Annotated in this window: 111 protein-coding genes, 1 tRNA gene, 1 pseudogene and 1 riboswitch (1 of these 114 cut by a window edge); of the genes and pseudogenes, 56 read left to right on the forward strand and 57 right to left on the reverse strand. The window is 63.2% G+C overall.

The features are described from left to right. On the reverse strand, window positions 1-192 hold the beginning of the coding sequence (locus M727_RS0115045; RefSeq protein ID WP_027153377.1) for a TlpA disulfide reductase family protein. 495 nt of this gene lie to the left of the window's left edge; 192 of the gene's 687 nt are visible here — the first part of the coding sequence; its start codon is at window positions 190-192; its stop codon lies beyond the left edge, outside the window. 34 nt (window positions 193-226) lie between these two features. Between M727_RS0115045 and argH the strand changes: the two genes are divergently transcribed. The 3 genes from argH (at window position 227) to lysA (ending at window position 3,223) form a co-directional block, all read left to right on the forward strand. Then, window positions 227-1,627 carry an argininosuccinate lyase gene (gene argH, locus M727_RS0115050; RefSeq protein ID WP_027153378.1) on the forward strand — a complete coding sequence of 467 codons (1,401 nt, stop codon included), beginning with the start codon at window positions 227-229 and terminating at the stop codon, window positions 1,625-1,627. Between the two features lie 67 nt (window positions 1,628-1,694). After that, window positions 1,695-1,901 (forward strand): hypothetical protein, encoded by a 207-nt coding sequence (locus tag M727_RS0115055; RefSeq protein WP_027153379.1) that lies wholly within the window; start codon window positions 1,695-1,697, stop codon window positions 1,899-1,901. Window positions 1,902-1,954: 53 nt separating this feature from the next. After that, window positions 1,955-3,223: a diaminopimelate decarboxylase gene (gene lysA, locus M727_RS0115060; RefSeq protein ID WP_027153380.1), complete on the forward strand. Its 1,269-nt coding sequence runs from the start codon at window positions 1,955-1,957 to the stop codon at window positions 3,221-3,223. A 75-nt stretch (window positions 3,224-3,298) separates the two neighbouring features. Here the strand turns inward: lysA and M727_RS0115065 are convergent, their stop codons facing one another. Then, a complete protein-coding gene (locus M727_RS0115065; RefSeq protein WP_027153381.1) occupies window positions 3,299-3,601 on the reverse strand; it encodes a metalloregulator ArsR/SmtB family transcription factor in 303 nt (100 codons plus the stop codon). A 50-nt stretch (window positions 3,602-3,651) separates the two neighbouring features. On the opposite strand from M727_RS0115065, the gene M727_RS0115070 reads away from it, so the two are divergent. Both M727_RS0115070 and M727_RS0115075 read left to right on the forward strand, forming a co-directional pair. Beyond that, complete coding sequence (locus tag M727_RS0115070; protein WP_027153382.1) at window positions 3,652-4,593, forward strand: threonine/serine dehydratase; 942 nt, start codon at window positions 3,652-3,654, stop codon at window positions 4,591-4,593. A 173-nt stretch (window positions 4,594-4,766) separates the two neighbouring features. Then, window positions 4,767-7,415, forward strand: coding sequence for a TIGR02302 family protein (locus M727_RS0115075; protein WP_027153383.1), 2,649 nt, complete (start codon window positions 4,767-4,769; stop codon window positions 7,413-7,415). A gap of 12 nt (window positions 7,416-7,427) precedes the next feature. Here the strand turns inward: M727_RS0115075 and M727_RS0115080 are convergent, their stop codons facing one another. Beyond that, window positions 7,428-8,285 (reverse strand): LysR substrate-binding domain-containing protein, encoded by an 858-nt coding sequence (locus M727_RS0115080; protein ID WP_027153384.1) that lies wholly within the window; start codon window positions 8,283-8,285, stop codon window positions 7,428-7,430. Between the two features lie 312 nt (window positions 8,286-8,597). Here M727_RS0115080 and M727_RS0115085 point away from each other — a divergent pair, with 312 nt between their 5' ends. Then, the gene (locus M727_RS0115085; protein ID WP_027153385.1) at window positions 8,598-9,542 is read left to right on the forward strand and encodes a DMT family transporter; all 945 of its coding nucleotides are present in this window, start codon (window positions 8,598-8,600) and stop codon (window positions 9,540-9,542) included. Window positions 9,543-9,554: 12 nt separating this feature from the next. On the opposite strand, the gene M727_RS0115090 is transcribed toward M727_RS0115085, so the two are convergent. The 3 genes from M727_RS0115090 to M727_RS0115100 all read right to left on the reverse strand — a co-directional run bounded on the left by M727_RS0115090 (window position 9,555) and on the right by M727_RS0115100 (window position 11,205). Further along, the gene (locus M727_RS0115090; RefSeq protein WP_027153386.1) at window positions 9,555-9,926 is read right to left on the reverse strand and encodes a response regulator; all 372 of its coding nucleotides are present in this window, start codon (window positions 9,924-9,926) and stop codon (window positions 9,555-9,557) included. 61 nt (window positions 9,927-9,987) lie between these two features. After that, complete coding sequence (gene hpt / locus M727_RS0115095) at window positions 9,988-10,530, reverse strand: hypoxanthine phosphoribosyltransferase (RefSeq protein WP_027153387.1); 543 nt, start codon at window positions 10,528-10,530, stop codon at window positions 9,988-9,990. Window positions 10,531-10,557: 27 nt separating this feature from the next. Continuing rightward, window positions 10,558-11,205, reverse strand: coding sequence for a hypothetical protein (locus M727_RS0115100; protein WP_027153388.1), 648 nt, complete (start codon window positions 11,203-11,205; stop codon window positions 10,558-10,560). 194 nt (window positions 11,206-11,399) lie between these two features. Between M727_RS0115100 and ftsE the strand changes: the two genes are divergently transcribed. The 3 genes from ftsE (at window position 11,400) to M727_RS0115115 (ending at window position 13,839) form a co-directional block, all read left to right on the forward strand. Then, the gene (gene ftsE, locus M727_RS0115105) at window positions 11,400-12,059 is read left to right on the forward strand and encodes a cell division ATP-binding protein FtsE (protein ID WP_027153389.1); all 660 of its coding nucleotides are present in this window, start codon (window positions 11,400-11,402) and stop codon (window positions 12,057-12,059) included. Continuing rightward, window positions 12,052-13,038 (forward strand): ABC transporter permease, encoded by a 987-nt coding sequence (locus M727_RS0115110; RefSeq protein ID WP_027153390.1) that lies wholly within the window; start codon window positions 12,052-12,054, stop codon window positions 13,036-13,038. Before ftsE ends, M727_RS0115110 begins: the two co-directional genes overlap by 8 nt. A gap of 81 nt (window positions 13,039-13,119) precedes the next feature. Next, window positions 13,120-13,839 (forward strand): YdcF family protein, encoded by a 720-nt coding sequence (locus M727_RS0115115; protein ID WP_036262300.1) that lies wholly within the window; start codon window positions 13,120-13,122, stop codon window positions 13,837-13,839. A gap of 24 nt (window positions 13,840-13,863) precedes the next feature. On the opposite strand, the gene M727_RS0115120 is transcribed toward M727_RS0115115, so the two are convergent. Beyond that, window positions 13,864-14,496 carry a pyridoxamine 5'-phosphate oxidase family protein gene (locus M727_RS0115120; RefSeq protein WP_027153392.1) on the reverse strand — a complete coding sequence of 211 codons (633 nt, stop codon included), beginning with the start codon at window positions 14,494-14,496 and terminating at the stop codon, window positions 13,864-13,866. Between the two features lie 116 nt (window positions 14,497-14,612). On the opposite strand from M727_RS0115120, the gene M727_RS0115125 reads away from it, so the two are divergent. After that, complete coding sequence (locus tag M727_RS0115125; RefSeq protein ID WP_027153393.1) at window positions 14,613-15,524, forward strand: LysR family transcriptional regulator; 912 nt, start codon at window positions 14,613-14,615, stop codon at window positions 15,522-15,524. 111 nt (window positions 15,525-15,635) lie between these two features. Next, window positions 15,636-16,430 (forward strand): 1-acyl-sn-glycerol-3-phosphate acyltransferase, encoded by a 795-nt coding sequence (locus M727_RS0115130; RefSeq protein ID WP_027153394.1) that lies wholly within the window; start codon window positions 15,636-15,638, stop codon window positions 16,428-16,430. Between the two features lie 27 nt (window positions 16,431-16,457). On the opposite strand, the gene M727_RS0115135 is transcribed toward M727_RS0115130, so the two are convergent. The 3 genes from M727_RS0115135 to M727_RS0115145 form a co-directional block, all read right to left on the reverse strand. Next, window positions 16,458-17,075, reverse strand: a complete 618-nt coding sequence (locus tag M727_RS0115135) for a LysE family translocator (protein ID WP_027153395.1) — start codon at window positions 17,073-17,075, stop codon at window positions 16,458-16,460. A gap of 146 nt (window positions 17,076-17,221) precedes the next feature. Then, window positions 17,222-18,169, reverse strand: a complete 948-nt coding sequence (locus tag M727_RS0115140) for an aldo/keto reductase (RefSeq protein WP_027153396.1) — start codon at window positions 18,167-18,169, stop codon at window positions 17,222-17,224. 115 nt (window positions 18,170-18,284) lie between these two features. Beyond that, window positions 18,285-18,863: a gamma-glutamylcyclotransferase gene (locus M727_RS0115145; RefSeq protein WP_027153397.1), complete on the reverse strand. Its 579-nt coding sequence runs from the start codon at window positions 18,861-18,863 to the stop codon at window positions 18,285-18,287. 119 nt (window positions 18,864-18,982) lie between these two features. On the opposite strand from M727_RS0115145, the gene M727_RS0115150 reads away from it, so the two are divergent. Continuing rightward, window positions 18,983-19,981 carry a DUF2125 domain-containing protein gene (locus tag M727_RS0115150; protein ID WP_027153398.1) on the forward strand — a complete coding sequence of 333 codons (999 nt, stop codon included), beginning with the start codon at window positions 18,983-18,985 and terminating at the stop codon, window positions 19,979-19,981. A 53-nt stretch (window positions 19,982-20,034) separates the two neighbouring features. Continuing rightward, window positions 20,035-20,958 (forward strand): sugar kinase, encoded by a 924-nt coding sequence (locus M727_RS0115155; protein WP_027153399.1) that lies wholly within the window; start codon window positions 20,035-20,037, stop codon window positions 20,956-20,958. Window positions 20,959-21,054: 96 nt separating this feature from the next. Here the strand turns inward: M727_RS0115155 and M727_RS0115160 are convergent, their stop codons facing one another. Beyond that, on the reverse strand, window positions 21,055-21,990 hold the full coding sequence (locus M727_RS0115160; protein WP_027153400.1) for a prephenate/arogenate dehydrogenase family protein: 936 nt from the start codon (window positions 21,988-21,990) through the stop codon (window positions 21,055-21,057). A 6-nt stretch (window positions 21,991-21,996) separates the two neighbouring features. Beyond that, complete coding sequence (gene hisC, locus M727_RS0115165) at window positions 21,997-23,106, reverse strand: histidinol-phosphate transaminase (protein ID WP_027153401.1); 1,110 nt, start codon at window positions 23,104-23,106, stop codon at window positions 21,997-21,999. A 172-nt stretch (window positions 23,107-23,278) separates the two neighbouring features. Beyond that, window positions 23,279-23,356, forward strand: a riboswitch (SAM riboswitch). Window positions 23,357-23,475: 119 nt separating this feature from the next. Between hisC and M727_RS0115170 the strand changes: the two genes are divergently transcribed. Both M727_RS0115170 and metW read left to right on the forward strand, forming a co-directional pair. Further along, window positions 23,476-24,645 carry a homoserine O-acetyltransferase gene (locus M727_RS0115170; protein ID WP_027153402.1) on the forward strand — a complete coding sequence of 390 codons (1,170 nt, stop codon included), beginning with the start codon at window positions 23,476-23,478 and terminating at the stop codon, window positions 24,643-24,645. Window positions 24,646-24,817: 172 nt separating this feature from the next. Continuing rightward, entirely contained in the window at window positions 24,818-25,432 is a 615-nt protein-coding gene (gene metW / locus M727_RS0115175; protein ID WP_023797197.1) for a methionine biosynthesis protein MetW, read from the forward strand. 71 nt (window positions 25,433-25,503) lie between these two features. Here the strand turns inward: metW and M727_RS0115180 are convergent, their stop codons facing one another. The 3 genes from M727_RS0115180 to M727_RS0115190 all read right to left on the reverse strand — a co-directional run bounded on the left by M727_RS0115180 (window position 25,504) and on the right by M727_RS0115190 (window position 29,233). Then, on the reverse strand, window positions 25,504-26,391 hold the full coding sequence (locus M727_RS0115180) for a DUF1194 domain-containing protein (protein WP_084646740.1): 888 nt from the start codon (window positions 26,389-26,391) through the stop codon (window positions 25,504-25,506). Between the two features lie 123 nt (window positions 26,392-26,514). Further along, window positions 26,515-28,341, reverse strand: coding sequence for an ABC transporter ATP-binding protein/permease (locus M727_RS0115185; RefSeq protein WP_027153404.1), 1,827 nt, complete (start codon window positions 28,339-28,341; stop codon window positions 26,515-26,517). A gap of 118 nt (window positions 28,342-28,459) precedes the next feature. Beyond that, on the reverse strand, window positions 28,460-29,233 hold the full coding sequence (locus tag M727_RS0115190; protein WP_036262328.1) for a methyltransferase domain-containing protein: 774 nt from the start codon (window positions 29,231-29,233) through the stop codon (window positions 28,460-28,462). A gap of 201 nt (window positions 29,234-29,434) precedes the next feature. Between M727_RS0115190 and gloB the strand changes: the two genes are divergently transcribed. Both gloB and M727_RS0115205 read left to right on the forward strand, forming a co-directional pair. Continuing rightward, window positions 29,435-30,202 (forward strand): hydroxyacylglutathione hydrolase, encoded by a 768-nt coding sequence (gene gloB / locus M727_RS0115200; protein WP_027153406.1) that lies wholly within the window; start codon window positions 29,435-29,437, stop codon window positions 30,200-30,202. Window positions 30,203-30,242: 40 nt separating this feature from the next. After that, entirely contained in the window at window positions 30,243-30,683 is a 441-nt protein-coding gene (locus M727_RS0115205) for a cupin domain-containing protein (RefSeq protein WP_027153407.1), read from the forward strand. Here M727_RS0115205 and M727_RS0115210 read toward each other — a convergent pair. From M727_RS0115210 to M727_RS0115220, 3 genes are read right to left on the reverse strand one after another with little or no spacing between them, the layout of a single operon-like run. After that, window positions 30,658-31,326: a lysoplasmalogenase family protein gene (locus M727_RS0115210; RefSeq protein ID WP_036262304.1), complete on the reverse strand. Its 669-nt coding sequence runs from the start codon at window positions 31,324-31,326 to the stop codon at window positions 30,658-30,660. The two genes, M727_RS0115205 and M727_RS0115210, sit on opposite strands and share 26 nt — an antisense overlap. Continuing rightward, the gene (locus M727_RS0115215) at window positions 31,326-32,213 is read right to left on the reverse strand and encodes an EamA family transporter (protein ID WP_027153409.1); all 888 of its coding nucleotides are present in this window, start codon (window positions 32,211-32,213) and stop codon (window positions 31,326-31,328) included. The genes M727_RS0115210 and M727_RS0115215 overlap by 1 nt, the downstream gene beginning before the upstream one ends. Window positions 32,214-32,241: 28 nt before the next feature. Then, window positions 32,242-33,030, reverse strand: coding sequence for a DUF3108 domain-containing protein (locus tag M727_RS0115220; protein ID WP_027153410.1), 789 nt, complete (start codon window positions 33,028-33,030; stop codon window positions 32,242-32,244). A 254-nt stretch (window positions 33,031-33,284) separates the two neighbouring features. Between M727_RS0115220 and rpmB the strand changes: the two genes are divergently transcribed. From rpmB to M727_RS0115235, 3 genes are all read left to right on the forward strand, one after another. Beyond that, the gene (rpmB, locus tag M727_RS0115225) at window positions 33,285-33,581 is read left to right on the forward strand and encodes a 50S ribosomal protein L28 (protein WP_023797188.1); all 297 of its coding nucleotides are present in this window, start codon (window positions 33,285-33,287) and stop codon (window positions 33,579-33,581) included. Window positions 33,582-33,718: 137 nt separating this feature from the next. Further along, window positions 33,719-34,399, forward strand: a complete 681-nt coding sequence (locus M727_RS0115230; protein ID WP_027153411.1) for a queuosine precursor transporter — start codon at window positions 33,719-33,721, stop codon at window positions 34,397-34,399. Window positions 34,400-34,461: 62 nt separating this feature from the next. Next, window positions 34,462-35,163, forward strand: coding sequence for a hypothetical protein (locus M727_RS0115235; protein WP_027153412.1), 702 nt, complete (start codon window positions 34,462-34,464; stop codon window positions 35,161-35,163). Between the two features lie 32 nt (window positions 35,164-35,195). On the opposite strand, the gene M727_RS0115240 is transcribed toward M727_RS0115235, so the two are convergent. From M727_RS0115240 to M727_RS0115255, 4 genes are all read right to left on the reverse strand, one after another. Continuing rightward, window positions 35,196-36,227, reverse strand: coding sequence for an esterase-like activity of phytase family protein (locus tag M727_RS0115240; protein WP_027153413.1), 1,032 nt, complete (start codon window positions 36,225-36,227; stop codon window positions 35,196-35,198). Continuing rightward, window positions 36,224-38,122: a cobaltochelatase subunit CobT gene (gene cobT, locus M727_RS0115245; protein WP_027153414.1), complete on the reverse strand. Its 1,899-nt coding sequence runs from the start codon at window positions 38,120-38,122 to the stop codon at window positions 36,224-36,226. The genes M727_RS0115240 and cobT overlap by 4 nt, the downstream gene beginning before the upstream one ends. Before the next feature lie 41 nt (window positions 38,123-38,163). Next, complete coding sequence (cobS, locus tag M727_RS0115250; protein ID WP_023797184.1) at window positions 38,164-39,150, reverse strand: cobaltochelatase subunit CobS; 987 nt, start codon at window positions 39,148-39,150, stop codon at window positions 38,164-38,166. Between the two features lie 122 nt (window positions 39,151-39,272). Next, window positions 39,273-39,902: a J domain-containing protein gene (locus tag M727_RS0115255; protein WP_036262308.1), complete on the reverse strand. Its 630-nt coding sequence runs from the start codon at window positions 39,900-39,902 to the stop codon at window positions 39,273-39,275. Between the two features lie 191 nt (window positions 39,903-40,093). Here M727_RS0115255 and M727_RS0115260 point away from each other — a divergent pair, with 191 nt between their 5' ends. Then, window positions 40,094-40,396 (forward strand): BolA family protein, encoded by a 303-nt coding sequence (locus M727_RS0115260; RefSeq protein WP_027153415.1) that lies wholly within the window; start codon window positions 40,094-40,096, stop codon window positions 40,394-40,396. A 3-nt stretch (window positions 40,397-40,399) separates the two neighbouring features. Here M727_RS0115260 and M727_RS0115265 read toward each other — a convergent pair whose 3' ends face one another. The 4 genes from M727_RS0115265 to M727_RS0115280 all read right to left on the reverse strand — a co-directional run bounded on the left by M727_RS0115265 (window position 40,400) and on the right by M727_RS0115280 (window position 43,986). Continuing rightward, window positions 40,400-41,203: an alpha/beta hydrolase gene (locus M727_RS0115265; RefSeq protein WP_027153416.1), complete on the reverse strand. Its 804-nt coding sequence runs from the start codon at window positions 41,201-41,203 to the stop codon at window positions 40,400-40,402. Window positions 41,204-41,288: 85 nt separating this feature from the next. Further along, window positions 41,289-42,182: a transporter associated domain-containing protein gene (locus M727_RS0115270; protein ID WP_027153417.1), complete on the reverse strand. Its 894-nt coding sequence runs from the start codon at window positions 42,180-42,182 to the stop codon at window positions 41,289-41,291. Beyond that, window positions 42,179-43,384 (reverse strand): 3-dehydroquinate synthase, encoded by a 1,206-nt coding sequence (gene aroB, locus M727_RS36490; RefSeq protein WP_245268649.1) that lies wholly within the window; start codon window positions 43,382-43,384, stop codon window positions 42,179-42,181. The genes M727_RS0115270 and aroB overlap by 4 nt, the downstream gene beginning before the upstream one ends. Further along, window positions 43,381-43,986, reverse strand: coding sequence for a shikimate kinase (locus M727_RS0115280; RefSeq protein WP_027153418.1), 606 nt, complete (start codon window positions 43,984-43,986; stop codon window positions 43,381-43,383). The genes aroB and M727_RS0115280 overlap by 4 nt, the downstream gene beginning before the upstream one ends. Window positions 43,987-44,260: 274 nt before the next feature. On the opposite strand from M727_RS0115280, the gene M727_RS0115285 reads away from it, so the two are divergent. From M727_RS0115285 to M727_RS36495, 5 genes are all read left to right on the forward strand, one after another. Then, window positions 44,261-44,428, forward strand: coding sequence for a hypothetical protein (locus tag M727_RS0115285; RefSeq protein WP_027153419.1), 168 nt, complete (start codon window positions 44,261-44,263; stop codon window positions 44,426-44,428). Beyond that, the gene (locus M727_RS0115290; protein WP_027153420.1) at window positions 44,425-45,342 is read left to right on the forward strand and encodes a site-specific tyrosine recombinase XerD; all 918 of its coding nucleotides are present in this window, start codon (window positions 44,425-44,427) and stop codon (window positions 45,340-45,342) included. The genes M727_RS0115285 and M727_RS0115290 overlap by 4 nt, the downstream gene beginning before the upstream one ends. 99 nt (window positions 45,343-45,441) lie before the next feature. Continuing rightward, complete coding sequence (locus M727_RS0115295; RefSeq protein WP_023797175.1) at window positions 45,442-46,392, forward strand: acetyl-CoA carboxylase carboxyltransferase subunit alpha; 951 nt, start codon at window positions 45,442-45,444, stop codon at window positions 46,390-46,392. Between the two features lie 292 nt (window positions 46,393-46,684). After that, on the forward strand, window positions 46,685-48,013 hold the full coding sequence (locus M727_RS0115300) for a murein L,D-transpeptidase family protein (protein ID WP_027153421.1): 1,329 nt from the start codon (window positions 46,685-46,687) through the stop codon (window positions 48,011-48,013). A 5-nt stretch (window positions 48,014-48,018) separates the two neighbouring features. Further along, complete coding sequence (locus tag M727_RS36495) at window positions 48,019-48,294, forward strand: sulfurtransferase TusA family protein (protein WP_051505620.1); 276 nt, start codon at window positions 48,019-48,021, stop codon at window positions 48,292-48,294. Between the two features lie 180 nt (window positions 48,295-48,474). On the opposite strand, the gene M727_RS0115310 is transcribed toward M727_RS36495, so the two are convergent. Both M727_RS0115310 and M727_RS0115315 read right to left on the reverse strand, forming a co-directional pair. Continuing rightward, a complete protein-coding gene (locus tag M727_RS0115310; protein WP_027153422.1) occupies window positions 48,475-49,587 on the reverse strand; it encodes a GTP-binding protein in 1,113 nt (370 codons plus the stop codon). 4 nt (window positions 49,588-49,591) lie between these two features. Continuing rightward, window positions 49,592-50,776 carry a D-alanyl-D-alanine carboxypeptidase family protein gene (locus M727_RS0115315; protein ID WP_036262315.1) on the reverse strand — a complete coding sequence of 395 codons (1,185 nt, stop codon included), beginning with the start codon at window positions 50,774-50,776 and terminating at the stop codon, window positions 49,592-49,594. A gap of 310 nt (window positions 50,777-51,086) precedes the next feature. On the opposite strand from M727_RS0115315, the gene M727_RS0115320 reads away from it, so the two are divergent. After that, a complete protein-coding gene (locus M727_RS0115320; RefSeq protein WP_027153424.1) occupies window positions 51,087-52,250 on the forward strand; it encodes a M20 aminoacylase family protein in 1,164 nt (387 codons plus the stop codon). Window positions 52,251-52,571: 321 nt separating this feature from the next. Here M727_RS0115320 and M727_RS0115330 read toward each other — a convergent pair whose 3' ends face one another. Next, window positions 52,572-52,871: a DUF768 domain-containing protein gene (locus tag M727_RS0115330; RefSeq protein ID WP_027153425.1), complete on the reverse strand. Its 300-nt coding sequence runs from the start codon at window positions 52,869-52,871 to the stop codon at window positions 52,572-52,574. 237 nt (window positions 52,872-53,108) lie between these two features. Here M727_RS0115330 and M727_RS0115335 point away from each other — a divergent pair. After that, window positions 53,109-53,185: transfer RNA gene (locus M727_RS0115335), tRNA-Arg, on the forward strand. Between the two features lie 398 nt (window positions 53,186-53,583). Here the strand turns inward: M727_RS0115335 and M727_RS0115345 are convergent. Beyond that, a complete protein-coding gene (locus tag M727_RS0115345) occupies window positions 53,584-54,726 on the reverse strand; it encodes a hypothetical protein (protein ID WP_027153426.1) in 1,143 nt (380 codons plus the stop codon). Between the two features lie 184 nt (window positions 54,727-54,910). Between M727_RS0115345 and M727_RS41510 the strand changes: the two genes are divergently transcribed. The 4 genes from M727_RS41510 (at window position 54,911) to M727_RS0115365 (ending at window position 58,416) form a co-directional block, all read left to right on the forward strand. Then, entirely contained in the window at window positions 54,911-55,054 is a 144-nt protein-coding gene (locus tag M727_RS41510; protein WP_156941542.1) for a hypothetical protein, read from the forward strand. Between the two features lie 234 nt (window positions 55,055-55,288). Further along, window positions 55,289-55,459 carry a hypothetical protein gene (locus M727_RS41515; protein WP_156941543.1) on the forward strand — a complete coding sequence of 57 codons (171 nt, stop codon included), beginning with the start codon at window positions 55,289-55,291 and terminating at the stop codon, window positions 55,457-55,459. 129 nt (window positions 55,460-55,588) lie between these two features. Then, on the forward strand, window positions 55,589-57,199 hold the full coding sequence (locus M727_RS0115360; RefSeq protein WP_198032643.1) for an alpha/beta hydrolase: 1,611 nt from the start codon (window positions 55,589-55,591) through the stop codon (window positions 57,197-57,199). 122 nt (window positions 57,200-57,321) lie between these two features. Then, window positions 57,322-58,416, forward strand: a complete 1,095-nt coding sequence (locus M727_RS0115365) for a LuxR family transcriptional regulator (RefSeq protein ID WP_027153428.1) — start codon at window positions 57,322-57,324, stop codon at window positions 58,414-58,416. 53 nt (window positions 58,417-58,469) lie between these two features. Here M727_RS0115365 and ugpC read toward each other — a convergent pair whose 3' ends face one another. The 8 genes from ugpC to M727_RS0115405 form a co-directional block, all read right to left on the reverse strand. Further along, window positions 58,470-59,528 (reverse strand): sn-glycerol-3-phosphate ABC transporter ATP-binding protein UgpC, encoded by a 1,059-nt coding sequence (ugpC, locus tag M727_RS0115370; protein ID WP_027153429.1) that lies wholly within the window; start codon window positions 59,526-59,528, stop codon window positions 58,470-58,472. Window positions 59,529-59,573: 45 nt separating this feature from the next. Further along, window positions 59,574-60,395, reverse strand: a complete 822-nt coding sequence (locus M727_RS0115375; protein WP_023797160.1) for a carbohydrate ABC transporter permease — start codon at window positions 60,393-60,395, stop codon at window positions 59,574-59,576. Next, window positions 60,396-61,337 carry a sugar ABC transporter permease gene (locus M727_RS0115380; RefSeq protein WP_027153430.1) on the reverse strand — a complete coding sequence of 314 codons (942 nt, stop codon included), beginning with the start codon at window positions 61,335-61,337 and terminating at the stop codon, window positions 60,396-60,398. Further along, entirely contained in the window at window positions 61,337-62,674 is a 1,338-nt protein-coding gene (locus M727_RS0115385; RefSeq protein WP_027153431.1) for a sugar ABC transporter substrate-binding protein, read from the reverse strand. The genes M727_RS0115380 and M727_RS0115385 overlap by 1 nt, the downstream gene beginning before the upstream one ends. A 63-nt stretch (window positions 62,675-62,737) precedes the next feature. Then, window positions 62,738-63,397, reverse strand: coding sequence for a GntR family transcriptional regulator (locus M727_RS0115390; protein ID WP_027153432.1), 660 nt, complete (start codon window positions 63,395-63,397; stop codon window positions 62,738-62,740). A gap of 24 nt (window positions 63,398-63,421) precedes the next feature. Next, entirely contained in the window at window positions 63,422-64,306 is an 885-nt protein-coding gene (locus M727_RS0115395; protein ID WP_027153433.1) for a dihydrodipicolinate synthase family protein, read from the reverse strand. Between the two features lie 149 nt (window positions 64,307-64,455). Continuing rightward, window positions 64,456-65,742 carry a D-tagatose-bisphosphate aldolase, class II, non-catalytic subunit gene (locus M727_RS0115400; RefSeq protein ID WP_027153434.1) on the reverse strand — a complete coding sequence of 429 codons (1,287 nt, stop codon included), beginning with the start codon at window positions 65,740-65,742 and terminating at the stop codon, window positions 64,456-64,458. Beyond that, window positions 65,739-66,683: a sugar kinase gene (locus tag M727_RS0115405; protein ID WP_027153435.1), complete on the reverse strand. Its 945-nt coding sequence runs from the start codon at window positions 66,681-66,683 to the stop codon at window positions 65,739-65,741. Before M727_RS0115405 ends, M727_RS0115400 begins: the two co-directional genes overlap by 4 nt. Window positions 66,684-66,810: 127 nt before the next feature. Between M727_RS0115405 and M727_RS0115410 the strand changes: the two genes are divergently transcribed. Further along, on the forward strand, window positions 66,811-67,836 hold the full coding sequence (locus M727_RS0115410) for a LacI family DNA-binding transcriptional regulator (RefSeq protein WP_156941544.1): 1,026 nt from the start codon (window positions 66,811-66,813) through the stop codon (window positions 67,834-67,836). Here M727_RS0115410 and M727_RS0115415 read toward each other — a convergent pair. The 3 genes from M727_RS0115415 to M727_RS0115425 all read right to left on the reverse strand — a co-directional run bounded on the left by M727_RS0115415 (window position 67,824) and on the right by M727_RS0115425 (window position 70,986). Continuing rightward, window positions 67,824-68,801 (reverse strand): alpha/beta hydrolase, encoded by a 978-nt coding sequence (locus M727_RS0115415; RefSeq protein WP_027153437.1) that lies wholly within the window; start codon window positions 68,799-68,801, stop codon window positions 67,824-67,826. The two genes, M727_RS0115410 and M727_RS0115415, sit on opposite strands and share 13 nt — an antisense overlap. A 16-nt stretch (window positions 68,802-68,817) precedes the next feature. Beyond that, the gene (locus M727_RS0115420; RefSeq protein ID WP_027153438.1) at window positions 68,818-69,966 is read right to left on the reverse strand and encodes a Gfo/Idh/MocA family oxidoreductase; all 1,149 of its coding nucleotides are present in this window, start codon (window positions 69,964-69,966) and stop codon (window positions 68,818-68,820) included. A gap of 258 nt (window positions 69,967-70,224) precedes the next feature. Next, window positions 70,225-70,986 carry a DeoR/GlpR family DNA-binding transcription regulator gene (locus tag M727_RS0115425; protein WP_023797150.1) on the reverse strand — a complete coding sequence of 254 codons (762 nt, stop codon included), beginning with the start codon at window positions 70,984-70,986 and terminating at the stop codon, window positions 70,225-70,227. A gap of 158 nt (window positions 70,987-71,144) precedes the next feature. Between M727_RS0115425 and M727_RS0115430 the strand changes: the two genes are divergently transcribed. The 12 genes from M727_RS0115430 to M727_RS0115485 all read left to right on the forward strand — a co-directional run bounded on the left by M727_RS0115430 (window position 71,145) and on the right by M727_RS0115485 (window position 82,836). Continuing rightward, window positions 71,145-71,945, forward strand: a complete 801-nt coding sequence (locus M727_RS0115430; RefSeq protein WP_023797149.1) for a class I fructose-bisphosphate aldolase — start codon at window positions 71,145-71,147, stop codon at window positions 71,943-71,945. Window positions 71,946-71,948: 3 nt separating this feature from the next. Next, on the forward strand, window positions 71,949-72,899 hold the full coding sequence (locus M727_RS0115435) for a PfkB family carbohydrate kinase (protein WP_023797148.1): 951 nt from the start codon (window positions 71,949-71,951) through the stop codon (window positions 72,897-72,899). Window positions 72,900-72,989: 90 nt separating this feature from the next. Continuing rightward, window positions 72,990-74,135 (forward strand): ABC transporter ATP-binding protein, encoded by a 1,146-nt coding sequence (locus M727_RS0115440; protein WP_027153439.1) that lies wholly within the window; start codon window positions 72,990-72,992, stop codon window positions 74,133-74,135. Between the two features lie 114 nt (window positions 74,136-74,249). After that, window positions 74,250-75,497, forward strand: coding sequence for a sugar ABC transporter substrate-binding protein (locus M727_RS0115445; protein ID WP_023797146.1), 1,248 nt, complete (start codon window positions 74,250-74,252; stop codon window positions 75,495-75,497). Between the two features lie 139 nt (window positions 75,498-75,636). After that, a complete protein-coding gene (locus M727_RS0115450) occupies window positions 75,637-76,533 on the forward strand; it encodes a sugar ABC transporter permease (RefSeq protein ID WP_027153440.1) in 897 nt (298 codons plus the stop codon). Window positions 76,534-76,538: 5 nt separating this feature from the next. Beyond that, window positions 76,539-77,381 (forward strand): carbohydrate ABC transporter permease, encoded by an 843-nt coding sequence (locus tag M727_RS0115455; protein ID WP_023797144.1) that lies wholly within the window; start codon window positions 76,539-76,541, stop codon window positions 77,379-77,381. A 190-nt stretch (window positions 77,382-77,571) separates the two neighbouring features. Beyond that, on the forward strand, window positions 77,572-78,387 hold the full coding sequence (locus tag M727_RS0115460; protein ID WP_027153441.1) for a sugar phosphate isomerase/epimerase: 816 nt from the start codon (window positions 77,572-77,574) through the stop codon (window positions 78,385-78,387). A gap of 10 nt (window positions 78,388-78,397) precedes the next feature. Continuing rightward, window positions 78,398-79,474, forward strand: coding sequence for a Gfo/Idh/MocA family oxidoreductase (locus M727_RS0115465; protein WP_027153442.1), 1,077 nt, complete (start codon window positions 78,398-78,400; stop codon window positions 79,472-79,474). After that, window positions 79,474-80,292, forward strand: a complete 819-nt coding sequence (locus tag M727_RS0115470) for a sugar phosphate isomerase/epimerase (protein ID WP_027153443.1) — start codon at window positions 79,474-79,476, stop codon at window positions 80,290-80,292. The genes M727_RS0115465 and M727_RS0115470 overlap by 1 nt, the downstream gene beginning before the upstream one ends. Then, window positions 80,292-81,125 carry an alpha/beta hydrolase gene (locus M727_RS0115475; protein ID WP_027153444.1) on the forward strand — a complete coding sequence of 278 codons (834 nt, stop codon included), beginning with the start codon at window positions 80,292-80,294 and terminating at the stop codon, window positions 81,123-81,125. Before M727_RS0115470 ends, M727_RS0115475 begins: the two co-directional genes overlap by 1 nt. Continuing rightward, entirely contained in the window at window positions 81,122-81,844 is a 723-nt protein-coding gene (locus tag M727_RS0115480; protein ID WP_027153445.1) for a ribulose-phosphate 3-epimerase, read from the forward strand. Before M727_RS0115475 ends, M727_RS0115480 begins: the two co-directional genes overlap by 4 nt. Further along, window positions 81,844-82,836 (forward strand): ROK family protein, encoded by a 993-nt coding sequence (locus tag M727_RS0115485; RefSeq protein WP_036262320.1) that lies wholly within the window; start codon window positions 81,844-81,846, stop codon window positions 82,834-82,836. The genes M727_RS0115480 and M727_RS0115485 overlap by 1 nt, the downstream gene beginning before the upstream one ends. On the opposite strand, the gene M727_RS0115490 is transcribed toward M727_RS0115485, so the two are convergent. Continuing rightward, window positions 82,811-83,080 carry a hypothetical protein gene (locus M727_RS0115490; RefSeq protein ID WP_027153446.1) on the reverse strand — a complete coding sequence of 90 codons (270 nt, stop codon included), beginning with the start codon at window positions 83,078-83,080 and terminating at the stop codon, window positions 82,811-82,813. The genes M727_RS0115485 and M727_RS0115490 overlap by 26 nt on opposite strands. Before the next feature lie 194 nt (window positions 83,081-83,274). On the opposite strand from M727_RS0115490, the gene M727_RS0115495 reads away from it, so the two are divergent. Together M727_RS0115495 and M727_RS0115500 are read left to right on the forward strand one after the other, a co-directional pair. Then, entirely contained in the window at window positions 83,275-84,249 is a 975-nt protein-coding gene (locus M727_RS0115495) for an ABC transporter substrate-binding protein (protein ID WP_027153447.1), read from the forward strand. Between the two features lie 153 nt (window positions 84,250-84,402). Continuing rightward, on the forward strand, window positions 84,403-86,004 hold the full coding sequence (locus M727_RS0115500) for an iron ABC transporter permease (protein WP_036262333.1): 1,602 nt from the start codon (window positions 84,403-84,405) through the stop codon (window positions 86,002-86,004). A 120-nt stretch (window positions 86,005-86,124) separates the two neighbouring features. Here the strand turns inward: M727_RS0115500 and M727_RS0115505 are convergent, their stop codons facing one another. Next, a complete protein-coding gene (locus M727_RS0115505) occupies window positions 86,125-87,192 on the reverse strand; it encodes an ABC transporter ATP-binding protein (protein WP_027153449.1) in 1,068 nt (355 codons plus the stop codon). Window positions 87,193-87,394: 202 nt separating this feature from the next. Then, the gene (locus M727_RS0115515; RefSeq protein WP_027153450.1) at window positions 87,395-87,931 is read right to left on the reverse strand and encodes a TetR/AcrR family transcriptional regulator; all 537 of its coding nucleotides are present in this window, start codon (window positions 87,929-87,931) and stop codon (window positions 87,395-87,397) included. A 151-nt stretch (window positions 87,932-88,082) separates the two neighbouring features. Between M727_RS0115515 and M727_RS0115520 the strand changes: the two genes are divergently transcribed. Together M727_RS0115520 and M727_RS0115525 are read left to right on the forward strand one after the other, a co-directional pair. Further along, complete coding sequence (locus M727_RS0115520) at window positions 88,083-89,348, forward strand: efflux RND transporter periplasmic adaptor subunit (protein WP_027153451.1); 1,266 nt, start codon at window positions 88,083-88,085, stop codon at window positions 89,346-89,348. After that, window positions 89,345-92,428, forward strand: a complete 3,084-nt coding sequence (locus M727_RS0115525) for an efflux RND transporter permease subunit (RefSeq protein ID WP_027153452.1) — start codon at window positions 89,345-89,347, stop codon at window positions 92,426-92,428. The genes M727_RS0115520 and M727_RS0115525 overlap by 4 nt, the downstream gene beginning before the upstream one ends. An 88-nt stretch (window positions 92,429-92,516) precedes the next feature. Here M727_RS0115525 and M727_RS0115530 read toward each other — a convergent pair whose 3' ends face one another. Next, entirely contained in the window at window positions 92,517-92,990 is a 474-nt protein-coding gene (locus M727_RS0115530) for a L,D-transpeptidase (protein ID WP_027153453.1), read from the reverse strand. Between the two features lie 661 nt (window positions 92,991-93,651). Here M727_RS0115530 and M727_RS39965 point away from each other — a divergent pair. Beyond that, window positions 93,652-93,819: a hypothetical protein gene (locus tag M727_RS39965; protein WP_023797130.1), complete on the forward strand. Its 168-nt coding sequence runs from the start codon at window positions 93,652-93,654 to the stop codon at window positions 93,817-93,819. 39 nt (window positions 93,820-93,858) lie between these two features. On the opposite strand, the gene M727_RS0115545 is transcribed toward M727_RS39965, so the two are convergent. Continuing rightward, on the reverse strand, window positions 93,859-94,545 hold the full coding sequence (locus M727_RS0115545) for a response regulator transcription factor (protein WP_023797129.1): 687 nt from the start codon (window positions 94,543-94,545) through the stop codon (window positions 93,859-93,861). A 47-nt stretch (window positions 94,546-94,592) separates the two neighbouring features. On the opposite strand from M727_RS0115545, the gene M727_RS0115550 reads away from it, so the two are divergent. Both M727_RS0115550 and M727_RS0115555 read left to right on the forward strand, forming a co-directional pair. Beyond that, on the forward strand, window positions 94,593-95,372 hold the full coding sequence (locus M727_RS0115550) for a response regulator transcription factor (protein WP_063830524.1): 780 nt from the start codon (window positions 94,593-94,595) through the stop codon (window positions 95,370-95,372). A 57-nt stretch (window positions 95,373-95,429) separates the two neighbouring features. After that, window positions 95,430-97,514, forward strand: a complete 2,085-nt coding sequence (locus M727_RS0115555; protein WP_027153454.1) for a PAS domain S-box protein — start codon at window positions 95,430-95,432, stop codon at window positions 97,512-97,514. A gap of 129 nt (window positions 97,515-97,643) precedes the next feature. Here M727_RS0115555 and M727_RS0115560 read toward each other — a convergent pair whose 3' ends face one another. The 6 genes from M727_RS0115560 to M727_RS0115585 form a co-directional block, all read right to left on the reverse strand. After that, window positions 97,644-98,054, reverse strand: a complete 411-nt coding sequence (locus tag M727_RS0115560) for a hypothetical protein (protein WP_023797126.1) — start codon at window positions 98,052-98,054, stop codon at window positions 97,644-97,646. Between the two features lie 271 nt (window positions 98,055-98,325). Further along, complete coding sequence (locus M727_RS0115565) at window positions 98,326-99,612, reverse strand: flavin monoamine oxidase family protein (protein ID WP_027153455.1); 1,287 nt, start codon at window positions 99,610-99,612, stop codon at window positions 98,326-98,328. Window positions 99,613-99,744: 132 nt separating this feature from the next. After that, window positions 99,745-100,803, reverse strand: coding sequence for a dipeptidase (locus tag M727_RS0115570; protein WP_027153456.1), 1,059 nt, complete (start codon window positions 100,801-100,803; stop codon window positions 99,745-99,747). A 194-nt stretch (window positions 100,804-100,997) separates the two neighbouring features. Then, on the reverse strand, window positions 100,998-101,297 hold the full coding sequence (locus M727_RS0115575; protein WP_027153457.1) for a GNAT family N-acetyltransferase: 300 nt from the start codon (window positions 101,295-101,297) through the stop codon (window positions 100,998-101,000). Window positions 101,298-101,300: 3 nt separating this feature from the next. After that, the gene (locus M727_RS0115580; protein ID WP_027153458.1) at window positions 101,301-101,936 is read right to left on the reverse strand and encodes an alpha/beta hydrolase; all 636 of its coding nucleotides are present in this window, start codon (window positions 101,934-101,936) and stop codon (window positions 101,301-101,303) included. 111 nt (window positions 101,937-102,047) lie between these two features. Continuing rightward, window positions 102,048-102,980: a VOC family protein gene (locus M727_RS0115585; RefSeq protein ID WP_027153459.1), complete on the reverse strand. Its 933-nt coding sequence runs from the start codon at window positions 102,978-102,980 to the stop codon at window positions 102,048-102,050. 234 nt (window positions 102,981-103,214) lie between these two features. Here M727_RS0115585 and M727_RS0115590 point away from each other — a divergent pair, with 234 nt between their 5' ends. Then, on the forward strand, window positions 103,215-104,795 hold the full coding sequence (locus M727_RS0115590) for an alkaline phosphatase family protein (protein ID WP_027153460.1): 1,581 nt from the start codon (window positions 103,215-103,217) through the stop codon (window positions 104,793-104,795). 53 nt (window positions 104,796-104,848) lie between these two features. On the opposite strand, the gene M727_RS0115595 is transcribed toward M727_RS0115590, so the two are convergent. Next, entirely contained in the window at window positions 104,849-106,312 is a 1,464-nt protein-coding gene (locus tag M727_RS0115595; protein WP_027153461.1) for a PRC-barrel domain-containing protein, read from the reverse strand. Between the two features lie 283 nt (window positions 106,313-106,595). Between M727_RS0115595 and M727_RS0115600 the strand changes: the two genes are divergently transcribed. Further along, window positions 106,596-107,516 carry a diacylglycerol kinase family protein gene (locus M727_RS0115600; protein ID WP_027153462.1) on the forward strand — a complete coding sequence of 307 codons (921 nt, stop codon included), beginning with the start codon at window positions 106,596-106,598 and terminating at the stop codon, window positions 107,514-107,516. A gap of 29 nt (window positions 107,517-107,545) precedes the next feature. Here the strand turns inward: M727_RS0115600 and M727_RS36505 are convergent, their stop codons facing one another. Beyond that, complete coding sequence (locus tag M727_RS36505) at window positions 107,546-107,746, reverse strand: hypothetical protein (protein ID WP_023797117.1); 201 nt, start codon at window positions 107,744-107,746, stop codon at window positions 107,546-107,548. 196 nt (window positions 107,747-107,942) lie between these two features. Between M727_RS36505 and M727_RS0115610 the strand changes: the two genes are divergently transcribed. After that, the gene (locus M727_RS0115610; protein WP_236385012.1) at window positions 107,943-109,460 is read left to right on the forward strand and encodes an HWE histidine kinase domain-containing protein; all 1,518 of its coding nucleotides are present in this window, start codon (window positions 107,943-107,945) and stop codon (window positions 109,458-109,460) included. A 97-nt stretch (window positions 109,461-109,557) separates the two neighbouring features. On the opposite strand, the gene M727_RS0115615 is transcribed toward M727_RS0115610, so the two are convergent. The 3 genes and pseudogenes from M727_RS0115615 to M727_RS0115625 form a co-directional block, all read right to left on the reverse strand. Next, window positions 109,558-110,022 (reverse strand): hypothetical protein, encoded by a 465-nt coding sequence (locus M727_RS0115615; protein WP_027153464.1) that lies wholly within the window; start codon window positions 110,020-110,022, stop codon window positions 109,558-109,560. An 11-nt stretch (window positions 110,023-110,033) separates the two neighbouring features. Continuing rightward, complete coding sequence (locus tag M727_RS0115620) at window positions 110,034-110,360, reverse strand: DUF883 family protein (RefSeq protein WP_023797113.1); 327 nt, start codon at window positions 110,358-110,360, stop codon at window positions 110,034-110,036. A 126-nt stretch (window positions 110,361-110,486) separates the two neighbouring features. Then, window positions 110,487-110,663: pseudogene (locus tag M727_RS0115625) on the reverse strand (Crp/Fnr family transcriptional regulator); the annotation flags it as partial. 276 nt (window positions 110,664-110,939) lie between these two features. On the opposite strand from M727_RS0115625, the gene M727_RS0115630 reads away from it, so the two are divergent. Continuing rightward, window positions 110,940-111,320 (forward strand): response regulator, encoded by a 381-nt coding sequence (locus M727_RS0115630; RefSeq protein WP_027153466.1) that lies wholly within the window; start codon window positions 110,940-110,942, stop codon window positions 111,318-111,320. Window position 111,321 lies beyond the last annotated feature (1 nt).

Genomic DNA, 111,321 nt, shown 5'->3' on the forward strand with positions numbered 1-111,321 from the left:
CGTCTTGGCGCGGTCGGCCTTGGCGGCGCAGGCGACATCGTCCTTGCTGTCGCCAACCGCGACTTGAGCGGGGGCGTTGTTGCCAGAACCGCTTTCGCTGACATATACCGCGACCGCGCCGGCAAGCACGCCTGCCACCAAAGCGGCGAGGATGAGGCGCGGGGCCGGGAAAAATCGATTGCCGTCTGCCATTTTTTAAAACTGCTCCGGAGCACGGGTTATAGCGATGAGCGACAAGAAGGCCAGCAACCAGATGTGGGGCGGACGTTTTGCCTCGGGTCCGGCCGCGATCATGGAAGCGATCAACGCGTCGATCTCGTTCGACCGCAAACTCTACGCGCAGGATATCCGAGGCTCGATCGCCCACAGCGAGATGCTGGCGCAAACCGGCATTATTTCGGCGGCCGATCAAGAAAAAATCGCTCACGGGCTGAACACGATCCTGGCAGAGATCGAAGCCGGCACGTTCGAGTTCTCGACCAGGCTGGAAGACATCCACATGAATGTCGAGGCCCGCCTTGCCGAGCTGATCGGCCCGGCTGCCGGCCGTCTGCATACCGCCCGTTCGCGCAACGACCAGGTAGCGGTCGATCTCAGGCTATGGGTCAAGGACGAGTGCTTTCGCGTCGCCGAGGCGCTAAAGGGCCTGATCACGGCGTTCCTGGAACGGGCCGAGGAGCATGCGGCAACGGTGATGCCGGGCTTCACCCACATGCAGGCGGCTCAGCCGGTAACCTTCGGCCATCACTGCATGGCCTATGTCGAGATGTTCTCGCGCGACCTGTCGCGTGTTCGCGACGCTATCGAACGGATGGACGAAAGCCCGCTCGGTGCGGCCGCGCTTGCCGGCACCAGCTTTCCGATCGACCGGCACCAGACGGCCAGGGCGCTCGGCTTCCGTGAGCCGATGCGCAATTCCCTCGACAGCGTTTCGGACCGCGATTTCGCGCTCGAGTTTTTGGGGCTGGCGGCGATCTGCGCGACGCATCTGTCGCGGCTGGCCGAAGAAATCATTCTCTGGTCGACGCCGCAATTCGGCTTCGTCAGGCTGTCGGACTCATTCTCCACCGGCTCCTCGATCATGCCGCAGAAGAAGAACCCCGACGCCGCCGAGCTGGTGCGCGGCAAGACCGGCCGCGTCACCGGCCATCTGGTCGGCCTGCTGACTGTCATGAAGGGCATGCCGCTGACCTACGGCAAGGACATGCAGGAAGACAAGGAGTCCGTGTTCGACGCCGCCGAGACGCTCGACCTGATGCTGGCGGCGATGACCGGCATGGTGCGCGACATGACGGTGAATGCCGCCGCCATGAAGAAGGCCGCCGGGTCAGGCTATGCGACCGCGACCGATCTCGCAGACTGGCTGGTGCGCAGCCTCGGTCTGCCGTTCCGCGAGGCGCACCACGTCACCGGCCGCGCCGTGGCGCTGGCCGAAGCAAGGAAGATCGGGCTCGACAGGCTGCCGCTGGAAGACTTGCAGTCCATTCACCCCGGCATCACGACGGACGTGTTTTCGGTGCTTGCCGTGCAGAACTCGGTGAAGAGCCGCACGAGCTTCGGCGGCACCGCGCCGTCGGAAGTGAGGAAGCAGATTCGCTACTGGAAAAAGCACATCGCCAAGGCGTGATGCCGGGGTGCATTGCCAGCAAAACTCCGCTAAAAGCGGCGGGCAAAAGTTTCGGACGGATGGATCGATGACCGCAAGCAGGATTTTGGTGACGCTGACGCTGCTGGCGGCGCTGGCAACCGTAACGGCCTGCGGCAGGAAAGCCGGGCTCGATACGCCCTATGAGGCGGCCGTGCAGGCGCGCAAGGATGCCCAAAAGGCAGAGCAGCCCGTGCCGCCGCAGCCGGAAAAACCGGTCGAGGACAAGAAGTTCATTCTCGATCCGTTGATCTAGAGCCGATGAGATCGGCACGATCTCTTCGTGCTCCAACTTCCGGAACCACTCTCGTGAACCATTTCGACTACCGCGACGGCGTGCTGCATGCCGAGGACGTGGCGATATCAGAGATCGCCGCAAGCGTCGGCACGCCGTTCTATTGCTATTCGACGGCGACGTTGACCAGGCATTTCCGCGTGTTTGCGCAGGCCTTTGCCGGGCTCGACGCTCTGGTCTGCTACGCCATGAAGGCGAATTCCAACCAGGCGGTGCTAAAAATCCTGGCCAAGCTCGGCGCCGGCGCCGACGTGGTCTCGGAAGGCGAATTGCGTCGCGCGCTGGCCGCCGGCATTCCGGCCAACAAGATCCTGTTTTCCGGCGTCGGCAAGACCGCGCGCGAGATGGATCTTGCACTCTCGGCCGGCATTTTGTGCTTCAACGTCGAATCCGAGCCGGAACTGGAATTGCTGTCAGCCCGCGCCGCGGCGCTGGGCAAGGTGGCGCCGATCTCGCTGCGCATCAATCCGGATGTCGACGCCAAGACCCACAAGAAGATCTCCACCGGCAGGGCCGAGAACAAGTTCGGCATTCCCTGGCAGAAGGCGCGAAAGGTCTATGCCCGCGCAGCTGAGCTGCCTGGCATCAAGGTCACCGGCATCGACACTCATATCGGCAGCCAGATCACCGAGTTGCAGCCCTTCGACGACGCCTTTGCGCTGCTGGTGGAGTTGGTCGGCGTGCTGCGCGCCGACGGGCACGCCATCGAGCATATCGACCTAGGCGGCGGCCTCGGCATTCCCTACCGCGTCGACAACAGCCCGCCTCCCCTGCCGGACGCTTATGCTCAGATCGTCAAGAAGCACGTCGCCAAGCTCGGGCTGAAGGTGATGTTCGAGCCGGGCCGGCTTATCGTCGGCAATGCCGGCATCCTGGTCTCCCAGGTGATCTTCGTGAAGGAGGGCGACGCCAGGAATTTCCTGGTCGTAGACGCCGCGATGAACGATCTGATCCGGCCGACGCTCTATGATGCCTTCCATGACATCAAGCCGGTGGTGCAGCAGCCGGCCGCGGCGCCGCGCATGACGGTCGACGTGGTCGGCCCGGTCTGCGAGACCGGCGATTATCTCGGCCTCGATCGCGACCTGCCGCGGCTGAAGGCCGGCGACCTGATCGCCGTCGCCACCGCCGGCGCCTATGGCGCGGTGCAGGCCGGCACCTATAACACCCGCCTGTTGGTGCCTGAAGTGCTGGTCGACGGCGACCGTTTCCATGTCGTGCGCCGGCGCCAGACCTATGACGAGCTGATCGGCCTGGATTCGCTGCCCGATTGGCTTGAATAGACCCATGATCCCGAAAAAGTGAGAACCGGTTTTCGGAAAGGATCATGGTCAAACAAGAATGGATCGTCTGCAGCGCTACAGCCGGTGCTGAATCAGCGCCCTGGTCTCGGCGATCCTGCCTTCGTCACGGCGATAGAACGTCCACTGCTTGATACGCTTGCTGCGCAGAAGGCCGGCCTGGGTCAGCACCCGCATATGCTCGCTGAGCGTCGCCTGGGTGATGCCAAGCTTTTCCGCAATCAGCAGCGCGCAGACGCCGTCCTCGACCAGATCGCCATCGGTCTGCGGCGGAAAATGCTCGCGCGGATCCTTCAGCCAATCGAGGATTTGCAGCCTGCGCTCGTTGGCGATCGCCTTGAAGACATCAATTTCTTGCATTTAGCCATTTTGCTAAGTTACTAAGTGATGTCAACCCTTGGGAGCAGACCATGCTGAACGGCAATAGCATCACCCGCGAACGCATCGCCGCAATGGAACCGCGCATCCGGCCCTTCGTGCGCCACACGCCGGTGCTGCGCGTCGACATGGCCGATTTCGGCCGCCCGCCTCTTAGCGTCGACCTGAAGCTCGAATGCCTGCAGCATTCCGGCTCGTTCAAGGCGCGCGGCGCGTTCACCAATCTTCTCGAGCGGCCGGTTCCCGAGGCTGGCGTCGTCGCGGCATCGGGCGGCAATCATGGTGCCGCGGTCGCCTACGCCGCCATGCGGCTTGGCCACAAGGCAACCATCTTCGTTCCCGAAGTCAGCCCGCCGGCCAAGCTGGAACGCATCCGCGGCTATGGCGCCGAGCTGGTCGTCGGTGGCGCACGCTATGCCGAAGCGCTGGCCGCCAGCGAAGACTTTGCCGAAAGGTCCGGCGCGCTGCAGATCCATGCGTTCAACCAGGAGGAAACGCTGATCGGGCAAGGCACGCTCGGCCTTGAGATCGAGACCGACCTGCCTGAACTCGACACGCTGCTGGTCGCCGTAGGCGGCGGCGGCCTGATCGGCGGCATCGCCGCCTGGTTTGCCGGCCGCATCAGGATCATCGCCGTCGAGCCGGAGGGCGCGCCGACGCTTCATCGCGCCTTCGAGGCCGGCCGGCCCGTCGATGCGCCGACTGAGGGCATCGCCGCCGATTCGCTGGCGCCGAAGCGCGTCGGCGAGATGATGTTTCCGATCGCCGAGGCCTTCGTCGAGCGTTCCATACTGGTCAGCGACGACGAGATCATCGCCGCGCAGGCGGCGCTTTGGGACCGGGTGCGAATCATCTCCGAGCCGGGCGGCGCCGCGGCCTTCGCGGCGCTCCTGTCGGGCCGCTACGCAGCGGCTGCGGGCGAGCGTGTCGCCGTGCTGGTCTGCGGTGCAAACGCCAATCCGGCTAAATTCTGACGATAGCGGGGGCAGTCCTGTTCACGTTTTAGGGAACTGCCTCGCCTTCGCCGTGTTTCTTGGTATGTTTGGAGCGACGTGCATCTAAGACGTTGAGTCCTTCGCATCCGATCTTCGGGCCGGTGCGATAGATTTGTGAGGTTCGGGTTATCCCGCCCGAACAGGAAGGGCCGATGACGCAACGAGCCACCTTCACCAGCGATCGCAGCCTGGCCGGGCGCCTTGCCGTGAGCCGGCTGGCGACGCGGGTCTCGATGACGGTCGAGCGTGGCTGGCCGTTGCTGCTTCCACTCGTCATCGTCGCCAGCCTGTTCCTCAGCGTCTCGTGGCTCGGCCTCTTCCTTTTGCTGCCCGACATGGCGCGCATCGGTCTGGTGGCTGTGTTCGCCATCGCAGCCCTTGTCGCGCTCTATCCCCTGCGTTTCTTCCGGGTGCCGTCCAGTGCCGAGATCGATCGGCGCATCGAGGCCGCCAACCTATTGCTGCACAGCCCGGTGCTGGTGCAGACCGACCGGCCGAGCGGCAGGGAAAGCATTTTTTCGCAAGCGCTGTGGCGCGAGCACCAGAAACGCATGGCCGAAAAACTCGGCAACCTCGGTGGCGACCTGCCACGCACCCGGGTGCCGGAGCGCGACCCGTGGGGGCTGCGCGCCGTGGCGGCGCTTGTGTTGGTCACCGCTTTCGCCTTCTCGTTCGGACCGTCGGGCGGCCGCATCGCGGACGGGTTCAGTGCCCACGCGGCGCGCGACGCCGTGCCGCCGCGCATCGACGCCTGGGTGACGCCGCCGGCCTACACCGGCAGGGCACCGGTCTTCCTCACTTCCCCAGCCTTCGCCAACCCGGCCCTCGCCAGCAATGACAATCAGGCTGCGTCCACCTTCACCGTTCCGGAAGGCAGCGATGTCTCGCTGCGCGTCACCGGCGGCTCGGGCGAGGAAACGCTGAGCTATGCCGACGCCGACGGCAACGCCCGCACTATCGAGCCGGCCGGGCAGCAGGCCGACGCGGCCAAGCCGGCGGCGGCAACGCCCTCCACGGCAACGCCCTCCACGGTGCGCCAGTTCACCGGCAAGCTGACGGCCAACGGCACGCTGACGCTGAACTCGGGCGGCGACGAACTCGGCAGCTGGGCCTTCGCGGTGACCCCGGACAGGCCGCCGCAGATCCGCTTCGTCGGCGAGCCGAAACGCGCCGTCAACGGCTCCTTCGAACTCAACTACCAGATCGACGACGACTATGGCGCGGCCTCCGCCAAGGCGGATTTCGTATTGGCCGACCCACCGGCGCCGAATGCGCATCCGCTCTATGGCCCGCCCGAAATGCCGCTGACGCTGCCGCGCCGCGGCGTCAAGGGGAATGCCGCCAAGACCACGAAGGACCTGACCGAGCATGTCTGGGCCGGCGGCGACATCAAGCTCAGGCTTGTCGCCACCGACGATGCCGGACATACCGCAACCAGCGAAACCAGGACCCTGGTGATGCCGGAGCGGCCATTCTCCAATCCGCTGGCCAGGGCCGTGATCGAGCAGCGCCGCGCGCTGGCGCTCGACGCCAACGCCAAGAGCCGCGTGCTCGAGCTGATGGATGCGATCACGCTCAGGCCCGAAGACACGTTCGACAATATGGCGCACTACCTCGCCATCATGAGCGCCCGCACCCGGCTGAAGATGGCCGACAACGACGACAAATTGCGCGACGAGGTCGCCTATCTCTGGGAGATCGCGCTCGGCATCGAGGAAGGCAATCTTTCGGACGCCGAGCGGCGGCTGCGCCAGGCGCAGCAGGCGTTGCAGGACGCGATCAAGAACGGCGCCAGCGACGAGGAAATCGACAAGGCGATGAAGGAACTGCGCGAGGCGATGAACCAGTTCCTGCAGGAATTCGCCCAGCGTGCGCAGCAGAATCCGAACGCGCCGCAGATGCAGCAGAACGGCCAGGAACTGCGCCAGAGTGATATCGAACGGATGATGGACCAGATCGAGAATCTGGCGAAGTCCGGCGATCGCGACAGCGCGCAGCAATTGCTTTCGCAACTGCAGGACATGATGAACAACCTGCAGGCCGGACGTCAGCAGCAGGGCGGCCAGCAGAACAGCGAAATGCGCCAGCAGATGGACAAGCTCGGCGAGATCATGCGGCGCCAGCAGGAGATGATGAACGAAACCTTCCGCATGGACCAGATGCAGCGCGGCCAGCAACAGCGTGGGCAGAACCGAGACGAGCAGCTCGGCGAGAACGGCCAGCAGGGCCAAATGGGTGAACAGGGCGAGCAGCCCGGCCCAGGCGAAGACCGCGATCCGCTCGGCCGGCCGGAGCCTATGACGCCGGAGGAATTCGCCGACGCGCTGAAGCAGTTGCAGGAAGGCCAGGGCAAACTGCAGAGCGAGCTCGACCAGTTGAGAAAGGGTCTCGAAGGTATGGGGCTCGAGCCCAATGAGGGATTTGGCGAGGCCGGCAAATCCATGGGCGATGCCGAACAGGCGCTTGGCGACAGCGATGGCGATCAGGCGGTCGGTCACCAGGGCCGCGCGCTGGAGGCGTTGCGCAAGGGCGCCAAGGACATGATGAAGCAATTGCAGGCCATGCAGGGCGACGAGGGCGACGGCCAGCGCGGCGGCCGCCAGCAGAATGCCGACCGCGATCCGCTCGGCCGGCCACGCGCCACCGAGGGTCCAGATTTCGGCGATTCGGTGAAGGTGCCGGACGAGATCGACGTGCAGCGCGCCCGCCAGATACTCGAAGCGATCCGCAAGCGGCTCGGCAACGCGCTCAGCCCCGATATCGAGCGCAGCTATCTGGAGCGGCTGCTGGAGTTGAAGTAAAGCCGGCCTGCTCTAACGGTTGGTGAACGCCTCGCGGATCGCCTCTTCCATGCTGACGATGGCCTCGCCGGAAGCGTTCGGATTGCGCCGCAGCACCACGTTCGAGGAATCGATGTCGCCGAATCCATCGGCGGCGGTAAGCTCGCGGCAGCCGGCCGGGATGTTGCTGCGCGAGATCGGCGCAATCGCCAGCCCGGAGGTGACGGCAAGCCGCAGGCCGCCATTGGTATCGCTGGTATAGGCGACACGATAGGCGAGACCACGCTGTTCCAGCGACTTGATCGCAAAATCCTTGCACCAGCCGGCGCGATTGTAGAGCGCGATCGGCACCGGCCGCTCCTCATGCATGTGGTGCAGCTCCGACGTCACCCACACGGTCGGATCATGCATCAGCACTTCACCGCCGGAGAGGTCCTGCCATTCGAACACCACCGCCAGATCGAGCTCGCCGGCGGCGAGCGCCGCGATCTGCGCACCGGAATGCGCGTAACGGACGGTGATGTCGACCTGAGGATGGCGCTTGGCAAAGGCGCCGAGCGCGCGCGACAGGATCGCGTGGCCATATTCCTCCGGAATGCCGATGCGCACCGGTCCGCCAAGCGGCGCCGCGACCATCGATGCCGCCGTCTCGTCCAGCAGCGACACGATGCGGCGGGCGTTGACGATGAGTTCGCCGCCGCGGCGCGTCAGCGCCACACCCCGCGAGCCGCGCTCGAACAGGCTGTCGCCGACCATATCCTCGAGCTTCTTCATCTGCATCGAAACCGCCGACTGGGTACGGCCAGCCTGCACCGCAGCCTTGGTGAAATTGCCGGCGTCGGCGACCGCGACGAAGGTGCGCAGCAGATCGCTGTCGAGCGTGGGCTTCATTTGTCCGCCATAAGAAAATCTGATTGCTGGCATCATTCCAATTCGTTTGCAACATGTCAAACGGCGGATAATAGTCGCTTCACCCATTGGATATGCGGCTGCGAAATCGGCTGCGGACCAACGAAGTCCTCACTCGTACCCGCTGCCCGAAATGGTGGCGGGTTCTTTTTGATGCATGTCGCCCAAAAGCATGCCCTCGGGCCTGACCCTGGGCCTGACCCGAGGGTGCGAAGCGGTTTTGGGCGATGTGCATAAAACAAAGTTACGCGGGCCCGGCTCTCGGGCCGCGCACGCAAGGAGCCGTCGAACGCCATGCAGAACCGGATCGTCCTCGGCATGGCAAGCCTTTGCCTCGGCGTTCTGGTGTTCTCGCTCCAGGATCCGCTGATCAAGGCCGTATCGGGCACCTATCCGGTGACCGAGGTGATGGCGATCCGCTCGATCGTTGCCCTGCCCATTCTTCTCGTGCTGGTTCATGCCGATGTCGGGCTCAGGGCGATCTTTTCGAAGCGGTTTCGCATGTTGACGATGCGCGCCTTGATCCTGTTCACCTCCTACACGCTCTACTACCTGGCGATCGCCGCACTGCCGCTCGCCGACGCGGTGGCGCTCTATTTCATGGCACCGCTGTTCATCATGGCGCTTGCCGGCCCCTATCTCGGCGAACGGGTAGCGGGGCAGACGCTGTTCACCGTCATGGTCGGCATGCTCGGCGTGCTGGTGATGCTGCGACCCGGTGCCGGGCTGTTCGACTGGGCGGCGCTGCTGTCGCTGGCCTCGGCGGTGCTGTACGGTTTTTCGCAGGTGATGGCCCGCAAGATCGGCGACACCGAATCATCCACGGTCATGGCGTTCTATCAGAACGGCGTCTATCTCCTGGGCGCTGCAGCGGTCGCCGGGCTGTTCTGGCTGGCAGGAATGGCTCATGCCACGCATCCGAGCCTCGAATTCCTGGTCAGGCCATGGATCTGGCCGACGTCAATCGACTTCCTGACGATGGCCGCCTGCGGCGTCGTGGCTTCGGCCGGGATGATCCTGTTGTCGCAGGCCTACCGGCTGGCGCCGGCCAACGGCGTCGCCACCTTCGAATACACCGGCATCATCTGGTCGCCGCTGTGGGGCTTCCTGTTCTTTGCCGAAGTGCCTCGATCGACCACCGTCATCGGCGCCGCCCTCATCATCGGCGCCGGTCTGTTCGCGCTCAACGCCAGCCGGCGCAGCGGGCCGGCAATCGCAGCGACCTGCGATCCGGCCTGACCGCGCTCGATCTTAAGCGAAACAGGCGAGCGCCTGTTCGACGCGCGCGCGGATTTCGGCCAGCGTGAACGGCTTCTGCACGACGTCCACAATGACGCCGTTCAATTCCTCGGCGCGCTCGCGCTGGTCGGCATAGCCGGTCATCAGCAAGATCTTCATCGCCGGGAAAAGCGATGCAGCCGCCTTGGCCATTTGGATGCCGTCCATCTCCGGCATCCGGATATCCGAGACGACAAGGTCGTAGCCGCCACGTGCAGCGCGGATCAGGGCAAGCCCTTGCGCGCCGTCGGCGGCGATGTCGATCATATGGCCGGCGCGTTCGAGCGCGCGAGCGGCGAGGGTGCGGACGGATTCATCGTCCTCGACGATCAGGAGCTTTGCCATAGCGGAATTTTGGCGTGGAAAAGTTGACTTTTCCTGAACCGCAACCGCATCGAAGATAAATCTAGGCGTCGCCCTTGACGACGCCGACAAACGGCAGTTCGCGAAAGGCGTGGGCGACATCCATGCCGTAGCCGACGACGAAATAGTCGGGGCAGTCGAAGCCGACATAGTCGGCGTTGAGCGCGGTCTGGCGGCGCATGCGCTTGTCGAGCAGCACGGCGATGGCGCAGCTTTTGGCGCCGCGCGACAGCATCAGGTCGCGGGTGAAGGACAGCGTCTTGCCGGATTCGAGGATGTCGTCGATCAACAGCACGTCTCGGCCGGCGACCTCATTGTCGATGTCGCGCAGCACCCTCACCTCGCCGCTGGTGGTGCCGGCGCCGTAGCTGGAGATGAAGATGAACTCGACCTCCGGCGACAGGCCGACATCGTGCATGGCTCGGATGAGGTCGGCGGCGAAGATGAACGATCCCTTCAGCACCGAAATCACCAGAAGGTCGTGATAATCGTGCCCGGCGATCTCCTTGGCGAGCTCCAGATTGCGGCGGGCGATCGCCGACGCCGAAAACAGGACCTCGATATCCTTGCCGCGCACGACTGGCATTGGCTGCCCTTCCAGAAATGACCGCCGCTAATTGGCGAAGGTGACCGAGACGGTCTTGACCCCGTTTCTAGGCACGTCGAGCCGGCTGGAAAAGCCAAATCTTTCGCCGGGCGCCAGCGAACGGTTAAATGGCGCCAGCCTATAACGGGTTGTGCGCCTGTCATTGCCGGTGATCCGGACTTCCAGCGGTGGCAATGGCGACGGGCTGGCGCCGTCGTTCGCGGCCTCGCCACCGACGAACAGGACAGGTTGCGGCCCGGACGCATCGATACGCGACGTAACGCCTGAAATGGTCAGGGCAGCGCCCGCTTGTCGCGCCGCCAGAAGAAGCGGCGTCTGGCGCACCAGCGCGTGCCCGCCCGAGATCCAGAAGGCTGCAAACGCGGCACTGAGGCCGGCGATCCAGAAGATCGGCCCGCCGCGCGACGCCCGCAGCCGTTCCATCGCCGCAACCGGCTTGCGCAGCATGTCCATGCCTTTGATCGATGGCGTGGTGATCACGCGCAAAAGCGGCGGTGAAACGCCCGTGCTGGCGGTTAAACGCGGCAGCACCTCGTAGTCGGCGTCGACGATGTCACCGGCCGGATCACGCATGATGCGTTCCGGCGCAGGATTTGCGGCCGTATCGGTCATGATTTCGCCGGAAACCGGGCGCGCGGTTCGATCGTCAGCCATCGCGACCCCAGCACTTCGCACTTGTTCGCTCTTCGTTTCTTATGCGTAAACGGAAATGGTTAACGTTTCCCCCGGAAACCCCTTGTGACGCGCCCAAAAAACCCCAAAATTAACCGCCGGTTAACCATGCCGGCCGATGGTCTTTTCTCAGAGAAGGCTGCCTCGTCGCCGCCGCAAGTTTCAGGTCGTCGAACGTGATCCGCTTCGAAAATGTCGGCCTCCGCTATGGCATGGGTCCGGAAATCCTCCGCGACATTTCCTTGCACATACCGGAGCGCTCCTTCCAGTTCCTGAGCGGCCCTTCGGGCGCCGGCAAGACGACGCTGCTGCGGCTTTTGTTCATGTCGCTCAAGCCGACGCGTGGGCTGATCACCATCTTCGGCAAAGACCGCTCGCGCATCTCGCGCGCCGAGCTGCCGTATCTGCGGCGGCGCATCGGCGTGGTGTTCCAGGACTTTCGCCTGCTCGACCACATGACGACCTATGAGAATGTGGCCTTGCCGCTGCGCGTGCGCGGGCGCGAGGAGGCCAGCTACCGCACCGATGTGACCGAGCTCTTGAAATGGGTCGGCCTTGGCGAGCGCATGCATGTGCTGCCGCCGGTGCTGTCGGGTGGCGAGAAGCAGCGCGCCGCAATTGCCAGGGCGCTGATCGAGCAGCCCGAAATCCTGCTTGCCGACGAGCCGACCGGCAATGTCGATCCGCCGCTGGCGCGACGCCTGTTGCGGCTGTTCATCGAACTCAACCGGCTGGGCACCGCCGTGGTGATCGCAACGCACGACCTCGGCCTGATGGAACAGGTCGACGCACGCCGCATGATCCTGTCCGGCGGAAGGCTGGATATCTATGACTGACCTTTCCGCTCGCCATCTCGAAGACCAACACGCTGAGAGGGCCGGGACGCAGCGCGTTCAGCGCAAGATGGCGCCGATCGTACCGGCGCAGAACATCGCCGGCCGGGCGCTGGTCCTGGTGATCGCCATCATGACGTTCCTCTCCTGCCTGACCTTCGGCGCGGTGACGCTGGTGCGCGACACCGCCTCGGTCTGGGAGAACCAGATCTCACGCGAGGCGACGATCCAGATCAAGCCGATGGACGGCCTCGACATCGAGGCTGCACTTGCCCAGGCCTCGCAGATCGCCGGCGAATTTCCTGGCGTGAAGAGCGCCAGGATCGTCGACCGCGATGCCACGGCGCGGCTTTTGGAACCCTGGCTGGGTTCGGGTCTCAACATCGACGAGCTGCCGGTGCCGCGTCTGATCATCGTCACCATAGACGAGACCAACCCTCCCGATTTCGCCGCAATGCGCGCCGCGATCACGCCGAAACTGCCCAGTGCCTCGCTTGACGACCATCGCACCTGGGTCGACCGGCTGGTCGCCATGGCCCGCACCACGGTGACCATCGGCATCGCCGTGTTGGCGCTGATGCTGGCGGCAACCGTGCTGACCGTGGTGTTCGCGACGCGCGGCGCCATGGCCGGCAACGGCCACATCATCGAGGTGCTGCATTTCGTCGGCGCCGAAGCGCGCTTCATCGCGCGCGAATTCCGCCACCACTTTCTCGTCACCGGCATGAAGGGCGCCGCCGCCGGGGGTGCGGCGGCGGTGTTCGTCTTCATCGTCTTCTCGTGGTGGTCGTCGCGAAACATGGCGACGCCGCAGGCCGATCAGGCGACCGCCCTGTTCGGCAATTTCGCCATCGGTTCGGCGGGCTATCTCGGCGTTGTTCTCATGGTGCTGGTCATCGGTGCGCTGACGGCGGCAACCTCCCATGTCACCGTCGTCACCTATCTCAGCGACATCGATGTCCGCCAGCCGGACGCAGGGTGATCACGAATAGAGAATTAGCGTAACGAAATTTGTGCTTTCCGACCTACTAAACGCCGTATTTCGGAGTTAACGATAAGGACGATGGACGCGCGCGACTCGACCGGAATGGCTGGACAGTTGCCCTTGGTGATCACGCGTTCAAGCGAGCGCGTCAAGCGCGGCCGATTGGCGAGCGCGCTACGCATCTCAGCTTTCTTTCTGCTCGTGCTGGCAACGTTGTTTGCCGGCGGGTTCGGCTGGTTCGCCAACACCGTCAGCCGTCTCGCAACGCCCGCCAATCCGGCAAGGGCCGATGCCATCATCGTGCTGACCGGCGGCCATTCGCGTCTCGACGCGGCCATGGGTCTGCTGGCGTCCGGCAAGGGCGAGCGGCTGCTGATCAGCGGCGTGCATCCTTCCGCCAGCCGCCGCCAGCTTCAGGTCGCGACCCGCGGCGACAAGGAATTGTTTTCCTGCTGCGTCGACATCGACCGTGCCGCGCTCGACACGATCGGCAATGCCGAGGAAAGTGCCAAGTGGGTGGAAGACCACGCCTATGGCACCGTGATCCTCGTCACCAACAACTATCACATGCCGCGCAGCCTGCTGGAAATGGGCCGGCTGCTGCACAAGGCCAAGCTCGAGCCCTATCCGGTGGTCAACAGCAATCTTGGCAATGGCGGCTGGCTGACCAAGCCGAGAGCCTTGCGCGTGCTGTTCACCGAATACAACAAATATCTGCTGGCGCTGGCGCGTGGCATCGTGCCGGTCAAGCCAACGCCAACCGGCATCGCGCTGGCCGAGGCTGTTGCGCCGAACTGAGCCGATCTGGAACCGGCAGCGCTATCATTCCTTGAGCGTGGCGCTTGAGACGCTGCGCAGCCGCGCGATCTCCTGTTCGAGACGTTCGATACGCTTGTCCCGCTCGGCCAGCGCCGCCGCCACATCGGCCGCTTCGAAACGCTGTGGAATGTGCTGCGGGCAATTGGAATCCCAGGCCGAAACCGTGAACAGGATGATCTGCTCCGGGCGCGCCTTGTAGCCTTCCGGCATTAGCTTCGCCATCAGTTCGGCGTCCTGCTCGACGACCCGCGCGCTGCCCCAGATCTTGATGCGCTGCCGATGCGCATAGTCGATCAGGAACAGGAAAGCCCGCGGGTTGTCGTCCAGATTGCCCTGGGTGATGAATTGCCTGTTGCCGGAGAAATCGGCGAAGCCGATCGTCCGCTCGTCAAGCACCTTGAGGAAGCCGGCCGGCCCGCCGCGATGCTGGATGTAGGGCTGGCCCTCACCATTGGCCGTCGACAGGAAGACGCTGGTCTGCGCCTCGATGAAGGCGGCGAGATCGGGCGTGATATCAGCTGGCCAGCTGCCGCGCTGTTCGACGCGGGTATAGGCCTCGCGTGAGCCTTTGCGAGCCTGGATCGCCTTGACGGTTGGCGTAAAGGCGACATCGCTGGTGAAGACGTGAGCATTCATGGAAGGCCTCCTTTGAAGCAGAGCTGCGAGCCAGAGCCAGCGAAGAGATAACGCCTTCCATCTTCCGGATGCAGATGGCATTAATGCAAAAAAGCCTTCCAATTTCCGGGAGAAGTATGGATCGCCTCGAGGCCATGTCACTTTTCGTCGCCGCGGTGGAGGCCGGCAGCCTTTCGGCCGCCGGGCGCCGTTTCGGCATCCCGCTTGCAACGGTCAGCCGCAAGGTCTCCGACCTGGAGCGGCATCTGAAGACGCGTCTTCTGAACCGCTCGACGCGGCAGCTGACGCTGACCGACGCAGGTCACGCCTACCTCGCTGCCTGCCATCGCATTCTCGACGAGGTCGGCGAGGCCGAGCGGACCGCCGCCGGCGAATACAGCGCGCCGACGGGCGAACTGATCGTCACCGCACCGATCGTCTTTGGCCGCCTGCATGTGCTGCCGGTCGTCACCGGCTTTCTCGCTGCCTACCCCGACGTGGCTATTCGGCTGATGCTTGCGGACCGGATAACCCAGTTGACCGAGGAGCACATCGATCTCGCCGTCCGCATCGGCGTGCTTCCCGACTCGAGCCTGGTGGCCACCCGCATCGGCTCGATCCGGCGCGTTGTTTGCGCGAGCCCGGCCTATCTGGCCGAGCACGGCACGCCGGAGACGCCGAAAGACCTCGCGGCACACAACTGCGTCACCTTCGAGGGGCTCACCGCTCCCGCCGCATGGACTTTTTCCACGGGCAAGACCGACCTCACCGTTCCGATCCGCTCACGGCTTCGGGTCAACACCGCGGAAGCGGCGATCGATGCCGCGATTGCCGGGATCGGGTTGACGAGGGTGCTTTCCTACCAGATCGCAGCTGCAGTGCGGTCGGGCACCCTCCGCGCCGTGCTGGAGGCATTCGAGCCGCAGCCATGGCCGGTCAGCCTCGTGCATGCCGGCCAGGGTCTGCTGCCGGTGAAACTGCGTGCGTTCCTCGATTTCGCCGCCCCACGCCTGAAGAAACGGCTGGTGCAAGCGACGTGGCAGGCCTGACGAACGGATCGCGGCTTCATCAAGGCGGATAGATATCTGGCCATCGCACCGTTTCCTTTTTGCCCGCGCTTGGTGTAACCAACGCACACCTCCTCACCGGGCTCTTCCCGCATGCTTTATGTCCGCTCGCTGGCGTTCAACTTCGTCTTCTACGTCAATCTGATCGTCCAGATGATCCTCTGGACCCCCTACTATTTCCTGTCGCCGCGCCACCGCGCCTGGTTCGTGCCGAAATTCTGGTCACACACCAGCATGTGGCTCTATGACAAGATCGCCGGCACCAAAAGCGAGATCACCGGCCAGGAAAACCTGCCCGAGGGTTCCTTCATCCTGGCGCCGAAGCATCAGTCCTTCTGGGACGCGATCGCCTTTTTCCCGTTCCTGCAGGATCCGATCTACATCCTGAAGCGGGAACTGACCTGGATCCCGTTCTTCGGCTGGTATATCCTGAAAATGCGGATGATCCCGGTCGACCGCGGCAGCCGCTCGAAGGCGCTGAAAGCGGTGGTCGCCGCGACCAGGCAGGAACTGGCGCGCAATCCCCGCCAGCTGATCATCTATCCCGAGGGCACGCGCCGGGCGCCGGGCGACGAGCCGGCCTATAAATACGGCATCGTCGAGCTCTATACCCAGCTTGGCATTCCGGTGGTGCCGGTCGCCCATGTCGCCGGCCTCTACTGGCCGCGGCGGAAATTCCTACGCTATCCCGGCACGATCAAGGCCCGCTTCCTGCCGCCGATCCCGGCGGGTTTGGGCAAGGAGGAATTCATGGAACGGCTGATCGGCGAGACGGAAGCCGCCTGCGACCAGCTGCTCATCGAGACGTCCCAGGCGCCAAACCCGCCGCCAATGCCGCCGACGGCGGTAAAGCGGCTGGGGGAACTTGGCTCCGATACCCCGACCTGAACCATCTAAGCTTGCGGCACTGTCCCCCTAGGGAATCACAGCCAGCGCCGTGGTCAAAACCAGTGTTGCCGCGAACGTCAGATTGATGACCCGCGAGGCCAGCGGCTTGCGCAGGAAGCGCGCAAACGCTGCCCCTGCGAGAAGCCACAGGACATGGATGGCGACGATCATCGAAGCGAGGACCGCCAGCCTGAGCCCTGCATCGAGCTCACCGGCGGACGACGTGCCGGCAAATACGGCGGCAATCGCCACATAGGCTTTCGGGTTGGCGACGGCCAGAAGAAACCCGCCGAGGAATGTGGGATGTGCCGCCCCGCCGCTACGCGCTGCCAGAGGCGGGGCCGTTGCTATCTTGAAGGCGAGGTAGAGGATGTAGGCTGCGGATGCCACCGCCAGGAGCGGTGGGAGCGTCGGCACAGAGGCGAGCATGGTCGTAATGCCCGTCGCCACGACCAAAAGCACGGCGACCGTACCAAGAATGATGCCCGAGGCATAGCGGAGCGAATCGCCCAGGCCGAAGGCGGCGCCGACCGCGGTGACGCTTATCGTCGCCGGCCCCGGACTGCCCATCACGACTGCCGATGCCAGCACAAGCGCGAGCAATTGCTGCCATAGTTCCGGATGGGAAAAGACCTGTTCGGCCATCTGTATACCAGTATCCAGGCGCGATGCCGGCAATGGTATGGCAGGGCACAGCAGGCGTCTTGAACGATCGTGCAGGGAGCGTTCCGGCGCGGGCCGCGCCCGGTTCTTGGCTGCTGTTTGATCAAGCCACCGCTTCGCGCTGGCGTCTAAGCACTCGCGCTGTCGAGCTCGACGATATCGTCCGGACCGAACTCCAATGATGCGGCGCGGACGAGGCTGTCTACCTGATCCAATGTCGTGGCACTGGCGATCGGCGCGGTGACGCCGGGCCGCGCAATCACCCAGGCGAGCGCCACTTCCGCCGGCTTGGCCGCGTGACGCGCCGACACGGCGTCGAGTGCCGCCAGGACGCGCATGCCGCGCGCGTTGAGATAGTTCTTCACGTCGTCGCCACGCGCGCTTTTGCCGAGATCGGCCTGGCTGCGGTACTTGCCGCTCAAAAACCCTTTGGCGAGGCTGAAATAGGTGATGACGCCGATATCCTCGGCCATGCACAGATCGCGCAGCGGCCCATCGAAGGAGGCGCGGTCATAGAGATTGTACTCCGGCTGCAGTACCGCATAGCCCGGCAGGCCCCGCAAGCTTGCCACGTCGAGCGCGGCGCGCAACTGGCCGGCGTCGAGATTGGAGGCGCCGACATGGCGGATCTTGCCCTTGTCGAGCAGCTTTTGGTAGGCGCCGAGCGTTTCCTCGTAGGGGGTGGCCGGGTCCGGCCAGTGCGACAGATAGAGATCGACGACATCGGTCTGCAGCCGCTTCAGCGACGCATCGATGGCCTTTTCGATATAGGCGGCGGAGAGGTCTTTCCTGCCCTGCCCCATGTCCGACCCGACCTTGGTGATCACCACGACCTTGTCGCGATTGCCGCGGCTTTTCACCCATTCGCCGACGATCGTTTCGGATTCGCCGCCCTTGTTGCCGGGAACCCAGCGCGAATAGGCATCGGCGGTGTCGATGGCGTTGAGGCCGGCGCCGACGAACCGGTCGAGCAGGTCGAAAGAGGTTTTCTCGTCGGCGGTCCAGCCGAAGACGTTGCCGCCCAGAACCAGCGGCGCGATGGACAGGTCGGTTTGACCGAGACGACGTTTCTGCAAGGCTGATCTCCGTGAGGAAAGGAAAGAAGCGGGCTAAAAGCCCCGTGACCGGCTTAACCTATGGCGGGCCGCACCGACGTCAAAGGGCCGGCCGACTTTTCCACTGACCAGCGTTTCACAAAGGCGCGAGCCGACGCGCCACCTCTTCCAGCCAATGGTCGCGGATCCCCAGCGCCTCGAGGTGCTCCAGCGTGCTGGACACGTAGTCCTCATTCTTTCCCGACTGGCCGACGGCGCCGCGAACGACGCTCGCCGCATCGGCCGCATCGAGCGCACCGGCATATTGCTCGTGGCTACGGTCGACGACATAGGCGACAGCCTCGACCGTCTCGCCTCCGCCCGTCTCGCCGCCATTCTCGCCCCCACCCTTATCGGCCCCACGCGTGTCCCCCTTGTCGAGGCGAATGCTAAGCATGCGCTCGAGATAGACATTGGTGACCAGCTCGCGCTCGCGCAGATAGGTGATGACCTCGTTGCGCAGATCGCCGGGGACGCGGAAAGCCAGCCCGATGCAGGAGCCGCCACGGTCGAGGCCGAGCACCAGGCCGGGCCGTTCGCGCGTGCCGCGATGAACGAAGGAGTATACGCACAGCGAGCGGCGGTAGCCATGAAGGCGGGCGCGCCGCGTCTCGACATGCGCAAATCCCGGCCGCCAGATCAGCGAGCCGTAGCCAAAAACCCAAAAATCGCCCATATCGCCAAGCCTGGTTGCAGCACCGCACTGGAATCGGTGTTTTTTCAATCCGTCTCCGTCTACCCGATCTTGCCGGAAACGACAGTCCCCTCTGAACACGCGCCAACGAGAGCCGCAGTATGACGTCAAATGACGAACGCCCGCCGAATTTTCTCCGCCGGCTGTTCTGGCTCGGCGTTTTCATCGTCGTGCTGTTCGGCCTCTACAGCGCCGGCTGGTTCTACCTGGCAGACAAGGTCAAGAGCGAAGCCGGCAAAGCGGTGGCCGAGCTCAACGGCAATGGCATCGAGGCGGATTGCGTCAATCTCACGGTCAGCGGCTATCCCTCGAGCTTCGCCATTTCCTGCGACAGTCTGGCTTATCAGGACGACAGCAGGGACGTCGCCGCCTCGCTCGGCAGCCTCAAGGCAGTCACGCACATCACCCAGATCCTGTCGCCTGGCGCCGATCTGCGGGGGCCGCTCAGGACCTCCGTGCCGGGGATGGCGCCGCTGTGGATCGACTGGGATAATCTGCGAGCGAACGTCAAACTGTCCTGGCCCCTGCCCCGCCGCGTTTCACTGCAGGCAGAGGCTCTGTCAGCCCAGACCGATCCGGCCGATGGCACAGATCCGGTCGAGTTGTTCAGCGCTGGGACAGCGGCCGGAGAATTGCGTCCGAACGGCCAGGACATCGACTATGCCGGGAGTTTTACCGACCTCGAAATCGATCCGGGCGCGATCGATGGCCGCGTGCTGCCGCCGCTCGACGGCGGCGGCGACGTGACGCTGAAGAACGGCGTGGCGCTGATCAAGACACAAACAGAGAGCCTTCGCGGCCAGGCGGTGGATATCGGCAAGCTCGATTTGTCGTCGGGAAGCGCGCGCGTCACCGTTTCCGGACCGGTTTCGATCGATGCCGACGGGCTGATCGACGCCGACCTGATGATCAGGCTCAGCGATCCGAAGGCGGTGGCGGAAATCCTCGGCAAAGCCATTCCCGAGCAGAAGAGCCAGATCAAAACCGGCTTTGCCGGGCTGGCGCTGCTTGGCAATGAACCGTCGATGCCGCTCAAGATCGTCAAGGGCAAGGCCTCGCTCGGTTTTATCCCGCTGGGCAGCATCGAGCCGGTCGATTAGGCGATGATTGCGAACCTCCAGTTCGGAGAGACCATGGCCAAACAGGAAGATAGATGAACCGCCCGGTGAAGCTCCTGAGTGTTGGCGCGCTGACGCTCGATACGATCCTTCGCGTCGACACGCTTCCGGCGCGTCAGGGCAAGTTCATCGCGTCCGACGGCGTCCAGATCGCCTCGGGCATGGCTTCGAGCGCTGCCTGCGCCGCACGCCGCCTCGGCGCGGAGGTATCGCTGTGGGCGAGCGCGGGAGACGACCTCGTCGGCGATCAGCTGATCGCCGGCATTGAGGCCGAAGGCGTCGATTGCAGCTTTGTCCGGCGCGTCGCCGGCGCGCGGTCGGCACTGTCGGCCATCCTGGTCGACACGCATGGCGAGCGCATTATCGTTCCGTTCTATGACAAGCTCGCCCAGGCCGACCCCGAAGCGCTCCCCATTCAGGATCTCACCGCATTCGACGCCGTCCTGGTCGACGTGCGCTGGCCGGGCGCGGCAGCTCTGGCCCTGACGGCGGCGCGCGCAATCGGCCGTCCAGCCATACTCGACGCCGACACCGCGCCACGGGCCGTGCTGGAACGGCTGTTTCCGCTCGCCTCGCACATCGTCGCGTCGGAGCCGGCGGCGTTCATCCTCTGCGGTGAGGAGCAAGGCCCGCAGGAGGCCGCTGAGACGCTGGCCAGACGCACCGATGCATTCGTAGCGGTGACCGGCGGCGCAGCGGGAAGCTGGTGGTTCGACCGCTCGTTGGCGTCGGTGCGCCACGTCGCGGCGCCAAGGATCAAGGCAGTGGATACGCTTGCCGCCGGCGACGTGTTTCACGGCGCCTTTGCCGTCGGGCTGGCCGAGGCGATGCCGATCGAACGGACATTGCGGTTTGCCAGCGCCGCCGCCGCGCTCAAATGCCTGCGCTTCGGCGGCAGGCTGGGCGCGCCCGACAGGGCCGAGGCACTGGCGATGATGGCGGCTCACTGGCCGGATTGAGCGCGCGGCGGCCTTCAAATCGGATGGTACCGCCGCTCTATCTTTTGCCTGAGCATCCGAGCCAAAACCGGTACCCACGTTGTGCGTCCGATGGCTCTATCCCTTGGCCGGATGCTCGACTGCCTGCCGGCCAAAGTCCGGCACGTCGATGTCCTGACCGGCCTCGATGATCGAGCGGCGCACGGCGCGGGTGCGGGTGAACAGGTCGAACAGCTTTTCGCCGTCGCCCCAGCGGATCGCCCGCTGCAGCGAGGCCAGATCCTCCGAGAACCGCGCCAGCATTTCGAGGATGGCATCCTTGTTGTGCAGGCAGACATCCCGCCACATCGTCGGGTCGGAAGCGGCAAGGCGCGTGAAGTCGCGAAAGCCGGAGGCCGAATATTTGATGACCTCGGACTTGGTCACCGACTCCAGATCGTCGGCGGTGCCGACGATGTTATAGGCGATGATGTGCGGCAGGTGCGAGACGATGGCCAATGTCATGTCGTGATGCTGGGGATCCATCGTATCGATGTTGGAGCCGCAGCGGCGCCAGAATTCCGAGAGCTTTTCCAAGGCGGCCGGATCGGTGCCGGGCAACGGCGTGAAGATGCACCAGCGGTTTTCGAACAGTTCGGCAAAGCCGGCGTCCGGACCCGATTTTTCAGTGCCGGCCAGCGGATGGCCGGGAATGAAATGCACGCCGGCAGGCACATGCGGCTGCATCTGCGCGATGACGGACGCCTTGGTCGAGCCGACATCGGTGAGGATGGCGCCCGGCTTCAGCGCCGGCGCGATTTCCTCGGCGACCTCGCCTGAAGAACCGACCGGCACCGAAACGATGACCAGGTCGGCATCGCCGACCGCCTCTTTCGCATCCGTCGTGTAGGAGGAGCCGAGGCCGAGTTGCTTCGCCCGCGCCAGCGTCGTTTCGCTGCGCGTCGAGATGGCGACGTGACCGGCAAGGCCTTCGCGATGGATGACGCGGGCCAGCGACGAGCCGATCAGGCCGATGCCGACCAGCGCGATCTTTTCGAACCTCGGTGATGTCATGGTGTTCTAGCTTTTCAGAAATGTCGCGAGGGCGGCGACAACGCCGCGATTGGCCTCTTCGGTGCCGATGCTCATGCGCAGCGCATTCGGGAAGCCGTAGCCGGAAACGCGCCGCAATATGTAGCCGCGCGCACAGAGGTAATCGTCCGCGGCTGCCGCAGAATGTTTTTTGTCCTCGGGAAAGTGGATGAGGACGAAATTGCCGACGCTCGGAGTCACCCGCAGTCCGAGCCTGGTCATCTCCTCGCTCACCCAGGTCAGCCAGGTCTCGTTATGCGCCACGCTGCGCTCGACATGGGCGCGGTCGCGGATCGCGGCAATGCCGGCCTCGATCGCGGTCGCGTTGACGTTGAAGGGACCCCGCACCCGGTTGATCGCATCGATGACATGCAACGGTGCGTACATCCAGCCGATCCGCGCGCCGCCGAGGCCGAGCTTGGAGAAGGTGCGGGTCATGACCACGTTTTCCGCGCCAGCCACCAGTTCGACGCCGGCTTCATAGTCGTTGCGGCGGACATATTCGGCATAGGCTGCATCAAGCACCAGAAGCACGTTTCGAGGCAGGCCGGCATGCAGGCGGCGCACCTCCTGGAACGGCAAATAGGTGCCGGTCGGGTTGTTGGGATTGGCGAGGAAAATGATCCTGGTACTCGCCGTCACCGCAGCGAGGATCGCGTCGACGTCGGCGCGCTCACTGGTTTCCTTGACCGAGACCGGGACAGCACCTGCCGACTGGATGTAGATCTTGTAGACCATGAAGCCGTGTTCGGTGATCACAGCCTCGTTGCCGGGTGCGAGATAGGTCTGCGCAAGCAGGCCCAGAATCTCGTCGGAACCATTGGAACAGACGATGTTCGCCGGATTAAGGCCATGCACCTCGGCGATCGCCTCCCGCAGGCGCCTGGCGGTGCCGTCGGGATATATGTCGAGCTTGGCCGCAACGTCGCGCGCGGCTTCTATCGCCTTCGGCGAGGGGCCGAGCGGATTCTCGTTCGACGACAATTTATGGACCTTGGCAACGCCGGCCGGCGCCGTGCTTTTGCCCGGCACATAGGCTTCGATGTCCATGATCCCCGCGCGGGGCGTTGGACGTGCCTGATCCGATGCCTGGTTCATATTGCAAAAATCCGTCGAGAACGCTTCCGCTGCTCCAACGCGATGCGAATTTCGGATCCGCCACACTGGAAGCCGCCGCGGAAATACAAGCCGTGGCCTGGAATGTCGAGAGGCGGCAATGATCGGTGCGTGACTGGCCGTTGACGCCGAGGCGCGCCGGTCCTAAAGAAAGGCGAAATCCCGTGGTGATTTGGCCGGTCGGCTTGCAGCCACGTTAAACAACTCGCTAAAGGGCCGTTTGCATCCTGTAACCGGCTTTGCGAAGGCAATGCCGGTTTTTTGTTGTCCGCAGCCGGCCGGACAGTCGCATCGAGCCGAAAATCGCAATCGACTTTCGGAAAACACGATGGGTTAATGTAAGAGGATGCGATGGTCGCGCTGCGCACGAAAAGAACCAACAACGAGGCCGTCGAGCCGTCGAGCCCGGTGTTGCGGTTCGGCGCCGACAAGCCGCTCAAGCTCGATGCCGGCACGCTGCTGTCACCGTTCCAGATCGCCTACAAGACTTACGGCACGCTCAACGACGCCCGCTCCAACGCCATCCTCGTCTGCCATGCACTGACCGGCGACCAGCATGTCGCCAGCACCAATCCAGTGACCGGCAAGCCGGGCTGGTGGGAAGTGCTGATCGGCCCCGGCAAGATCATCGACACCAGCCGCTTCTTCGTCATCTGCTCGAACGTCATCGGCGGCTGCCTCGGCTCGACCGGCCCCGCCTCGACCAATCCAGTCACCGGCCACCCCTACGGGCTCGACCTGCCGATCATCACCATCCGCGACATGGTGCGGGCGCAGTTGATGCTGGTCGACCATTTCGGCATCGAAAAACTGTTCTCGGTGCTGGGCGGCTCGATGGGCGGCATGCAGGTGCTGCAATGGGCGTCGAGCTATCCGGAGCGCGTTTTCTCGGCGCTGCCGATCGCCACCGGCGCGCGCCATTCCTCGCAGAACATCGCCTTCCATGAGGTCGGCCGGCAAGCGGTGATGGCCGATCCCGACTGGCATGGCGGCAAATATTTCGAACAGGGCAAGCGCCCGGAAAAGGGACTGGCCGTGGCGCGGATGGCCGCTCACATCACCTATCTGTCGGAGGCGGCCCTGCACCGGAAATTTGGCCGCAACCTGCAGGACCGTGAAGCGCTCACCTTCGGTTTCGACGCCGACTTCCAGATCGAGAGCTATCTGCGCCATCAGGGCATGACCTTCGTCGACCGCTTCGACGCCAACTCCTATCTCTACATGACCAGGGCGATGGATTATTTCGACCTCGCCGCCGACCATGGCGGCCGGCTCGCCGACGCCTTTGCCGGCACCAAGACCCGTTTCTGCCTGGTCTCCTTCACCAGCGACTGGCTGTTCCCGACCGAGGAGAGCCGATCGGTCGTTCATGCGCTGAACGCCGCCGGCGCCTCGGTGTCCTTCGTTGAGATCGAGACCGATCGCGGCCACGACGCCTTCCTGCTCGACGAGCCGGAGTTGTTCGCCGCCATCAACGGCTTCATCGCCTCGGCGGCCCGCGCCAGGGGGCTCAGCACATGACCCCTAAAGATTGCAGCCTTTTCGAACCGGCATCTTGCGCCAGGCAGCAGCGCATGACGCCTGAAGTTTGCAGGCTTTTCGGATCAAGGTCATGCGCCAGGCATCAGCGCATGGCCCCGAAAAGTTGCAGACTTTTCGGATCAAGGTCATGCGCCAGTCAAGAGGCACGATCATGAGTGTCAACCACGCCCAGCGCGTCGACCTCGAAGTCGTCGCCGATCTCATCCCGCCGCAGTCGCGGGTGCTGGACGTGGGCTCCGGCGATGGTCTGCTGCTCGAATTGCTGCAGGCGACGAAGCAAGTCGACGGCCGCGGCATGGAACTGTCGCAGCGCGGCGTCAACGAATGCGTGGCGCGCGGACTGTCCGTCATCCAGGGCGACGCCGACAAGGACCTCAAATTCTATCCCGACAAGGGTTTTGATTTCGTCGTCCTGTCGCAGACCTTGCAGGCGACCCGCAACCCGAAGCTGGTGCTCGACGAATTGCTCAGGATCGGCAAGCACGCCATCGTCTCCTTCCCGAATTTCGGCCATTGGCGGGTGCGCCTTTCGCTGTTCGTCGAAGGGCGGATGCCGGTGACCAAGGACCTGCCCTATTCCTGGTATGACACGCCCAACATCCATTTCTGCACCATCCGCGACTTCGTCAATCTCTGCGAGGAGCTTGGCGCAACAGTGGAAAAGGCAACCGCGCTCGACGCCAATGGCCAGAAAATCGGCCTGTCGATGCCATGGTGGTTCTGGAATTTCTTCGGCCAGCAGGCGGTGTTCCTGCTGAAGCGATAACGGCGACCCGTCGCTTCGGCCAGCCGGCCCGAGTCCGGAGACATCCGGGACTGATCGCCATTCGTCGAGGTCTAGCGATCAAGTTCCGGAAAATACGGATCGGAGAAAAACCGCCGACCGCGCTCGCCTTGCAAACAGTCGACCGGTGCTGCCGCGTCGACCGGGACGGACCCGGGATCGGCATTGGGACGGGCATTGGGATCGGCAACACCGCTGACCTCGAGGACCAGCTTGCGGCGTATGGCGGTCACGAATTCCGAAGCGGCATAGACCGGCAGCACGAAGGAGCCTGGCCCGCCTGTGACGCACTCGGCATAGTATTGGTCGAGATGGCTGAAGCTGGGCGACGGGCTGATCAGGATCGGCAGGCCATTGATGACGATGCCCTTTGCTATCGCGGCGTCACGTGTCGTGGTGACGGGCATCCCGATATTGTTGGGACCATCGCCTGAGATGTCGATGACGCTGCGCGTCGCGTCGAAGGCGGCTCCATCCAAAAGCTTGGCGCCGAAGGCGAGCGCACCGGAAATCGAGGTGCCGCGAAAGCTCCTGAACGGGCGCGCCTCGATCTTGTCGGCGAATGCCTCGGCGCTCTCGGCATCGTCGATGACCTGCCAGGCAATGACCGCGTCGTCGCGGACGGTGCCTGCCCATTCGAAATAGGCCAGCGCAACGCGGCCGGTCACGCCCGAACGCACCGCATTGATGAAGTCGGGGTGGCGCAGCGCCTTGACATAGCCGGCGCGCTGCAGGGCGAATTCCTTTTCGTCCATCGAGTGCGAGATGTCGACCGCCAGCACCAGTTCGACGTCCACGGCAATGGTGTCGGCAGGCGCGGCCAAAGGTGCTGGCTGGGCACGGGCAAGGCAGGCAAGCAGGCTGACGCAGGTCGCCCAAAAGCGCGCAGCGGTTTTGGGGTAACGACAAGCATCGAAGCAAAGACTCAAAGCGTGTCGCATGAATCTCTTCACCAGGACGCGCTTTCAGCGCGTCAAGCATAGGTCCAACGCCGCAGGCTTCCGAACGATGCCGGCAATCTTTCGCCGCGATCACGGCAAAATAAAGCTTGGCTGTACCGCCGGCTATGCCTGTTGGCGGGCTTTGGCGACGGCCGGGGGTGGTTCGATCGCGCCGGCCCTGACGCGAACTGGCTTGAGAGCCGGTCGCTCGAAATCTTTCACGATCGCCAATGAGCGCGGGAAGAATTCAACATTGTGCTGGCCACGGCCGATATTGAGGATCGCGGCGTCGGCAAGACGTGCCTCCAGCATCGACAGCACCCGCCGCAGCGTCACGCCGTCGAACGTGTCCAAAGCCTCGTCGATGATCACCCATTTCGGCTGCCGCAAGACCAGCCGGGCAAAGGCAAGCAGGCGCTGCTCGTCATCGCTCAATTCGCGCTCCCAGCGCGCCGACCGGTCGAGCGAGGATGACAGCCGCCCGAGACCGACCTCGGCAAGCACCGCCGAGATCTCGGCGTCGCTGACCGCCGCATCGGCGTGGTCGAGCACCTCGCGCAGCGTGCCGAGCGGGAAATAGGGTTTTCGGGGAACGAAGGCCGGCACCTCTCCGGCCGGCATGCCAATCCGCCCGCTTCCCCACGGCCACAGACCGGCAATGGCGCGGAAGAACAGCGTCTTGCCAGCGCGCGGATCTCCGGTGATCATGACGCGCTCGCCGGCACGGATTTCGACATGCGGCTCGGCGAGCTTGGTGCATCCATCCCGCGACGCAACCTCAAGGTTCTCGAATGTCAGCCTGCCGTCCGGATTTTCGCCGAACTCGATGCGCCTCTCGGTGTGGTGCAGCACATCCGTTTCAACGAGCGCGATGCGGAAATCGGCGACGCGCATCAGCGTGGCGCGCCAATCGGCGATGCCGCCGATATTGTTGATGAACCAGCGCAACGAGGAATGCACTTGGTTGAAGGCGCCGACAGCCATCATCAGCCCGCCGAAGCTGATGTCACCGGCGAAATAGACCGGCGAGGCGACGAGGATCGGCGCGACGACAGTGATCCAGCCATAGGTGTCGGTCACCCAGGAAAGATTGATCTGGGCGCTGTAGATGCGCCGCATCGCGCCCAGCACCGTGCCGAGGTCGAGCTCGAGCCGCCGTCGCGCGTCGGCCTCGCCGTGCGCAAGCGCGATGGCATCGACATTCTCGTTGACGCGGACCACCGAGGAGCGGAGCTCCGCCTCGCGCGTGTAGCGGTCGCTGTTGAAGCGGATGAGCGGCCGTCCGACCAGCCAGCTCAGCCAGGAGGCGGTGCCGGCATAGAGGATCGCGGCCCACACCATGTAGCCCGGAATGGCCAGCGAATAGCCGCCGACATGGAAGACGAAGCCGGAAGACAGCGACCATAGGACGCCAACGAACGAAACAAGCAGAATGAACGACTGCAATAGTCCGATGCCGAGACCGGTCGAAAGATCGGAGAGATGCCCGGCATCCTGCTGCAGGCGCTGGTCGGGGTTGACGCCGATGGCGCCGGCGTTGGCGAGCCGGAAAGCCCGCGCCGGCCGCATCCATTCACCGATCAGATCGACGGTCAACGCCTCACGCAGCTTCAGCCGGATCGTCTGGTCGAGCCAGGTCTGGCCGACATTGAGCACCACGAGCCCGCCGGCGATGGCGGCAAACACCAGAAGCTGGTGCAGGAAGCCCTGCATGTCGCGCCGAGCCAGCGCGTCGTAAAAGGGCTCGTTCCAGCGATTGAGCAGAACCTGCCCGATCGAGGTTGCCACAATGACGGCGACGATGCCGAGGCAGGCCCAGAGCAGTTGTTTGCGGATCGGCGACGTCGCCAGCGCCAGCCTGATTGTCGCCAGCTGGTCGCGCAGGCTGCTGGCTTCGACCGACGCGGCAATCGGCTTGGCGCTGGCCTCGAAATCCGGATGATCAGCCATTGATGAAGACCCTTCGCAAGCGGTGCTGAAACCGGTGAGCAAGTCGACTCAATCGGGTACCAAACCCGCCCACGACAGATAGGTGGGAAAAAGCGTGATTCCGATCACGAAAACGTCATCAGCGGCCCGGCGATGGCGCCTTCCCGGTCGGCGATATCCGGCCGAGCCTTGTGGCGCCATGCGGCGAGAAAACTGGCACGAAGACGCGGCGAGAGGCGCGCTGGACGACCGGCACACCCTGATAGAGCCGCTTCTGCGCCTCGACGACGATGACGCCGGAAAAGATCGGCCAGAACCTGCGGCCGGCGCGCTCCAGCACATTGTGGAACCGCATCATGAAGCGTCGCCGCGATGGCGGGAAGAACAGGGCGTCGGACCAGGCCGCGGGCGTGAAATTCGCTTCGCGCAGCAATTCGGTGAGCTGGCCGCGCGAGAAAGGCCGGCCACTGCCGAACGGCGTATGCTCGAAACGGGCCCAGACACCGCGCCGGTTGGGCACGACGATGACGACGCGGCCTGCGGGCGACAGCACCCGCCAGATTTCGTTCAGCGTCTCGCGCGGGTTCTCGGCATGTTCGAGTGAATGGACGAGCAGCATGCGGTCGATGGAGGCATCGACCAACGGCAATTCCTCATCGAAGACCAACGCGGTCGCGGTCGGCCCGGTGGCCGGCCAGACCACCGCGCCTTGCGTCGCCGGCATGAAGGCAAAGACACGTTCGGCATCGGTGCCGAACCGCTCCAGCCACGGCAAAGTGTAGCCGAGGCCGACCAGCCGCTCATTGGGCACGACAGCCCATATCGAGGACAACGCCATGGTGATCGAGCGTTCGGCCAATCGCCCGAGCGTGGTCGAATAAAAGGAGCGAAGGTCGACGATATCGGAATGCATGCGCGGCACGCTATCTTCGATGCTGTCCAAGTTCAACAAAGGCGGATGACATCCGCGGGCAAGCGCCCTATGTCTGCGGCGACTGCTGCATCGGCAAGAAATCGGTTTCGATTTCGGAAGACACGATGCAGCAGGTAAAAAGTGTCAGAAGCGTCCTTTGCGCGTCCAACTGGACGCGCGGCGCTCTCGTGGAGAGATGCGATGCCGGTTGAAATCGAACAATTCATGTGCCGCAGCGACAATTTCGGTGTGCTGGTGCATGACCCGAAAAGCGGCCAGACCGCGATCATCGACGCGCCCGAGGAGGCGCCGATCCTGGCCGCGATCGAGCGCACCGGCTGGACGCCGACGATAATCCTGACCACCCACCACCATGTCGACCATGTCGAGGCCAATCTGGCGTTGAAGGAGCGGTTCAAGCTGCGCATCGTCGGACCGGAGGCGGAACAGGCCAAGATTCCCGGCATCGACGAAACCGTCGAGCAGGGCTCGGTCATCCACCTCGGCGACGAGAGGATCGACGTGATCGCCACGCCCGGCCACACGGCGGGCCATGTCTCCTATCATCTGCCGGCGTCGAAAGTGGCGTTCACCGCCGACACGCTGTTCGCGCTCGGCTGCGGCCGGCTGTTCGAATGCAAGCCGCCGGTGATGTACGATTCGTTGAAGAAGCTTGCGGCACTTCCGGCCGAGACGGTCGTCTATTGCGGCCATGAATACACGCTTTCCAACGCCCGCTTCGCGCTGACCGTCGACCCGACCAATTCGGCATTGAAGGAGCGCGCCGCGAGAATCGAAGCGCTGCGCGCCGACGGAAAGCCGACGCTGCCGACCACGATCGGCGAGGAGCTGTCGACCAATCCGTTCCTGCGCTGGCACGATCCGGCAATCCGCAAGCATCTCGGCATGGAGAACGCCTCCGACGCCGAAGTGTTCGCCGAAATTCGCAAGCGCAAGGACAATTTCTGAGCACCATTGATGGTCTGGCATCCATGAAGTTCTGGGGAAAATGACCAGTTCCGCCGAAATCATCGCGGCGCTCGGCCTGAAACCGCATCCGGAAGGCGGCTGGTATGCCGAGACCTTTCGCGATGGCGCGGAAGGCGCTCGCGGCCATTCGACCGCGATCTATTTCCTTTTGGAGCAGGAGCAAGTGTCGGCCTGGCACCGCGTCAAGGACGCCGCCGAGGTCTGGCATTTCTATGCCGGCGCCCCGTTGGCACTGTCGATGCATCGGGAAAACGGGCCGGTGATCGAGCAGGTGCTCGGCACGGCACTGGCGGCGGGCGATCGGCCGCAGATCGTTGTGCCGGCAGGCTGGTGGCAATCGGCACGCAGCCTCGGCGAGTGGACGCTGGTCGGCTGCACCGTGGCGCCGGGCTTCGATTTCGCCGCCTTCGAGCTGGCCGAACCGGGCTGGAGTCCTAACCCAGCAGGAAACCCACCGTGATCCCCAACTGGGCGGCGTAATACAGCATCCAGACCGCGTGGCGCGTCCAGTCGCGGTGCGGCGAGATGGCGCTCAGCAGGAACTTTTCCGAGGCGAGCAGCCCGTCGGACGCCATGAACAGCACGGCGCCGCCGACGACCCAGAGATTGCTCAGAGTGAGGGCCGAAATGCCCATGGCAAAAATTGTCGCGATATAGACGCTGATCGGAAGGCGCAGGGCGGGGCCGACACGGCGCCAGAGCGCAAAAAACATGGCGAGCGCCAATACGGCCATTGCCCCGGCAATCGCCGCGCGCCACGGCTCGGCCGAGAGCAGCCCGACCCCCTCGCCGGAGCGCAGGAACAGCGCGATGTAAAGCCCATGCGCCACGAGAAAACTGGCCAGCCCGCCGACAAAAGCCTTTTCACCGTCGCGCAACAGCAGCGCATCGCCGATGGCGCTGAGCGCCAGCGCAGCGATGAGCAGCCACGAACCGCCCTGCAGCGACGCCAGCACGGCAAGCATTGCCACGGCCAGCGTCTTGACCGCGGAACGCGCAAGCTTCGGCGGCATGTCGATGGTGAAGGCGTAGATCACCGCGGCGGCCAGCGAAAACAGCAGCGTCGCATTGGCGTCGGCGTCGATGCCGCCGGGAAACGGCATCACGCCCCTGCCTCGCTCGCAGCCCTCTTGCGCAAGAACAGCGATTTCGCCGCAAGCGCTGCGCCGCCGGTGATCAGCACGCAGGCGGCGAGGATGCGCAGGGACGGCTCGGCGAAGCCGGCTGATATCAGCACCAGCGTCGACAGCAGCGGCGCGGCATAGCTTGCCGCGCCCAGCACCTGGATGTTGCCGCGCTTGACGCCGATATCCCAGGCGTAGAAGGCCGCGCCCACCGGCATCAGGCCGAGGCCGAGCACGGCCAGCCACTGGCCGGCGCCAACAGGCAGCACTGTCTCTTCCAGAATGAGATGGCAGACAAGCGAAAGCGCTGCCGTGGCCGCACAGAACCAGGTGACAATGCTGGTCGGCACCGACGGAAAGCGGCGCGACAACAGCGAATAGGACGCCCACAGCACGGCGCAGACGCCGGCCATCGCATAGCCGAATGCATAGCGCGCGTCGAAGGCAAGCCCGCCGCCCTTGGTGACGATCAGAAAAGTGCCGGCAAGGCCAAGCAGTGCGCCGACGACATGGTTCCAGGCCAGCCGCTCGCCCGGCATCAGCGCCGATCCGAGCACGATCAGCAGCGGCCACAGATAGGCGATGAGGCTCGCCTCCACCGCCGGCGCGTTGCGCAGCGCAGTGAAATAGAAGAAGTGATAGCCGAACAGGCCGGCAATGCCGATCAGCCAAACTTGCGGCGGTATCTTCTCGCTCCCGGCGGTGGCCGGCATGAACAGCCGCGCGACGAGCCCGACGCCGGTGCCGATCGTGAAGGTGATCGCCGAGAGCAGGAATGGCGGCACCGCGCCGGAAGCGTCCGTAAGCAGCGCCAGCAGCGCCCACATGGCGACCGCCGAGAAGCCGATCAGTGTTGCGCGCCCCATGTCCGTCTCCGGCGGCGCGCGATCGCGCCTATTCTGTCGCTTCGAACCGCTCCGCGCTGACGGTGAGGGTGCCGATTTTCGTGCCGACCGTGGCGTGGATCGGCGCATATACGCCGGTTTGGCCGACCGGTGCAAACGTCACCATGATGCGGCTGCGCTTTCTCAGGTAATCCAGGGATTTGCGGTTCTTGCGATAACCCGCCACCGGCTCAAAATCCAGCCGGCAAGTGACGGTATCGCCCTCGTAGCCGCGCACCGACGTCGAGCCTTTCGACTCGTAGGTCAGCCTGAGATCGGCGCGCATCTCGCCGTCATAGAGCTTCACCGTGCGCCCGCAGACCTTGTCGAGACTATCGGCATGGATGACGGTGGCGGCCATCGGATCGAGCACCGAGGCGAGATGGCTGGCGGCCAGCGGTATCCATTTCTTGGAATTGCGCTTCTTCGGCGCAGGCACGACCTTGGTCGCGGTAACAGTGCCGTTGGCGAACTGGATATCGATCATCGATGCCTTGTCGCCCGATTTGTAGTCGGCGCGGAACGCCTGCGGCTGCAATTGCTTGCCCAAAATCTTGCCCTTCGACGAGACCGTGCCACGCGTGTCGTCGAATATTGTGGCGAGGCCGGCGCTGGAGACGCTGCCTTCGATCGAATAGGTATCGCCTTCGTAACTGCTGGAAAAGCTTGCCTTGGCCACCGAGAAGCCGTGGACCGAAACCGTATACTCGCCCTTGAAGGATTGTTGCGTGGCGGCAGAAATTGCCGTCGGCAGCGCCACGGCGAGCGATGCAAGGAGAGCATGAGACGAACGAAGCATGGCGGGATCGATCCTCGATATCAGCAGAAGCGCGCAACTCCAGCCTGGCATCTCCTTGTGCGACCGCTTATAGACTGAATTTCGGCCTTTATGTGAAAGACGTCGTCACACCCGGGCGCAAGCCGGAGCTTGACGCATCGCCGAAATGCAACTATGGAACGCCAACTTTTTCCATAAGGCCGCCTGACCGAAACCGCGCGCCACCCGGCGCGGGTTGAATGTTTGGCCAGACCGAGAACTGAAGGTTTAGAACCATGTCCCGCACCTGCGAACTCACTGCCAAGGCAGTCATGTCCGGCAACAATGTGAGCCACGCCAACAACAAGAGCAAGCGTCGCTTCCTGCCCAATCTCGTCAATGTGACGCTGATCTCGGAAGCGTTGAACCAGAATGTGCGCCTGCGCATTTCGGCCAACGCGCTGCGTTCGGTCGAGCATCGCGGCGGCCTTGATGCGTTCCTGGCCAAGGCCGACGCCAAGGAGCTGTCGCAGCGCGCGCGGCTGCTGAAGAAGCAGATCGCCAAGAAGCTCGCCGAACAGCCGGCCGCTTGATTTTTCAGGCAGCCGCCTTCGGCATCGGACCGAAAAGTGCGAAGCGGTTTTCGGAGAAATCCGATGGCCAAACAGCAATGGAGTGTCGTCCGAACTCGGTAAGACACCCCGCTGGTTCCATTACCCAGGATAAAAAAATGAGCTTTTTCTCCCGATATCTGCCCTTTGTTGCGGCCATGGCGCTTGTCGTGGTGGCGTCGAACGTCCTCGTGCAGTTCCCGCTGCAGGGTGCAATCGGCGGCCTGTCGCTGGCCGACATTCTGACCTGGGGCGCCTTCACCTACCCGTTCTCCTTCCTGGTCACCGACCTTGCCAATCGCCGCTACGGCCCGGCTGTGGCGCGCCGGATCGTGTTTGTCGGCTTCACGGCGGCAGTGATCTGCTCGGTCGTCATCCCGCCCTTGCTGTTCCGCTGCGGCCTGATCGAATTCGAAACGGCTGCCGACCGGCTGGTGCGCATTGCAGCGGCTTCCGGCATCGCGTTCCTGATCGCGCAGCTGCTCGACGTGACCGTGTTCAACCGGTTGCGCCGGCAGAGCTGGTGGCGGGCGCCGATCGTCGGCACGCTGGTCGGCTCGGTGTTCGACACCGCGGTGTTCTTCACGATTGCCTTTTCGGCGGCTTTCGCCTTCGCTGGCCCGAACGATGGCTTTGCGCTCGAAACCGCGCCGCTGATCGGCGTGCTGCCGGTCGAGGCCATGCGCTGGGTGTCATGGGCGCTCGGCGACCTCGGCGTGAAGCTGATCATAGCCGTGGTGGCGCTGATCCCCTACCGGCTGCTTGCCGCCCGCTGGAGCCAGCCGGCACTGGCGGCATAGAGCATGATCCCTGAAAGTGGGAACCGGTTTTCGGGAAAGATCATGCTCACAGGTTCTCAAGCGTGATCTCATGGGTCCAACTCGATACCGCGAAAACGCCTGACGGCGACCACGCGCTGCGCCTGAAACAACGCGGCGCCGAGTTCTCGATCATGCTCGGCTCGAACGAGCTGATGAACAGCCGCCTCAGCGGTTCCGAGGAAGCGCTGGCGAGGCTGTCCTGCCACAGGATTTCCGGCCGCCGGCAGCCGAAAATCCTGATCGGCGGGCTGGGCATGGGTTTCACGCTGCGCGCCGCGCTTGCCGAGCTTGGCGCCGATGCCGGCATCGTTGTCGCCGAATTGGTGCCCGCCGTGGTGGCGTGGGCGCACGGCCCGATGGCGGCGGTGTTCGGCGGCTGTCTCGACGATCCGCGCGTGACTATTCGCGAGGCGGATGTCGGGCAGATCATACGATCGGAAGCCTCGGCCTGGGATGTCATCCTGCTCGACGTCGACAATGGGCCGGAAGGGATCGTCCACAAGGCCAACGATGCTCTTTACAGTATAGCCGGGCTGATCAGCGCGAGAGCAGCGCTCAAGCCCGGCGGCGTGCTGGCGGTCTGGTCGCAGGGACCCGACAGCGGTTTTACCCGCCGGCTCAAGCAGGCGGGCTTCGCGGTCGAGGAGGCCAAGGTGCGAGCCAATGGCAAGCGCGGCGCACGCCACGTCATCTGGATCGCGACCAACGGACCCCGGCCTGCTGCAACCGGCGCCAAGCTGTAGCTTGTTATCGGCCGTCCTTTGCCGACCGCCTCTCAATCCTCGTGCAGCACAAATTCCAGATACAGATTACGCTGCAGCATCGAGTGGTTGTCGTCCGAGACCAGCGACACCATCAGCGCGCCGTCGTCGCGGGTCCAGACGTCGAGCCCTTCCATATTGTCGATCTGGTAGCCCATGTCGGCTTCCATCAGCATCGGCCCGTCGGCAACCGCGCCCTTCTCGACGCTTTCGCCATAGATGCGCCGCAGCCGCATCTTGACGCCGCCGGCCATCGAAAAGCTGCGCTCCAAAAGCAAGAGGTCGCCGTCCGGCAGGAAGGCGCCGTCGGCAATGTCGAAATTGCCGTTGCGCTTGACGGTGAAGACGCCCTTGTGCGGCCCTTCGATAACGGCCGCATAGATGTTGCCTGCCTTGTCGAGGCTCTTTTCCGAGACCACGACCAGCCCGCCTTGGTGCTGGCCGTCAGGATTGGCGTGGGTGACGGTCTCAAAGCCGCGATTGCGGCGAAGCTCCCAGGCTGGAACCAGGAAGTCCAATTGCCTAAACGGCGGCTTCATGTCGTCCGGGTCTATTCTGAACTGGGCGACGCGGTGGTTGCGCTCGAAGCCGACCGTGGCAATGCCGTCCTTGAGCGCAAGGCCTTCGGCGTCGACCTCCCATTTCTCGTCGATCAGCTGGCCCGCCTCGTCGGCCATCTGCTGCATACGGAAATTCCGGATGCCGGATGGGCGCTTGTCGGCATCATGGGTGACGGTGCCGAAGAACCAGAAACCGGTGTCGGCGACGCCGATGAAATCACTGCCGGGGTTGCGGAAACGAAACGCCGACAGCGCGCCAAAATCGCGTGACGGCGAGGTCATTTCCAGCCCGCCGACGAATTCGAGCGGGCCGAACCGCTTTTCGTCACCGCCGATATGAAACCGGTCTATCGGCCGTGCCGAGATTTCGATCGGCTCGACCGCAACGGTGCCGGCAGCGATGGGAGGCGACAAGGCGCTGCCGGCAACGAACAGGGCTGTGGCGGCGAAAAGCGTCTGTCGAAAGCCGCCGCGCGAAACAATCATCCGGCGCGCCGCATGCCGCCGCGTCGCGTGTCGCGCATGCTTTCCTCGCCAAACAGCGAGGCCAGTTGCTCGGTCATGGCGCCGGCCAGTTCCTCGGCATCGACGATGGTGACGGCGCGGCGATAGTAGCGGGTAACGTCGTGGCCAATGCCGATGGCCAGGAGCTCGACCGGCGAGCGCGTCTCGATCAGTTCGATGACGGCGCGAAGATGCCGTTCAAGATAATTGCCCGGATTGACCGACAGCGTCGAATCGTCGACCGGCGCGCCGTCCGAGATCATCATCAGGATCTTGCGCTGTTCCGGCCGCGCGATCAGGCGGTTGTGGGCCCACAACAGCGCCTCGCCGTCGATATTTTCCTTGAGCAGGCCTTCGCGCATCATCAGGCCGAGATTGCGCCGCGCCCGCCGCCATGGATGGTCGGCGGATTTGTAGATGATGTGGCGCAGATCGTTGAGCCGCCCAGGATTGGGCGGCTTGCCTTCCTTCAGCCATTTCTCGCGTGCCTGCCCGCCCTTCCAGGCGCGGGTGGTGAAGCCGAGGATCTCGACCGAGACGCCGCAGCGTTCCAGCGTGCGCGCCAGAATGTCGGCGCAGGTGGCGGCGACCGTGATCGGCCGGCCGCGCATCGAGCCCGAATTGTCGAGCACCAGCGTCACCACCGTGTCGCGGAATTTGGTGTCGCGCTCCTGCTTGAAGGACAGCGGCTGCATCGGGTCGATGACGACGCGCACCAGCCGCGCCGGATCGAGATAACCCTCTTCGAGATCGAAATCCCAGGACCGGTTCTGCTGCGCCATCAGGCGGCGCTGCAGCCGGTTGGCCAGCCGGCCGACGACGCCGGACAGGTTGGCAAGCTGCTTGTCGAGGAAGGCGCGCAGTCGATCCAGCTCTTCCTCTTCGCACAGATCCTCCGCACCCACCGTCTCGTCGAAGGCGGTGGTGAAGATCTTGTAGTCGATCTCCTTCGACAGATTGGTGAAGGGATTGTCGTTGCGGCGCGCCTCGCCGGGCGTCTCGGCATCGGCGTCCTCATCGTCGGACAGGTCGTCGGCGGTAGCATCGGATGCCTCCGTCTCGGCCGATTGCTCGTCGTCGGACGACCCCTCGGTATCGTCCGACTGCGACTGCTCGGAGCCGGAATCGTCCTCGCCGCCCTCCTCGCTCTGGTCCTCGCCTTGCGGCTGGTTTTCATCGTTGTCTTCGGAGTCTTCGGTCTCCTGGTCGTCACCGAGTTCCTCGGCCATTTCCATGGAAGCCAGCATCTCGCGCACGACACGGGCGAAGGCCTGCTGGTCGTCGAGCTTTGCCGACAGTCCGTCGAGATCGGCACTTGCCTTCTCCTCGACCCAGGGGCGCCAGAGGTCGACCAGCCGCTCGCCGCTCTTCGGCACGGCGCGGCCGGTCAGCTTTTCGCGCACCATCAGGGCCAGCGCCTCCTCGATCGGCGCATCCGCCTTGTCCTTGACGTCGATGAGGTGGGCCCTGGCGTATTTGTCCTCGAGCATCGAGCCGATATTGTCGGCCACACCTTGCATGGCGCGGGAGCCGATCGCCTCGACCCGGGCCTGCTCGACCGCATCGTAGATGGCGCGGGCCTGCTTGCCCTCCGGTGCCAGCCTGGTGTGGATGCGCGTATCGTGGCAGGCGCGCTTCAGCGCCATGGAATCGCCGAGTCCGCGGGTGATGGCGATGTCGGCCTTCGAGGCTTTCTTCGGCAGTTCAGGCAACCGGGCGCGGCTGCCGGCGAGCGCCGGCCGATCCTTGGCGAAACCGACTTCGAGGTCCTTGTCGCCGGCAATCGCGCGCATGCAGACGGTGACGGCGCGCTTGAAGCTGTCGGCTTCAGACCCCGTCTTCGACTTGTTGCGCGTGTTGTCGCCCGGACCCGCCATCGATCATTCCCCGACGCACGACCTTGTCCGAAAAGCCATGCTTACCCCAGCACCACGTTGGCGGCGCTCTCCGGCAAATCCTGGCCGAAGGCGCGCTGGTAGAACTCGGCCACGAGCGAGCGTTCCAGCTCGTCGCACTTGTTGAGGAAGGTCAGCCTGAACGCCATGCCGATATCGCCGAAGATCTCGGCATTCTCGGCCCAGGTGATGACCGTGCGCGGGCTCATGACGGTCGACAGGTCGCCATTGATGAAGGCCGAACGCGTCATGTCGGCGACACGCACCATCTTGCTGACGATCTCCTTGCCCTTGGCATCGCGATAGTGCTTGGCCTTGGCCAGCACGATGTTCACCTCATTGTCGTGCGGCAGATAGTTCAGCGTGGTGACGATCGACCAGCGGTCCATCTGCGCCTGATTGATTTGCTGGGTGCCGTGATAGAGGCCGGTGGTATCGCCAAGACCGACGGTGTTGGCGGTCGAGAACAGCCGGAACGCCGGATGCGGGCGGATGACCCGGCTCTGGTCGAGCAGCGTCAGCCGGCCGGACGATTCCAGCACGCGCTGGATGACGAACATCACGTCCGGACGGCCGGCATCGTACTCGTCGAAGCACAGCGCGACATTGTGCTGGTAGGCCCAGGGCAGGATGCCGTCGCGGAATTCGGTGATCTGCAGCCCTTCCTTGACGACGATGGCGTCCTTGCCGACGAGGTCGATGCGGCTGACATGACTGTCGAGATTGACTCGCACCATAGGCCAGTTGAGACGGGCGGCGACCTGCTCGATATGCGTCGACTTGCCGGTGCCGTGATAGCCCGACACCATGACGCGGCGGTTGTAGGCAAAGCCGGCGAGGATCGCCATCGTCGTGTTCTTGTCGAACAGATAGTCGGGATCGATGTCGGGCACATGCTCGCTCGTCACCGAATAGGCCGGCACCACCATCTTGGAGTCGAAGCCAAATTTCTCCTTCACCGGCACGGTGGTATCGGGCAGGTTGGCGATGTCGCGATCGACCTTGTTCATCTTTATCAACGTCTCCACGGCGAAGCGCCTGATTTCGCCGGCAATCGATTTTGTCCGGGGGCGGTCTTAGAGCCTTTTCCAACCTTATGAAAGTTGGAAAGCGACACGAACCGTAAGGTCGCTCAGCACAATCCTGCCTGCTTGAGCACGCGATAGGCCTGGAGCACATCGCGGAACCGGTCTTCCGAACCTCTGTCGCCGCCATTCGCATCCGGATGGTGGCGTTTCACCAGTTCCTTATACCGCGCCTTGATATCCTTGCCAGTCGCCTTTGTATCAAGGCCAAGCGTTTCCAGCGCCTTGGCCTCAAGCGGCTTGGCCTTGCGCTCACGCGCCTCGCGCGGATCCTTCGGGCCTTTGAACAGGTCGAACGGATCGCGCATGCGGTTGTAGTAGCCGGCGCGGCCGGAACGCTGCTGGGCGAAATCGGGCGAGGAGCGCGTCGAGGCGCCGTTGACGCCCATCTTCCATGTCGGCCGGTGGCCGGTCATCGCTTCCTTCTGGAAGCGGGCGATCTCGGTATCGGGGACACCGGAGAAATAATTGAAGCCCTTGTTGTACTCACGCACATGGTCGAAGCAGAACTGAAAATACTCGCCCTCCTTCATGCGCCCGACCGGCGCCCGATGGGTGCCGGCCTCCTTGCAACCGTCCCACTGGCAGATCGGCGAACGAGACTTCAGTTCCGCATCCTTCTCCGGGCGGATGCGAATTTTCTCGAAATATTTGGGGTACGGTTTCATCTCACCCATTTATGGGCTGTTCGCCGGTGCGAAACAAGAATTGACATTTTCGCGATGATCGCCCTAACCGCTGAATCGCGGCATAAAGCGGGCGATCGGCGAATTTTGTCGCGACGGCGGCGCCGCGCGTCCTTCCGGACGCGCAAAGGCCGCCGATTTTCGGGGGTTACGCCGGCCATATGTGGTGAAGGGAAGTAAGAATGTCCATACAGTCGACGATGGAAGGCAAGTTGAAGAAGGCGTTCTCGCCGGAGCGGCTGGTCATCATCAACGAAAGCCATCTCCATGCCGGCCATCACCATCAGGACTCCGACCATCCCGGCACCTATGACGGCACCGGTGAGACGCATTTCCGCGTCCGCATCGTCTCCTCGGCCTTTGCCGGCATGAGCCGCATCGAGCGCCATCGCGCGGTCAACGCATTGCTGGCCGACGAATTGAAGGCTGGTGTCCATGCGCTGGCGATCGAGCCGGCCGCGCCGGACGAAAAGACCAGATGGTAGGCCTCAGCCGAGCGCCGCCTTCAGGAAAAACATCACAGCACCGGTCAAGGCGTCGCCTTCGTCGCCGAAATTGCGATTGATCGACATGTGCGAATAGGCGCTGCCGTCGAACAGTGTCACCTCAGTTCCGGTCGCCTGCAGGCGACCGGCGAAGGCCCGTGAGGCTGCCGCACGACCCGCTGCGCGCGAATAGGCGATGAAGGTCGGCGGATGTTTGCGGCTCCCGACATGGGCGGCAGGCGACAGCGCTCGCCACTGCGCCGGGTCGCGAAAGGCCTTTGCATAGGCCCGTGTCATGCCGCCGCTCCGCGCAAGCGCCTCCAGGTCATAGGCCCTGGTATCGTTCAGAACCAAAGCGGCGACGCCGGGCAGACCGCCGCGCAGCCCGGTCAGTGCGGCGAGATGGCTGCCGGCCGAATGGCCCATCACCGCTATCCGGTTCGGATCGCCGCCATATCTGGCGATGTTGGCGCGCACATAGCGATAGGCCTGCTCGACATCGTTGGCCTGGGTGGCGACATCAGCCTCAGGCAGCATCCGGTAGTCGATCGAGACGAAACAGAAGCCATTGTCGAGCAGGAAGTCCGGCTTCACGTCGACGTTGGTGCGATTGCCGGCTCGCCAGGCACCGCCATGGATGAAAAGGATCACAGGCAGGGAGCTGGCGCTGGCGCGCGCGTAGATGTCGAGCCTGGCCGGACCGTAGTCGACAGTTTGCGGAGAGGGCGAAAGCCGGCGCGACGCCGCCCAAGCGCTGGCCGTCAACAAAGCCATCGACATCAAAAGCAGGGTTCGCCGATCGATCAACGTCACCTCCAGACAGCCCGGTCGAAAGTGCACGCCGGCGCGGCGAGCGTCCAGGATTGATTAGCCGCGAAAGAACCTATCAGAACTAAATCTCGCCGGCCGGCCTGATCCTCAGCCTTGCAATCCGGTTCTTGTCGCGCTTCATGACGACGAAGCGCTTGCCGTGAAAGGTGAAAGCCTGCTTCTCGTCCGGGATCAATTGCGTCTCGTGGATGACGAGACCGGCAATGGTGGTGGCTTCTTCGTCAGGCAGGTCCCAGTCGAGCGCCCGGTTCAGGTCGCGGATCGACACAGTGCCATCGACGACGACGGAGCCGTCGGCTTCCTGCTTGACGCCCTGCATGTCGATATCGTGCTCGTCGGCGATCTCGCCGACGATCTCCTCGATGATATCCTCCAGCGTCACCAGCCCCTCGACCTCGCCATACTCGTCGACGACGATAGCGAAATGCGCCTTGCGCCGCAGGAAGGCGTTGAGCTGTTCCTGCAGCGTCGTGGTATCGGGCACGAACCACGGTTTTGAAGCGATCTTCATCACATCGATCTTGGAAAAGTCGTTGCCGACATCGTTCAACGCGCGCAGCAGGTCCTTGGCGTGCAGCACGCCGACGATGTTGTCGAGCGAGCCCTTCCACAAGGGCATGCGGGTATGCGGGCTCTGCAGGATCTCGCGCACCACCGCTTCCGGCGGATTGTCGGCATTGACCGAGCGCATGTTGGTGCGATGGACCATGACATCGGACACTTCGAGCTCATCGAGATCGGACAGGCGACCGATGCGGGCGCGATCCTCGCGCACCACCTGTCCGTCGCGACGAAAATCGTCGACGGCGCCGCGCGATTCATCATGGTTCGAATGCTGCGGCTCGATGCGCTGCAATTCATAGCCGAAGGCGGCGAGCAGGCGCGCGCGAAAGGCAAAGGCAAGCAGGCCGAGCCCGGCAAGGACAGCAGCGACAATCCAGCCGGCCTCGCTCATCCCGGTCGGCCTTTTGGCTGACCCGGTCGGCCTCTCGGCTGACCCGGTCGGCCTCCCGGCCGACCCGGGCGGCTGTTCTGCTGACCCGGATGGTTCTCCCTCAGAAACGACAGCACTTCCGACGCCGGCACATCCTTGGCGATGAAGGCCTGGCCGATGCCGCGCGTCAGGATGAAGGTCAGCGCGCCGCGCGACACCTTCTTGTCCTGGGCGATAAAGGCAAGCAGCGCCTCGGCGTCAGGCAATTCACCCGGAATATCGGCCATGCGCCAGGGCAGGCCAACGGCGCGAAGATGCGCCTCGACGCGCGCCGCATCGTCGGGACTTGCCAGGTTGAGGCGTGACGAAAAGCGATAAGCCAGCGCCATGCCGATGGCGACGCCCTCGCCGTGGACGAGACGGGCGCTGTCATATTGGGTGGCGCCCTCGAGCGCGTGGCCGAACGTGTGGCCGAGATTGAGCAGCGCGCGGTCGCCGATCTCGAACTCGTCGCGGCCGACGACATCGGCCTTGGCGCGGCAGGCCTCGGCGATGGCCTCGGTCCGCTCCGGGCCGCCGGCGAACACTTTGCCCCAGTTTTCCTCCAGCCACGCGAAGAAGTCGGGGCGATCGATGAGCCCGTATTTGGCGAGTTCGGCGTAACCCGCCCGGAATTCCCGGATCGGCAGCGTGTCGAGCACTTCGGTGTCGGCCAGCACCAGTTTCGGCTGATGGAAAACGCCGACGAGGTTCTTGCCACGCGCACTGTTGATGCCGGTCTTGCCGCCGACGGAAGAGTCGACCTGCGCCAGCAGCGAGGTCGGGATCTGCACGAAATTCATGCCGCGGCGCACGATGCCGGCGGCAAATCCGGCCAGATCGCCGATGACACCGCCACCGAGCGCGACGACGACATCGCCGCGTTCCAGTCTTGCGGCGAGCACGCCGTCCACCACCTCTTCGAGATGCGCGAAACTCTTGGTCTTTTCCCCCGCCGGCAGCGCGATGACGGCGGGCCGAATGCCGCCCTTTTCAAGGCCGGCCCTCAACGTCTCGAGGTGGGCGGCGGCGACATTGACGTCGGTGACCACCGCGGCGCGCGTGCCGGGCAGGCGGCGCGAAATCTCGGTGCCGGCGCGCAACAGCAGGCCGGAGCCGATCAATATGTCATAGGCGCGATCGCCGAGCCCGACTTCGACGGTGACTGTCGCATTGCTGCTCACGAGCCCACCTCGCCTGTCGCGGCTGCCACGCCGAAATAGCCGCAAAGCGCGTTCACCACCTCGGCGGCGATGACCTCCTTGCGATCGTCGCGGGTCGGCACGGTAACATCGGCGGTTGCGTAGACCGGATAGCGCTCGGCCATCAACCGCTCGATCACGGCACGGGGATCGGCGCTTTTCAGGAGCGGCCGGTTCTGCTTCTTGGAAACGCGGTCCATCAACAGGTCGATCTCGGCCTTCAGCCATACCGACACGCCATGGCCGGCAATGGCCTCCCGCGTCGGCGCGCTCATGAAGGCGCCGCCGCCCGTCGACAGCACCTGCGGGCCGTGTTCCAATATGCGCAGGATGACGCGCTGCTCCAGCGCCCGGAACTCGGGCTCGCCATAGCGTTCGAACAGTTCCGGGACGCTCATCCGCGACACGCTTTCGATTTCCTGATCACTGTCCATGAAAGGCAGTCCCAGCATCCCCGCTACCTTACGGCCGATCGCCGTCTTGCCGGCGCCCATAAGACCGACAAAGACAATGGAACGGCTGCCCAGCCGGCCGAGCAGCGCGGCATGGCTCTCATCGGGAGGATTGGCTGGCAACGCGTTCATGACACCATGATGTTTCTAAGCAGGTTCCGTAGAAGTATCCCAGGTTTTTGCGGCAGAACCTGCGACAAGCCAAACAATCCAGGCAGGGCTTTCAGGGGCTAGCCCACGAATGCCTGCTTGGGCCCTCTTGCCGGCGTATCGACATCAAAAGCCTGATTGCGTCAAGCGTGGCGCCGCCGCACGTCGTCCGCGCTTCGCCCTTGAATTGGCCGGATTGGCGTCTCATAAGGGCACAGGGTTTGGAAACGCAGAACAACAAGACGGGCGAGAATTGATGCCGACACTGTTCCGCTTTGTCGTGACGCTCACGATTCTGGCCGGCATTGTCTATGGCGCGATGTTCGCTCTGGCGATGTTCGTCGAGCCGAGAAAGGCCGAAATGAGCGTGCGCATCCCTCCCGAAAAGCTGAATCCCAAAAAAAAAACTGACCCGAAGCAATGAACAGCGCGGCCCGCATCGAAGCCTTTCTGGAAATGATGAGCGCCGAGCGCGGCGCTGCCGAAAACACGCTTTCCAGCTATCGCCGCGACCTCGAAGATGCGTCAGCCGAGATCGACGGCGGGCTCGCTGGTGCCGCCGCTGCCGATATCCGCAACTATCTCGACGAGATAGCCGCACGCGGTTTTGCCGCCACCTCGCAGGCACGCAAGCTGTCGGCGATGCGCCAGTTCTTCAAGTTCCTCTACGCCGAGGGTCTGCGCGGCGACGACCCGACCGGAACCCTGGACAGTCCGAAGAAGGGCCGGCCGCTGCCGAAGACGATGAGCGAGGCCGACACCGGCCGGCTGATCGACCGTGCGGCGCAGGAGGCAGCTGACGCCTCGCTGAACGATGGCGACGGCCTGGCGGCGCTACGTCTGCATGCGCTGGTCGAGGTGCTCTACGCCACCGGCCTGCGGGTTTCCGAACTGGTCGGCCTGCCGGTGACGGTGGCGTTGCGCGACGATCGTTTCTTCATGGTGCGCGGCAAGGGTGACAAGGAACGCATCGTGCCGCTATCGGCAAAGGCGCGCGTGGCCATGCGGGCCTGGCTCGCTGCCCGGGCAACGGTGCCGGCTTTGGCGGGTAGCCCGTTCCTGTTTCCGGCGGCAAGCGACAGCGGCTATCTCTCCAGGCAGGTCTTCGCCCGCGACCTGAAGGGCCTTGCAGCGCGGGCCGGCATCGCCTCGGCGAAAATATCGCCGCATGTGCTGCGCCATGCTTTTGCCAGCCATCTCTTGCAGAACGGCGCCGATCTCAGGGCCGTGCAGCAGTTGCTTGGCCATGCCGATATTTCAACGACGCAGATTTACACACATGTTCTGGAGGAGCGGCTGGTGCGGCTGGTCAACGATCATCATCCGCTTGCCGACTAGGCGTCATATCGCTATGTGAGGACGACGTTCCACCGCCCGGAGCCTCTATTTTCCAGGTTCCGTCAGTCATTGCCTCCCGGCTTATCGGTCCGCTCAAGAATGTACAATTACCTCGATTTCGAAAAGCCGGTCGCCGATCTCGAAGGCAAGATCATCGAGTTGAAGAAGCTCGCCGAGAATGGCGAGGCGGTCGATGTCGGCGATGAGATCAGCCGTCTCGAGAAACGCGTGCGCGACGCATTGCGCGACACTTACAAGGCACTGACCCCGTGGCAGAAGGTGCAGGTGGCGCGCCATCCGGACAGGCCGCATTGCGTCGACTACATCAAGGGGCTGTTCAACGATTTCACGCCGCTTGCCGGCGATCGCAATTTTGGCGAGGACCAGGCGATCGTCGGCGGCTTCGCCCGCTTCCGCGGCGAGCCGGTGGCGATCATCGGCCAGGAAAAGGGCTCGGACACGGCCAGCCGGCTGAGGCATAATTTCGGCTCGGTGCGGCCGGAGGGCTATCGCAAGGCGGTGCGGCTGATGGAACTCGCCGACCGCTTCAATATCCCGTTGCTGACGCTGGTCGACACGGCCGGCGCCTATCCGGGCGTCAATGCCGAGGAGCGCGGCCAGGCCGAAGCCATCGCCCGCTCGACCTCGGCCTGTCTTCGCCTGAAGGTGCCGTCGATCTCGGTGGTCATCGGCGAAGGCGGCTCGGGCGGCGCCATCGCGATCGCCACCGCCAACCGCGTCTACATGCTCGAACACGCCATCTATTCGGTGATCTCGCCGGAGGGCGCCGCCTCGATCCTGTGGCGCGACACCACCCGCTCGAAGGATGCGGCGACCAACATGAAGATCACCGCCCAGGATCTGCTGGAGCTGAAGATCATCGACGCCATCGTTCCCGAACCGCTCGGCGGCGCCCATCGTGGCCCGGATACGGTGATTGCCGCCACCGGCGATCTCATTGCCAAAACGATGAAGGAATTCTCCGGCGCCAACACCGATTTTCGTGAGCAGCGCCGCGAGAAATATCTGGCTATGGGGCGAAACCTCTAGACCATGATCCCGAACCGAAGGTCAGCGCAGCAAAAAGTGGGTACCGGTTTTCGGAAAGGCATGGTCAAACAAGAGGATTCAGGCCGGCCGATTTCAATCGGACGGACGCCGGACGGTTTCGGCGCCGCAATGTGGCGAGATTGAGCACCTTCGCCACAAAAATGCCGCTGCGCTCGTTTCAATCGGATTGCCGTAAGGCCCGGCGCTTGCGGTAAGGAATTTTCAAGGTTAACGGGCTTAGGGTTGGGGCTGTCGGCGCCAATGCCTGCGGTCCGAAAGAAAAGACATAGCCATGTTTGCCAAGCTTGCCCGCACCGCACTTGTGATTGCCGCGATAGGCGTCGCCGGCTGCAATGATTCTTCGATGAAGGATTTTGCCCCCCACGCCAACAAGCCGTTGCCCGACAAGATCCTGGCCAGCATGAAGGCCAAGGGGATGACCCGCACCTCGCCGGTGATGGCCCGCATCTTCAAGGAAGAGGGCAAGCTCGAAATCTGGAAGGCCAAGACCAACGGCCGCTATGACTTGGTCGCCAGCTACGACATCTGCAAATGGTCGGGCAAGCTGGGTCCCAAATACACCGAAGGCGACCGCCAGGCGCCGGAGGGCTTCTATACGGTCCGTCCGGCGCAGATGAACCCGCGGTCGAGCTACCACCTTGCCTTCAACATCGGCTATCCCAACGTCTACGACCGCGCCAATGGCCGCACCGGTTCCCATCTGATGGTCCATGGCGCATGCTCGTCGTCGGGCTGTTATTCGATGACCGACGCGCAGATCGAGCAGATCTACGCCTTCGGCCGCGACGCTTTCCAGGGCGGGCAGACCGAGTTCCAGATCCAGGCCTTTCCGTTCCGCATGACCGCCGCCAACATGGCGCGCTATCGCAAAGATCCGAACTACGAATTCTGGAAGATGCTGAAGGTCGGCTACGACAATTTCGAGATCACGAAAGTGCCGCCGAAGGTCGATGTCTGCGAGAAGCGCTATGTCTTCAACCAGGTCGCGCCTGACAGCGAGAGCTTCGATCCGACCGGCGCCTGCCCCGCGACGACGCAGCCGGATTCGCTGAAGAGCGCCTTCAATGCCTACCAGAGCACCTACGAGGCGGCTTTCAACGGCGCGGTCAAGGCCAGCGTGCCGGCGCCCAAGCCGACCATCGGCGGGATCAAGGAAGCCAGCATCGTTTCCGAGTGGTCGAAGAAACGCGCCCGTGGCGAACGCGTGCCGATCGATCCGCCGTCGTTCAACGCCGACGGCTCGGTGACCGAGACGGCGCGTATGGGCCGCATCGATTCGCCGGCGGGCCGCAAGATGGCCGCGCTCGACGCGGAGAAGGCCGCCAAGCAGAAGGCCGAGGAGCAAAGGCTTGCCGCGATAGAAGCGGCCAAGGCCGCGAAAGAGGCGGCCAGGGCTCAGGCTCTGGCCGAAAAGCAAACGGCCAGGATCAATTCGCTGGCCGAAGAGGAGGAGGCCAGGGCCGCTGCCGAAGCGCCTGTCGCTACCGCGACAATCGCGTCGTCCCCCGATGCCGCCCCGGCCGCAACGCAGGCGGCGAATGCCGGTGAAAGCAGGACGACAAGGCTGAAGAAGAAGCTGCTCGGCATGTTCGGCGGCTGAGCTTCATGCCTGAACACGGAGATGGGGGCCAGGAAGACAGGCCCTCAACCAGCCCCGCCCCTGTCTACGACCTCAAAGGCCTGAACTGCCCGTTGCCCGTGCTCAAGGCAAAAAAGCGGTTGGCCACAATGAGGCCGGGCAGCCGGCTATGGCTCGAAACCACTGACCCCCTCGCCGTCATCGACATTCCCGCCTTCTGCGCCGAGAGCGGCCATCGATTGATTGAAACGGCAGCGGTTTCCGGCGGCCATCGCTTTCTGGTCGAGCGCGGCGGCGGCTGAGCGGGATAATCTCCGGATAATCTCCCCCCTTGAGGGGGAGATGGCCGGCAGGCCAGAGGGGGTTGCCGCGCGTGAAGCGCCAACCTCATCTTTCGTTCCTACGGGGCGTCGCACCAGCCGAAACGACCCCCTCTGTCGCCTTCGGCGACATCTCCCCCTCGAGGGGGAGATCAGCCCGCTTCACCGCCCGGCGATGGCCAGCGGGTTGTTTTCCAGCGCTGCGCGGTCCGGTGTGTCGATCGACGGCCGGTTGGTGAAGGCGGCAAACAGCCGGCGGACGTAATCTTCCGGCATGTCGAGCGTGATCAGCACCAGCCTTGTGCCGCGTTGGCCGTCCGGCCAGGACGGCAGCCGCGCCGGCGGATGCAGGATCTTCTGCACGCCGTGGACGACCAGTGGCCGTGACGGGTCTTCCAGCAATTCGATGACGCCCTTCATGCGCAACAGGCGCTCGCCATGTGCTGATCGCAACAGGTCGAGGAACATCTCGATCGCCGAAAACGGCACCGGCCCCTCATGAACGAGCGAGTAGGAGCGCACCCGGGAATCGTGCCGATGGTCATGATCGTGGTCGTGGTCGCCGTGGTCATGGTCGTCATGGTGGTGGTGATCATGGGCGGCTTCCTCGCCCAGCCAGCGCCGCACGTCGGCGGACTTGGTGGCTGGGTTGTAGAGGCCGCAATCGAACAGCGCCGCTACATCGGTCCTTCTGTCACCCGCATCGAGCAGTTCGGCACCCGGATTGATCTGCCGCAGCCGCGCCCGCAAGGCCTCGACGTCGCGCGGATCGGTGGCCAGATCGGTTTTCGTCAGCACGATGCGGTCGGCGACCGCCGCCTGCTTCACCGCCTCGACATGGGCGTTTAGCGTCGCATCGCCGTTGACCGCGTCGACCAGCGTGATGACCCCGTCGAGCCGGAAGGCCTCGACCAGCGCCGGATGGGCCATGATCGACTGCAGCACCGGCGCCGGATCGGCGAGGCCGGTGGTTTCGATGACGACGCGGGCAAGCCTGGCGATGCGGCCGGTCTGCAGCCGGTCGACGAGATCGGCCAGCGTGTCGACCAGTTCGCCGCGCACCGTGCAGCAGAGACAGCCGTCGGAAAGCTGGATGATCCCGTCGGAGGCCTGTTCGACCAGGAGATGGTCGATCGCCACCTCGCCGAACTCGTTGATGATGACCGCGGTGTCGGCGAGCGCGGGATCCCTGAGCAGCCGGTTGAGCAGCGTCGTCTTGCCGGCGCCGAGAAAACCGGTCAGCACCGAGACGGCGATGGGAAAGCCGCTGCTCATCAGACTAGTTCACCGCCTTGGCGGGCTCCTGGGCCGCGGTGGCGGAACCGATCACTGCCGGCTCGGCGCCGGGCGGCGGCGGCAGGTCGGGCCGCCAACTCGGCAGCGGCACGTCGGCATACTCCTGGCCCGATGCATCGAGCATGGCTTTCGGTATCGGCCCGGTGGCGCCGCCAAGGCCGACTGCGACCAATGTCGGCGCGTGATCGAGTTTTTTTCGATAGGGAGATTTTGCCGCATTCTTATCGCCGACGGGGGGAGCTTCCGACTGCTCCTTAGCCGGCTTCTTCCTGCAAATCTCGTCATTCAGGTTGTTGATCGATGTGGTGTCGCCATAGGAAGGCAGCGCGGCCACCGTCAGCCAGCCCGGTGTCGGCGTGGCAAAGCCGTGGTCGAGCAGCCTGGCGACGGTCTCGGCGCGGGTTATGGCCGACTTCTCGCCAAGCACCACCGCCACCAGCGTGCGCCCGTCGCGTGTTGCCGAGCCGATCATGTTGAAGCCCGAGGGACAGACGAAACCGGTCTTCATGCCGTCGGCGCCGGGATAGCGGCCGATCAGAAGATTGTAATTCGGGATCTGCTTCTTGCCGACGGCCAGGCCCTCGATCGAGAACCATGGGGCATATTGTGGAAATTCCGTGCGGATCGCCATCACCAGCAAGCCGAGATCGCGCGCAGTCGTATACTGGTCCGGCGAAAACAGCCCGTTCGGGTTGACGAAATGCGATCCGGTCATGCCGAGCCGGCGCGCCTCGGCGTTCATGCGTTCGGCGAAAGCGGCCTGCGAACCGGCGATGTTCTCGCCGACGGCCATGGCGACGTCGTTGGCCGATTTGACCAGCATCATCTTCAGCGCGTTATCGAGTCGCATGACCGAGCCCGGCTTGAAGCCCATCTTGCTCGGCGGCTCGCTGGCGGAACGCTTGGTGACCTTGATCGGCGAATCGAGCCGGACCTCGCCCGCGGCAATCGCGCGGAACGTCACATAGGCGGTCATCAGCTTGGTCAGCGAGGCAGGATACCAGCGCTTGAAAGCCTCCTGGTGCTGGACGATCTTGCCATTCTCCAGGTCGAACACGATCGTCGGATTGGCGAGAGCCGGACCGGCCAGCGCCGGCAGCGCCACAGCGCACGCCAGCAATGCATGTCGCGCAAAAGTGCGCAGCGGTTTTGCGATAACGACATGCATAAAAACAACAACGCTAAAGCGCGTCGCATGAGGCCGGTCAAACGCGACGCGCTTTAGTTTGAGGAAATGCCTGTACCGCATAGTGGAATCCGAAATCGCCTCTTGCCGCAGTCGCCTCTGGCTCCGTAAGATTTGTTACGCGATCGCCAGCATAGTGATCCGGTCCCTCTATCCGGATCACTGTCTTGCGGTGCTATTTAGCCTATGTGACGTCAAGATGGCAAAGTGCCTGAATGACAATTCTAATACAGCAGGCACAATTGCAAAGCAGCAGGCTGAATCCGTCTGCTCCAACAGCGAGATGGACATCATGCCGATCCTGAACCGCGCCGCCGAAATGCAAGACGAGGTCGCCGGCTGGCGCCGCCATCTGCACCAGACGCCAGAGCTGAATTTCGACGTCTTCGAGACCGCCGCCTTCGTCACCGAGAAGCTGCAGGCCTTCGGTTGCGACGACGTGGTGACCGGGCTCGGCAAGACCGGTGTCGTCGGCATCATCCGCGGCCGCCTGGGCGAAGGCACGAGCATCGGCCTGCGCGCCGACATGGATGCGCTGCCGCTCAACGAGATCACCGGGAAACCCTACGCCTCGACCATTCCGGGCAAGATGCACGCCTGCGGCCATGACGGCCACACCGCGATGCTGCTCGGTGCCGCCAAATATCTTGCCGAGACGCGCAATTTCGCCGGCTCCGTCGCAGTGATCTTCCAGCCGGCCGAAGAAGGCGGCGGCGGCGGCAACGAGATGGTCAAGGACGGCATGATGGAGCGCTTCGGCATCTCCAAGGTGTTCGGCATGCACAACATGCCGGGCCTGCCAGTCGGACAATTCGCCATCAAGCCGGGCCCGATCATGGCGGCGACAGCCGAATTCACCATCACCGTCAAGGGCAAGGGCGGGCATGCGGCGATGCCGCACGGCACCATCGACCCGATCGTCATCACCAGCCAGCTCGTCGGCGCTCTGCAGACGATCGCCTCGCGCAGCACCGATCCGGTCGAGGCTGTCGTGGTGTCCGTGACGAAATTCCACGCCGGCGACGCCTACAATGTCATTCCCGGGAGCGCCGAGATCGCCGGCACCGTGCGCACGCTGAAGAAGGAGGTCGCCAGGAAGGCTGAGCAGCGTGTGCGCGCCATCTGCGAGGGCGTGGGCGCGGCCTTCGGCGCAACGATCGAGGTCGATTACAAAGCCAATTATCCCGTCACCTTCAACCATCCGGAGGAGACGGTCTTTGCCAGCGATGTCGCCGCTGAAATCGCCGGCGAGGCACAGGTGCAACGCGCCATCCAGCCGGTGATGGGCGGCGAGGATTTCTCCTACATGCTGGAAGCGCGGCCGGGCGCCTTCATCTTCATCGGCAATGGCGACACCGCCGGTCTCCACAACCCTGCCTACGACTTCAACGACGAGGTCATCCCGCACGGCATGAGCTATTGGGTGAAGCTCGCGGAGACGGCGCTGGCCGCTTGATGCATCGGCCATAAAACCGCCCTGCGGCTTGATCCGAGGGGTGCGCTGCGATTGGGATGGCTGCAAGGCGGTCGGGCCCGGGACGTGGCGATGCTCCGATCGTCACTTCCGACCGGACCGCCTCCGCGCAAGACCCAAGGCAATGCCCAGGGCGATACCGATTCCGATACCCGCAATGATATTGTCCAACGCGACGCCGATAGCCACGCCGATCACAACGCCGAGTGTGATGTGTTTGGCATCTATCATGCCGGGTCATGTAGAGTGGAAGGGGAGAGCTGCAACTGCTGGTCGGCTGCCATCCGATGTTGCCTGGGATCGCTACGGCCCGCTCTTCGGGTCGTCGACCTCCAGCGCCTCCATGACGGGCGCCAGATCACTCTCTTCGGCCGGATCGTCAGCCTGCGGCTGTTCGCCTGTCCGGGCCCTGTTCAGAGCTTTCTCAATGGCCTCTTCGATGTCGCCGATCTCGTCTTGGCGCACCTCGTGACCATAGCCGGCCGCATCGGCATCCTGCTCGAATTGCTGAACCAGGACGGCCACGCTCACTTCGCTTTCCGCGGGCAGGTTACCGACGTTCTCCTGGAGCCAGGTTTCGAAGAACTCTTTCGTGGCACTCATGCGGGTCTCTCCTTCGGCACACTAAAGCGCGGCGGTGGTCCGAAGTTCCGCTATTTCCGGCTCATCTTTGCGGTCCACACTCGTGGTTCAATCGTAGGCTGACGAGGACGCAATTTTCGAATTGTGAGCAGAAGCCTCTCGACGGCTATGCTTCATCGGCCATTGTCGAAACCGGTTGATTGGGTACAGAGCGCCTCTTGGCGAAACGGTCCGAAGCGGTTATGTGTCGGGCCGCGTGGTCCCGTAGCTCAGTAGGATAGAGCGGCAGATTCCTAATCTGTAGGTCACAGGTTCGATTCCTGTCGGGATCACCATAGTTTTCAATTACTTGGGGAGCCATCGCCGTAACCGGGGCAAAACCGGTGGCGGACGCGGCGTTATAACTCGGGTGTATCGGGTTAGAGCGGGTGGCGGTTTGGCGGGCGGCGTGATTCTGTCGGGCTATGGCGAAGCCACCGCGGGCAGCATGAGCGGATTTTTCACGACCATAGCCGTGGCAAAGAGCGAAAACCAGAAGCAGCACTGAAATTAGGACGAGGCCGCTGCCACCGATCAGCAACGGCACCACCACCACCAGCGCCTGCGGCATCGGAGAGACGCTTTCGCGGACGTTGCAATAGGCCCGAGCAGTGCAATTCGGATGCTTGCGCCCGATGTGGCGAGCGGTCCGGCCGGCTATCTGTGGCCATCATAAGATTGCCGCGGCAAGTGACTAGCGGAACAGATATTTTGATACCTCTGGATTGCCTCGTCGCCACATAACATTATCCAGGAAGTAGTGGTGCACGTTGATGAATATCCACGCTATGAAGAGGAACAGCGACGAGCCGAGCACCTCTTTATTATAAGGAATCAAAGCAGACAACGCGATCGGGACCAGCCAGAAACCGAGAATCCCAAGAATACTGCCAATGATGATAAAGCCCAGCACTCGCAACCTATATATCGGGCCAATAATGGACAGGACCTTGAATTCGGGTTCTATAACAGCATCTGAACGGTCGAGCTCTACATTGGTCTGATAACGCCAGACCACCGCCAGGTACTGCAACGAATGGAGCGCCGGCACCACAAGCAACCAGAGCGGGTTTATCCTCACAAATAGAATCCAGGCGTATAGAGACACGACGTAAGCGACGACGCCGTTGTACGGTAGCGTGCCACCATGCTTGCGCCAGCGATTGATCAGCATCACGACCGTGGCTGCCGTGGAAGCAGCGGCGGCAAATACGGCAATATTGGTGACCCATGAGGGGGCGGCAAATGTGTAGTAGTCCAAGCCCCAGAATTGCCTTTCGGTGATCACCGCGTTTGTCTGAAGCCAAGCGAACAGCCATACGGCATAGCCGTTGAACAGCAGCACTTTCTTGTCTTGCTCGTTGAAGAACCTGCGCTTCAATACGGCGTCCACCATAAGCATGCCGTAGCCTTGCTTGACATAGTGCCAGCCGACAAAGAAGGCCATCGCATTGCCAGCATACCCCAGCAGGCGCGCATTCCCCGCTATTGAACCGTAAGCAAAAAAACCGCCCATGATCAGCGGGACGACAACGCCCGCGAAGATGTAACGGACCTGAAGGTTCTTGTCATATCCGTCTCCGCGCACCTTCCGCCCGAAATTGCGATAGAAAAGTTGATACGAGTGGGCAAAGTGCGGATGGTTTATCAGATGAGCCAGCAACAACATCGTTGCGCCCACGAAACCTTCGTACTTAAGAGGGACAAAAAACAAGACCGGCAGGATGAGGAACGCGCTCCCGCCAAGCATGAGAAAGTCAGCGACCGGACCAAAAAGATACTTCTGTGGGGCCGCCGCCACAGGAACCTGCGCATCCGCCGAAAGGTGAAGTGCCATATTTATGTCCCTTGGGAAAACTCATTTAACAAGACCGTCGTTTCCTAACGGTTAACGTGAAACGGTCTTTGGGCGTCATGAACGGAACCTACTGCTCATCGACCCCCACAATGGCGTCCGACGCGAGCCGCTTGAGGCCGGCTCAGACTCGTAGTGCTGATTGGTATGCCGGTGGCGACAGTCGTTGCTGGATCGCGAAGGCGTCCCCAACATCTATGTCTTCCCGCTCGGCGGCGGCAGGTACGGCATCGAAGCAGTCCGCGTGCCCGCCGACGATCTCGTCAGCATGCGCCAACCGAATGCGACGCTCCTGAACGCGCAGGAGTAGGCTAACGGTGACAACTGCCCGGACGCCATCGTCGCCTATGACCCTGTACTCAAATGGGTCATGCGCGGCCCATTGAAGGCACTCATAATTGATAGCTATTCGGTGGGCCGGGAAACCACGATCATCTATTGCGTGGGGAGTACCCTGTGCCCCGTATTTTGGGATCAACCGGTGGGGAGCGTTATGGGGAAGCATCTGTGGTTAGGCTTGGCGTTAGCCTGCTCGGGAATACTGTTGAACCCGCCGGTCGCCGAGGCAAAAGCTTTCAAAAATTTCCAGGGCAAGCAATGCAACCGTGACTACAAACGGCTCTGCCCAATGATGCCGATCGGCAAATGCGATCTTGAAAGCATGATCGAGCAGTTGTCACTGCCCTGCAAGGCATTCGTCGAGGAGCACCGATAAAGTCGCTATTGCGTTTGCCACACTGACCGCACTCATCCCGCCGGGTGATGCGACGCCAGCTACGAACCGCGTCCAAGCTCAGCGGTGGCGAGAGAATGCCTCAGGGCCTGCTGCATGATGGAGGGCAACATGCACACTTCTTTCCGGCGTACGTTCATCAATCTGGATCGAGTACTCCTGAAGCTCGCGTCTGCTGTATTTCTCTTTTGCGCGTGGAGCGGGGATATCCATGCGGGAGAGTTCAAAAAAACGAATTGCTGGTTCGAGATCCCGCGCGACCGTGGAATGACGTGCGGGACTCTCAATGTCCCTGAAAACCGCAAAAAAGCTTCTGAGACTGAAATCACCCTATCGGTGGTGGTCTTCGAACCCGACCGCGAGCGGCATGAGCCCATTGTGTTTCTCACGGGCGGGCCTGGCCAGCCCACCGATATTGGCGACAGGGAAGACATCGAGGCATGGTGGCAGTTCATAAGCGATCAAAATTGGATGATCGGGCGTCGAGTGGTCGTGGTCGACCAACGAGGGATAGGAAAGTCAATTCCCAGGCTGAGCTGTTCGCGATACTTCAAGGCCGATCATTGGAACTCCATTTCGCTAAGCGTCGATGCTGAAATCAGCTTTGAAAAGCTCATGAGAGATGAGGTGGTCGCGTGCCGAAGCGCGCTGATAGCAAAGGGCATTGACCTCTTCGCCTACAACACCGCCGAAAATGCAGCAGACGTCAACGACGTTCGCATGGCTCTTGGCATAAAGAAGTGGGTACTCTACGGCGTCTCTTACGGCACAAGAGTTGCCTTGGAAGTGATGAACGAGCATCCAGAGGGCGTCTCGGCGAGCATTCTGGATTCCGTTCTTCCCCTTGATATCGACTACCTCAAGGAAGATGGGCGAAATCTGGATCGTTCCTTGCGACTGCTGGAACGAGATTGCCAAAAATCAAAAAATTGCATGCGCGGACTGGGAGACGCGGTGCGAGCGATCGTAAAGCAGCTGGACAAACAGCCGGTGCTTTTGCGGAGCGATGACAGGGAAAACGCTCCCGCTCAGTACAGATATGTCTCCGGTGCGGATTTTCTTGAGCTTATATTCGGGCTGCTATATGATCGTTACGCTATCGAAGATCTTCCAAAGCTAGTCGAGAAAACATACAAAAACGATTTCAGACCGCTTGCGGATATGATCTTTGAGCATGACGATACCGAGATTGCCCAGGGCATGGATTTTTCGGTCACTTGCTCTGAGACCAACAGATACGAGTTGCCTGACAAGCGCCTCGAATACTGGACGAAGTGGATCGGAGAGGCCGACTATACCTGGGTTTGCCCGCTTTGGTTTCCTGAAGGAATGACGGTTTCGCAAAAGCATCCTCGCCGCCTGGATATCCCGACCCTGCTGTTGTCGGGAGAGTATGATCCGGCAACACCAACTCACTGGGCATATCGTGCGGCCAAAAGCCTTCCTTTTGGGCAGGTCGTCGTGCTTCGCGGGATTGGGCACGATGTGATCGATTCCGACCCTTGCGGATCTGAGGTTGTCGCCGATTTCCTGGCGAACCCCAGACGCAAGCTGAAGACTGGGTGCATTGGGCGGATGCAGGCCCCGCAGTTCACCGCCGCGTCGGAGGAGCAGTGGCGAGGGCCGGTAACGCAGCGGGCTGCGGCGATACGGTCGCCAAAGCAGATGAGGTCGCCGTTCCGGTTCGGGCACCGCTCTTCAACAACGCCCAAGGAACACTAGTTCCGGCGACCTGGCGGCAAGCACCGCCAAGCTGCATCACGATCGCGGGCGGCCCTGAGGGCGGCCCGACTCGCAATTCAAACTTCAATGTGTTTGGATAGGTGCCTACCAAGGGGCTAGCGGTGGGCGCTGCTTTCGATTTTGACGCGATCGGTGTTGCCTTTGTCGAGGCAGCCCTCGATCCATCACGCTGGGATGCCGCGATGGAGGTGGCCGAAAAGGCCACCGGGAGCGCCGGAGCGCTGCTCTTCGACATAAAAGGGCATTTGCCACACGTGCCTTGCAGCCGCACCATGGCCCCTTCTCTCGACACCTATGTCCGCGATGGTTGGATTGACCGCGACGAGCGGTATCGCCTTGTCAACTTCCTCGATCGGAAAGGCGTCACCTCGGAGTTCGACCTGCTGACGTCAGACGGTATCGCCAGGCATCCATACTACCAGGAATTCCTCGCGCCTTTCGGCCTGCGATGGTGCGCGCTCGTCAAGATCGCTGCAGGAGACGACTTCTGGGCACTGTCGCTGCAGAGGTCGATCCGACAGGGTCCGTTCACGCCAGACGAAATGAGACAGCTGGCGGACCTTTCAAGACAGCTGGGCTCTGTGGCCGCAGTTGCGCGGGCAATCGGTTTCGGGAGGGCCGACGCGGCACTGGATGCGTTTGGCGCCACCGAAACGCCTGCCATCATGTTGGACAGGAGCGGCAATGTGCTCCGGTCCAACGCTCCGGCGGAAACGCTTCTGGGACGAGGCCTGCAGATTACGCGCCGGCGTCTGGTCTCCTTTGACCGAACCGCGACAGATGCTCTCGACCGATCGCTGAAAGCGCTGCTGTGTTCGCCCGACACGGCCGCATCGATGCCACCCGTGCCGCTGCCCAGACTGCAAGGGCGGCCGCTTCTTGCCTATCCGTTGCGACTGCCGAAAGTCTGCTACAACGCGCTGGCGCCGTGCCAGGCAATCGTCATCCTCATTGATCCTGACGCGAGACCTCCTCCTGCCGAAGCCGTGCTGCAGTCCTGCTTCAGGCTGACAGCGTCCGAAGCGAGGCTGGCGAGAAAGATTTGCTCGGGACACGGCGTTGAAGCTGCAGCCGACGAACTTGGCGTTTCCTATGAGACCGGGCGCAACCAGCTGAAATCGGTCTTCGCGAAGACGCAGACGCATCGGCAGTCGGAGCTGGTCGCGCTTCTCACAAGGCTCTCGAACGGCCGATAGTTCGCGTGAATATCGTCTTCACGTGAGCCAACCCGCCACGCCGGCCACGCTAATCACATACGCCGACCGGTTTTCGCGTCGAACAGGTGGGCGCAGGCGCGATCGACTTCGAACCGTACCTGGGCGCCCTGCTTAAGCGGCAGCCGCTCGCGGAACAGGCAGGCAATTTCCTCGCCGGCGCAGTCGACCTTGGCGAAGATTTCCGAACCCGTGGCTTCCAGAAGCGTGACCGTGCCCGGCATGCCCTGGGCAGTTGCGCGGATGTGCTCGGGACGGATGCCGTAGACAAGTTCGCGTCCTGCAGCGTCGGTCGGTCGGGCGCCTTCCGGCAGCGGCAGGGTCAGCCCGCCGGCGCTGCGGAACACGCCTTCCTCGATGCGGCCGGCAATAAAATTCATGGCGGGCGAGCCGATAAAGCCGGCAACGAAGAGATTGGCCGGCTGGTCGTAGAGGTCGAGCGGCGCGCCGATCTGCTCGACCAGGCCGTCATGCAGCACGACGATCTTGTCGGCCATCGTCATGGCTTCGATCTGGTCATGCGTGACGTAGATCGTGGTGGTGCCGAGCCGCTGGTGCAGCGCCTTGATCTCGCCGCGCATCTGGACGCGCAGCTTGGCGTCGAGATTGGAAAGCGGCTCGTCGAACAGGAAGACCTGCGGGTCGCGCACGATGGCGCGGCCCATGGCGACGCGCTGGCGCTGGCCGCCGGAGAGCTGACGCGGGTAGCGCTCAAGCAGTTTTTCCAGGCCGAGGATGGTGGCGGCATTCCTGACGCGGCCAGCGGTATCGGCCGGATCGGCTTTCTTGATCTTGAGGGCAAAGCCCATATTGTCGGCCACCGTCATATGCGGATAGAGCGCGTAATTCTGGAACACCATGGCGATGTTGCGGTCCCGCGCCCGCAGATTGTTGACCATGCGCTCGCCGATGGTGATCTTGCCGCCCGAGATCGTTTCAAGTCCGGCGATCATGCGCAGCAGCGTCGACTTTCCGCATCCCGACGGGCCGACCAGGATGACGAATTCGCCGTCGGCGATATCGACACTGACGTCGTGAATGATCTTGGTGGCTCCGAAAGCCTTCTGCACGTTGTTGATGGTTACCGATGCCATTGGATTTCTCCGGGAGAAAAATTGATGTCGAGCTGGAATGCGTCTTCAGCCGCCCTTGACCGCGCCGGCGGTCAGTCCCGCGACGATCTGCTTTTGCGCGAACATGGTCAGCACCAGCACCGGCAGCGTCACCACCAGTGCGGCGGCGGCGAGCGGCCCCCAGCTCACCTGCTCGTAGGAAAGCATGTTGTAGACGGCGACCGGCAGCGTCCGCGTCTCACGGCTGGCGAGCACCACGCCGAAGACGAAATTGTTCCACGAAAAGATGACCGACAGGATGAAGGCGACAACGATGCCCGGCTTGGCGATGGGCAGGGCAACCAGCCGGAACACCTGCCAGGAGCTGGCGCCGTCGATGTTGGCCGCCTCTTCCAGTTCCATCGGCGTGGTTTCGAAATAGCCGATCATCACCCAGACCACGATCGGCACCGTCACCACCAGGTGGATGATGATCTGCGGCCAGAGCGTGCCGAGGATCCCGATCCATTGGAACAGCAAAAACAGCGGGATGAGATAGGACAGTCCCGGCGTCATGCGGGCGATCATGATGACGACCGCCGATTTTTCGGCCTTGAGCCGCGCTATGCCATAGCCGGCCGGTACGCCGATCAGCAGCGCCAGCAGTGTCGCCGTGCCGGTCACCAGAACCGAATTCCAGAGATAGAGCAGGAAATTGTTCTCCTCGAACACTTTTACATAGTTCGACCAGGCGAAGCGTTCGGGGATCAGGATCGGCGGATAGGCGCCGTTGTCGATCTCGAATTTCAGCGAAAGCGAGATCATCCAGAGAAAGAAAAGAATCGCCGGCGAGACGATGACGAGAGCCGCGAAAAACAGGCCGATCTGGTTGAGCAACCGTGAGCTCATCTATTTGCCCTCCGCGTCGTTCCACTGCGAGCGCTGGCGCAGCATCAGGAGAATGAAGGACAGCGCCACGATGACGATGAAGAACACCACGGCCATGGCCGAGCCATAGCCGATGTCGTAATAGGAGAAGGCGGTGTTGTAGAGATAGATGTTGATGGTTTCGGACGCCGTGCCCGGTCCGCCCTGGGTCATCGCATAGATGATGTCGAAGCTCTTCAGCGCATCGATGGTGCGGATGATCAACGCAATCATCAGGAACGGCGCGATCATCGGCAAAGTGAGGTAGCGGAATTGCTGCCAGGCATTGGCGCCATCGATCTCGGCGCTCTCGAACGGCTCGCGCGGCACCGAGGCCAGCCCGCCCAGCACGATCAGCATCACCAGCGGCGTCCACTGCCAGGTCTCGACCGCGACCAGCGAAGGGATGACCGTGTTGGCGTTGAATATCCATTCCTGCGCCGGGATGCCGACCAGCGACAGAAGGTAGTTGAGCACACCGAGCTGGGGATGGAACATCATGGTCCAGACCAGCGCCACGGCAACCGGCGTTGCCATCATCGGCATGACGAAGACGCCGCGCAGCAGGCCTCGCAGCGGAAACCTGGCGTCGAAGATCAGGGCGGCGACGGTGCCCAAGAACATCGGCGCTGCCACCGACAGCGAGGTGTAGGTCAATGTATGAACAAGCGATTCCCAGAATCGCGGGTCGCTGGCCAGACGGAGATAGTTTTCCATCCCGGCAAAGCTCCGCGACTGGCCGAGCGTCCAGCGGTTGACGCTCATCCAGAGCGTGAACGCCCAGGGAAAGACGATCACGGCGCTAACGACGACGAGCGCCGGAACGACGAAGGGCCAGTAGTTGGGAGCCAGCCGAATCGTCTGGCTCCCTTCGATGGCCTGTTCAGTCGTCACCCCGGTGCGTGCAGGGGCGATGGTCGACATCAGCCCTGCTCGCTCCTGTCGAGAACCGGCTGGAACTGTGCGGTGGCCTTCTTCAGCTCTTCGGCAGGATCGGCACCGGCAATCATGTTGGTCAACGCCACGCCGTAGATGTCGCGGAACTCGGTGACCGGGATAATCACCGGCAGCGCCAGCCTGCTGATATTGCCGGACTGAACCACTGCATCGAGCCAGCTTGCCGGCATGGTGACGCCTTCGCGCACCTTTGGGTCTTCCAGCACCGACTTGCGGAAAGGCACGCCGGCGCCGGCCTGGAGCAAGCGCGCGCCCATCGCCGGGGAAACCGCCCACTGACAGAACAGATAGGCGGCTTCCTTCTTTTCGCTGGAGGCGGTCACCCCGAGGCCGTCGCCAAACGTCCCGGAGGCATGCGCCTTGGGCCCCTTGGGCATGACGCCATAGCCGACCTTGCCGACCACGCGCGACTTTTCGGGATTTTCCATCGGCGGGGCAAAACCGACGCCATCGAACCACATGCCGATCTTGCCCTGCAGGAAGGCGGACTGCGCTTCAGCCCAATTGAAGCCGGTGACACCCGGAGGGGCGGACTTGGTCATCAACCTCTGGTAGAGGGCAGCGGCCTCGATCGCCTCTGGCGTTTCGGTGCGCAGCTTTCCCTTGTCGTCGAGCGGCGTCATGTCGTAGCCGAGCATCAGCGACGTCCACACCGGCGTGTTGGCATTCTTCAGACCGCGGGCGACGAAACCGAACGTGTTGGTCGATGGATCGGTCAGCGCTTCGGCGGCGGCCACCAGCTGGTCGAACGATTCAGGGTATTTGAGGCCCTTGGCCTCGAACAGCTCCTTGTTCCAGTAGACGATCCAGTAGTCCACCGAGAAGGGCAGCGAACGCAGCACGCCCTGGTTGTCCTTGGCGAAAAGCATGCCGGCCTCGGCGAAATCGCTTTCGACCAGGCCGGGATCGGTCAGCGTCGGATCGGCGAGATAGCCGGCGATGTCGGCCAGCCAGCCACCCTTTTCGAACTGGCGTTTCTGCACGTGATAGCTCAAATGCACGACATCGAAGCTCGGTCTGCCGGAGCTGAGCTCGATCACCGTCTTCTGCCGCTGCTGCTGTTCCGGCGTCGCCTCGGCATTGACCTTGATGCCGGTCAGTTCCTCGAATTCGGCGATGTATTTCAGGATGGTGTCGCTGCGCGGGCTTTTCACCAGATTGACGTCGAGCGTGGTGCCGGCAAAGCGCTTCCAGTCGACGCTGGCGGAAAAGCTCGGGCGAAGGCCGGCCAGGCCCGCGGCGGCGAGCGCCGTGGTTCCTGCAAGGACTTGCCTTCTCGTTGGCTTGATCGGATTAGACGACATTTCTTCCTCCCTTGGGTTGCTGTCGTTGTTGATAGTGTCGCGGCAGCCGCGAACCATACGTCCTCAGATCTGGAGCGCCAACCGGCGCGCATTGTCGATATGCCGGCTGATCGCCTCGACCGCCTTTTGCGGATCGCGGCTCTCGAGCGCTTCGATCACCGTCAGGTGCTCCTGCATCACCGGCACGACGCGCCCATCGATGCGGAAACGCTCCTGGTGGATCAGCCTGATCTTTACCGAATTGACCAGATACGCCTTGGCGATGATCTCGTTGCCCAGCGCATCGATGAAGGTGTCGTGCATGGTCCAATCGATGTTCTGGGCCTTGGCTTCCATTTCCGGCGTCGGCGTCTGCGACAAGGCTTGAGCCAGCATGTCCTCATGTTCGCGCCGCAGGCCGGCGAGCACGGCGTCGGAGGCGTTGACGGTGAACAGCGCCACCGCCTCACGCTCCATGAACAGGCGAAACTGGAAGGCCTCGCGGATCAGGTTGATGTCGATATGGGCGATCTGCATGCCGCGCTGCGGGATGGTCGTCAAAAGCCCCTCGGCCTCGAGACGCGGCACGATCTCACGGATGGCGCCTAGCGGCAGCCCGGTAAAGGCAACCAGTTCGCGCTGCGACACGAACTGTCCCGGCCGCAGATCGCGGGCCAGCAAATGCCGCGTGAAGCTGGCATAAGCTCTTTCCCTGAGGGTTGCCGGTTCGCTGCTGTCGTCCATTTCAAGCGCGCTTCCCTTTGCCGGTCAGGCCGGCTCTGTCGCAAACAGCCTGTCATAGGCGGCAGCAAGCTGTTGCCGCCCCTGCGAACCGATCGGCTCCAGCGGCGGACGGACCGCCAGCCAGCGCTCGTCGCCGGTTTTGCGTGCCACCATGACCTTCACCGCCGGGATGACCGAATATTTGAGCAATTCGAGCACGAAGCTCTCGACACGGGCATCGTCGCGCCCATCCTCGGCCATGGCGCGGATTTCGCCGGTGACGAAATTGGCCATGCCGGAAATGGCGCCCTGCCCGCCCTGGCGCACGCTTCTGGCCAGGTGCCGCTCGTCGCCGATCAGGATCACCAGGTCGCCATGGGCTCTTAGCAGCGCCTCGCTGTAACTCCAGTCGCCACCCGAATCCTTGACACCGGCGATCACGCCGGGGAAGGCCGCACACAGCCGACCGATCAGGGCAAGCGGGAGCGGCACCATGGTGACAGAGGGGATGTTGTAGAGGAGGATGCCGCGAGCCAGCGGCCCGAGCGCAGCGAAGACGGCAGAAAACCATCCGAACAGCCCGTCCTCGCCGACATTCTTGAAGTAGCTCGGCGGAGCCAGCAGGATGTTGCGGATGCCGCACTGCAAGGCATGCCGCGCCTGTTCGGCGGCGTCTTCGGCCGCGTCGACCAGCACGCCGGCAACGAGCCGATGTGCCGGAATGCCGGCGGCCAGCATGGCCTCGGTAACAATCCGCCGCTCTGCCGTGCCCACGGAGGCGCCTTCCCCGGTGGTGCCAAAGAGCGTGGCGCTGCTGCAGCCGGCGCCAAGGCAAGCCCGGGCCTGTGTGACCATGGGAAGGATGGCGATCTGCCCGGACGCATCGAAAGGCGTGGCGAGAGCAACCGAAAGACCAAAGCGCGAGACCACTATTCTCTCCAGATGTCGATGTGCAAGCAGTACTACCACACTGACATGTTAGTTGTAAATTGCGGCGGGACCTTTTCCAAACGGCGTCGACATCGGACGAATATATGATGCGGATTTGGGCGGCTGCCGTCTTTCCGGCAGCGCGATCCCTACTGTCCCGTCGCGTCCGCGTAGATATCGAGGACACGCGTGATGCTGCCGATCAGAAGCTCGTGAGCGAGGGGCTTGACCCGGCGTGCGGCAACCTCGGCGTCGAGTTGCCCCAGATACTGGCTGATCAGCGGCCGGGGTATATCCTTCTCGCCCAATACGTCCAGCAGCGTCCTTGTTGCGCGCTGCGCCTCCGGCGTCGGCCAGTAATAACGGATGCGGTCGCTGAACGAGAAATGCCGCTGCACGCGCTGCTCGTCCGGCGTGCCCGGATAGTATTGCTGCCAATTGTCCGGCGACGCCAGCATGATGCGTTCCATCGCGGCAGGCAGGCTTTCGCGCGAAGGGTCCGAGGCGAGGATATCCGCGATATGGCTGAGCCCATACAGCGCTTGGCGAAGCGCGAAGGTCAGCCAAGGGCCGACCTTGAGGATGGCAAAACCGTCGCGAACCAGAGCATTGAGCGCTTCGGCCGGCTGGTAGTCGGTTGAATGCGCCTCAAAAACCAATTGCGGCATACGGTCGAGCACAGCCACCAGTTCAGTCGCCTTGGCCGGTGCATAGGGCACGATCTCGGTGTTGCCGAACTCGACGCCGGGCTGGACGACGACACCGACCGCACGGCCAAAAGCGGCTTCGAGGCCGACGCGGGAAAACGCTCGCGCGTGGATTTCTACGGTGCGCAAGGCATCGCCGGGCGCCGTCACATGCAGGTGGTCGAGCGCCTCCAGAGCCCCGCCCGGCACCGGCACTTCGGTGCCGATGACGTAGACCGGTTTTTCGCCGCCTGCCCGCTCGACCGCCGCCTCGGCGATTTCAGCAAGTTCAGCCGCGCGCGCGGCGATCGTTTCATCGGCAAGCACGGCTGGATCGTCGGCGCAGGCCATGCTCGTATCCAGATGCATCTTGGTGAAGCCGGCGCTCGCATAGGCATCGATCATCGCCGCAGCCTTCTTCATCGCGGCGGCGGCAGCCATGTGCTTCCAGGGATTCGGCCCGAGATGATCGCCGCCGAGGATCAGGCGATCGACGGGGAAGCCGACTTTGTGCGCTTGCGCCTCGACGAAGCTGCGGAACCCCGCAGGTGTCATCCCGGTGTAGCCGCCGTCGTGGTTGACCTGGTTGCAGGTGGCCTCGATCAGCACATCCGCGCGCCGCGCCGCACCATGGCGCAGGGCAGCCTCGATGACCAGCGGATGCGCCGAGCAGACCGAGGCGATGCCGCTTCTCTCGCCTGCGGCGCGTCGGGCCGCAATGTTCGCAAACCTTCGCGTCGCGTCACTCACTGCGTGTTCCCCGTGGCAATGAAGGCCTCGACCGCTTCAAGCGGGAAAATGCCTTCCATCGGCCCCTTGCGGGTGACGGCAAGCGCGCCGCAGGCATTGGCGATCCGCAGGGCTTCGGCAGGAGCCGCCCCGCGCAACCAGAACGAGACGAAAGCAGCACCGAAGCAATCGCCCGCGCCGGTCGGATCGACCTCGTCGACGGCAAAGCCGGACGAGGCGACCGCACGGTGATGATCATGATAGACGGCGCCGGCGGCGCCTTTCTTCAGGACGATGCAGGACAGGCCGCGGGCCAGCAGTTCGTCGACTGCACGCTTCTCGTCCTTGGCGGATGAAAACAGGAAGAGCTCCTCGCCGCTCGGCAGGAAGATGTCGGCTTGCGCCAGCACTTGGTCGAGTGCTTCGCGCATGCCGGATGCCTGCATGATCTCGCGGCGGATGTTCGGATCGAAGGACACGGTTCCCCCTTTGGCCTTGACCGTCTCGATCGCCGATAGCGCCACCGCGATGGCGCGGTCGGAAAACAGCGACGAACCCATGACATGGACATGATCGGCACCGGCGAGCAGCTTTGTCGCCGCCGCGTTTGTCTCGATCAGGCCGGAGGCGCTGTTGCGGATGTTGAAGACGAAATGCCGGGTGGCGTCGGCGCGGTAGGTGACGAAGGCCGTGCCCGTCGCATGGCCCGGGTGAACCGCGATCGCCGACACGTCGGCGCTCAGTGCCCGCAGCCGATCGATGTTCAGCCTGCCGAAATCGTCGTCGCCGACGGCGCCGATGAGACCGGCCGGCTGGCCGAGCGCCGCCGCCTGGCCGATGAAGATCGCGGGCGCGCCCGACGGGTAAGGTCCAAGCAGCGGACCAGGCTCGAGAAAGCTCTGGCCGATCCGCTCGGCCATGATTTCGACCAGAATCTCGCCGGCACCGACCAGCTTCTTCATCTCGCGGAATCCCTCGAATTCGCCCACTGCAAGTGAATACGGCTTGTGCTTTTTCGCGTCAATTAATAAATTTACGCATGGAAACTATGCAATTTTTCTGTAAAGTTTCGCCTTGCATTCGGGGGTTTTGATGTCGATGACGCACAAGACGATGGAGGATTTTGCTCGCTCTTGTGGTGTCTCCAGGCCGACACTGTCGAAATACTTCGACGATCCGACCAGCGTCAAGCCGGCGACACGTCAGCGGATCGAAGTGGCGCTGCGCTCGTCCGACTACCAGCCAAATCTCTTTGCGCGCAACCTCAACCGCAAGCGGACCCGCAGCATCGGCATTGTCGTGCCGACGCTCGGCGATCCCTTCTATTCGGAAATGGTCAGCCGCATCGAACTCAGGCTGCGCGACGAAGGCTACTGGCCGATCGTGATCTCCTCGCACGGCTTGCGCGAGCTCGAAGTGGAAGCGACACGAACCATTCTTTCCCTGAAAGTTTCCGGCGCGCTGATCGCGCCGCTCGGCCTGCGCTCCGACGAGCGCACGCTGGAGAAGCTGACACAGACCATACCGATCGTCTATTTCGACACTTATCTCGAGGGCGACACGCCGTTCGTCGGCAACAACAACAGCCAGAGCGTCTCGACCATCGTCGATTATCTCTGCCGCTCCGGTGACGCCCCGGTCTATTTCGACATCCCGCACGTCAACCACAATTCGCGCGAGCGCCTGAACAGCTATGTCGGCGCCATGCAGCGGCTCGGGCATGAGCCGGTGCTCATCGGCACCCCTTATGACTACACTTGGGATTTCGAACGGATCGGCTACCAGCAGATGAAAGCGATGCTCGCGCGTGGCGGTCTGCCGGGCAAGACCATTCTGTGCGCCAACGACCGTCTCGCCTTCGGCGTGATGGCCGCCGCCTACTCGCAAGGCCGCAAGGTCGGCCGCAAGGGCGATTGCGACCTGCGGGTCGCAGCCCATGACGACCATCCGCTGAGCCGCTACACCTGCCCTGCCCTCACCACCATGGCGCAGGACTTCGCTTCGATGGCCGGACGCAGCGTGGAGACGCTGCTGGCCTTGCTGGATGAGGACGACGCGACAGTTGCAGCCAAGGTCAAACTCGACGCGACGCTGGTCATGCGTCAGTCGGCCTGAGCGTTTCCAAACACAGGATCGAAGCCGCGCCATGCGGCAACTGCCGCGCCGACCGCTTGCCGCGCCGCCGGACCGTGGCGGCCCATCGAAACGAAGCCGTGGATCTGGCCGGGCCAGCGCCGCAGAACGACCGGCACCTCGTCATCTTCCAGACGCTTCGCGTAGGCCTCGCCTTCGTCGGCGAGGATATCATGGCCGGCGATTGCGACAAAAGCCGGCGCTGCGCCGGCAAGGCTTGCGGCCTTGAGCGGCGACACGCGCCAGTCATCAATATCGCCAGCATGGTTGATATAGTGGTCGCGGAACCAGGCCATGGTCGCCGAAGTCAGGCCATAACCGTCGGCAAAGCGGCGATAGCTGTCCGCCGCCTGCGAGGCGTCCGTGTTCGGATAGAACAGCAGCTGCGCCGCCGGCGGCTTCTTGTCGCCGCGCGCAAGCAGGCAAAGCACGGTAGCGAGATTGCCGCCGGCACTGTCGCCGGCGACAGCGATCCGTTCGGCGTCGATGCCGGGATCGCCCGCGCCGCCCTGCATGAAGGAAAGTACGGCGCGGCAATCTTCGATGGCCGCCGGAAATTTGTGTTCCGGCGCCAGCCGGTAGTCGGGAGAGACGACGACGCAGGCCGCCATATTCGCAAGCCAGCGGCAGATCTCGTCATGCGACTCGAGATTGCCGATCACCCAGCCGCCGCCATGCAGATAGAGCAGCGCCGGGGCAGCGGCTCCGACCGCGCCCTGTCCGCGATAGATTCTGAGCGTCAACGGGCCGCCGGGTCCGGTGATGGTGCGCTCGGTCAATGAGCCGACCGGCTCGCGCTCGCCCTGGAGTGCCGGAACGCCCTCCTCATAGGCGCGGCGCGCCTCTTCAGGCGTGCCGGCTTCGAATGGCGGGGCGGCCGCCTGCCGGTCAAGGTCGAGCACATGCCGGGCCTCCGGATCGAGCAAGGGTGAAAGCAATGTCGTCATCGTAAGCCCTCCGATATCAGGCGAGCAGGCTCGCCGCTTCGGCGTCCTGGAAGCGCGGCGGCTGATCGACCGTTGCGTTGACGGCGACGGACTCGCGGCTCTCACCCGAAGCGAGGATCGCCTCCATGATTTCCAGCACATGAAGCGCAAGGTCGCCGGACGCCCGCGGCTTTCTTCCTGTTGTCAGCGCGCGCGAAAGATCGGCAACGCCGAGCATGCGGTAATTCGCGCGGTCGGGCGCGGCGAAGGGCCAATTGCGCGCGCCATAGAGTTCGCTCTCACTGTGGAAGTCGGCCCAGTCGGCCCCTCGTTCCGACAGCGAGACGGTGCCGCCGAACGTATCCGGATCGGGCAGCCTGAGCGAGCCTTCCGTCCCATGCAGCTCGATCGGGTGGTTGGAGTGCCTGAAGACATCCCACGAGGCGCCGAAGGTGACGGTGGCGCCTGAGCGAAACTCCAGCAGCGACAGGATGTTGGTCGGTGTGCCGACCTTGAAGCTGGTGTTCCGGTAGGGGCCTTCGGCGGTGATCAGCCGCTCCTCCTGGCCCCGCGTCGCCATCGCCATCACGCGGGCCACCGGCCCGAGCAAATTGACCAGCATCGTCAGGTAGTAGGGACCCATGTCGAAGACCGGTCCGCCGCCGGGCTGATAGTAGAATTGCGGATTGGGATGCCAGTGCTCCATGCCGCGCCCCATCATGAAGGCGGTGCCGGTCACCGGTCGGCCGAGCGCACCCTCGTCCATGAGGCGGCGTGCCCGCCGTCCGGCGGCGCCAAGGAAGGTGTCCGGGGCCGAGCCCAGCAGCAGCCCGCGCTCCGCCGCCTCGGCGACAAGCCGCCTGCCGTCCTTGGCCGAGGTCGCCAGCGGCTTTTCGGTGAAGACGTGCTTGCCCGCCGTAAGCGCTGAAAGCGAAACGTCGAAATGCGCCACCGGGATGGTCAGGTTGAGGACGAGGTCGATCTCCGGGTCGGCCAGAAGCGCATCGACGCTGACCGCCCGGATGCCGTATTCGCTGGCGCGCAGGGCCGCCAAATCGGGCGATATGTCGGCGCAGGCGCGTAGCTCGACCTCGCCGAACAGGGCCGCATTGCGCAAATAGGTCATCGAGATATTGCCGCACCCGACAACGCCGATGCCGAGCTTAGCTCCTGATTTTCCTGGCATTTTCCACTCTACCTCCCGACGTCGCAACGCTCTGGTTGAATCATTGCACCAGCAACGGATCACATTCGAAAGCCGCTTTACAGCATTTTAAATATTGACGCGCGTAAAATTATTATAGAACATGCGAAAATGATGGCGCAACATTGGAGGCCGCCAGCCTTGAGGAGGAGAACATGACTGACGGCCAACAGCCGATGCGAATCCCGTGGGTCATGCGCGCACTGGATCTTTCCGTCGCGGTCAGGGACCGAGATGGGTTCAGGCATAGATCACCTTGGCCCCGGTCATCTCAAGCTGGCTGCGTATTGGACCGGGCAGGCCATCGTCGGTGATCACCACATCGACGGCCGACAGCGAAAATGCCTTGGAGGTCCCGCTGACGCCCCATTTGCTCGAATCGGCGAGGAGGACAACGCGCCGCGCCATGCGAACGAGGTTTCGCTTCGTTCGCGCCATGTCTTCGTTCACGTCGACCACATCCAGTGACGAGTCTATCGCATGCGCTCCAACAAAGACCTGATGCGCTACCAAGCCGCCGAGAGCCGTATCGGCATCGGTGATCAGCGTGCTCACCGTGTCGGGATAGACCCGGCCGCCGATCATATGAACGTCGAGCCCGGGACGATGCATAAGATGCTGCACGATATTCATGGCCGTGGCCGCGACCACGACATTGCTGAGCGGCGGTAACTGCATGGCAACCTGCATCAATGTCGAGCCGCCGTCGAAGATGACCGATTGGTTGTCCTCGAACAGGTCTAGCGCCGCCCGGGCGATGCGCTTCTTTGCGTCGAGGTTCGTTTGCATCCGCCGGGCGAACGCGGCCGTAGTCGAATCGGTGGTCCGGGTCACCGCCCCTCCACGGGTCTTGGTCAGCAGTCCCTTGCGGTCAAGTATCTCGAGGTCGGAACGCACCGTGACCTCCGACACGCCAAACCCGTCTGACAGGTCCTTCGTGCGCACCTGTCCGCTGCGCTGCACCTCACCCAGGATCGATTGGCGTCTCTGCTCCGACAACATTGCCCTGCCCTTCCCTGCGCCAAGCAACCGCTCTGGCCTCGGTTCAGCTTACCAAAAATATGCAAATTCGAAAGCTTTCGAAAGATTGTATTTCTTGTTTCTTTCGGAAACACTGGGTCCAGGATTTTGAAATCAAACGATTGGGGAATTTTGCACTCATGAGCCTAGGAACCAAGGTGCGTCTTGCGCGCCTCTTCTCGCATCCATCGGGGAAACTTTTTGGCGGCGCGGTCGACCACTTCGTCGGCTATGGCGACGTGCGCAAAGGCGGCCTTGCCGACCTGCCGGGTGCGCTCGCACGCGTCATGGTGGGCAAACCCGACTACGTCAGCATCCAGCCTGGCACCGCGCGCCATCTGTGGCCGCAATATGCGGGCAAAGCTTCCCTGGTGATTCAGGCGGGCTGCTTCACTCCGGACGATCGCATCAGCGAGTTGATCGCAACGCCCGAGGATGCGGTGCGCGCGGGGGCCGATGCGTTGGCCGTGGCCATTCCGGTACGCGGCGCGACCGAGGGCAAATACATACGCTGGCTGACCGATTCGGTAAATGCAGCGGCCCGCTACGGCATGCCTGTGGTGGCGCATATCTACCCTCGCGATTTCACCGACGGAGCAAAAATCGTCTTCACCCCCGACGAGATCGCCTATGCGGCGCGCATCGGCTACGAGTCCGGCGTCGACGTGATCAAGATCGGCTACACGGGCGATTTCGAGTCGTTCCGAGAGACCGTCCGGACCTGCCCGGTGCCGGTTGTGATCGCGGGCGGTCCAAAGACCGATACGCTGCTCGGCGCGCTTCAGCAGACGGCGGACGCCATCCGTGCCGGCGCACGCGGCGCCGTGGTAGGCCGCAATCTCTGGGGGCATGGCGATCCGGAGAAGGCAGCGCTTGCCTTTCGGGGCGTCATCCATGACGGCCTTTCGGCGCAAGACGCCCTGGCGAAGGCGGGTGCCTGAACGATGCCCACCGTCCCCGCGATCCTCGGCTTCGGCGCTATTGCGATCGACGACATCGTCTACGTCGATCAGCCGTTGTCGGCGGGCAAGGGGAAGGTTCTGCAAAGTGCCCGCGCTTTCGGGGGAAATGTTGCGACGGCGCTGGCCGCCGTCGTGCGACTCGGCGGAACCGCCGGGTTCGCCGGATGGCTGGGCAGTGCCGCGGACGACGCCGTGCTGCGCGATCTCGTTGCGAGCGGTGTTGAAACCGCATTCGCGCCGCGCCACCCCGACGCGCGCCCGGTGCGCTCGCGGATCACCGTCGGCTCGGACGGGGAACGGTTCATCGCGTATGACGACGATGCGATGCTGGGCACCGCTCCGGATTTTCCGGACGATATCCTCAGCCGCGCGACCGTCCTGATCGTCGATAGCTACGCGATCCGGTCCCTGGATGTCGTGGCTCGGGCTCGCGATCTCGGCCTTGCGATCCTCGGCGATATCGAATGGAGCAGCGGCCCAGCCACGGAGCGGCTGATCGCGCTCTGCGACCATCTCATTCTTCCACTCGGCTTTGCGCGGACTGCCACGGGGTGCCGATCGCCCGCCGAGATGCTCGATGCATTGTGGTTGCCGTCGCGGTCCGCAGTGGTTCTGACCGACGGTGGCAGGGGCGTGTACTATCGCGGGCGTGAAGAGACAGGTCTCTGGCACCTGCCCCCGCACAGAATTGTGGTCGTCGACTCGACCGGTGCGGGTGACTGCTTTCATGGCGCCTATGCCCATGCGTTGACGCGCGGAGCCGGCACCGCAGGCCGGGTGGCATTCGCGGCCGCGGCGGCAGCCCTTTCGATAACGGGCCGTGGCGGGCGCGAGGCGCTTCCGACCGACGACCAGGTTACAGAACTCCTGGCATCGACGAACGCGCCGTCAGCAGTCGAACTGAAAAAAACGCATGTCAATACTGGAACATAGCTAGAAACTATACGATGAAATATTTCGCAGGTGAACATGCTCCGAGGAGGGTTATAAAAATCAGCGGCTTATACTTGCGGAGGGAGGAATATGGCAGAAGTCATTCTTGAGAATATCTGCAAAACCTACGGTAACAATTTTCGCGCAATCGACCAATTGAACCTATCGGTCGAGGACGGCGAGTTCTTGATTCTCGTCGGGCCGTCCGGCTGCGGCAAATCCACCGCGTTGCGAATGATCGCGGGATTGGAGGACATCACCAGCGGCAGCCTTCGGATCGGCGGAGTCGACGTCGTCGACATGCCGCCCAAGGACCGCGACATCGCGATGGTCTTCCAAAGCTACGCGCTCTACCCGCATATGACGGTGTTCGAAAACATCGCCTTTTCGATGCGGCTGGCAGGCAAGCCGAAGGCCGAGCGCAAGAAGCGCGTGGACGAGATCGCCAAAACCCTTCAGCTGACGTCTTTGCTGGACAGCAAACCCGCGAACCTTTCAGGCGGACAGCGTCAACGGGTTGCCATGGGCCGCGCCATGGTGCGCGAGCCGGCCGCCTTTCTCATGGACGAACCCCTTTCCAATCTGGACGCGAAACTGCGCGTGCAAATGCGCGCCGAAATCACCAGTCTGCAAAAGCAGCTCGGCGTAACGACCATATACGTGACCCACGATCAAATCGAAGCGATGACGATGGGGGACAGGGTCGCGGTGTTGAAAGGCGGCGTGCTGCAGCAGGTCGATACACCCAAGAGGCTCTATGAATCGCCGGTGAACGCCTTCGTTGCCGGCTTCATCGGCTCTCCTTCGATGAACCTTTTCGAGGCGACCCTGACGGGCGACGAACTGATGTCCGGCCCCTTCGCCATCCGGCTGCAGGAGGCAGCCTTCGTGCGCAGGCCGGGCTTGAGGTCGTTTGCGGGGCGCAAGGTCGTGTTCGGCATACGACCGGAGGATCTTTATGACAGCAGCCTCGAATCCGGTCGCAAGTATCAGACGATACCGGCCAAGGTGACCTCGATCGAAGAACTCGGATCCGAACATATTGTCCATCTGAACATCGACGCGGTCCGGGTGGACTCCGGCGATCCGGACGCGGTGGACGATTTTGGCCTGGCATCGAACGCGGTGGCGAGATTCGAGCCGATCAGCGCCGTCCACTCCGGCTCGGAAATCCGGTTGGCCCTGGATGATGCCAAGTTCCATTTCTTCGATCCCGAGACGCATCTGGCGATCTGAAGATCTGCGGCAGACCGCAGGCGAGAGCGAGGCGCCTGCGAAACGCAAGAAGGCTTCTGAGTAGAGCAGACGATCGTCCGCATTGTGCGGTCGATCTTAAAGAAGGAGGAGAAAATGATGTTTCGGATACAACCCGCGATGCTGAAAATAGCCGCGGCCGCATGGTTGCTTGGCGCAACCGGCGCCATGGCGGACACCACGCTGGAATTCACCCAATGGTGGGAGCCCGAATTGCCGGCCGGCTCGCTCAGGGCAATCATGAATGACTTCGAGGCTGCAAACCCCGGAATCAAGGTGACGCTGGTCAGCGGCCCCTATGCGACCACGCGAGACCAGATCTCGGTTGGTGCTGCAACTGGAACGCTTAGCGACGTCGTCGGTCTCGACGGCGCCTGGGTGAACAATCTGAACGCGCAGAATGCGCTGGCCGACATGAACCCGATGATGGATGCGAGCGAGTTCGACCAGACCCAGGTCGCGGATATCATCAAGGTGGACGGCAAGGCGGTGATGTTTCCCGTGGCTTCGTTCGTCTATCCGGTCTTCGTAAACATGGATCTCGCCGCCCAGGCAGGCGTGACCAAGCTGCCGTCGACCCGCGCGGAGTTTCTCGAAGCCGCCAAGAAGATGACCCATGCCGACAAGAACCAGTATGGCTGGGTGCTGCCCTTGTCGCTGCAAACGCCGTCCGGTGTCCAGAACGACCTGATGTCGTGGGTCTGGGCCTCGGGTCAATCGATGATGGCTGACGGCAAGCCGGCTCTCGAGGGCAAGCCGGTCGTCGATATGCTCACCTTCGTCAAATCGCTGAACGACGCCGGCGTCATTTCGCCCGGCATTGCCACCAAGACCGAGCAGGAAAAGGTCGAGGAATTCGTGAACGATCGGGTCGGAATGATGATCGACTCGCTCGCGCATGTGAACCTCATTCGCAAACGCAATCCCAAGCTGAACTTCGACCTCATCCCCGTCCCGGTCGTGGAGAATTACAACGGCAAGCGCGGCCTTCCCTACGCCTCCTGGGGCATCGGCATCTCTGCGGCCTCAAAACATCAGGAGGAAGCCTGGAAGCTCGTCCAATATCTTATGAGTGAAAAGGTGAACGCCAAGCTCGTGACGCTTGCAAACGCCTTCCCGGGCAACGTCAATGCCAAGCCCGATTTCGTGACCTCGGACAAGGCTTTCGCCAAGGCTTTCGAAATCTTCAAGACCGGCTATCTCGCCAACGAGTTCACGGGTCTGCCGGTGGCTGAAGACCTGATGACCCAGTTCGACGTGGAAGCCCAGAAGATGCTCGCCGGCGAGCAGTCTCCGGAAGAAGCCGCAGCCAACGCTCAAAAGGGCTGGATGGCGAAATTCTGAGCGACCTGTTCCCCGTTGCTATCTTCCACCGGGTAGCCTGACTTAGGGCAGGCCACCCGTCAACAACGGATCGGCAATTTGAGATGGACCTCTTTCCGAAGCGCACCTTCCTCTTGAAGGCACATCCCAAGGGTGGCACATGACTCGGCAGAAGCGCTCCCACCATCGACTGAAACGAGCGGTCGCACCCTATCTCTATCTGTCACCCTCGCTCCTCATCATCGGCCTTCTGATGCTACTGCCGATGGTGACGGTGATTGGCTATTCGTTCCAGAACAGCGCGGTGCTGCGTCGCGACCCATCCTTTGCCGGACTGAAACACTACCACGCGATCTTTGCCGATCCGGTGTTCTGGGCCTCGCTGTGGCACACGCTCTACTTCACCTGCATGAGTGTCATCTTCCATATGACCATCGGCATGGTCTTCGCACTCATGCTGAACAGCGACCGCATCAATCCGACGCTGCGCAACATTCTGCGCGTGCTCTACATACTGCCTTGGCTGTTCACCGCGGTGATTATCGCCGTGATCTGGCGCCTCCTGCTCGAGCCGAACGGTGTCGTGAACAGCGTTCTCATGCAGATGGGCATCATCGGTTCCAAGGTCGAGTGGTTTTCCTCGACGGCGACCGCGCTGCACGCCGTCACCTTCGCCAATATCTGGGCGGGCTACCCGCTTTTCATGGTCAGCTTGCTCGCAGGCTTGCAGGGCATTCCCAAGGATTTCTACGAGGCCGCCGATATCGACGGGGCGAAGGCCTACCAGAAACTGATCTTCATCACCATCCCGCAGCTGATGCCGATCATCATCAGCATCTCGCTGCTCGACTTCATCTGGACCATGCAGGTCTTTCCATTGATCTGGATAACGACGGGCGGCGGTCCGATCTACTCGACCGAGGTCCTCAGCACCTACACGTACAAGCTGGCGTTTTCGAGCTACAACCTGTCGCAGGCGTCGGCGAGCGCCGTGGTCATCCTGCTGATCTCTCTCGGCCTGACGCTGTTCTACATCCGCTATCAAAAGGCTCGGTAGTCACCATGAGGAAAAGGCACACACCGAAAGACAGACTGATCACCGTCGCGCTCCATGTCGCGCTTGCCGCAGGGCTCTTTTTCGCGGCCTTCCCGATCTACTGGATGCTGAGCAGCTCGTTCAAGTCGAATACCGAAATCTTTGCCCTGCCACCAACCGTCCTGCCGAAGGCCTTCACGCTGGAAGCGTATGCGGCCATCCTTGGCGACCCGGTAAAGCTGCGCTTCTTCTTCAACAGCTACTTCGTGGCCGGAGCGGTGACCGTGCTGACGGTCCTGATCGCCTTGCTGGCGGCTTATGGGTTCAGCCGTTTCAATTTCCGCGGAAAGGGCAGCCTCAACACACTCATAATCAGCACGCAGACGATTCCGCCGATCACGCTTTTGATCCCCTTCTTCGGGCTTGTCGTCTCGTATGGCATCTTCGACACCTACGTCGCACTGATCCTGACTTACCTGGTGTTTACGCTGCCCTACGCGATCCTGCTGATGACGGGATATCTGAACACCTTGCCCCGCGATCTCGATGAAGCGGTGGCTGTCGACGGCGGCACCAGCTGGACCGCACTCTGGCGGGTGATCGTCCCGATTTCACTGCCTGGTATCGTGGCGACGTCGGTCTACACCTTCCTGTTGTGCTGGAACGAATTTCTCTTTGCGCTGACGCTGACGAAGTCAACGTCCATGCGCACCGTCCCGATCGGCATCCAACTTTTGATGGGGCAGCACGCCTTCGAATGGAACCAGATGATGGCGATGAGCGTGCTGGGCTCGCTACCGCTCTTGCTCATCTACCTCGTTGCCCAGAGGTTCTTCCTCGCCGGCATGACCGCGGGTTCGGTCAAGTAGGATGTCCCTCCCACGGAGAACCGATGGGGAAGGCCGCGCGTCGAAATCGATGGATTGGACCTTCTCTGCTAGCAGGCGATATCGCCGCGGCCTCGGGCGTCTTCATAGCGCCGCTGAATCGTGCTCGTGCTGTTCATCCAGCGCCACATCAACAAAGGGCTGACGCAGTGCGGCATCAAGGAATGAAAGCATGAAAGACCTGAAAGTCGGTTGCCAGACCTTCACCTGGGAAATGCTCGGAGAGCGTTTTACCGGTGGTCCCGACGATCTGCTTAAGGTGATCGCCGATGGCGGCTATGCCGGCATCGAGATCACCGACACGATGATCGGCCGCTATGCCGACAGGCCGGCGGAATTCGCCACGGCGCTAAGATCGGCCGGCCTCACCCTTGTTTCTTTCGCCTTCGGCTCGAAGAGCGGCTTTACGCTGATGGAGAGCATCGGCGCCGACCTCGAGACAGCGAAACGCTGGATCGATTTTGCCGCTGCCTTTCCAGGCGCGCTGGTTTCGATGGGCTCGGCCACCGTCGTGTCCGACGGCCCGCGTGACGACAAGTTTGCCATCGCGGCCGAGGTCTACAACAAGGCCGGCGAACTCGGACGCAAGGCCGGCGTCGACATCGCCGTCCATCCCAGTTCCCACCACAACACGCTGCTGTTCGACCGTGCCGACTACGATCGGATTTTCAGGCTGATCGACCCCTCGCTTGTCGGCTGGGTGCCCGATACCGGCCACATATTGCGCAGCCATCAGGACATGGCAGATACGCTCACCACCTACCGCGACCGCATCCGCTACGTGCATCTGAAAGACGTCGATGCCAGCGGCACTTGGGCGATGCTCGGCAAGGGCGTCTGCGATACCCAAGCGGTGATCGATATCGCCAGCGCCGCACCTCGTTTCAACGGCTGGCTGGTGCTGGAAGAAGAATCCGAGACTGCCGCCGCCGATCCGGCCGCCGCGGTCAAGACCAACCGCCAGACGATGCGCGGCTACGGCGCGTGAGGAAAAGACCATGATCCGGAAGCAAGACCGTCGCCTTCGTGTCGGCGTGCTCGGCTGCGGGCCGATCGCCCAATTCGCCCATCTCGAATCCTGCGTGAAGGCCGGCAACGCCGACCTCTATGCGATCTGCGATGCCGCCCCCGATCTTCTGGCGCGCATGGGCGCGACCTATGAACCCGAAAAAATCTATGGCGATTACGATGAGATGCTCGCCGACCCGCAACTGGAAGCGGTGATCGTGGCGACCTCCGACGCCTATCACGTGCCGATGTCGATCAAGGCGCTCGAGGCCGGCAAGCACGTGCTGTGTGAAAAGCCGATCGGCGTCTCGGTCGAGGAAGGCGAGATGCTCGCCGATGCGGTCCGGCGCTCCGGCAAGGTGCTGCAAGTCGGCCATATGAAGCGCTTCGACCCGGCACTGGAAGCAGCGCGCGATTTCGTCCGCGACGAGATCGGCGAGATCTTGGCGCTAAAAGCCTGGTATTGCGATTCCACTCACCGCTACACCAACACCGACGCGGTCCAGCCGCTGCCGGTCACCAGCAAGCTGGCGCGCAAGCCGGGCGGCAATCCGAAGGCCGATCTCAGGCAGTATTTCATGCTCGCGCACGGCTCGCACCTCGTCGACACCGCGCGCTTCCTGTGCGGCGAGATCGTTGCCGTGCGCGCCCGCCTCAACCAACGTTTCGGCGCCTATTGCTGGTTCGTCGAAACCGAGTTCGCCAACGGCGCACTCGGCCATCTTGACCTCACCGTGGCCGTCCGCATGGACTGGCACGAGGGTTTTCAGCTCTATGGCGAACACGGCTCGGTGATCGCGAAGACCTTCAATCCCTGGTATTTCCGGGCGAGTGAGGTCGATATCTTTCACGAGAAGGATGCAACGTCGCGAAGGCCGCTCGGCGCCGACGGGCATTTCTTCAGGCGCCAGCTCGAAGGCCTCGCCGAGACAATCCTTGACGGCAAGCCGATGCGCGGCGCCAACGTCGAGGACGGACTTGCCTCGATCCGCGCCATGGTGGCGATCGCCCGTTCGGTCGAAACCGGTGATCGCGTCGAGGTCGCTTCCGTAACGGGAGCGGTCTGATGCAGATCGGGGTGTTCGCCAAGACCTTCCCGGGCAGCGAGCCGGCTGGCGTGCTGGCAGCGGTCCGCGACGCGGGATTTGCCGTCACCCAGTTCAACCTTGCCTGCGCCGGGCTGCCGTCGATGCCGGATGCGGTGCAAAAAGACGCCATTGATGCCATCGCGGCCGCATCGAATGCTTGCGGTGTCGTCCTTGCAGCGCTCTCGGGAACCTACAACATGGCCCATCCCGCCAAAGCTGTGCGCGACGACGGCCTGCGTCGGCTTGGCGTGGTCATCAAGACCGCGGCAGAGCTTTCCGTTCCGCTGGTCACCTTGTGCACGGGAACGCGCAACGCGGACGATCAGTGGGCATATCATCCCGACAATACCGAGCCCTCGGCATGGGACGACATGGCGAGCGAGATGGAAAAGGCGTTGCAGCTCGCGGAGCGCCACGGCGTCGATCTCGGCATCGAGCCCGAACAGGCCAACATCGTCACCTCCGCGTCGGACGCGATGCGCCTCATCGCCGAGATGGGGTCGACACGGCTGCGCATCGTGCTCGATCCGGCCAACCTGTTCGAGCAGGCGAGCTCGGCCGAAGCACGCGCCATCGTCGCCGCCGCCGTCGAACGCACTGCGGGCCACGTCGCCATGGCGCATGCCAAGGACCGTTTCGCTGACGGCCGCTTCACGACGGCCGGCCGGGGTGTCGTCGACTTTGCGGATTTCGTCGCCAGGCTGAAAGCATCGGGCTTTGATGGGCCGCTGGTCACGCATGGCCTCTCGGCCGAACAGGCACCCAGCGTTGCCCGCTTCCTCAAAGGGCTGGTGTGATGGCGCGCCTGGCCACGCTGCTTCGCGATGACGCCGCGCTGCAAGTCTTCGACCATGGCGACGGGCTTGCGGTCATCTTTCAGCATGGGCTGGGCGGTGGCGACGCGCAGGTCGCCCAGGCCTTCCCTTCCGGGCCAGGCTTGCGGCGCATCACGCTGGAATGCCGCGGACACGGCGCCTCCGGACTGGGCAGCCGCCGGCCTTTTTCCCTGAGCATGTTCGCGGACGATGTTGTTGCCGCCGCCGATCAGGCCGGTCTCGATCGTTTCGTCGCCGCCGGTATTTCCATGGGCGCCGCGATCGCCATGCGCCTGGCGTGCCGTCATCCGGACCGCGTCGCGGGTCTTCTCCTGGTGCGGCCGGCCTGGATTTTCGACGACGCGCCGGTGAACCTGCTGCCGATCGCCGAGGTTGCCAGGCTTATCCTGGACCACGGCCCCGACAAGGCGAGGTCGATCTTCGCGCAATCGGAAACTGCCGCGCGCCTGCAGCGTGAAGCACCCGACAACCTTGCCTCGCTGATCGGCTATTTCGACCGGCCGGACGCCGCGCCATTCGCGCAGGTCCTCGCCGACATTGCCGCCGACGGCCCGGGCGTTTCGGCGAGTGACGCGGCGGTGCTTGGCATTGCCACGCTGGTCATCGGCAATGCCATGGATACGGTGCATCCGCTCTCGGCGGCCCTAAAGCTCGCCGCAGCCATTCCCGGCGCGACCTTTGCCGAAATCCATCCCAAGGCGCTCGACAGCGTCAGGCATTTCGCCGAGCTGCAGGCTGAGATCACGACCTTCCTTCTTACCTACTCGAATTTCCGGAGCCTCGTTCCGTCATGACGACCAAATCCTTGTCCGGTCCCGACGCCATCGCCGCCCTGCCGCGCAGCCGGCTGCTCGGCGAATTTTCCTTGTGGTCGGCCGATCTTGCCAATATGGAGCGCGACCTGAAGCGCATAGAACCCTATGTCGACCTCCACCACATCGACGTCGCAGACGCCCGCTTCACCCCCGGCTTCCTGTTCTTCCCGGATCTGGTGGCGCGGATCGCCGGGCTGACGGCAAAACCGATCCATGTTCACCTGATGGTCGAAGCGGAGATCGTCGAGGAGCAGGCGCGCCAGTTCATCGAGGCCGGTGCCGACCTGGTCAGTGTCCACGCCGAAAACGGCGAAGCCGGCCTGCGCGCCGTGCGGCTGGCGCATGCGCTCGGCGCCGAGGCCGGCGTGGTGCTCAGGCTGGAAACGCCGGTGGCCGCGGTCACGCCTTTCCTGTCGCAAGTGGCGTTTGTGACGCTTCTCGGCACATCCATCGGCGTCAAGGGCCAGAGCCTTTCCGAGCGGGCCTGCCCACGTTTGATCGAAGCGCGCGCACTGATGAGAAAAGCCGGTCGCGAGACCGACATCATCCTGGCTGCCGACGGCGGCATCCGCCACGAGACGGTGCCGCGCCTGCGCGCCTCTGGCGCCGAGACGGTGGTGCTCGGATCGCTGGCGTTCGGCGACCCCGACCTTGCGCAGCGCATGGCCTGGCTGCATGGATTGAGGGTCGCCGCCTGATGGCAAGACTGGCCCTCGCCTTCGATCTCGGCGGAACGGAGCTGCGCGGCGCGCTGGTCGAGAGCGACGGCGGCGTTGTCGCGCAGGTCTCGGCGCCGACGATGGCGATCGCGGGATCGGATGCGGTGATCGGCCAGATCATCGCACTGGCCGGGGCTCTTCTGACACAGCGCCCACAGGCGGATGTCGCCGGGATCGGCATCGGCGCGCCGGGACCGCTCGATCCCAAGGCCGGTATCGTGATCGCGCCGCCGACGCTGGCCGGCTGGCACGACGTGCCGTTGATCGACATTCTTGGCAAGCATTTCGGCCTGCCGGTGCGGCTGGAAAACGACGCTAACGCGGCCGCCCTTGGCGAATGGCGCTTCGGCGCCGGCCGAGGCAGCGACTCCCTGGTGTTCGTCACCGTGTCGACCGGCATCGGCGGCGGGGTCGTCGCCGACGGCCACATCTATCACGGCCGGCGCGGGCTGGCGGCCGAGATCGGCCACATGACCATCACCGGCGAGGGCGACCGCTGCTTCTGCGGCGCCGTCGGCTGTTTCGAGGCGGTCGCCTCCGGAACCGCGCTCGGGCGGCGTGCCACGGCACTGACCGCGCCGGGCGACGGCTCCCTGCTCAGGCGCCTTTCGGCCAACGGCGACGTTTCGGCCAGGCACGTCGTCGAGGCCGCACGTGCCGGCGATATCAGCGCGCTCGAGTTGATCGAGGTGGAGGCCAGATGGCTCGGCATCGGCTTCACCAACCTGCTTCATCTCTACTCGCCGGACCTGATCGTCATGGGCGGTGGCCTCGCCAACGGTTTCGACCTGCTGGCTCCAACCATCAGGGCAACCGTCGAGCAGCGGGCGATGCCAGCCTACCGGGATGTGCCGGTCGTGCCGGCGCAGCTTGGCGACCGCGCAGGACTGATCGGCGCGGCCAGCCTGATTCTGTGGGAAGGCGAACCGGGCGCGCCATTGCCGTCTACTTCCCGCAATGGTGATCGTTGATCTTGTTCAACGCGTTCGCGTCGGGCCCGACCCTGTGGTAGGAGCAGGCTCCTGCGGCTGTCGTGAACAACTGCTGGTCATAGTAGCGCGGGCCGCCGAACAGAATGTCGATGATGTTGCCTTCGGCGGGAACGTAGCGCTCGGGATCAGCCCGTTGGTCGCGATTTCCTGCGAGGGCCGAAGCGGACACGCTGCAGCCCGTCGCGAAAACGAGAGCAAGGATCGCAAAGCGTTTTGTTGTCATCGGCAATCCCTTCTGACGGTTCGGCTTCTCACCATACATGCAAAATCGCGAGGCGGACAAAAGTTCCCTCACCCTGGCCAGACCAGCTCAACCATATGACCTGTCACAATAGGTTTATCCTGCAGCGATAGGGAGAGCGTTCTCGTATCCGGCGCCGAGCCGGATCCGTCTCTTCACACGAAGTGGGGTTTTCCATGCGCAAGATCATTCTCGCTGCCATGCTTTTGGCATCCGCCATCGCAGGCGCTTCGGCTGCCGACGGCAAGCTGGTCGTCTACACCAGCCAGCCCAACACCGACGCCCAGCAGACCGTCGATGCCTTCATGGCGAAATACCCCGCAGTCAAGGTCGAATGGGTGCGCGATGGAACGCCGAAGATCCTGGCCAAGCTGCGTGCCGAAATCGAAGCCGGCCAGCCGCAGGCGGATGTGCTTCTGATCGCCGACGTCGTGACCATGGAAGGGCTGAAGAAAGAAGGCCGGCTGCTCGCCTATGCCGAGGCTGATGTCTCCGGCATCGAGGCTGCGCTCTACGACAAGGACAAGACCTATTTCTCGACCAAGCTGATCACCACCGGCATCGTCTACAACACCAAGGCGCCCTTCGTGCCGGCGAGTTGGGAAGATCTCACCAGGCCGGAGGCGAAGGGTCTTGTCGCAATGCCCAGCCCGCTGACCTCGGGTGCTGCAATGATCCACACCGTGACGCTGACCGGCAACCTGCCGCAAGGCTGGGACTATTATGACGCGCTCGCCAGGAACGGGGCTCAGGCAAGCGGCGGCAATGGCGACGTGCTGAAAGCCGTCAGCGGCGGCGACAAGCTGTTCGGCATGATCGTCGACTACATGCCCATTCGCGAGAAGGCCAAAGGTGCGCCCGTCGAGTTCGTATTCCCCAGGGAAGGTGTCTCGGCCGTCACCGAGCCGGTCGCCATCCTGTCCACGGCCAAGAACGCCGACGCCGCCAAGGCCTTCGTCGATTTCCTGCTGTCCAAGAACGGACAGCAGGCCGCCGCAAAAATGGGCTACATCCCGGCGCGCGCCGATATTGCCTTGCCGGCCGGCTATCCCGACCGCTCGTCGATCAAGGTGCTGGGTTACGATGCGGCCGCGGCACTCGCCAACGACGCCGCCAATAAGGAAAAGTTCGGCGCCGTGATGAGCCAGTAGCCAGCCCGTTACCCAGTGGTGTCGTCCGCGCCGGATATCCTCGCCGGGCGGTCCGCGTCGGCTCGGCTCCGGCCCGGCGTACGGGCCACATCAGGGTTTCGCGCGTCGGCGCTCGCCGTCCTGCTGGTCATCGCTCTGCTCAGTCTGCTGCCGATGGTCAGGCTTCTCGTCGCAGCCGTCGCGCCGGGCGGCGAACTCGATTTCGGCGCATTCGCCGACCGTTTGGCCAAGCCCGCCGCCTTGCGGGCGATGTGGCATACGCTGGATACTGCTTTCTTTGGCGCCGCGTTGGCGATCTGCCTCGGCAGCCCCTTTGCCGTCGCCATCACGATGACCGATCTGCCGGGACGAAAGCCGCTTGGCTTCCTGCTTTTGCTGCCGCTGATGATCGCGCCACAGGTTACCGCGTTGTCGTGGCTGCATCTGTTTGGCCCGTCCAGCACGCTTCTCGGCATGGTCGGTATGGCGCCGCCGCCGGGAACACCCAACCCAATGCTTGGCCGCAACGGCATCATCCTGCTTTACGCCGTCCAGCATGCACCGATCGTCTTCATCACGCTGCGGGCCGGACTTGCGCGGATCCCCCGCGATCTCGTCGAGGCGGCGAGGGCCTCCGGCGCCAGGCCGCTATCGGTGCTGTGGACCATCGTGCTGCCGGTCGTGCGTCCGTATATCGTGGCTGCGGCGGCACTGGCCTTCGTTTCGGGCGTCGGCAATTTCGGCATTCCCGCTTTGCTCGGAATGCCCGTCAACTATCTGACGCTGCCAACGCTGATCTATCAGGACCTGTCGAGCTTCGGGCCCGGTGTCCTGCCGCAGATCACGGCGCTGTCGGTACTGGTCGGGGCACTGGCGCTGGCCGGTGTTGCTTGCCAGTCGCTGGCCCTGCGTGGCGCCGCTCACCGCTTTACGTCAGGCACGCCGGCGCGTTTCGAGCTCGGGCGCTACCGCCTGTTGCTGGCCGGCCTCGGTTGGCTGGTGATCGGTTTCATCCTTGTGCTTCCGGCTTGCGCGCTGCTGGCAACGTCGCTCGTGCCGTCCTTCGGTGTGCCGCTGGGCTGGCAGACGATGACCGCGTCCAACTACGCCGAGGTTCTGGTCCGCCAGGCGTCAACCGTCCGTGCCTTCCGCAATTCCCTTCTGTTTGCCGGCAGCGCGGCACTGATCCTCGCCATCGGCGTCATACCGGTGACCGCCATCCTCGAACGGCTCGGCCGGCGTTGGCAGCGTCTGCTCGGTGGCATCGTCGACCTGCCCTATGCGGTTCCCGGCGTCGTGCTGGCCATTGCCTGCATCCTGTTGTTCCTGCGCCCGCTGCCGCTAGTCGGCAGCCTCTATGCAACGGCCTCGATTATCGTGGTCGCCTATGTGATGCGGTTTTTCACGCTCGCCTTGAAACCGGTGGCGACCGCGGTTGGCCAGATTTCACGCGATCTCGACGAGGCAGCGGCAGTGTCGGGAGCCGGCTCCCTTCGCCGGCTGGCATCCATAACCGCGCCGCTCGCAGCACCCGCGGCAGTGGCGGGCGGACTGCTCGTCTTCATGAGCGCGTTCAACGAGCTGACGGTCTCCGCCTTGCTCTGGTCGAGCGGCAACGAGACGTTGGGCGTGGTGCTGTTCAGCCTCGAAGAGGCCGGTCTGGGAACGCAGGCCGCCGCGATCGCCGTTTCCACGATTGTCGTCGTCGTCGTCCTGCTGCTTGTGCTCGACCGGTTCGGGCGGCGGCTTCCGGCCGGCGTCTTGCCCTGGCGGTAATGCATGTCGCCCAAAATCATGCCCTCGGGCTTGAACCAAGGGTGCGCAGCGGTTTTGGGACAACGACATGCATAAAACAGCGACTTAAAGCGCGTCGCATGATCCCGCGACGCGCTTGGTTCAGGCGCCTGGAATGATCCAGGCGTCCGAGACGGTCAAATGCACTCTCTGGCCGACTGCAACTGCCTCGGTGCTGTCGATCAGCAGTTCCTGCCCCGGGTCCTGTCCTGGCCCCCGCCCCGCCATCGGCAAGGCCAGCCGCACCTCATGGACCGGGCCGCGAAAAATGCTGTCGAGCACCGCCGCCTGCATGCCCTCAGGTGAAATCCGCAGCGCTTCCGGCCTCAGCAACACCTTGACCGCTCCTGCCGGGCTTCCGGCGGTTCGTACTGGGAAGCGATGCCCTGCTACGTCGACCGTCGCGGTCCCTACGGCCTGATCGACCACGAAGCCCGAAACAATGGATCCTCGCCCAACGAAGCCGGCAACAGTGGCATTGGCCGGCGCGCGATAAACCTCCTGAGGCGCCGCCGCCTGCAGCACCTTGCCTTGGCTCATGATGGCGACGCGGTCGGCCAGCGCCAGGGCCTCGGCCTGGTCGTGGGTGACGTAGACGATGGTGGCGCCGGTGCGGCGATGGATGTCGCGAAACGCGTCGACCATCGACGAGCGCAAATGCATGTCGAGATTGGCGAGCGGTTCGTCGAACAGGATAACTTTGGCGTCGGCAACGAGGCAGCGCGCCAGCGCCACGCGCTGGCGCTGGCCGCCGGACAGTTCCTCGATACGGCGGCTTTCAAATCCGTTGAGCCCGACGACATCGAGAACCGCGCCGACACGGCTCGCAATCTCGCTCCGTTTGACATGCCGGGCCTTCAGGGGATAGGCGACGTTTTCGCCGACATCCATATGCGGCCAAAGCGCATAGGACTGGAAGACGACACCAACGCCGCGCGCTTCCGGCGGCACCTGCCGCTGCGGATCGGCCATCAATTCGTCACCAAACAGCACGCGACCTTCGCTGGGCGCCTCGAAGCCGGCGATAAGCCTCAGCATCGTGGTCTTGCCGCAACCGGACGGGCCGAGCAGCGCTGTGAAGGAGCCCGCCGCAAAGTCGAGCGAAACGGCGTTCAGCGCGGCGGTTTCGTTGAACCGCTTGGTGAGACGCTCCACCCTGATTTCGCTCATGCTTCACCAATCGTCTTAGCTTCCGTCATGCGCCCGATCGCTCGCGCGGCCGTTGCGGCACCCGGCGGCCAATACGTTGGAAATCTGGCCATGACAATGATGCAGCCGGCCCGCGAGATCAGGTTTTCCGTAACGCAGCGGCGGTGACAGGCAGGCATCAATGTCGGGAGAAATGGGATGTGTCGCCGGCCTGCGCGGCAACCTATCCCGCAATCTCCAACAAGGACGATATCAGCAACCGGCGTTCGTCGACCGAAAGAACATCCGAATCGAAGAGATTCATGCTGCGAAGTCCTTCGATGGCGAGGTAGCAGACCAGCAGCGCCTTGAGGTCCGGCGTCTCTCCCTTGAGCCGCTCGAAAACCTGCCGCCTGAACGCTTTTATCGGCGTCAGGAAATCGGGATCCTCGGCGATCGCCGAAAAAATCCAGGAAGCTGACGGTTTCGATTCCGCGGCATGTTCGGCCGAAAGCTTGATGTAGGTCGCAAGCGGGCTCTCGCCGCTGACGCCGGCAGTGCGGGCGGCGTCCAGCGCCTGCTCGAAGGCGCGCAGATAATCCTCAACCAGCGCCTGCATCAGTTTCGCCTTGGTCGGGAAATTGTACAACAAGCCGCCTTTCGACACCCCGGCCCGGCCGGCGACGGCGTCCAGCGACAGGCTGCCCGGCCCCGTCTCACGTGCCACATCAGCGGCGGCGGCGAGAATTTTATCACGCGAATTCGTTCTTCGGGCCTTCATCAATCGTTCCCCCATACATTAGCCTACGCGGAATTGACAAGACCGTCCAGACGGTACAGTAAAGTCGCCGTCATTTGATATCGGGACCAGTCACAGCTATGTGTTTGGCTCATCCGACTGTTGTGCCGGGCCATGGCCAAGGGGACTGCTCGTGATCAAGCGCTTCATCATCGCGTTCATTCTGCTCGTGCTGGTCTGCGGCGGCATCGTCGGCTTCAACTTGTTCCGCGACAATGCAATGCAGCAGTTCTTCGCCACGATGAAGCCGCCGGCCGCGACGGTGTCGACGATGATCGTCAAGCCGACGGAATGGACGCCGGGCGTCGAGGCGATCGGCACTGTCAGTGCGGTCCGCGGCGTCGACCTGGCCGTCGAAGCCGCCGGCATCGTCAAGGATATCCTGTTTCACGCCAATCAGAAGGTTGAAGCCAACGCGGGTCTCCTTCAGCTCGACGATGCCGCCGAGCGCGCCGATCTCGAGGCGACGAAGGCGCAAGCAGCGCTCGACCAGACGGCGTTGACACGCGCCCTTGAACTGCAGAGACGCGGTGTCGGCTCGGAATCGACGCTCGACTCGGCGCGGGCAGCCGCATCGGCTTCCACTTCGCAGGTCAACAGGCTGCAGGCGGTGCTCGAGCAGAAGCTGCTGACCGCGCCCTTCAGCGGCACGGTGGGTATCCCCAGGATTGACCTCGGCCAGTATCTCACACCCGGCACTTCCGTAGCGACCCTGCAGGATCTGGAGACGATGCGGGCCGATTTCTCGGTTCCCGAACAGCAGCTTCCGCTGCTCAAGATCGGCCAGAAGGTGCGGCTGGGCGTTGGTGACGGCGAGTTGCCGTTCACCGGCACTATTCGCGGTATCGACCCGAAGATCGACCCGGCCAGCCGGCTGGTGACGGTCAGGGCCGAGGTCGCCAACCCCGAAGCCAAGCTGACCCCTGGCCAGTTCGTGCAGGTGCGCGTCGAACTGCCCGAGGAAAACAACGTGCTGACGGTGCCGCAGACCGCGCTGACCTCCAGCCTCTACGGTGACTTCGTCTTTGTGGTGCGTCCGGCGAAGCCAGCCGCGGCCAATGGCGCCGCCCCTGCCGCCGCGGCCAACGCGGAAGAAAAGCCGGCCACGGATAGTGCGAAGCCCGCGACTGAAGCGCCCGCGGCAAAACCCGAGGAACAATCGGCTGCTGCGCCGGCCGGACCGACGGCGGAAGAACAGAAGCCGCAGCTCGTGCTTGCCCAGGTGTTCGTCAAGCCAGGCCGCCGTAATGCCGGCCTGGTTGAGATCCTGGAAGGCATCGCGCCCGGCGACGAAGTCGTTACCGCCGGCCAGAACCGCCTTTCCAACGGCATGTCCGTTGCCGTCGACAACACCATCGATCCGACCAAGCCGGCAAACCAGCAGGCAGCCCAGAAATGAGCTTCTCCGACATCTTCATTCGCCGTCCGGTCCTTTCGACCGTGCTCGCCTTGATGATCCTGCTTCTGGGGTTCCAGGGCATCTTCAGCCTCTCGATCCGGCAGTATCCGGAAGTCGAAGAAACGGCCATCACGATCACGACGGCCTATCCCGGCGCCAGCGCCGACCTGATCCAGGGGTTCATTTCCGCGCCGATCGCCCGTGCCGTCGCTTCGACCGAAAACATCGATTACGTCACGTCGGCGAGCCGGCCGTCCTCAAGCACCGTGACGGTGCAGATGAAACTCGGCTCCAACCCCGACGTCGCGCTGAACGAAGTCTTGTCGAAGGTACAAAGCGTGCGCGGCGACCTGCCGGACGAGTCCGAAGACCCGGTGATCGTCAAGGGCACCGGCGAGCAGTTCGCGATGATGTATATCTCGATGCAGAACCCGAACATGACGCCGGAACAGCTCACCGAATATATCGAGCGCGTCGTGCGGCCGCGCATGTCGACGGTCGAGGGTGTCGCCGACGTGCAGATCTTCGGGGCCGCCGAATATTCGATGCGCGTCTGGATCGATCCGATCAAACTGGCGGCGCGCGGCGTGACGGCGTCGGACGTGCTGGCCGCCATCAACGCATCGAATTTCCTGTCAGCACCCGGCAATACCGAAAACGAATACGTCGCCTCCTCGATCACCGTCCGCTCGACGCTGCAGACGCCGGAGGCTTTCGCCGCTCTTCCGCTTCGTTCGACAGACGGCAATGTGGTGCGGCTGCGTGACGTGGCGCGCGTCGATCTCGCCGCGGCGAGCACCGACACCAGGGTTACTTTCAACGGCAAGCCCGGCATCTTTCTCGCCATCTTCCCGACGCCGGCCGCCAATCCGCTGACGACAGCGGAGGCGATCCACGACATCGTGCCGACGATCCAGGAGACGCTGCCGCAAGGCATGACGATCGAGATCGTCTACGATTCGACCGAACAGATCAGCGCATCGATCGAGGAGGTGTTCAAGACCATCGGCGAGGCAGTCATCATCGTCATCGTCGTCATCCTGCTCTTCCTCGGCTCGTTCCGCTCGGTGCTGATGCCGATCGTGACCATTCCGCTGTCGCTGATCGGCGTCTGCTTCCTGCTGTTTTCGCTGGGCTATTCGATCAACCTTTTGTCGTTGCTGGCTATGGTCCTGGCGATCGGCCTCGTCGTCGACGATGCCATCGTGGTGGTGGAAAACATTCACCGCCACATGGAGGAAGACGGTTTATCGCCGATGCAGGCGGCCTTCAACGGCATGCGGGAGATCTCGTCCGCCGTCATCGCTATGACGATAACGCTGGCCGCCGTGTTCGCGCCGCTGGCCTTCACCGGCGGCCTGACCGGCGCACTGTTTCGCGAATTCGCGGTGACGCTTGCCGGCTCGGTGGTGCTTTCGGGTGTCGTTGCCCTCACCGTCACGCCGATGATGTCGGCACGCATCCTCAGGCCCGGCTCGCACAGCCGCTTCCAGCGTATTGTCGACAACACGTTCGGGCGCGTCGAAAACATCTATGAGCGGCTGGTCAGCGGCTCGTTGAAATATCGCCCGGTGACGCTGATGATCGTCATCGCACTGGTCGCCACGACCGCCTTCATGTTCACCAAGACCGCGAGCGAACTGGCGCCGGAAGAAGACCAGGGCTTCTTGCTGTCTATTGTGAATGCGCCGCGCTATGCGACGTCGGACTACACCGAGACCTATGTGAACCAGATTCTCGGGCTGATGAATGATATCCCCGAAACCAGGGCTCGGTTCTCCGCCGTTGCCTTCCAGGGCCCGACGAACAACGCCTTCGTCGGCTTCGCATTCAAGGATTGGGCCGAGCGCGAGCGCAGCTCGAAGGAACTTCAGGAAGACATCACCGCCCGCCTTGCCAAGGTGGCGGGCGTCGAGGCTTTCGTCTTCGCCCCGCCGACGCTGCCCGGCTCCGGCGGCGGCCTGCCGGTGACGATGGTGGTGCGCTCGACCGGCGATGCCTCCCAGGTGTACGAGGCCGCCGAGGACATCAAGAACAAGGCGCAGGCCTCCGGTCGCTTCCTCGCAGTGCAGAATTCGATGTCCTATGACGCACCGCAAGTGACGGTGACGATCGACCGCGACCGCGCTGCGGCGCTCAACCTGCCGATCGCCGACATCGGCCGGACGCTGACCCTCCTGGTCGGTGGCGCCGAAGTGGCGCAGTTCGACCGCGAATCCAACAGCTACGACATCATCCCGCAGGTGCCGCAGAACTTCCGCGACAACCCTGAAAAGCTGGCCGAGTATTTCGTGCGCAGCGCGTCGGGTGAGATGGTGCCGCTCTCGGCGGTGGTGAAGATCTCGACCAACGCCTCGCCGGCCGTGATCGAGCAGTTCAACCAATTGAACTCCGCCACGATTTCCGCTCTGCCATTGCCAACCGTCACCACCGGCGACGGGCTGAGGACCATCGAGGATATCGCCAGGGAAAGCCTGCCCGACACGTTCTTCATCGACTATACCGGCCAGTCGCGACAGGAGAAGGAACAGGGCTACACGATCATCATCGCCTTCGCGGCAGCCGTTCTCGTCATCTATCTGGTTCTGGCGGCGCAGTTCGAAAGCTTCCGCGATCCGCTGATCATCATGATGTCAGTGCCGCTGTCGATCTTCGGCGCAATCGTGCCGCTCAATCTGGGGCTGGGAACGCTCAACATCTACACGCAGGTCGGGCTGATCACGCTGATTGGCCTGATCACCAAGCACGGCATTCTTCTGGTCGAATTCGCCAACCAGCAGCGCGAGCTCCACGGGATGCGGCGGCGCGATGCGATCGTCGCCTCGGCCAGGGTGCGGCTAAGACCGATCCTGATGACGACGGCGGCGATGGCGCTCGGCGTGGTGCCGCTGATCATCTCCAGCGGCGCCGGCGCCGCAGCGCGCTATTCGATGGGCCTGGTGATCTTCACCGGCATTCTGGTGGGAACCATGTTCACCCTGTTCGTGGTGCCGATGTTCTACACCTTCTTCGCCAGCAAGGACCTGCCGCATCACGCCGAGAAGCCGGACCCGAAGCTGATGCCGGTGCCGGTCGATTGATTGAGAAAAAGGCCGGAAATTTCCGGCCTTTTTCTTGGGCAGTGATGTCCGACCGCAACGTATTTATAAAGGCGGATCGTCTTGCTTATCATTTGACGATGACGATCCTGGTGTTGGTCGGACCGAACATCTCGACAAGCTGGTAGAAGTCGGCGGCGTTGTCCGGATGCAGCCGCACGCAGCCATGCGAGGCCGGCTGGCCGAGGCGCCTGACGAAATTGGTCGCATGCACGGCGTAGCCACCCTTGAAGAAGACCGAATGCGGCATCGGCGCGTTGTCATATTTCCTCGAATACCACATCTGGTGCATGCGGGTCGGCTTGAACGACCCGGTCGGGGTGAGATGCCCCCTACCGCCGGTCGAGACTTTCCACGCGAAGGTCGGCCGGCCGTCGACGAGGACTTCCATCGTCTGCTGCGAAAGCGAAATCCGCGCCACGATCTGATTGGCCGCCCGATTGGCAGCATCGGCAACGCCGTTGCCGGCGCCGAACAGAAGAACCGTGCCCGCGGTGACGGCGGCGGCGATGTTGATGAGCTTGGCGGAAATGGCAGTGTACATGATATCCCCCTGTCTGCCGGGCATGGCCCGGCTCCAATTCGATGACTGGCTTGTCGTTGGGTCACGTTTCGAATTGATTTCGCACGGCCGACGTTTCTGTTTCGAAACTGTTTCCTCTGGTTAACGGCCGGAGGCCCATCCGAGGCATTTGCAGGGGTGAAACCAAGGACAGGACGGTTTGCCTGGTCGAGCTCGGACCCGCGAAAAGGTACTGCCGTCTCCCGGGGAAAGTGCGGTCTTGCCTCACATGAAAGAAATTTGACTTGGCTCGAAACCAATCGGCAACAAAGCGCGGACTCGAGCGGCATGATCTGGATACAGGCCGCCCGCAGAGTTGACCCAACGAAAACAGCCGGCACAAACGAAGATGAACATGCAGTCTAACGCGATCTCCTGGCTGTTCAGGATAAGCATAGCCGCAGTGTTGATTTGCATGCCGCACTGTTTTCGCCACGGTCTGGATCGTGTCCAGCCTGCGCATAACCGGCTCAAGGCCCTCTGGCGGGTCGGTTTTGGGCTGAAGAAGATGCGCGGCACCTCCGGCAACTTGCAGCCGAGAGGACCGAAGGCCCGCGCCGCAACGGGGGGCTCCGATGGCGGCGCGGGCACTTCGGGGTTTTCCCTGAAGCGAACCTGAAACCAAATTTGGGGGACGAAAACGATGAACACGAAATTTGCAGCTTCGGTGCTTTCCGCACTGCTCTACGCACAGGGCCTGCTCGGCTTTGCCGGCCTCGCCACCGTGCTTCTCAGGGATCGTGCCCATGCCAGCGAATTCGTCGCGGCCAGCGAAATGCCGTCAGGTCCGTCGCTTCTCGTGGTGCGCTGAGCGCCTGGGCCTGTGGACAGTACGGTGAGGGCCGCGGCCTCAGTCGGCGAACTGCGTCGGCGGATCGAACCGGTAGCCCGCACCCCGTATGGTGGTGATGGTTTCGGTGTCGAGCTTGCGGCGCAGTCGCACGATGCGCGAATCGATCGAGCGATCGAAGGCATCGGCATTTTCGGCGGGCGCGGCGGCAATGATATCGTCGCGCGTCAAGACCTTGCGCGGACTGGCCAGGAACAATCTGAGCAGCGCCACCTGACCCGGCGACAACTGTTCTTCCGTGCCGGAGCGATGCATGACCATGGCCGACCGGAGGTCGACCGTCGCGTTCTCCAGCACGACCAATTCCCCGGCGTTCCGGCCGCGCCGTGCCAGCAAGCCGCCGATACGGGCGGCGAGTTCCCTGACGTTGAGCGGGCTCTCGACGACGTCGGCGGCGCCGAGCTCGAGCGCCAGAACCTTGTCGACGAGATCGGCCGGCCGGCAGATCAGGATGAAATCCGGCCCGCCCTCGCCGCCATGGCGCTTGAGCAGATCACGCCCTTCCGCCTGGCTGAGGCTGTCGCCGACGACAACGACATCGATGCCGTTTCCGGAAAGCAAGGATTCGGCCTCCCACGGCTGCCGCACTGCGCGCACGTCATGACCGCGCCGTTCGAGATGGTCGGCCAGATCGGTTGCGACCACTTCGGCGACGGAAACAAGCGCGATGATGGATCGTGCAGCCATTTTTTTCCACCCTGCAACCCGGCAACCCAAGATGAGTGCTGGACATGATGTTTATACCCAATCTACTTTCCGCTGAAAGTGGGAGCGAGAGCATCGTGCGGGCACGAATTGTCGTCGTCGAGGACGAGCCGGATCTGAGGGACGCGGTCGCCGAGTATCTCGACGCCAGCGGCTACGATGTCGCTACGGCCGAGAGTGCCAGCGCTGCGCGAACCTTGCTGGAAACGCAGTCGTTTCACCTGGCCATCCTCGACATCGCCATGCCGGGCGAGGACGGCCTGTCGCTTGGCCGCTGGATGCGCTCGAAAACGCCGATCGGCATCATCTATGCCACTGCCGCCGGCACCGCGCTAGACCGCATCGTCGGGCTGGAACTCGGCGCCGACGACTACATCGTCAAGCCTTACGAATTGCGCGAGGTGCTGGCTCGGGTCCGCAGCGTGCTGCGCCGCGTGCCGCAGCCGGCCGAGCCGCAGGCCGCCAAGGCCGAAACAACTGCCAACCGCCGTTCCATGAGCTTCGGACCTTTCCATGCCGATCTCGACGGTCGGTTCGTCACCGGCACCAATGGGACGGTCATCGACCTGGCCAAGAGCGAGTTCGACGTGCTGGAGGTCTTCCTGACGCGTGCCAACCGCTTGCTGACGCGTGCGGCGATCTCCGAGGCGATCGGCTTCGCGGAAGATCCTGAATCCTCACGTGCAGTCGATATCCGCATCATGCGGCTGAGGAAGAAGATCGAGGCCGACCCGGCCAATCCGAAATTCCTGCGCACAGTCCGCGGCGAAGGCTATATCTTCTCGCTGCCGACCGGCGAAGGCAACTGAGCGGCGCGACCACTGGTAACCACTCTCGGTGGCGAGACTGTGAAATGACGGCTGACCATGACGGCTGAAGCACGCAGCGATAGGCACGGCGTCAGGCAGGGCGCGGCGATGGCCGCTGTTCACATCGTTCGCCGGCTTCACGAAGCTGGCGACTGGCAGCGCGAGATGGGCAGCATCCTTGAAACGCTGTGCGGGGCCATGGATTGCCAGCGCGGCATCCTGTTTCGGCTGCGCGAACTGCCCGGCCAAGGCTTTGCCCAATCGGTGGCGGCCTACTGGATCGACCCCCGATATGGTGGCGAGCTGGCATCGCCGACGGTGATCATGCAGTCGGTTGTCAATTCGGACCCACTGCTGGAACGGTTGGCGGAGGACGAGCGGCAAGGCAAGATCTTCGCGGGACACACGCGCGACCTCGAAGGCTTTCTGAGAACCGACTTCGAAAAGCAGCACATCAAGTCGTTCCTGTCGGTGTCGGTCTTTGCGCATGGCCATCTGTGGGGCACGCTGGCGGTCAACGACTGCGTGAACGAGCGCGAATGGACCAACGAGGAAGAGGCAACGCTGCACATCGTGGCGCTGGCCATCGGCGACGCCATCGAACGATCGCTTTCCGATGCCCACGCCAGCGAAGTCATCCGCCGCACCATGCTGCAGGCCTCGCTCGACGCGATCATCGTCATCGACGAGACCGGTTCGATCATCGAGTTCAATCCGGCCGCCGAAAAGATGTTCGGCTACCAGCGCAGCGACATCCTCGGCAAGGACCTGCTCGACACCGTCGTTCCGGAATATTATCGCAAGGGCTATGTGTCGGGCGCCGAATACATGTCGGGCCGCGGCGCGCCGATGGTCGGGCAGCGGATCGAGACCGTCACCCAGAATGCTGCCGGCGAGGTCTTTCCGATCGAATTGACGGCAACCGAGATGCGGGTCGCCGACCGCCGCCTGATCTTCGGCTCGATCCGCGACCTTCGCGACAAATTGCGTGCCGAGGAGGAGATCGGCCGCCAGCGCGAAAAGCTGCACCAGAACGAGAAGATGGCGGCGATGGGCTCGCTGCTTGCCGGCGTGTCACACGAACTCAACAACCCGCTTGCCGTGGTCGTCGCCCAATCGACTTTGTTGCACGAGTTCGCTTCAGACCCGCAGACCAAGGTGCGCGCCGAAAAGGTGCGCGCCGCCGCAGAGCGCTGCGGCCGCATCGTCAAGAGCTTCCTCTCGATGGTCCGCCTGCATCCGGCGTCGCAGGCCGAGACCGACCTCAACCAGGTGGTCCGCGCGGCACTCGAAGTGACCGCCTACGGCGCCAGGTCGACCGGCATCATTATCGATACCGATTTCGCCAGCGGCCCGCTGCTGGCCATGGCCGACGCCGACCATGTGACGCAAGTGGCCGCCAACTTCCTCATCAACAGCCAGCACGCTCTGGCCGGCATCGGCGGCGACCGGCTGATCAAGGTTCGCACGTTTCGCAGCGATCGCGGCAATCCCTGTTTCTCGGTCGAGGACAACGGGCCGGGCGTGCCGGAAGCGATACGCTCTCGCATCTTCGAATCGTATTTCACCACCAAGCCGGTCGGCGTCGGCACCGGCATCGGCCTGTCGATTTCGAAATCGATCATCGAACGGCACAATGGCAATGTCTGGTTCGAGGAAGTTCTGCCGAGAGGCGCCCGTTTCGTCGTCCAGTTGCCGGCGATCGCCGGCGGCGCGGCCGCCGCCGGCGAAAACCCGTCGCGCTCGAGCGGATTGCGCCACGCCCTGATCATCGACGACGAGCCGGATGTCGCCGCCTCGCTGTCCGACATTCTGGAGTTGATGGGCATCAAGTCGCGGATCGTGCCGGCCTGGGCGTCAGCCGCCGCGACCTTGTCGGGCCATATGCCGCCGGACATCGTCTTTTCCGATCTGCGCATGCCCGGCACCAGCGGCATATCGATCTATCGCGAACTGCTCGCCGAAAAGCCTGATCTGGCGCGGCGCTTCGTTCTGGTCACCGGCGACCTGATCGGCGCGAAAGCCGAAATCGAGGCATTGCCGGCGCCGCAGCGGCCGCAGATCCTGGAAAAGCCGTTCAGCACGCTGGACGTGCGCGGGGTGCTGTCGGCTATCGCCGAGCAGGCCGCATTGGGCAGCTAGGACTTCGGACGGTGGAAATCGGTTTTTGAAAAAATCCGATGCTCAACAAAGGGCTTTCCAGAGAAAAAAGACTCCCGGCCGAGGATGCGGCGGGAGCCTGCCTGGAGCGCTGGAGGGGTCGCTCGGGCATCAAAAAACGTTCGGCGTATCGGTCAGAGGCGCGGCATTGGCGATCACGCGAACCGCGCGGGCCTTGTGAATGCCGGATTGCTCGGCAATGACGCGCAGGCACTCCGCACTCTCGGCGCCCCAGGCCTGCCCCTTGCAGACAAAATCGATCTCCGGCATCGGCAGCCGCGCGGTCTTGGTCGTGGTCGGCGCGCCCTTGACGATGTTTGCCGGCGGGTTCAGTGAAGCAAAGGCGGGACCAACAGTCGGCGCGAACGCCATGCCGGCGAACGCGGCGGCGCCCAGCACCACGAACAGCGCCATCGGATGGTCGTTGGCGCGCTGGCGCAGCGCCAGCTTCGGCCGCCGATCCTTGCCCTTCAGCGCTTGCAGACGGCGGTCATTGCAGGCAGTCCGGATTTTCGTATACATCGCGCTTCCCTTCGTCGATCTTCTTTTTTTGTTGAAACGAACTTAGTCGCACCTTGTAACGGACGAACGACGCACGCAAACTGACCGTGTAACAGCTTTGAAACGGGATTTCGGCGGGCACATCCGGTCATCGCAGGGGCGAGGCAGTTCGTTGCCGAACTGTTTTCGTGCAGTCGCATGTTCACGGGATCAAATCGCGCCGCCGCTCTGGCCCGGCGACGTCCGGTCGCCACTTTGAGACGCCCTCGCCTGCACCATGAGGCGCTGGTGATTACTGCAGATTAAATTCCCTGAGGATTTTCTGTGCCGCAATGCGCCCAGCCACGATTGCGCCTTCGACATAGCCCGGAAACGACGGCGACAATTCCGAAGATGCAAAATACACTGGCGGCGCGCCGGCCAGGATAGTTTGTTCGGCCTCGGTGGCGCTTGTATCGATGATGAGATCGGCGTAGCCGCCGCCGCTCCAGCGATCATCGGTCCAGTCGCGATAGCTGAATTCGGTGAACTTGCCTGCATCCGTGCCGAGCGCCTGCTGCAGCCGCGCCGTAACCTGGGTGCGCAACGCGGCATCTCCCAGTTCCCGCCAGCGGAGGGCAAGCGGCCCGCCGACAAAGACGACCAACGCGGGGTGGCCGTCGTCCTTGCTGGCGTCACAGGCAAAAAGTGCGGGCGGATCGCGCCACATCACCATGCCGCTCAAGCCCTTGGCGCGCCAAAAGGCGGTGGCATAGCGCACCTGTATTTTGATCACCGCGCCGCTCTGCCAGACGCCGAGAGCCTTTTGCAAGGCAGCCGGCAGCGCCGACGCGAAGTCCAGCTTCGAAGCCATCATCGGCGGCATGGCGATCAGCGCTATTCGAGCCGTGATCGAGCCCGTCGTCGACGCGAGACGAACGCCTCCCGGTCTGCGGTCGATCGTTCTGACCGGCGTGTTCAATCGCAGGCGGTCGCCGAGATCGCCAGCCAGATCATCCGCCAGAGACTGCATGGTTTCGAGCACGAAATACTGCAGTTCCGACACCTCGTTGGTGATACGGCGGTCATTGTCGATGAGGTGCCAAAGCGGCAGTTTTTCGAGCGCCTGACACCACAGCCCCTCGATCATCGAGCGGAACGCCGCCTTGGCCTCGCCGGGATCGTTCTGGCGTTCGAGCCATGCGGCGACGGTCAAGCCGGAGATAGTCGGATCGCCCGGTGCGATCGCGTTCATGCGGTCGCGGATCGACATCGAGGCGTGGTAGATTCGCTCGATTTGCTTTGCGCCGGTCAGTGGCTGGGCAACGAACTCGCCCTTAGTATAGGTCTCGACCAACGTCTTGCCGCGCGTTCGCACCAGGGCCATCAGTTCCGGCATGTCCTCGCACAGGAACTGACCGCCGCTGTCGATCCGCTCGCCAAGCCCGTTCCACTGGGACTCGACCCGCCCGCCGACGCGGCCGCGCGCCTCGAGCAGCGCAAGATTGATGCCGGCCTTGCTCAATTCATGCGCGGCTGACAGGCCGGTAAAGCCGGCGCCGACGATGGCGACATCGGTTCGTACGGTCTGGCGCTTCAAGAGCCGGCCCTGAAGGTCTCGAAGCCCTCAATCATCCGCGGCTTGAGCTTCGGAGACAACGGTCCTGTCGAGATCATCAAACCCCGCTCGATCGAATTGCAGGTTGCTGGCTGCTCCGCCGGGCGACCCGCTTTAGCCAATGGTCTTTTCCAGCATGCTTATCCAGTTGCGGTAGGCGATCTTCTCGATCAGCGCGCGACTGAAGCCGCGCGCGGCGAACGCGTCGAGCAGCTTCGGCAGGCCGGTGACGTCGCCGACCACAGCCGGGATCATGGCGCCGTCGAAGTCGGACCCGAGCCCGACGCCGTCCTCGCCCAGAGCCTGCAGCAGTGAATCGACATGGCGCACCATGACGTCGAGACTGGTATCGGCATTCATCCTGCCGTCTTCGCGCAAAAACCCGGTCGCGAAATTCAGCCCGACCATGCCGCCCGAGTCGCGGATCGCGCCGAGCTGCCATTCGGTGAGGTTACGCGAATGGCCGCAGATCGCATGGACATTGGAATGGGTCGCGACCAGTGGTGCGTCGCTGATCTCGGCGACGTCGCGAAACCCCTTCTCGTTGAGGTGCGAAAGATCGACCATGATGCCGAGCTGGTTGCAGGCCTTGACCAGCGCCTTGCCGGCATCGGTCAGGCCAGGTCCGGTGTCGGGCGTCGACGGGAAACGGAACGGCACGCCATGGCCGAAAGCGTTCGGGCGGCTCCAGACGATGCCGAGCGAGCGCAAGCCGGCCGCATGCAGCACGTCGAGCATGGTCAGTTCGGGGTCGATCGCCTCGACGCCTTCGATATGGAACACCGCTGCGATCGACCCTTGCGCCATCGCGTTTCGCACATCGCCGGCGCTGCGGCAGACGGTGAGCGCCGACGCTCGTTCCAGCCTGAACAGGATCGAGGCCATGGCGATGGTGGAAGCAAGCGCGTCGGCGCGCGGAATTTCGGGCGGCAAGGGCTCGATATCGCTTGGCGCGGGAGGAACCGCACTGCGCTTGGATTTCTCGACCGGCGGCGGAAAGATTGCGAACATGCCGCCGGCAAAGCCGCCCTGTTTCGCACGCGGCAGGTCGATGTGGCCACCCGATGTTCCCTCGATGAACAGCTTTTCGACATCCGCGTCTTTCGACTGATAGAGCCTGAGCAGCGTGTCGTTGTGGCCGTCGAAGACGGGAACAAGATCGGTTTCGGTCATCACGGGATCATTTCGGTTCGATTGGTCGGGCGGGCAATAACCTACTTAGGCAAGGCAATACCCACTAGGCAAGACGACCCAGTGGCTAAGGCTGGCCACTGGTAAGAATGGCAATCTGCGCAAATGAAGCGATGCGCTTGTGGCTGCCCGCCTCAACCGTCATCGTGCGCCGAGGCCTGGCGCCGGGATCGACGCTATTGCTTCAGCACGTCGGCCCATTCCTGGTGACGTCGGAACTGGGCGTTGGCGAACGGGCAGAGCGGGATGATCTTCTTGCCCGCCGCGCGCGCGTCCTCGACGGCGCGGGTAACGAGCCTGAGCCCCGCGCCCTGGCCGCGAAACGCATCCGGCACTTCGGTGTGGTCGATGATGATCTGGTGCTCGCCGACCTTGGTAAAAGTCATCTCCGCCTCGGCGCCGTCAGGCCCGGGCAGGAGATAACGGCCCTTGGAACCGCGATCCTCCAGTTCGACCTCCGGCAATTGGTCAGGCATTGCTTACGCTCCTTCTGCCGGCGTAGCGGACAGGAACCGCCGCGCCGCCTCGATCTCGTTCGACTGCACCTCATGGCCGCCGTCGTGCCACTCCACTGTGACATCGGCGCCATCGGCGCGCAAATAGGCTTCTAGCCGCGACGTCAGGTTGGGCGGACAGATCGGATCGCGCCTGCCTGCTGTGACCAGGATGCGGCGGCCGGCGAGACTTCCCTCGATTTCCGGCTCGAATGGGATCAGCGGATGCATCAGCACCGCCGCGTCGAACAGAGAGGGCTCCGCGAACACCACCGAGGCCAGGATGTTGGCGCCGTTGGAATAGCCGAGGCCAAGCACCGACGCGGGCTTTGACGCCTCGACATGCGCCCCGATATGCGCCTTGACGAAGCCAATCATCTTGTCCGTCGCCCGCGCCAGGTCTTCCATGTCGTAGACGCCCTCGCCGGTGCGGAGAAAGAAGCGCGCAGCACCGTCTTCCGAGACATCGCCGCGCGGCGAAACGATAGTCGCCTGCGGCGCGAGATCACGCCCGAGCGACAGAAGCTGGTTCTCGTCGGCCCCGGTGCCGTGGAAGACGAAGAGCAGCGATCCATCAGGCGAACCCGGCAGTGTCTTGTAGGTGTAAGCGTCCTTGCTCATGGCCTTGTCCTTAATGCATGTCGCGCAAAAGTGCGCAGCGGTTTTGCGATGACGACATGCACAAAACCAAACTAAAAGCGCGTCGCCCAACCTGGTCAACGCGATGCGCTTTTAGTCCTCCAGCTTTTGCAGATGTTGCTCGAGATAGGGCCTCAGATGCTGGTGCTGCGACGGCAGCTTCAGCGCCTCGCCGAGATGGGCGGCGTCCTCGTCGCAGTCGAAGCCCGGCTCGTTGGTAGCGACTTCGAACAGCACGCCGCCCGGCGTGCGGAAATAGATCGCCCAGAAATAACCGCGGTCGATCACCGGCGTCACCTGGTAGCCGGTGTCCGTCAGCGCCTTGCGCACTTCGAGCTGCTTGGCGCGGTTTTCGACAGCGAAGGCGACGTGGTGGACCGAGCCGGCGCCGAGATCGGCAAAAGCGGCGCCCGGCAGCGATTCGATATCGACGAAGTTGGCGCCGTTGCCGTCCTTCACCGCCAGCCTTTTTACAGTGCCGGACGTGTCGACTTCCTCATAGCCCATGAATTTCAGCAGCTCCTCCGTGGCGCCGCCATCCTTCAGCCTGAGCGACACCGAGTGAAAGCCGCGAATCGCCTCGTCGGACGGAACATCGCCCTTCGCCCATGGCGCACGGGTGTCGGCCTTGTTCTCGACCAGCGCAAACCCGTCGCCATCGGGACCGGCGAAGCCAAGGCGCTTGTCGCCGAAGCTATCTTCGCGCGACAGCCCGGCGACGCCCTCATCGGCAAAACGCTTTTCCCAATAGGCGAGCGTGCCTTCGGGCACCGAATAGACCGTGGTGCCGACCTCGCCGACGCCGTGGCGGCCCTTGCCGATGTTGGGGAACGGAAAATAGGTCATCACCGAACCGGGCGTGCCGAGCTCGTCGGCATAGTAGAGATGGTAGACATCCGGCGCGTCGAAATTGACGGTTTTCTTGACCCGGCGCAGGCCGAGCTTTTGTGTGAAGAACCCGTTGTTCTGGCGCGCATCCCTGGCCATCGAGGTGACGTGATGCAGACCCTTGATCTGGTCGAGCATTTTGCTGCTCCTTCGCTTGTCCTGTGCGGCCCATGCCGCGGTCCACGCCAATATGAGGAGCCGCCAGCCGGCGGCAAAGGCCGCAAACACAGAATAGACTGTACTCTAAAAGTGAACAATAAAGCGACTTTTGTTCACAATTTTAGCGAACAGCTGAGGCTTGTGTCGCCACAAAAATTCGGCTCCCGTGACCGGCAGGTATTCGCGGCAGGTTTTCGATGAAGGACACCAGCAGTGGTCAAAAAAGACAGACGCCCGAATGTTCTCCTGATCACCTGCGACCAGTGGCGCGGCGACTGCCTGTCGGCGGCAGGCCACAAGGTGGTGCGAACGCCGAATGCCGACGCGCTCGCCGCCGAGGGTGTGCTGTTTCGACAGCACTTTGGCGGGGCGGCGCCCTGCTCGCCGGCACGCGCTTGCCTCTACACCGGCCTTTACCAGATGAACAACCGCGTCTGCCGCAACGGCACGCCGCTCGACGCCCGCCATGGCAACATCGCACTCTCGGCACGCAGTCTCGGCTATGATCCGACGCTGTTCGGCTATACCGACGTGTCGCCCGATCCGCGCACGCTGGCGCCAGGCGACCCGCGGCTGAGAAGCTATGAAGGCGTCCTGCCCGGCTTCACCGTGCGCCAACTCCTGCCGGAGCACCAGAAACCGTGGCTGTCATGGCTCAAAGCGCGCGGCATCGATAGCAGCGCCGGTTTTCCCGGTATCCATCGCCCAGCGGACGAAATCGTTGGTGCCACGACGGACGGCGCCGTGACCACCTCACCGCCCGTCTACTCGAAGGACGAGACCCCAGCCGCCTTCCTGACCGGCGAATTCGCCCGCTGGCTGGGCGAACAGGAGGGCGATACACCGTGGTTCGCGCATCTTTCCTTCCTCAGCCCGCATCCGCCCTTCATCGTGCCGGAGCCTTACAACAAGATGTATGACCCAGCCGACGGAACAGCCTTCCGCCGCGCCGCGAGCTGGCAGGCCGAGGCGCAGAGCCACCCCTACCTCGCCTATGAACTTGACCAGCAGCAGCGGGTAAATTTCCGTCCCGGCGCCGAGGGCAAGGTGCGCGACTGGGGCGACGACAATTTTCGCCGCATCCGCGCGCTCTATTACGGCATGATCTCGGAAGTCGACGCGCAGCTTGGCCGCATCTGGCAGGTGGTCAAGGCGGCGGATGCCTGGGACGACACCATCATCGTGCTGACCTCTGACCATGCCGAGATGATGGGCGACCATTTCATGCTGGGCAAGGGCGGCTTCTTCGACGGCAGTTTTCATATTCCGCTGATCATCCGCGACCCGCGTCGCCGCAAGGCGGCCGGCGCCAGCGTCGACCGCTTCACCGAAGCAGTCGACATAGCGCCGACATTGCTCGATCTGCTTGGCGAGGTATTCCCGCCGCATCTCGACGGACAATCGCTGAAGCCGTTCCTGGATGCCAGGGAGCCGGACAATTGGCGCGAGGCCGCGCATTGGGAGTTCGATTTCCGCTCGGTTGCCGACGCTGATGCCGAGCGCTATTTCGGCATCGGTCCGCGCCAGTGCAATCTGGCGGTCATCCGCACGAAACAATTCAAATATGTACATTTCGCCGGCGGCCTGCCGCCGCTGCTGTTCGACCTGGAGAAGGATCAGGACGAACTGAGCAATGTCGCTGCCGATCCGGCCTATCTGCCGGTCAGGCTGGAGCTTGCCGAAAGGCTGCTTGCCTGGCGGGCCGAACATCTCGATCAGTCGCTGGCGCTTGCCGAACTGACCGAGGATGGCGTGGTCGGCCACGTCGCAGGCCTGCCACCTTTCCCATCATGAAAAGGCCCGCGCCGTTGGTTGCCGGCGCGGGCCTCTTTCATCGTTGGCGCAAGCTAGCGCATCATCATGCGCTGGGTGTCGCGGTTTTGCGCATATGTGGCCTTGTCATAGGGGGCCTGCGCCTCGAGCTGCTCCTTGGTGAAGTTCGTGTAGAGATAGCGATTGCCATCCTTGTCGGTCATGAATTTAAGGTTGTCCATGCCGATCGCCACTTCCTTCTCGCCAACGCCGAGGAAACCGCCGACGTCGATGATGACGGCGTCGACCTTCTTGTCGCCGGTCAGCACGACGTCACCAATCTCACCGACGTTGACATCGTTGGCGCCATAGACGGTGGTTCCAACCAAATCCTCGGAGCGGATTTCGTTGATCGGCATTTCGGTCAGCGCCGACTTGTCGATCGCCGCGGTCTTCGTCTGGTCGGGGGTTGCGTCAGGCGTTGCTGCAGCCGGAGCCTCGGCTGTCTTGTCCGCCGGTGCCGGAGCAGCCGGGTCTGGCGTCGTCGCCGGAGCCTCGGCTGTCTTGTCCATTGGAGCCGGAGCAGCGGGTTCAGGCGTTGCCGCCGGAGCTTCCGCAGTCTTCTCCGCCGGGGCTGGAGCCGCAGTGACAGCAGGGGTGGTGGTCACTGGCGCCGGCGTCGCCGCGTCAGTCGATGCGGTTGTCGCCGGGGCGGGATCATAGGGCTCGCGGTCGAACTCCGGCAGCGCCTCCAGGTCTTCCTTCGTGGTCTCGGCGACCAGCCAGCGGTCGCCGTCCCTCTCCGCCCACTTGGCCTTGTCGAACTGATAGGCGACATTCTTTTCGCCAATCTCGAGGAAGCCGCCGACGCCAATGATCAGCGACTCGGCTTTGCCATCCTTGGCCAGAACGATGTCGTTCACGTCGCCGATGTTTTGAGCGTCGTCGCCAGTGCCGTTATAGACGGTTTCGCCGATGATATTCGTGGCAAGGTTGCCGTCGGCACTCTTCACAGGTTCGGCCGGAGCTGCGGCGCTATCGGCTGGAGCCGCCGGAGCATTCTGCGCCGTTGTATCCGTCGAGGTCGATGGAGCGGGAGCCGTAGCCGTGGTGTCGGTGGCCGCAGGAGCCGGATCATAGGGCTTGCGATCGAAGTCCGGCTGAGCCGTCAACTCATCTTTTGTGGTTTCGGCAATCAGCCAGCGGTCGCCATTCCGTTCGGCCCATTGCAGCTTGTTGTAGTCGAAAGCGACATTCTTGGCACCGACGCCAAGAAAGCCGCCGACGCCGATGACGACGGATTTCGCCTGACCGTTTTCATCGAAGACGACATCACTGACCTCACCGATGTTCTCGGCATCGTCGCCGGTGCCGTTATAGACGGATTCACCAATGATATTGGTCATCAGGCTGCCCTCGGCCCGCGCAACGGGAGCCGCCGGAGCGGTCTCCTGGACCGCCGGGTCCTGGGTGGGCGCCGGTGTTGTGGCTTCCTGCGCATACGCACCGGTCGCAATCAACGCTGCCAGTGCGGTGGTGGATAAAAGGGTGCGGATCATCGTAATCCTCCTCGTGCGTTATCTCTGGCCGCGAGCAGGGGAGATCGGTCGCGGCGTTACAGATTCACAACGTCGTGACCGCGCCGTTGTTCCGACACCAGGGCGAGCGTTGTGAAAAAACCACCCGAATCGCGCTCAATTATGCGTTTGCCGGGTGAGATTGGCTCCTGTATTTTCGTTAGAGCTGCGGAACTTTTTTTCAACCGCCCCGTTTCGCCCCATGGCTCGGTCTGTTGCGGCCGATGATTATCCAATGGTAGCCAAGAAAAATCGGAGCGGGGGAATGCGATTTGCGGCGGTGCTGAACCAGGAGGGCGGCACCCTGCGTACGGTTGATCTCTCCGCCTTCACCGACCGAATGCGCCAGACATTGGAGGCAGCAGGCCACTGCATCGATATCGAAATCGTTGCCGGCAGGGACATTGTCGCAACGCTGGAGCGCATCGCTTCCAGGCACAGTGTCGACATTGTGCTGGCCGGTGGCGGCGACGGCACCATTTCGGCCGCGGCGGCTCGGTTGATGGGCAGCAAGAAAGCGCTTGCCATTTTACCGGCTGGCACGATGAACCTGTTCGCGCACGGGCTCGGCATTCCACAAACCCTTGACGCGGCCGTGAAGTCCTTTGCCGACGGTGAGGTTATTGCAGTCGATTTGGCAACCGCCAACGGCCAGCCATTCGTGCATCAATTCTCGATCGGCATGCATGCCAGGATGGTCCAGCTTCGCCAAGACATGGAGTATGGCTCGCGATTGGGAAAGATGCGGGCTTCGATAAAGGCTGCCTGGGCGGCGATCAACAACCCTTCGGCAATGAAGGTGACGCTGATCATCGGCGATGCCGAGATCGTGACGCGCACCACCGGCATCGGCATCACCAACAATCTGTTCGGTGAGGGACATCTGCCCTATGCCGACAATCCCGCCGGCGGCGTGCTCGGCATCTATGTCACGGTGGCGCGGCGGCGTGGCGAACTGGTCAGGGTCCTCTTCGACATGGCGCGCGGCAAATGGCGCGACAGTGAGCATGTGGAGATCCACCAGGCTGAACGGGCCGTTTTGAAACTCCACTCGGCTGCGAAGAAATTTCGCGCCGTTATGGATGGCGAACTGGTCAGGCTTGACCGCGAAACCACGATCGAAATTCATCCTGGTGCGCTGAACGTTCTCGTCCCGCCGCGCGCTGTCCAGGCGAAGGCCGCGTGATGCATCCCGGCATAGTCGATCGGAAGGCTTCAGCCTCTGGGAATCTCGCCCTGTTCGTTCCTGGGAAGCTCGCCCTGTTCGGTTGTCGGCGTCCGGTCTATCATGTTGCCGTAGATCTCAGCGATGCCCCAGGCGATAAACGCCAAAAGCAGCGCGGCGATCAAGATACGGAAGGTGTGCCACCCCCAGCGTCCCTGGCGGGCTTTGTCTTCAGGAACGATCTTGGGCATGATCGGCCTCCATTTCGTTTGGCGCTGGCATTTCTTTTGGCGCTGGCATGTCGGTTAGCGCTGGCGGCGCGGCTGGCAAAATGTGGTTGGGTAACGGTTCCTCAGGGCGAAGGTTCCGGTTTCAGGGCCCGGCAACTGGGCCCAGCGCGGATGGCTGCAAGCCGATGCATCTGGGGGACTTGTGGATAGCAGGGTAGTGACAAAGCCGAATCTGCCGGTCGATGTCCTTAGCGTGGTAACGGCGCAGGACCGGCTTGCCGTGCTCCATGATCTCGATGCAATCGACACGGCGGCCGATCCTGACTTCGACACTATCAGTGGGCTCGCCGCCGCGGCGATGCAAACACCTGTCGCGCTGGTGACGCTCGTCGATGTCGAGCGGCAGTGGTTCAAGTCCTGTGTCGGCCTGGACGAGACCGAGGCCGCGACCGATACATCCTTCTGCGCCCACACCATTGCTGCCGGCGACCAGCCGATGGTGGTGACGGATGCGACCATGGATTCACGCTTCAACGCCAGCCCGCTGGTCACCGGCGAGCATCATTTCCGTTTCTATGCGGGTGCGGCGATTGTGGTGGCCGGTGCCCGGATCGGCACGCTCTGCGTGCTCGACCGGAGGCCGCGCGGGTCGCCGTCTGCCGCCCAGCTCGAACAATTGACGGCGCTCGCCAGCCTCGCTGCCAGCCTGTTCGCATTGAAGGACGCCACCCGCAACGCCGCCGGCGCCGCTGCGGCACTGGCGCGCGAGGAGAAGCGGCGCGGCATTGCGCTCGATGCCGCATCGCTCGCAAGCTGGGCATGGGATATTCACACCGACACGATCGAATGCGATGCCCGGTTATCCGAGCTGTTCGACCTGCCGCGCTCGACCCGGTTGAGGGCGCGCGATATCCTTGCCGCCATCGACCCGCGCGATGTCTACCAGACCGAGACGCGCTTTCGCGACGCGCTGAGCGGCGGCGACGATTATTTTGGCGAATACCGCGTCAAGGGCTTCAGTCCGCCGCGCTGGCTCGCTACGCGCGGCCGGGTCATCGAGCGCGACGGCGACGGCAAGCCGACGCTGATCTTCGGCGTCAACTACGACGTAACCGAACGCAAGCTCGGCGATGAGCGGCAGCGGCTGTTGCTGCGCGAGCTGAACCATCGCGTCAAGAACACGCTGGCCACCGTCCAGGCGCTGGCGACGCAGACAGTTCGCCATGCCCGCCAGCCGAGGGATTTCCTCGACGCCTTCAGCGCCAGGCTTCAGGCGCTGGGCGCCGCCCACAGCCTGCTGTCCGACCGCGAGTGGCGCGGCATTGGCATCCGCGAACTCGTGCAGATCGAGGTCAAGCCGTTCGACACCGCCGATCAGCCGCGCATGACGATCTCAGGCGCCGATCTGCTGCTTTCGCCCGACCAGGCAGTCGGGCTTGGCCTGATCCTGCATGAACTGGCCAGCAACGCGCTGCAACACGGAGCGCTGTCGGCGGTGTCGGGCAAGGTCGATCTCGACTGGAAGGCACAGGTTAGGAAAGGCGCCCGGCGCCTGGTCCTGACCTGGCGCGAAAGCGGCGGGCCTGAAGTTGCCTCGCCCGAACGCCACGGCTTTGGCTCGATCCTGATCCGCCGCAGCCTGGCCAAGGTCATCTCCAGTGAAGTGACCCACGAATTCCGGCCGGAAGGCGTGTTCGCCGAAATATCGATGCCGCTGGAGGATCTGCCGAAGTGACCGCTCGACTATGGACCCGAACCAAAGGTCCGCGTCAGGGAAAAGTGGAACCCGGTTTTTCGGATCATTGCCGAACAAGAAGAAGAAACGCTTCGAGCTATTTCGCCTCGCCGGCATCCGGATCGTCGGCATCGGGCTTTGTGTTCTCGCGGTAGATGGCGTAGGCGGCGAGCGCAATCGCCGGGGCGAGTATGGTTCCGAGGCCGCCTTTCCCCTTGAGTAGCGCCGGCAGCACGGCGAGCGCGGCCGTGATGCCGACCGCCTTCATATCGGCATTGCGCCTCCGCGCCCGGCGTCGGGCGCGCGCGCCGGCCGACAGCTGATGGATGAGCAGGAGGAGCCCTGCGATCACCAGGAAGCCGACCCCGAAACCAAGGCAGGCTGCCATCGGCCCATAGCGACCCGCCACCCAGACATAGGCCGCTCCGACGAGGAAACCGAGGCCGCACAGTGCTGCAAGTGCTGCGAGCGCATAGACGATCGCAGCCGTGCGCGCGCGGCGCACGGCGGCAACGGCTTCACCCGAGGCGAGGCCCGAGATCAACGATGCCAGCATTCGCATCTGGGCTGAGACTAGCGGCGCGCGAGAAGCGCAAACAGAAAGCCGACGCCTGCCGCGATTGCCAGCGACGTCACCGGCTTTTCGCGCACGCTCGCCACCACTTGCGCTTCGAGATCCTTGGCGTTGCTGCGCATATTTTCAAAGGCTGCTTCGCCTTGGGCGCGCAATTGCTCGACCCCTTCCGCAGCAACGCGACGGGCAGTCCCGTAACCATGTTGGCCGGTCTCGGCCAGCTGTTCGGTGAGTTTCTGAATGTCGACTTTCAGCTGCCTGATGTCGTCTTCAAGGTCCGAATTCGGCCGGCTTTCGTTCGGGGACTTTCCTGCGGCAGTCGCCATTGCTTGACTCCTTGCGTTTGCTCGGGTCGAAACGTTCGACCCACCCCAAGGTTCCGAAATCGGAACACCTGCCATGAAAGGGTTTTTGCGCAGCCGAGTCCAGCCCGGCACGTCTCCGGCAGCCGCTCAGATCAGCGGTCGGCCACCTTCGCTCAACCCTTCCCAGCGGGCGAGTTCCTTGAGCCTTTCGTTGTCGACCACCTCGCAGCCGCCGTCGCGCCAGAAGATAGGCTTGCGGTCCATCAGCTTGCGGATCGTCTTGTTGGTGTGGACCAGCGACAGGCCGAGCGTATCGGCGAGGTGCAACGGCCGCAGTGGGCAGTTCTCACCCGAATACCGGCGGGCGGACAAGGAACGGCCTGTCTGGCCAGACATTTCATTCCCTCTTCGAAGCGGGCCCTCTTCCGGAAGGCGATAGCCAACGCCCTGCAGGCGTCGAGGTTCCGCCATCTGCGGCGGCATGTCTTTTTTAAATGACAGGATGCGAAATAACTTTAAATGACAGGAAGCCAAATAGGGATCATGACTCCTCTATCCCTTGCGCTCCCTATTCCCTGCGCCCCACGGAGACATTGCCACGTGCCCCCATTGCTGGACGGATTGCGGATTCTTGTTCTGGAGGATGAATTCCTGATCGCCATGGATGTCGAGCAGCTTTGCCGCGACTATGGCGCCGGCGATGTGGTCATCGCCCGCGATCTGGCTGAGATCGATCGGCAGAGCATTGCCTCGCAATTCGACGCGGCCATCGTCGACCTCATGCTGGGCGGCACTTCGACACTCGATTTCGCTTCGCGGCTGCGCGAATCGGGCGTGCCTTTCGTCTTCGCCTCGGGCTATTCCGAGATGGACGAAATCAAGGTGGCGTTTCCGGATGTCAGGTTGGTCACCAAGCCCTATTCGGGAGACGATCTCGTGGAGGCGGTGGCGTCGGCGTGCGGGCGCGGACCTGTTGTTTGAT

This window comes from Mesorhizobium sp. WSM2561 (genome assembly GCF_000513915.1).
Lineage (GTDB): Bacteria > Pseudomonadota > Alphaproteobacteria > Rhizobiales > Rhizobiaceae > Mesorhizobium > Mesorhizobium muleiense.

Excerpts from the sequence above, each read along its gene's own strand:
- argH (WP_027153378.1), top strand. The coding sequence starts at position 227 with ATGAGCGACAAGAAGGCCAGCAACCAGATGTGGGGCGGACGTTTTGCC.
- M727_RS0115055 (WP_027153379.1), top strand. The coding sequence starts at position 1,695 with ATGACCGCAAGCAGGATTTTGGTGACGCTGACGCTGCTGGCGGCGCTG.
- M727_RS0115065 (WP_027153381.1), bottom strand. The coding sequence starts at position 3,601 with ATGCAAGAAATTGATGTCTTCAAGGCGATCGCCAACGAGCGCAGGCTG.
- M727_RS0115070 (WP_027153382.1), top strand. The coding sequence starts at position 3,652 with ATGCTGAACGGCAATAGCATCACCCGCGAACGCATCGCCGCAATGGAA.
- M727_RS0115075 (WP_027153383.1), top strand. The coding sequence starts at position 4,767 with ATGACGCAACGAGCCACCTTCACCAGCGATCGCAGCCTGGCCGGGCGC.
- M727_RS0115080 (WP_027153384.1), bottom strand. The coding sequence starts at position 8,285 with ATGAAGCCCACGCTCGACAGCGATCTGCTGCGCACCTTCGTCGCGGTC.
- M727_RS0115085 (WP_027153385.1), top strand. The coding sequence starts at position 8,598 with ATGCAGAACCGGATCGTCCTCGGCATGGCAAGCCTTTGCCTCGGCGTT.
- M727_RS0115090 (WP_027153386.1), bottom strand. The coding sequence starts at position 9,926 with ATGGCAAAGCTCCTGATCGTCGAGGACGATGAATCCGTCCGCACCCTC.
- hpt (WP_027153387.1), bottom strand. The coding sequence starts at position 10,530 with ATGCCAGTCGTGCGCGGCAAGGATATCGAGGTCCTGTTTTCGGCGTCG.
- M727_RS0115100 (WP_027153388.1), bottom strand. The coding sequence starts at position 11,205 with ATGGCTGACGATCGAACCGCGCGCCCGGTTTCCGGCGAAATCATGACC.
- M727_RS0115110 (WP_027153390.1), top strand. The coding sequence starts at position 12,052 with ATGACTGACCTTTCCGCTCGCCATCTCGAAGACCAACACGCTGAGAGG.
- M727_RS0115115 (WP_036262300.1), top strand. The coding sequence starts at position 13,120 with ATGGACGCGCGCGACTCGACCGGAATGGCTGGACAGTTGCCCTTGGTG.
- M727_RS0115120 (WP_027153392.1), bottom strand. The coding sequence starts at position 14,496 with ATGAATGCTCACGTCTTCACCAGCGATGTCGCCTTTACGCCAACCGTC.
- M727_RS0115125 (WP_027153393.1), top strand. The coding sequence starts at position 14,613 with ATGGATCGCCTCGAGGCCATGTCACTTTTCGTCGCCGCGGTGGAGGCC.
- M727_RS0115130 (WP_027153394.1), top strand. The coding sequence starts at position 15,636 with ATGCTTTATGTCCGCTCGCTGGCGTTCAACTTCGTCTTCTACGTCAAT.
- M727_RS0115135 (WP_027153395.1), bottom strand. The coding sequence starts at position 17,075 with ATGGCCGAACAGGTCTTTTCCCATCCGGAACTATGGCAGCAATTGCTC.
- M727_RS0115145 (WP_027153397.1), bottom strand. The coding sequence starts at position 18,863 with ATGGGCGATTTTTGGGTTTTTGGCTACGGCTCGCTGATCTGGCGGCCG.
- M727_RS0115150 (WP_027153398.1), top strand. The coding sequence starts at position 18,983 with ATGACGTCAAATGACGAACGCCCGCCGAATTTTCTCCGCCGGCTGTTC.
- M727_RS0115155 (WP_027153399.1), top strand. The coding sequence starts at position 20,035 with ATGAACCGCCCGGTGAAGCTCCTGAGTGTTGGCGCGCTGACGCTCGAT.
- M727_RS0115160 (WP_027153400.1), bottom strand. The coding sequence starts at position 21,990 with ATGACATCACCGAGGTTCGAAAAGATCGCGCTGGTCGGCATCGGCCTG.
- hisC (WP_027153401.1), bottom strand. The coding sequence starts at position 23,106 with ATGAACCAGGCATCGGATCAGGCACGTCCAACGCCCCGCGCGGGGATC.
- M727_RS0115170 (WP_027153402.1), top strand. The coding sequence starts at position 23,476 with ATGGTCGCGCTGCGCACGAAAAGAACCAACAACGAGGCCGTCGAGCCG.
- metW (WP_023797197.1), top strand. The coding sequence starts at position 24,818 with ATGAGTGTCAACCACGCCCAGCGCGTCGACCTCGAAGTCGTCGCCGAT.
- M727_RS0115180 (WP_084646740.1), bottom strand. The coding sequence starts at position 26,391 with ATGCGACACGCTTTGAGTCTTTGCTTCGATGCTTGTCGTTACCCCAAA.
- M727_RS0115185 (WP_027153404.1), bottom strand. The coding sequence starts at position 28,341 with ATGGCTGATCATCCGGATTTCGAGGCCAGCGCCAAGCCGATTGCCGCG.
- M727_RS0115190 (WP_036262328.1), bottom strand. The coding sequence starts at position 29,233 with ATGCATTCCGATATCGTCGACCTTCGCTCCTTTTATTCGACCACGCTC.
- gloB (WP_027153406.1), top strand. The coding sequence starts at position 29,435 with ATGCCGGTTGAAATCGAACAATTCATGTGCCGCAGCGACAATTTCGGT.
- M727_RS0115205 (WP_027153407.1), top strand. The coding sequence starts at position 30,243 with ATGACCAGTTCCGCCGAAATCATCGCGGCGCTCGGCCTGAAACCGCAT.
- M727_RS0115210 (WP_036262304.1), bottom strand. The coding sequence starts at position 31,326 with ATGCCGTTTCCCGGCGGCATCGACGCCGACGCCAATGCGACGCTGCTG.
- M727_RS0115215 (WP_027153409.1), bottom strand. The coding sequence starts at position 32,213 with ATGGGGCGCGCAACACTGATCGGCTTCTCGGCGGTCGCCATGTGGGCG.
- M727_RS0115220 (WP_027153410.1), bottom strand. The coding sequence starts at position 33,030 with ATGCTTCGTTCGTCTCATGCTCTCCTTGCATCGCTCGCCGTGGCGCTG.
- rpmB (WP_023797188.1), top strand. The coding sequence starts at position 33,285 with ATGTCCCGCACCTGCGAACTCACTGCCAAGGCAGTCATGTCCGGCAAC.
- M727_RS0115230 (WP_027153411.1), top strand. The coding sequence starts at position 33,719 with ATGAGCTTTTTCTCCCGATATCTGCCCTTTGTTGCGGCCATGGCGCTT.
- M727_RS0115240 (WP_027153413.1), bottom strand. The coding sequence starts at position 36,227 with ATGATTGTTTCGCGCGGCGGCTTTCGACAGACGCTTTTCGCCGCCACA.
- cobT (WP_027153414.1), bottom strand. The coding sequence starts at position 38,122 with ATGGCGGGTCCGGGCGACAACACGCGCAACAAGTCGAAGACGGGGTCT.
- cobS (WP_023797184.1), bottom strand. The coding sequence starts at position 39,150 with ATGAACAAGGTCGATCGCGACATCGCCAACCTGCCCGATACCACCGTG.
- M727_RS0115255 (WP_036262308.1), bottom strand. The coding sequence starts at position 39,902 with ATGGGTGAGATGAAACCGTACCCCAAATATTTCGAGAAAATTCGCATC.
- M727_RS0115260 (WP_027153415.1), top strand. The coding sequence starts at position 40,094 with ATGTCCATACAGTCGACGATGGAAGGCAAGTTGAAGAAGGCGTTCTCG.
- M727_RS0115270 (WP_027153417.1), bottom strand. The coding sequence starts at position 42,182 with ATGAGCGAGGCCGGCTGGATTGTCGCTGCTGTCCTTGCCGGGCTCGGC.
- M727_RS0115280 (WP_027153418.1), bottom strand. The coding sequence starts at position 43,986 with ATGAACGCGTTGCCAGCCAATCCTCCCGATGAGAGCCATGCCGCGCTG.
- M727_RS0115285 (WP_027153419.1), top strand. The coding sequence starts at position 44,261 with ATGCCGACACTGTTCCGCTTTGTCGTGACGCTCACGATTCTGGCCGGC.
- M727_RS0115290 (WP_027153420.1), top strand. The coding sequence starts at position 44,425 with ATGAACAGCGCGGCCCGCATCGAAGCCTTTCTGGAAATGATGAGCGCC.
- M727_RS0115295 (WP_023797175.1), top strand. The coding sequence starts at position 45,442 with ATGTACAATTACCTCGATTTCGAAAAGCCGGTCGCCGATCTCGAAGGC.
- M727_RS0115300 (WP_027153421.1), top strand. The coding sequence starts at position 46,685 with ATGTTTGCCAAGCTTGCCCGCACCGCACTTGTGATTGCCGCGATAGGC.
- M727_RS36495 (WP_051505620.1), top strand. The coding sequence starts at position 48,019 with ATGCCTGAACACGGAGATGGGGGCCAGGAAGACAGGCCCTCAACCAGC.
- M727_RS0115310 (WP_027153422.1), bottom strand. The coding sequence starts at position 49,587 with ATGAGCAGCGGCTTTCCCATCGCCGTCTCGGTGCTGACCGGTTTTCTC.
- M727_RS0115315 (WP_036262315.1), bottom strand. The coding sequence starts at position 50,776 with ATGCATGTCGTTATCGCAAAACCGCTGCGCACTTTTGCGCGACATGCA.
- M727_RS0115320 (WP_027153424.1), top strand. The coding sequence starts at position 51,087 with ATGCCGATCCTGAACCGCGCCGCCGAAATGCAAGACGAGGTCGCCGGC.
- M727_RS0115330 (WP_027153425.1), bottom strand. The coding sequence starts at position 52,871 with ATGAGTGCCACGAAAGAGTTCTTCGAAACCTGGCTCCAGGAGAACGTC.
- M727_RS0115345 (WP_027153426.1), bottom strand. The coding sequence starts at position 54,726 with ATGGCACTTCACCTTTCGGCGGATGCGCAGGTTCCTGTGGCGGCGGCC.
- M727_RS0115360 (WP_198032643.1), top strand. The coding sequence starts at position 55,589 with ATGCACACTTCTTTCCGGCGTACGTTCATCAATCTGGATCGAGTACTC.
- ugpC (WP_027153429.1), bottom strand. The coding sequence starts at position 59,528 with ATGGCATCGGTAACCATCAACAACGTGCAGAAGGCTTTCGGAGCCACC.
- M727_RS0115375 (WP_023797160.1), bottom strand. The coding sequence starts at position 60,395 with ATGAGCTCACGGTTGCTCAACCAGATCGGCCTGTTTTTCGCGGCTCTC.
- M727_RS0115380 (WP_027153430.1), bottom strand. The coding sequence starts at position 61,337 with ATGTCGACCATCGCCCCTGCACGCACCGGGGTGACGACTGAACAGGCC.
- M727_RS0115385 (WP_027153431.1), bottom strand. The coding sequence starts at position 62,674 with ATGTCGTCTAATCCGATCAAGCCAACGAGAAGGCAAGTCCTTGCAGGA.
- M727_RS0115390 (WP_027153432.1), bottom strand. The coding sequence starts at position 63,397 with ATGGACGACAGCAGCGAACCGGCAACCCTCAGGGAAAGAGCTTATGCC.
- M727_RS0115405 (WP_027153435.1), bottom strand. The coding sequence starts at position 66,683 with ATGAAGAAGCTGGTCGGTGCCGGCGAGATTCTGGTCGAAATCATGGCC.
- M727_RS0115415 (WP_027153437.1), bottom strand. The coding sequence starts at position 68,801 with ATGACGACATTGCTTTCACCCTTGCTCGATCCGGAGGCCCGGCATGTG.
- M727_RS0115420 (WP_027153438.1), bottom strand. The coding sequence starts at position 69,966 with ATGCCAGGAAAATCAGGAGCTAAGCTCGGCATCGGCGTTGTCGGGTGC.
- M727_RS0115425 (WP_023797150.1), bottom strand. The coding sequence starts at position 70,986 with ATGTTGTCGGAGCAGAGACGCCAATCGATCCTGGGTGAGGTGCAGCGC.
- M727_RS0115430 (WP_023797149.1), top strand. The coding sequence starts at position 71,145 with ATGAGCCTAGGAACCAAGGTGCGTCTTGCGCGCCTCTTCTCGCATCCA.
- M727_RS0115435 (WP_023797148.1), top strand. The coding sequence starts at position 71,949 with ATGCCCACCGTCCCCGCGATCCTCGGCTTCGGCGCTATTGCGATCGAC.
- M727_RS0115440 (WP_027153439.1), top strand. The coding sequence starts at position 72,990 with ATGGCAGAAGTCATTCTTGAGAATATCTGCAAAACCTACGGTAACAAT.
- M727_RS0115445 (WP_023797146.1), top strand. The coding sequence starts at position 74,250 with ATGATGTTTCGGATACAACCCGCGATGCTGAAAATAGCCGCGGCCGCA.
- M727_RS0115450 (WP_027153440.1), top strand. The coding sequence starts at position 75,637 with ATGACTCGGCAGAAGCGCTCCCACCATCGACTGAAACGAGCGGTCGCA.
- M727_RS0115455 (WP_023797144.1), top strand. The coding sequence starts at position 76,539 with ATGAGGAAAAGGCACACACCGAAAGACAGACTGATCACCGTCGCGCTC.
- M727_RS0115460 (WP_027153441.1), top strand. The coding sequence starts at position 77,572 with ATGAAAGACCTGAAAGTCGGTTGCCAGACCTTCACCTGGGAAATGCTC.
- M727_RS0115465 (WP_027153442.1), top strand. The coding sequence starts at position 78,398 with ATGATCCGGAAGCAAGACCGTCGCCTTCGTGTCGGCGTGCTCGGCTGC.
- M727_RS0115470 (WP_027153443.1), top strand. The coding sequence starts at position 79,474 with ATGCAGATCGGGGTGTTCGCCAAGACCTTCCCGGGCAGCGAGCCGGCT.
- M727_RS0115475 (WP_027153444.1), top strand. The coding sequence starts at position 80,292 with ATGGCGCGCCTGGCCACGCTGCTTCGCGATGACGCCGCGCTGCAAGTC.
- M727_RS0115480 (WP_027153445.1), top strand. The coding sequence starts at position 81,122 with ATGACGACCAAATCCTTGTCCGGTCCCGACGCCATCGCCGCCCTGCCG.
- M727_RS0115485 (WP_036262320.1), top strand. The coding sequence starts at position 81,844 with ATGGCAAGACTGGCCCTCGCCTTCGATCTCGGCGGAACGGAGCTGCGC.
- M727_RS0115490 (WP_027153446.1), bottom strand. The coding sequence starts at position 83,080 with ATGACAACAAAACGCTTTGCGATCCTTGCTCTCGTTTTCGCGACGGGC.
- M727_RS0115495 (WP_027153447.1), top strand. The coding sequence starts at position 83,275 with ATGCGCAAGATCATTCTCGCTGCCATGCTTTTGGCATCCGCCATCGCA.
- M727_RS0115500 (WP_036262333.1), top strand. The coding sequence starts at position 84,403 with ATGGTCAGGCTTCTCGTCGCAGCCGTCGCGCCGGGCGGCGAACTCGAT.
- M727_RS0115505 (WP_027153449.1), bottom strand. The coding sequence starts at position 87,192 with ATGAGCGAAATCAGGGTGGAGCGTCTCACCAAGCGGTTCAACGAAACC.
- M727_RS0115515 (WP_027153450.1), bottom strand. The coding sequence starts at position 87,931 with ATGAAGGCCCGAAGAACGAATTCGCGTGATAAAATTCTCGCCGCCGCC.
- M727_RS0115525 (WP_027153452.1), top strand. The coding sequence starts at position 89,345 with ATGAGCTTCTCCGACATCTTCATTCGCCGTCCGGTCCTTTCGACCGTG.
- M727_RS0115530 (WP_027153453.1), bottom strand. The coding sequence starts at position 92,990 with ATGTACACTGCCATTTCCGCCAAGCTCATCAACATCGCCGCCGCCGTC.
- M727_RS39965 (WP_023797130.1), top strand. The coding sequence starts at position 93,652 with ATGAACACGAAATTTGCAGCTTCGGTGCTTTCCGCACTGCTCTACGCA.
- M727_RS0115545 (WP_023797129.1), bottom strand. The coding sequence starts at position 94,545 with ATGGCTGCACGATCCATCATCGCGCTTGTTTCCGTCGCCGAAGTGGTC.
- M727_RS0115550 (WP_063830524.1), top strand. The coding sequence starts at position 94,593 with ATGTTTATACCCAATCTACTTTCCGCTGAAAGTGGGAGCGAGAGCATC.
- M727_RS0115555 (WP_027153454.1), top strand. The coding sequence starts at position 95,430 with ATGACGGCTGAAGCACGCAGCGATAGGCACGGCGTCAGGCAGGGCGCG.
- M727_RS0115560 (WP_023797126.1), bottom strand. The coding sequence starts at position 98,054 with ATGTATACGAAAATCCGGACTGCCTGCAATGACCGCCGTCTGCAAGCG.
- M727_RS0115570 (WP_027153456.1), bottom strand. The coding sequence starts at position 100,803 with ATGACCGAAACCGATCTTGTTCCCGTCTTCGACGGCCACAACGACACG.
- M727_RS0115575 (WP_027153457.1), bottom strand. The coding sequence starts at position 101,297 with ATGCCTGACCAATTGCCGGAGGTCGAACTGGAGGATCGCGGTTCCAAG.
- M727_RS0115580 (WP_027153458.1), bottom strand. The coding sequence starts at position 101,936 with ATGAGCAAGGACGCTTACACCTACAAGACACTGCCGGGTTCGCCTGAT.
- M727_RS0115585 (WP_027153459.1), bottom strand. The coding sequence starts at position 102,980 with ATGCTCGACCAGATCAAGGGTCTGCATCACGTCACCTCGATGGCCAGG.
- M727_RS0115595 (WP_027153461.1), bottom strand. The coding sequence starts at position 106,312 with ATGATCCGCACCCTTTTATCCACCACCGCACTGGCAGCGTTGATTGCG.
- M727_RS0115600 (WP_027153462.1), top strand. The coding sequence starts at position 106,596 with ATGCGATTTGCGGCGGTGCTGAACCAGGAGGGCGGCACCCTGCGTACG.
- M727_RS36505 (WP_023797117.1), bottom strand. The coding sequence starts at position 107,746 with ATGCCCAAGATCGTTCCTGAAGACAAAGCCCGCCAGGGACGCTGGGGG.
- M727_RS0115615 (WP_027153464.1), bottom strand. The coding sequence starts at position 110,022 with ATGCGAATGCTGGCATCGTTGATCTCGGGCCTCGCCTCGGGTGAAGCC.
- M727_RS0115620 (WP_023797113.1), bottom strand. The coding sequence starts at position 110,360 with ATGGCGACTGCCGCAGGAAAGTCCCCGAACGAAAGCCGGCCGAATTCG.